The organism is Amycolatopsis sp. 3B14, assembly GCF_050958625.1.
GTDB classification, from domain to species: Bacteria; Actinomycetota; Actinomycetes; order Mycobacteriales; family Pseudonocardiaceae; genus Amycolatopsis_E; species Amycolatopsis_E thermoflava.
Window position 1 is genome coordinate 1 of sequence record NZ_JBHZEN010000018.1, and the last position, 85,169, is coordinate 85,169.

Below are 85,169 nucleotides of genomic sequence, written 5' to 3' on the forward strand. Positions count from 1 at the left end.
GACGGGATGACCACCCAGCTCCGGTGGGGTTGGACCCCACGTGTCTCTTGTGGTTTCGGCCGATTACACTGAACAGGTTGTCTCGGCGAGGCGGGCTCCATGCTGCACCCGGTGCCCGACGTGATCGACGCGGCGGCTTGAGGTCCGCTGCTCGAGCATGTCCGTGGAACTCGCCGCCGATGCGACCACCCGCCATCTGCGCCGCCACGCAAAATTGTTTGAAGGAGTGCTACACCGTGTCCGAGGTACGTCTGTCCGCCGAGCCCCGCACCGAGTTCGGCAAGGGCGCCGCGCGCCGCACCCGTCGCGCCGGCAAGGTTCCCGCCGTGCTGTACGGCCACGGTACCGACCCCCGCCACCTGGCCCTGCCCGCTCTGGAGTTCGCCCGCGTCATCCGTGAGAACGGCAGCAACGCGGTCCTCACCCTCAGCCTCAACGGCGACACCGAGCTGGCCCTGACCAAGACGGTCACCGTGCACCCGATCAAGAACTACATCGAGCACGTCGACCTGCTGGTCGTCCAGCGCGGCGAGAAGGTCACCGTGGACGTCCCGGTCGTGCTGACCGGCGAGCCGGCCCCGGGCACCCTGCAGGTGCAGGAGATCGACACCCTGTCGATCGAGGTCGAGGCGCTGCACATCCCGGAGCAGTTCGAGGTGTCCATCGAGGGCGCCGAGGCCGGCACCCAGATCCTCGCCTCGCAGGTCACCCTGCCCGCCGGCGCGGTCCTGCTGACCGACCCGGAGAGCCTGGTCGTCGCCGTGAACGAGGCGCAGGCCACCTCCGCGGAGCCCGCCGAGGAGACCGGCGAGGAGCCGGCCGAGAGCCCCGCCGAGTAAGTGAGTTCGGACGTTCCCGGGGCCGGCGAGCTGGTTCTGCTCGTCGGCCTCGGCAATCCCGGCCCGCGTTACGCCGGCAACCGGCACAACGTGGGTTTCATGGTGCTCGACGAGCTCGCCGCCCGCGTCGGCGGCAAGTTCAAGACCCACAAGTCCGGCGGTGAGGTCCTGGAAGGGCGTCTCGCCGGGCGTCGCGTCGTGCTGGTCAAGCCGCGGTCGTTCATGAACGTCTCCGGCGGCCCGGTCGCGGGCGCGGCGAAGTTCTACAAGGTCGACCCGAGCGGCGTCGTCGTCGTGCACGACGAGCTGGACGTGCCGTTCGGCGGGCTGAAGCTCAAGCTCGGCGGCGGCGAAGGCGGCCACAACGGGCTGCGGTCCATCAGCAAGTCCCTCGGCACGCGTGACTACTACCGCGTGCGGTTCGGCATCGGGCGGCCCCCTGGCCGGATGGACCCCGCCGATTTCGTGCTCAAGGACTTCTCCACGGTCGAGCGCAAGGACCTCCCGCTGGAGCTGGACCGGTGCGCGGACGCCGTCGAAGCGCTGATCGGCAAAGGGCTGACAGCGGCCCAGAACGACTTCCACGCTGGGTGACCATCGGTCACCCACAGGTGTTCCTCTCACCGCTCCATGGAGTTCCAGGGGCACAAATGCTCTTCCGGAGGTTTGATCCGGCGGCTAGGACGGGATTAGGGAAGTTGTCCCGTCCACGCTGAACTGGAGCACTCCACATGTCCCTTTCCGCCGAAGACGTTTATCGAGTCGAGTTCGGTAACGCCCCCATCGGCCGGCGCGGGTACGCCAAGCACGAGGTCGACGAGTTCGTCGAGCGCATCGCCAAGACCCTGGTGGGCGAGGACGACCTGACGGCCGCCGAGGTGCACCACGTCATGTTCAGCAAGCCCCTGCTCGGCAAGCGGGGCTACGACGAGCGCGAGGTCGACGAGTTCCTCGACCAGGTCGAAGACGAGTTCGCCCGCCGCGGCGGCCGCCCCTACCCGGTGCCCGAGGCCCGGACGGTCACGCAGGCGACCGCGCCGCGCGCGGAAGGCGACCCGGCCGAGATCCCCAAGGTGACCCTCACGGAGTAACCGCCGAACTCGCGCCTGAGCGCAGACCACACTCCCTGGAACGTGGGGCTCGCGCACCCCCTGCGAGCCCCGCGCCCAGCAAGTTCCGCGCCCGCGCACGAGCCCCGCCCGGCCCCGCGAACCTCACACCCCAGCAAATGAACTCCGCAGGTGGGAGTGCGCTCGCCGCGGTCAGGAGGCCGCGTTCTTCGCGATCGCGTCGGCGTACTGGACCGCCGTCGCGGCGCGTTTGACCTTGCCGGACGGCGTCTTGGGCAGGCTGCCGGCAGGCAGGACGACCACCGCGTACGGCCGGGCGTCCACCGCGTCCCGCACCCGGGCCGCGACCTCCTTCTGCAGCCGCCGCTCGGCCTCGGCGTCGCCGGCCAGCTTGGACTCCAGCACCACCGCGAACCGCTCCCGCCGCGTCCCCGCGTCGATCCGCACGGCCACCGCGTTGCCTGCCCGCACCCCCTCCACGGAGGTCGCGGCGCGCTCGATGTCCGTCGGGTAGATGTTGCGGCCGCCCATGATGATGACGTCCTTGCGGCGCCCGCAGATCACGATCTGGCCGTCGACCAGGTACCCGAGGTCGCCGGTCGCGAGCCAGCCCTCGTCGTCCTGCGTCGGCTTCGGGCCCTCCATCGTCAGGTAACCGGGCGTCACGGCCGGGCCGGTCAGCTGGATCTCCCCGACCTCCCGGTCGCCGAGCACCTTTCCGGAGTCGTCGACGATCCGCGCCTCCAGCCCGTCCAGCGGGCGGCCCAGCACGGCGAACGAGCGGACCTCCTCGGTCCCGCGCCGGGGGTCGCCGTCGGGCACCGGCACCGCGCGGTTGTCCGCCTCGAGCGCGTCGGCCTCGATGACGTCCAGCGTCAGGCCGGTGAACAGCGGCGCGAACGACACCGCGAGCGTCGCCTCGGCCATGCCGTACGCCGGGAACACGCACTCCGCGGGCATCTTGAACCGGGCGCCGCCGTCCACGAACGCCTGCACGGCCGACTCGTCGATCGGCTCGGCGCCGTTCAGCGCGATCCGCAGCGTGGACAGGTCGTAAGCGTTTTCGTCCTCCACGCGCTGCAGCCGCTTGCCGACGATGGCGTAGGCGAAGTTCGGCGCCGCGGTGGTGGTGGCGCGGTACTTGCTGATCAGCTCGGGCCAGATCAGCGGCCCGGTGAGGAACTCGGCCGGGGTGATCTTGATCAGCTCCACGCCGAACGTCATCGGCACGGTCAGGAACCCGACCATCCCCATGTCGTGGAAGGTGGGCAGCCAGGACACCATGATGTCCTTCGCGAAGTCGAACTCCGCCCGCTCCACCATGGCCTTGACGTTGGTGTAGAGGTTGCCGTGGGTGATCCGCACGGCCTTCGGGTCGGCGGTCGAGCCGCTGGTGAGCTGCAGCAGCGCCAGGTCGTCCTCGCCGCGCGCCACCGGCTCGGCGATCGGCTCGCCGTCGAACAGGTCGGTGATCATCCGGAACCCGATGTTGTGCTCGGTGAGCACCGGCGCGAGCGCGTCGAACGGCTCGCCGAGCACGACCAGCTTCGCGTCGATCATGCCCAGCACCTTGACGGTGTCCTCGGCCCACAGCGCGAGGTCGGTGCGCGGGGTGGGCTGGTGCAGCATCGTCACGCTGCCCCCGGCGAGCCACACCGCCTGCACCGTCGGCGCGATCAGGGCAGGCGCCCCGGCCAGGACGGCGACGGCGCTGCCCGGCTCCAGCCCGCCGGCGACGAGCGCGCCTGCCATCCGCCGCGCCTGCTCGTGGACTTCGGCCCAGGTCCGGCGGACCGGCTCCTTCGGCTCCCCGGTGACCATGCCACGCAACTGACCACCCTCCGCAGCGGTGCGGACGAGCGTCTCCACGAACCGACTCATGGCGCTCACCTTATCCGGCGACGAAGTTCCCCGGATCGTCCCGGCGGCGGTGTCGAAACCCGCCCCCGGGCTCCGACCTCCTGGTAAGACAGCCCTTGAGGAGGCACCCTGTGAAGTACTTGCTGATCATGCACATGAACCCCGCCGTGTGGGAGTCGCTCACGGAGGAGGAGCGCAACGCGATCATGAGCGGGCACGGACCGTTCATGGACGCCATCCGCGAGTCCGGCGAGTTCATCGGCACGACCGCGCTGGCCGACCCGTCGAACAGCGCGGTCGTGCGGGTGCGGGACGGCGCGCCCGTGGTGACCGACGGCCCGTACCTGGAGGCGAAGGAGTACCTCGGCGGCTACTACCTGGTGGACGTCGAAAGCCGGGAACGCGCCCTGGAACTGGCCGCGATGATCCCGGATGCGAAGGTCGACGGCCTCGGCATCGAGGTCCGGCCGGTCATGTTCTCGGCGGGCACGGAGATGTGAGACCCGGTGCCGGGCGGGGCTGCCCGCCCGGCACCGGCGGTCACCCCGCGCGGGATACGGCCGAGGCCATGCCCAGCCACGTGTGCGGGTTGCCCTGCCAGCACCAGCCGAGCTTCGGCGCCCGCTTGCTGATCCAGATCGCCGGCACGCGCCGGTCGCCGCAGCGCGAACCGCCCAGCGAGAAGCACTTGTTCTTGACCAGCAGCTCCGGGAAGTGCGTGATCAGGGCGATGCCCTCCTCGATCGTGAGCAGGGTGCGGCCCCGGCCCGCGATCACCTCCATCGCGTCGTTCGGGACGGCGCCGCAGAACTCCTCGCCGCGCTCGACGTCGAACAGCAGGTAGGCGTCCGGGGCGGGCAGGTCCACCGTGGACACGAAGCGGTCGAGCGATCCGGGTTCGAAGGAGTGGTCGACGAACCCGGGCAGCTTTCCGCGATACAGCGTGGTGCGCGGCATCGTCTCCTCGATCGACGCGACCTTCCGGGTCACGACCAGCAGGAACGGCACGCGGCCCGCCTCCGGGTCGAGGTCGCCCGCGCGGGCTACGGCGCGCAGCGGCTCGACCATGGCCCGGAAGCCGTCCTCGTCGAGCCCGGCGAGGGCCGGGTAGCCGCGGTCCACCAGGTTCGCGAGCTGACGGTCGAATTCGGCTGTCACGTTCAACGTCAAGCCGGCACCTCCTTGATCGCGGCGATGTCGGCGGGCGTGCCGGACATGATCGTTCGCACGTGCCGGGTGACCAGCTCGACCGGCCAGTCCCACCAGGCGGCGCGTTCGAGCCGTTCGACGTCCTCCGGCTCGTAGCGAGCGCGGATCGGCCGGGCCGGGTTGCCGCCGACGATCGTGTACGGCGGCACGTCGGCGGTGACGACCGCGCCCGCGGCGATGATCGCGCCGTTGCCGATCGTCATGCCGGGCATGACGGTCGCGCCGTAGCCGAACCAGACGTCGTTGCCCACCACCGTGTCGCCCCGGCTGGGCATGTTCGTGACGAGGTCCAGTGTGGACTCCGCCCACGCGCCGCCGAACATCGTGAACGGGTAGGTCGACACCCCCATCGTCGGGTGTTCCGCCCCAGCCATCAGGAACCGCGTGCCGGAGGCGATCGCGCAGTACTTGCCGATGATCAGCTTCTCCGGCCCGTAGGCGTAGAGGACGTTGCGGGTCTCGAACTCGGTGGCGGCGTCCGGGTCGTCGTAGTAGGTGAACTCGCCGACCTGGATGCGCGGATCGGTGACCAGCGGTTTAAGGAACACCACGCGCGGGTGCTCGGTGAGTGGGTGGAGCACGGTGGGGTCTGGCACGAACACCTCACAGGAGTAAACTTACGACCGACGTAAACTTATCCTGAGCATAGCCTGGTTGTCAACGTAAAAGTAGGACGAGGGTAAGATTCGCTCATGACCGTCACCGGCCTCCGCGAGGCCAAGAAGCAAGAGACGCGGCAGTTGATCTCCGACCAGGCGACCCGGCTCTTCATGGCGAAGGGTTTCGAGCAGACGACGATCGCGGAGATCGCGGAGGCCGCCCGGGTCGCCAAGAAGACCGTGACCAACTACTTCCCGCGCAAGGAGGACCTGGCGTTCGACCACCAGGACCAGTTCGTCGCGAGCCTGGCCCGCACGGTCGCGGCTCGCGAGCCGGGTGAGTCGGCGCTGTCCGCGCTGCGCCGGGACTTCCTGGACGCGGTCGAGCGGCAGGACCCGGTGGCGGGGTTCGCCGGCCCGGAGTTCAGCCGGATGATCGCGGACAGCCCGACGCTGTCGGTGTGCCTGCGCGGCCTGCACGACCAGCGCGAGGAGGCACTGGCCGCCGCCCTCGCCGCCGCGACCGACGCCGAGCCCGGCGACATCACCCCCCGCGCGGCGGCGGCGGTTCTCGGTGGGGTGCACCGGGTGTTGTTCGCGCGCATCCAGGAGCTGACACTGGCGGGCCGGGACAACCCGGAGATCGCCGCCGTGGTGGGTCCGGAGGCGGAGCAGGCGTTCGCCCTGCTGGAACCCTCACTCGGGGGCTACGCCCGCGCCTGACCGGCGACCCGGCCGCCCCGGGGCAACGGAAGCCAGGAACCACGGCACGCGAGGTGGGCCGGCTTGGCAGCCGCGCATCCCCGACGGCCAGCACACCGCCGGGGCGGCAACGCGGTCCCTAAGGCGGCACATATGGCGCCTGGGCGGCAAACGCGCAGCCACGGCGCGGCCGACTCCCCGGCGGCGGCCATCTAGCTCGCGGGGTGGTGCACACCGCGCGCCCGCAGCAGCACGCCACCCGCAACGGCCACCTCCCCAGCGGCTGCGGCCACTACGGCGCACGGAGCTGGCGCACAAGGTGCGTGCGCACCGGGAACAGCCACGACGGTGCCCGCAACGGCAAAACACGCCGCCCACAGCGGCGAACCCAGTGCCCGCCGCGACCAAGACAGTGCCCGGGGGGTGATAAACCCGGTCCCTGGGATGGCAAGAACGGCCCCGGCGCGGCCAACTCCCCGGGCGGCGGCCATCTAGCGCGCGGATTGGCGCACACCGCGCCCGCAGCAGCACGCCACCCGCAACGGCCAGCTCGGCAGCGACGGCGATCCGGCACGCGGAGCAGCGCACGGCGCGCCGGCAGCAGCCGGCGCCGCGAATTACTCCACCAGTTCGGAGGTTTCCAGCCAGCGCGCCTCGACGTCCTCGATCTCCGCGCGCACCGTCTTCAGCTCCGTGTTCAGCTCGACCAGCTTGTCCGGCTCGGTGGCGTGCTCGGCGAGCTGCTCGTGCAGCTTCGTCTCCCGCGCGTGCAGCTGGTCCAGCCGTCGCTCCAACCGGGACAGTTCCTTCTGTGCCGCCCGGAACTCCGCCGCGCTGGACGTCTTCTGCGCAGGCTTCGGCGCCGACACCGACGCACGGGCGGACGCACGACGCGCCAGGTACTCGTCGATGCCACCGGGCAGGTGCGTGATCCGGCCGTCGCCGAACAGGGCGTACACCGCGTCCGTCACGCGTTCCACCAGGTAGCGGTCGTGCGAGACCACGACCATCGTGCCCGGCCAGGAGTCCAGCAGATCTTCCAGCTGCTGCAGGGTGTCGATGTCCAGGTCGTTCGTGGGCTCGTCGAGCAGCAGCACGTTCGGCTCGGCCATCAGCAACCGGGCCAGCTGCAGCCGCCGCCGCTCGCCGCCGGACAGGTCCTCCACCGGCGTCCACTGCCGCGCCGGCGGGAACCCGAGCTTCTCCGCCAGCTGCGACGCCGACAGCTCCTGCTTGCCCAGCACGACCCGCGCCGAGACCTCCTCGACGGCCTCCAGCACCCGCAACTGCCCCGGCAGCTCGTCCAGCTCCTGCGACAGGTGCGCGAGCCGCACCGTCTTGCCCTGGATCCGCCGCCCCGCGACCGGCTCGCGCTCCCCGGCCAGCAGCTTCAGCAGCGTCGTCTTGCCCGACCCGTTCACGCCGACCAGCCCGAACCGGTCACCGGGACCGATCCGCCAGGTAAGACCCTCGACGACCGTCTTGTCACCGGCCTTGAGGGTCACGTCCTCCAGCTCCAGCACGGTCTTGCCGAGCCGCCGCTTCGCGAACGACATCAACTCCGCCGTGTCGCGCGGCTCCGGCACGTCAGCGATCAGCGCCTCGGCCGCCTCGATCCGGTACCGCGGCTTCGACGTGCGCGCCTTCGCGCCGCGCTGCAGCCAGGCCAGCTCCTTGCGCGCGAGGTTGCGCCGCTTCTCCTCCATCGACGCCGCGAGCCGCGCCCGCTCGGCGCGCGCGAAGATCCAGTCCGCGTACCCGCCCTCGTACTGCTCGACCCGGCCGTCGGCGACCTCCCAGGTCCGCCCGCACACCGTGTCCAGGAACCACCGGTCGTGGGTGACGACCACGAGCGCGGACCGCCGCGCCAGCAGGTGGTCGGCGAGCCAGCGCACGCCTTCGACGTCGAGGTGGTTGGTCGGCTCGTCGAGCACCAGCAGGTCCAGGTCGCCGATCAGCGCGGCGGCCAGCGCGACCCGGCGACGCTCCCCACCGGACAGTGTCGCGGTCGGGTTGTCCAGCCCCAGCCCGGTGATCCCGAGCCCCTCCACAATGGACCGGACCCGGGCGTCGGCCGCCCACTCGTGCTCGGCGTCGAAACCGGCGAGCACGGCGTCGCGGATCGTGCTGCCCTCGGCCAGCTCGGTGCGCTGGGTGACGACCGCGAGCCGCAGCCCGCGGACCTGGCTCACCCGGCCGGAATCCGGCTCGGCGAGTCCGGAGAGGACCTCCAGCAATGTGGTCTTGCCACCGCCGTTGAGACCGACGACGCCGATGCGCTCACCTTCGCCGACGCCGAGGGAGACGTTGTCCAGCAGGGGGCGGACCCCGAAGGACTTGGAGACCGCCTCGAGGTTGATCAAGTTAGCCACTACGCGTGCACCTGCGGAGGAGTGGGCCGGTGTTCGTCGCCGCCGACGAGCCGCGCGCCCGGCACCGGGCCGTGCGCGACCCGGACCGTCCGGCACACCCCGGCCCCGGCCAGCTCGGCCGCGACCTCGAGCGCGGACTCCGCGTCGGCGCACAGGAACGCGCACGTCGGGCCGGAACCGGACACGGTGCCGGCCAGCGCGCCGGCGTTCACCCCGGCGCGCAGCGTGCGGCGCAGGCCGGGCCGCAGGGACACCGCGGCGGCCTGCAGGTCGTTGCCGAGCAGCAGGGCCAGCTGGCGCGGGTCGCCGGAGGCCAGCGCCTCGACGACCGGCGCGTGCGAGCCGACGCGCGGCGGGTTGCCGGTCTCGCGGAGCCGGTCGAGTTCCTTGTAGACGCGCTCCGTGGACAACCCGCGCTGGTCGAACGCGAGCACCCAGTGGAAGGTGTGCCGCGACAGGACCGGCACCAGCTGCTCGCCGCGGCCAGTGCCCAGCGCGGTGCCGCCATAGAGCCCGAACGGCACGTCCGAACCGAGCTTCGCGGCGATCCCGGCGAGCTCGTCGCGCCCGATGTCCAGCTTCCACAGCGCGGCGAGGGCGACCAGCGTGCCGGCGGCGTCGGCGCTGCCGCCCGCCATTCCACCCGCGACGGGGATCCCCTTGCGGAGGACCACCCGGACGTTCGCGGCCCCGTCGGTCTTGCCGACGTGCGCTGCCAGCGCCTCGACCGCACGCCACGCGAGGTTGCTGGCGCCGGTGGGCACGACCTGCTCACCTTCGCCATAGACCTCGACACCCGGCTCCTCGGCCAGCGCGACGGTGACCTCGTCGGTCAGCGAAAGCGCGTGGAAGACGGTCGTCAGGTCGTGGAAACCGTCCGGGCGCAGGTCGCCGACCGACAGGTGCAGGTTGATCTTCGAAGGCACCCTGACGGTGACAGGTGGCGGTACGACGGCGAGCACCAGTCAAGCCTACGTGCCCGCCGGAGAGCGCGGAGAGGCAAGCTCCAGTGCGACGCGCAGCGCCACGTCGGCCGACTCCTTGCTCGGGTTCTCATCCAGGAACTGCGGGTTGTTGCCGGCCATCAGCGCGACCAGCGCGAGCCGGGAGCGCAACTTGTCCTCCGCGCTGGCGTCAGCGGGGACGAGGAACGTGAACAGGCCCTTCAGCCGCGCGGCGAGCACGTGCCCGGCGTGCAGGTCCTTAAGCGCGGGCTGGTTGTCCTGCATGAACCGCATGATCGGGCCGAACCGGCCCTGGATCAGGTCGGAGAGCCTGCGCAGCAGCTCCTCGCGGGTCTGCGCGGGGTCGTCCTGGGCCCGCGCCCACTCGATGATCTCGTCGAGCGAGGCGCCGATGTCCTCGATCAGGCTGTGGACGATGTCTTCCTTCGTGCGGAAGTGGTAGTAGAGCGCGGCTTTGGTCACGCCGAGCGCCTCCGCGATCTCCCGCAACGACGTCTTCTCGTAGCCCTGCTCGACGAACAGGTCCAGCGCGATCTGCTGGATGCGCTCGCGCGTGTCGGTCCGCCGCCCCGCCATGACCGTCCTTCCTGAGGAACTCTCAAACTTGCTTGACGCCCGGCTAGCAATAGGCCTAGCCTGTCCACAGCGCCATTACTTGTCGGCCGACTAGTAATGCTTGCTCTCAGTCTAACCCAGTTCTCCACCAGGGGGTTTCCACCATGACGACAACCACTCCGGCGCCGGTGACGGCACCGGCCGACTCGAGAAAGTGGTGGGCGCTCGCGGTCGTCGGGCTCGCCCAGCTTCTGGTCATCATCGACACCACCATCGTCAACATCGCGCTGCCCACCGCGCAGGCCGACCTCGGCATGTCCGACGTGGCCCGCCAGTGGGCGATCACCGCCTACACGCTGGCCTTCGGTGGCCTGCTGCTGCTCGGCGGGCGGCTGGCCGACCGGCTGGGCCGCAAGAACACGCTCATCGTGGGCGCGCTCGGGTTCGCCGCCGCGTCCGCGCTCGGCGGGATGGCCGCCGGTCCAGGCCTGCTCATCGGCGCCCGCGCGGCCCAGGGGGTCTTCGCCGCGCTGCTGGCGCCGTCCACGCTCTCGCTGCTGACCATCACCTTCACCGAGGCGAAGGAACGGGCGAAGGCGTTCGGGATCTTCAGCGCCATCATGATGTCCGGCGGCGCGGTCGGCCTGGTTGCCGGTGGCGCGCTGGCCGAGTACGCGTCCTGGCGCTGGTGCCTCTACGTGAACCTGCCGATCGCGATCGCCGCCGCGATCGCGGGCTGGTTCGTGCTGCCGAACGTGCGTGGTCACCGCGAGACGCGGCTCGACTGGCTCAGCGGAGTGCTCGGCAGCGCGGGGATCGCCGGGCTCGTCTACGGATTCTCCGAGGCGGCGACCCGCGGCTGGGGGTCGCCCGTGGTGCTCGGCACGCTGATCGCGGCGGTCGTGCTGCTGGCCGGGTTCGTGTTCCGGCAGGCCCGGGTCCGGAACCCGCTGCTGCCGCTGCACATCCTGGCCGACCGCGCCCGCTCGTCGGGCTTCCTGACCATCGCCGTCGCGGCGTTCGGGATGTTCGGGATGTTCCTGTTCCTCACCTACCAGCTGCAGGCGATCATGGGCTTCGGCGCGCTCGGCGCCGGCCTGGCGTTCCTGCCGTTCCTGCTGGGCAACGTCACGGTCTCGACGCTGCTGACCCGGCGGCTGATCCCGCGGACCGGGCCGCGCCCGCTGCTGGTCATCGGGCTCCTGCTGATGGCCGCCGGGCTCGCCGGGCTGACCCAGCTGTCGGTCGACACGTCCTACTGGGGCCTGGTCCTGCCGGTGGAACTGGTGATGGGCGCAGGCGCCGGACTGGCGATGCCTACGGTCATGAACATCGCGACCGCCGGGGTGGAGCCGAAGGACGCCGGGGTGGCGTCGGCGTTCATCACGACGTCCCAGCAGGTCGGCGCGTCGATCGGCACGGCGTCGCTGAACACGATCGCCGCGAGCGCGACCGCCTCGGTCGCCGGGCTGGCCCTGCCCGCGGCGACCGTGCACGGCTACGCGGTGGCGAACGGCTGGGCCGCGGCGATCGTGGCCGCGGGCGCGATCGCGGTCGGGGTCCTGGTCCGGGGGAAGTGAGACGAGGAGGGGCGCCCCGGCCGGGACGCCCCTCCTCTCGCGCCTGGTCAGGCCGCGACGACGCTCTTCGGGCCTTCCTTCGGGTGCACGACGTGCGCGCCGCGGTCGGCGATCCACGCCAGCGCCGCGTCGGCCTGGCTGCCGTTGACTCCGACCCGGAACCGGGCCACCGGGGTGTCCCCGACGCGGGTGAGGCCGCCGCCGATGGTGGCGAGCTCGACCTCGAACCGGGCGGAGGCCTCGGGCAGCAGCGCGCCGACGGCCGCGAAGCCGATCAGCACCACGTCGACGGACCGGTCGTAGCTCGACGACTGGCTGCGCGGCGTGTCGATCGGGGGCAGCAGGCTCTGCGCGACCTTGCTGGCCGGGTTCGCCAGCAACTCCAGGACGGTGCCCTGCTCGACGAGCCGCCCGTCCTCCAGCACCGCGACCCCGTCGCAGACGCGCCGCACCGCGGCACCGTCCTGGGTGGTCAGCAGCACCGTCACGCCCAGCTCCGCGCGGGCGCGGTCGAGGACGGTCAGCACCGCGCCGGTCTCCTCGGCGCCGACACCGGCGGTCGGGTCGTCGGCGAGCAGCACGGCCGGGCCCGCGGCCAGCGACCGGGCGAGCGCGACGCGGCGGCGCTGGCCCGGGGTGAGTTCACTCGGGCGCAGCGCGGCGCGCTGGGTCAGGCCGGCCAGGTCGAGCAGGCGGCCGACGCGGCTGCGCCGCTGCGGGCCCTCCAGGCCGAGCTGCTCCAGCGGGGCCGCGACGTTGCCCGCCACGGTGCGCTCGGCGTGCAGCACCGGCTGCGCGTCCAGCACCGCGACCTGGCGGCGCACCTCGCGCAGCTTCCGCCCGTCGAGACCGGTGGTGTTCAGGCCGTCCAGCCGCACCACGCCGCGGTCGGGCTTCTCCTGCAGGGCGATGCACCGGGTCAGGGTGGACTTGCCGGAGCCGGCCGGGCCGACGACGCCGAACAGGGCGCCGGCGGGCACCTCGACGCTCACGTCCCGCAGGGCGTGGACGGGCTTGGCGGCACCGGGGAAGGACTTGGTCAGGTTTTCGACAGTGATCACGAATGGCTCCAGCACAACGGGCGCGAACGCGCCGACCGCACACCAAGTAGACCGTCTACAGAGGACGGTCAGGCGAAATCAGGAAATGGTGGTGAAGGGAAAGCGGTCAGCGACGACACGCGCAGACCGTGCGACGACATTCGTCGACGACGCGGCGCCTCGTGAGCATCGTGCGGTACACAGGAATCCTCCATCGGTCCTGGCGTTAGCACCTGCGCCCGGGTGGGGTGGTTGCTGCGGCTTCGGCGAGCCAGGTCTCTCAGCCGCTCGGGATGGATACCTCAAAGAGTAGAACGGACTTCACATCTTCTTGGCAAGTCCCTGGTCCGGATCAGGGTGCGAGATCACACAAACGGTGGTAAGGACTTGCTCTTGGCGATCTTGGCGAAGTCCCTTACCCCCAGTTGCTCGCCCCGCGCGCGAGGGTCGACGCCGGCCGCGCGGAGGATCGCCTCGGCCTTCTCCCCCGAGCCCGCCCACGACGACAACGCGGCGCGCAGGGTCTTGCGACGCTGGGCGAAGGCGGCGTCGACGACGGCGAAGACCTCGTCCCGGTCCGCGTCCGACACCGGTTCCGCGGCGCGCTCGAAGCCGACGAGCGCGGAGTCGACGTTCGGCACCGGCCAGAACACCGCGCGCGGCACGGGCGCGACCTTGCGGGCCGGGCCGTACCAGGCGAGCTTCACGCTCGGGACGCCGTAGATGCGGCTGCCGGGGCCCGCGGCCATCCGGTCGGCGACCTCCGTCTGCACCATCACCAGGCCGTGCGCCAGCGACGGCAGCTCGGCGAGCAGGTGCAGGACCACCGGGACGGCGACGTTGTAGGGCAGGTTGGCCACGAGGTGCGTGGGCTCCTGCGCCAGGTCCGCCCGCTGGAGCTTGAGGGCGTCCTGGATGTGCACGGTGAACCGGGCGGCGGCCTCGGGGGCGCGCTCGGTGATCGTGGCCGGCAGGCGCTCGCCGAGGACCGGGTCGATTTCGACGGCGGTGACCTGTGCGCCCGAGTCCAGGAGGCCGAGGGTCAGGGAGCCGAGGCCGGGACCGACTTCCAGGACGTGGTCGCCGTCGCCCACTCCGGAGAGGTCGACGATGCGGCGGACCGTGTTCGGGTCGTGCACGAAGTTCTGGCCGAGCTTCTTCGTGGGACGGACGTCCAGCTCGGCGGCCAAGCCACGGATCTCGGCTGGTCCGAGCAGTGCGGTCACGCCGGGAATGCTACTGGCCCGCGAGTACCGCACTTGTGGAAGGTGACCCGGAAAAGAAGATGACCCCGGCCGCAGGCCGGGGTCATGATGTGTGTGCTGTGGGGGTCAGCTGGTGGCCTTGGCGCCACAGACGGGCCAGGCGCCGTAGCCGCCGCGGTCGTCGCGCACCTTGGTCGCCACCGCGATCTGCTGCTCACGGGTGGCCTGGTGCGGGTAGGCCGCGTACTGGTCGCCGCCGTAGGCGTCCCACGTGCTCTTGTTGAACTGCAGGCCGCCGTAGTAGCCGTTGCCCGTGTTGATCGACCAGTTGCCGCCGGACTCGCACTTCGCGATCGCGTCCCAGATGGCGCTGTCGCTGATCACCGGCTGCTTCGTGCCGACCCGGACGATCTTCGGCTTGGCCTCGACGATCACCTTCGTCGAGAGCTCCTCGCGGGCGGTCTCCTTGCCGTTGCGCTTGGTGATCCGGTAGGTCACCAGCTTCTTGCCCGCGGTGCCCGGGTCCTGGACGACCTCGTCGCCCGCGTCGAGCGTCGCGTCCTTGATCTCCTGGACCGGAGGATCGATGTCCTCTTCCTGGTTGATCACGGTGACCCCGGTGCGCGAGATGTGCACCTCGGCGCCGTTGGTCAGCTTGAGGGCCAGGCCGCCCTCGATCTCGTCGTCCGGGCCGAGCGACATGCCCTGCTCCGCCAGGAACTCCTCCGCGGTGATCGCGGTGGTGCTGATCTGGCGCGGGGCGGCGTCGCCGTCGTAGACGGTGATGTCCTTGAGGGTCTTGACCTCGACGGTCGCGCCGTCGAGGGGCAGCTCCGCGTCCAGCGGCATCGAGAACGCGGTGCCCGGGCCGAACTGGCCGCTCAGGCCCAGCTGCGTGATGGCTTCCTGCAGGCTCGTCGCGCGAACCCAGGACTCGCGGGCGACCCCGTCGACGACCAGGTTCAGCTTGCGGCCGCGCTCCAGCTTGATGACGCCACCGTCACCGACCGGCGCCTGCGGCGAGGGGGACAGCGCGTCGTGCTCACCGACGGTGAGACCGGCGTCCTCGAGGACCTCGCCGACCGTCTTGCCGAAGCTGTGCACGGTCTGCGTGTGGCCGTCGACGTCGACGGTCACGCTCTTGTTCATGGCCAGCGCGGCCGCGCCGCCACCGGTGAGGCTGATCAGGAGGGCCAGGACCGAGCCGCGGAGGAACCGCCGCTTCCAGGTCTTGACCGCGGAGACGAGGGCCTTCTCCGGCTCCTCCTCGGCCTCCACGGCGGCCGTGCGGTCCTGTGCGGCCGCGTCCGGGATGGCGAGGGCCGGGAGCATCGTGGTCTCGGCGTTGATCAGCCGGATCAGCTCGTCGACGTCGATCTCGGCCTCGGCCATGAGATCGTCCGCGTCGTTGCCGAGCACCGTGCGGATGTCGTGCTCGGTGACAGCCAGGTCGTCCGAGAACGCGTCGGCGTCGGGCCAGTCGAGGGTGCCCACGGCGCCACCACGGCTGGACTCGAACCAGTCCATCGCCTCAGTCGGGCGCGCGTCGGCCCATCTACTACCAGTCACAGCAGGTCGATCCCTTTCGCACTACGGCTCCCGAAGTCTTCGCCATCCCCGATCCCGACCTGCACTGGCTTGACTCCGGGTGTCCCGCTCTTCGCCCGGTTGGAGCGATCATGCGGCACGGTCACGGGACAGTAACGGACCCCGCGAGGTTGCGCAAACACCGGGCGGAATGTCGTGGCGTTCGTCACTCCTCCAGGTGGATGGTTGATTTCCACGGATGTCGCAGTCCGTTCAACCCGCTGTGACGGACGGCAGCCGGAAGACGCGTTCGGCCGTCGCCGACACCGCCGAACAGACCTGTTCCAGCCCCTCCGAACGGAGGTCGGCGAGGAAAGCGACCGTATAAGCGGTGCAGTACGGCTCGTTCGGCCGTCCGCGGAACGGGTGCGGCGTCAGGAACGGCGCGTCGGTCTCGACGAGGAACTGCCCGGACGGCACGAGCCGCGCCGCGGCCTGCAGCGCCCGGGCGTTGCGGAACGTGACCGTGCCGGCGAACGACAGCACGTAACCGGCGTCCACACAGCGGCGCGCGATGTCCTCGTCGCCGGAGAAGCAGTGGAACACCACGGTCTCCGGCGCGCCCTCCTCGTCCAGGATCCGCAGCACGTCCTCATGCGCGTCCCGGTCGTGGATCATCAGCGGCTTGCCGACCCGCTTGGCGAGGTCGATGTGCCAGCGGAACGCCTCCTGCTGGGCGTCCGGCGGCGAGTAGTCCCAGTAGTAGTCCAGACCCGTCTCACCGACGGCGACCACCCGGTCCTGACGCGCCAGACGCTCTATTTCGGACTGTTCCGGCTCGCCGAAGTCCTTGGTGCGCGTGGGGTGGATCGCCACCGCGGCCCACACCCGCTCGTCCCAAGTGGACGCTTCCGCGGCCCAGCGGGCGGCGTCCAGGTCGTCGGCGACGGTCACCATCCTCGTCACCCCGGCCGCCGCGGCGCGGTCGGCCAGCTCGGCCACGTCGGCCGCCGTGACCGCACCGCAGGCGTCCAGGTGCGTGTGCGAGTCGACCACCGGCGCCGGGAGGCGCTCCGGCACCGGTGGCCGTTCCTTCTTGCTCACTGCGCGATCGGAGCCCACTCCGGACCGGTCTCGCCGAGCTTCGGGTCGAGCTTGGCGAACAGCGGCGTCGGCTTGGCCAGCGGGCGGCCGACCTCGATCGGGATCGACTCCCAGCGCGCCTGCTCGGCCGCGTAGTCGCCGGTCAGGATCGGGTTGATCCGGCCGGGGATGTCCAGGTCCTCGACGTCCTGCAGCTCCGGCTGCGCGGCCCACACGCCGGTGCCGCCCAGCGCCTCGTGCACCTTCTGCGCCGAGTGCGGCAAGAACGGGGTGAGCAGCGTGTTCGCGTCCGACACCACCTGCAGCGCGGTGTGCAGCACCGCGTCGCGGCGCTCCGGGTCGTCCTTGAGCTTCCACGGCTCCTGGTCGGACAGGTACCGGTTGGCCGCGGACACGACCCGCATCGCCTCGGTGGCCGCCAGCTTGAACCGCGACCGCTGCAGGTGCCCGCCGACGGTCTCGAACGCCTTGCGGGACAGCGCCTTCAGCTCCTCGTCCGCGGGCGCCGGCTTGACCGGGGCCGGGATCGCGCCGTTGTTCTTGTGCGCCATCGAGATGGAGCGGTTGACCAGGTTGCCCCACTCGTTGGCCAGCTCGAAGTTGGTCCGGCGGACGAACTCGTCCCAGGTGAAGTCGGTGTCCTGGGTCTCCGGGCCGGCCACCGCGATGAAGTAGCGCAGGGTGTCCGGGCCGAACTCGCGCAGGAAGTCATTGACGTAGATGACCGTGCCGCGCGAGGTGGAGAACTTCGACCCGCTCATGGTCAGGAACTCCGACGACACGATCTCGTCCGGCAGGTTCAGCTTGCCGTACGGGCCGACCTGGCCGCCCTTGTCCCCGGCCCCGTTGTGGCCGAGCAGCAGCGCGGGCCAGATCTGGGCGTGGAAGGTGATGTTGTCCTTGCCCATGAAGTAGTAGCCGCGCGCGTCCGGGTTGGTCCAGAACTCCTGCCACGCGTCCGGGTTCCCGCTGCGCCGGGCCCACTCGACGCTGGCCGAGAAGTAGCCGATCACCGCGTCGAACCACACGTAGAACCGCTTGAGCGGCTGGTCGCGCCAGCCGTCCAGCGGGATCTTCACGCCCCAGTCCAGGTCGCGGGTGATCGGGCGGGGCCGCATGTCGTCGAGCAGGTTCTTGGTGAAGTTGACGACGTTGGGCCGCCAGTCGGTCTTCGTCGACAGCCACTTGCCGAGGCTCTCGGTGAACGCCGGCAGGTCGAGGAACAGGTGCTCGGTCTCGACGAACTTCGGCGTCTCACCGTTGATCCGCGACTTCGGGTTGATCAGCTCCGCGGCGTCCAGCTGGTTGCCGCAGTTGTCGCACTGGTCGCCGCGCGCGCCGTCGTAACCGCAGATCGGGCAGGTGCCCTCGATGTAGCGGTCCGGCAGCGTCCGGCCGGTGGACGGGCTGATCGCGCCGGTCGTGGTCTTCGGCACCACGTAGCCGTTGCGGTGCAGCGCGAGGAAGATCTGCTGCGTGACCTCGGCGTGGTTGCCGGTGCTGGTGCGGGTGAACAGGTCGTAGGTCAGCCCGAGGCCCTGCAGGTCCTGGCCGATCTGGCGGGTGTACTTGTCGGCGGTCTGCTGGGAGGTGAGGCCCTCCTTGTCCGCCTGGACCGTGATCGGCGTGCCGTGCTCGTCGGTCCCGGACACCATGAGCACCCGGTTGCCGGCCATTCGCTGGTAGCGCGAGAACACGTCCGACGGGACGCCGAAGCCGGAGACGTGGCCGATGTGACGGGGCCCGTTGGCATAAGGCCAGGCCACCGCCGTCAACACAGGGATGCTCATGCCTGTTTAGCGTACGGATGCCGTCTCGTGCATTGTTACCTGGGAAGGCTTAAGGAGGTCGGGTGTCGCCGACGCGGCTGCTGGTGCTGGGCGTCGTACGCATGTACGGCCGGGCGCACGGCTATCAGGTGCGGCGTGAGCTGCTGACCTGGTCGGCGGACCGCTGGGCGAACGTCCAGCCCGGGTCGATCTACCACGCGCTGAAGAAGATGGCGGCCGAAGGCCTGCTGGAGGCGGTGCCGGACGAGCCGGAGGGACGCGGCCCGGACCGGGTCGCCTACCGGCTGACCGACGACGGCGAGACCGAGTTCCAGGTCCGGCTCGCCCAGATGATCGCGGAGACCGAGGGCGACGGGGCGCAGGACGCGTTCGCCTTCGCCGCCGCGCTGACCTTCCTGCCCGCCCTGTCCCGCGACCGGGCACTGTCCCTCCTGCGGCACCGGCTGACGCGGCTGGAGGGCCAGCTCGCGACCACCCGGAGCGTATTGGACGGCGGCGCCGACTGGGGCCACCCGGACCACGTCGGCGAGCTGTACCGGCTGTGGGGCACGAACGTCGAGGCGACCATCGAGTGGCTGCGGGGCCTGATCAAGCGCCTGCAGGACGGCGAGTACGTCATGGCCGACGACCCGGGGCGCCACTTCGGCGCTCCTCCCGAGATCAAGTAATCAAATTTGACTACGGCGCGATAGTGGGGGCAGAGTGGCCGCCATCACTAGTCAAATTTGACTACTGAATCAAGGGGGATTCTCATGATCAAGGCACGCGGTCTCGCGCGGACGTTCACCGCGCGCGGCCGCAGCGTCGAGGCCGTGAAGGGCGTCGACATCGACGTCGCCGAGGGTGAACTGGTGGGGTTCCTCGGCCCGAACGGCGCAGGCAAGACCACGACGCTGCGAATGCTGACCACGCTGCTGCGCCCGACCGCGGGCGAGGCACAGGTGGCCGGGCGCGACCTGCTCGCCGACCCGGTCGGCGTTCGCAGGCAGATCGGGTACGTCGCACAGGGCGGCGGCGTCACCCCGGAGATGAAGGTGCTCGAGGAGATCGAGCTGCAGGGCCGGCTGTACGGGATGTCGAAGGAGGAGTCGCTGCGGCGGGGCCGGGAGCTGATCGAGCAGCTCGACCTCGTGAGCCTGGACGACCGGCTGACGAAGACGCTGTCCGGTGGCCAGCGGCGGCGGCTGGACATCGCGCTGAGCCTGATCCACGACCCGAAGCTGATCTTCTTCGACGAGCCGACCACCGGGCTGGACCCGCAGAGCCGCGCCAACCTCTGGGAGCACATCCGGCGGCTGCGCGCGGACCACGGCGTGACGCTGTTCCTCACCACGCACTACCTGGACGAGGCCGACTCGCTGTGCGACCGGATCCTGGTGATCGACAACGGCGAGATCGTGGCCGAGGGGTCGCCGGACTCGCTCAAGGCGCGGGTGTCCGGCGACGGCGTGACGATCGGCGTGGCCCCGGAGTTCGTGGACGCCGCGGCCGAGGTCGCCGGGCGCCTGGCGGGCGCGCACGAGGTGACCACCGGTGAAGCCGAGGTGCGGTTCCGCGTGCCGCGCGGGGACACCGCGCTGCCCGAACTGTTGCGGCGCCTGGACGCCGACGGCATCGCGATGACCTCAATGCAGGTGAACCGGCCGACGCTGGACGACGTGTTCCTCACGCTCACCGGCCGGTCGCTGCGCGACGCCGAGCAGTCCCAGCACCACGAGGAGGCCGCCCATGTTGCGTGACACGTGGCTGATCTTCAAGCGGGACTGGACGTTGTCCATGCGCAACCCGGCGTGGGTGATGATCGGCATCATGCAGCCGGTGCTGTACCTGGTGCTGTTCGGGCCGCTGATGGAAAAGGTCGTCAGCAGCACGCCGGGCTTCCCGCCGGGCACCAGCTGGACCATCCTGACACCGGCGCTGATCATCCAGCTGGCGCTGTTCAGCTCGTCGTTCGCCGGGTTCTCGCTGCTGATGGACTACCGCAGCGGCGTCCTGGAACGGCTGCGGGTGACGCCGGCCAGCCGGGTGGGGCTGTTGCTGGGCAAGGTCGTGAACAACGTGATCCAGGCGGTCATCCAGGCCGTGCTGATCACCGTGCTCGCGTATGTCGCCTTTGGACTGGACGCGCCGATCGGCGGGGTGCTGCTGAGCCTGGTGATCGTCGGCCTCGTCGCGGCGACACTGGCTTCGGCGTCCTACGCGGTGGCGCTGACGCTGAAGAGCGAGCAGGCCCTCCCGGCGCTGCTGAACGCCGTGCTGATGCCGGTGCTGCTGCTGTCCGGCATCCTGCTGCCGATCACCAGCATCCTCGCGCCGGACTGGCTCTACGCCATCTCGCGGATCAACCCGTTCACCCACGTCGTCGACGCGGAGCGGGCCACCTTCCGCGGCGACCTCACGATGGACGCGCTGATGACCGGCTCGATCATCCTCGTGGTGATGACGGTCCTGGCGGTGTTCTGGGGCACGCGGACCTTCCAGAAGGAGAACGCCTGACGCCGCGGCCGCAGCACGTCCACGCGCACCAGGTGGTGGTCGGAGGCGTCCTTGAGCCGGACCAGCGGCGAGTCCGGCGCAGGCCAGAACACCGCGCCGCCGGCGGGGACCAGGCCGCGTGAGGGCAGCACGTAGTCCACGCGCAGGTTGCCGGGCGCGCTGTCGCTGAAGTCCGCCGTGTCGAAGTACGGGTCCGTCTCGTGGGTCGGGTTCGCGCCACCCTATGCCTGGGCCGCGAGACGGCCACCCGTGCTGCCCGGCCAGGTGTCCCGCACGCGCGGCGCGCCGAGCAGATGGTCGATCGCGCCCGGCACGCTGTCGCCGTCGTTCGGGTCGGAGTTGTTGTCGTCGGCGACGACGAACTCCTCGCCCGGCTTCAGCCCGCCGCGGCGGGCGGCGTCGTCGTAGAGGTAGCCGCCCCTTGCCGGGCGTCACGTAGTCGGCCCACAGGCGGATCTCGTCGTGGTTGAGGGTGCCGTTGCGGTCCTCCGCGCCGTCGAACGTGGGCGGCGTCGGGTGGGAGACCAGGAAGTGCACGGTCGCCCCGTCGCGGTTGATGTCGAAGCCCGTCGGCACGCCGGTGTTCGACGGCGCCAGGAACGCGTACGGGTAGTCGATCGGCGCGGCGCCGTTCTGGCCGGTGACCAGCTGGCCCGCGGTGCTCCGTTGAGCGAGGCGTCGTATGCACCGGTGATTTCGCCGATGCCCGGGCGACCGCGGCCGCCCCACACTGGCCCTCCCCACACCTCGGAGGTGACCAGTGCGCACAGCCGTTCTCGCGACACTACTGGCGGTGTTCACCGCGCTCCTGCCCGCCACGGCGGCGGCCGCGAACCCGACGATCACCACACCACCCGCGGGAAGCCACGGGTTCCCGTTCCTCGCCGCGGCCGAGGACCTCGGCTCGTTCGGCTACACCGAGAGCGAGTTCTTTATCTCGGGCACCGCCACCGCGTACGCCAAGTCGGGGCTGTGGACCTCGTCCGGCCGGTGGGACGTCCGGCCGACCACCCAGGCCGAGTACCGGACGCGGCTGCTGGTCCGTCGGCCGAGCGACCCGGCGCGCTTCAACGGCACGGTCGTCGTGGAGTGGCTCAACGTCAGCGCCCAGCTGGAACTGTCGCCCGACTACTGGTTCATGCGGGACGAGCTGCTCCGCCAGGGCTACGCGTGGGTCGGCGTATCGGCGCAGTCCGTCGGCGTCAACGGCGGGCTCGGCGACATCGCGGGCCTGCGCGGCTGGGACCCGGCGCGCTACGGCAGCCTCGTGCACCCCGGCGACGCCTACGCCTATGACATCTTCTCCCAGGCGGGACAGGCGTTGCGCACGCCGAACGGGCCGGACCCGCTGGGCGGCCTGGAGATCCGGACGCTGCTCGCCGACGGGGAATCGCAGTCGGCCGGGTTCATGACCACCTACGCCAACGCCGTCCAGCCGGTCGCGCGCGTCTACGACGGCCTGATGATCCACAGCAACAGCGCGGTCGCGGCCCCGATCAGCGGCAGGCTCGTCGACGTGCTGACGATGCCGAACCCGAGCCGCATCCGGACCGACACCGCGGTTCCGGTGTTCGTGGTGCTCACCGAGACCGACGTGCCGGGCGCGGCGGTGGCACGGCAGCCGGACACCGACCGCGTCGTGCACTGGGAGCTGGCCGGCACCGCCCACGGCGACCAGAGGGCCTTCGACCTCGGCGGCCCGACGGTGCAGAAGTCCGCCGGATCGGCCGCACCGGAACCGGGTTGCGCCGCCGGGTCCGCGCCCTACAACGACGGGCCCGGCCACTACTCGATGAACGCCGCGCTGCGGGCGCTGACCACGTGGGCGCAGGGCGGACCGCGCCCGGCGAGCGGCGCGCTGCTCGACGCCGACCGCCGCGACCCGGCCACCGGCCTGGCCACCGGCGGCATCCGGCTGCCCGACGTCGCGGTGCCGACGCGCACGCTGAGCGGCGAGCGGGACACCACGGACAGCGGCGTCTTCTGCGGCCTCTACGGCGCGCGGGACCCGTGGAACGGCGACGCGGACCCGTGGGACCAGCACGACGACGGCGACCCGTCCGACCCGTCGTTCCCGCCCACGGCGGAGCCGGTGCTGAGCCGCCTGTACCCGACCAACGCGGACTACGTGGCCAAGGTGCAGGCGGCCGCCCAGTCCTCGGTCACGGCGGGCCACCTGCTGCCCGAGGACGCGGCCACGATCGTCGAAACCGCCCGGAATTCCGGCATCGGGGGTTAGCAGACCCGGCCGCCGGTCCGCGGGCCGGCGGCCGGGTTCCTCCGGCCGCCGCCTCCACTGTGGACTCCCCGACGGTGACCGTGCCGTCACCCCGTGCCGTCACGCCCGGCACTTGCTGTGGGTCACACCCTTTTCGGGTGGTGCGTCGATACGGCAACCGGGGCTTTTCGCGCTTATGGTGACTACGCAGTGTCCTGGCGAACGCATTTGCGCGGAATGAAGGCGGCGGTTTGACGGAGGGCAGCACGGAGCGCGGGATCAACCTCGCGCTGCACGCGACCGTGGCGGACTGGGACGCGGTCCGGTCCGGCGCGGTCTCGTTCGCCTCCATCACCGTCACCGAGAACACGAACTGGCTCGACCGCGGCGCCGGGAAACAGATCGAAGCGGCGCAGCGGGCCGGCATCCGCACCGGCATCCGCCACTACGCGCGCCCCGGCGCGCCCCACGACCAGGCCGAGCTGTGCGTGCGCGCGGGGCGCGGGCTCGGGGTGTTCGGGCCGGGTTCGCTCGCGCCGACGCTCGAAGTCGAGGCGGAGGGTGTCGACGACCGGTTCGTGAAGGCGTGGATCAAGACCGTGCGGCAGTCCGCGGGCATCGAGCGGGTCGTGATCTACGCCGACTACGGGCTCTGGTTGCGCCGGTTGCACCCGCAGAAGTGGGCCGACCGCGAAGTCGTGCTGTGGGTGGCGCGGCACAACGACATCCCGGGCCGCCCCGGCTGGTTCCACCCGCGCCTCGCGCTGCACGAGCACAGCTCGGTGCCGCCGATGCCCGGCGTGTCCGGCCCCATCGGCATGGACGCCCTGGTCTACCCGTTCACGCTGGCCGACCTACTGCTCTAGCCCGCTCCGCATCAGGAACACGTTGTACGGGCCCCACTGCGACATGAGGTAGTAGACGTCCGGGCCGTCCAGCGCCCACGGGTGCAGGTAACCGCCGTAGAGGCCGGGGTACTGGTGCCCGGGCACGGCGACCTGGCCGGGTGACCACGGACCGGTGAGCCGGTCGGCGGAGCGCAGCCGGATCGCGCCGCCCGGGTCGTCCAGGTGCATCGCCAGCCACTGTCCGAGGTGGACGTCGTAGGCGACGGACAGCTCCCCGACCGGGCCCGGGATGACCGGCGCGGCGGCGAACTCGTCCCGCGTCCAGCCGCGGCCGTCGAAGTACTCGTAGGACGACGCGTCCAGTAGGTGCGGGATCGCCGTGCGGGCCAGGTAGGCGTCGCCGTGCCGCCCGTTGGTCGTGCCGAAGAGGTAAACGTGGTCGCCCTCGCGGGCCAGCGCACACATCTGGAACGGGTCGTCCCGCTCGGCGCGGTTGATCCAGCGCGCGCTCCACGGCTTGGCCCAGGTGACCCCGCCGTCGTCGGAGACGGCGAGGCCGGAGTAGTTGGTGGTCCACTTCCCCGGCGGGCCCCACTGCCGCACGGACATGTAGTGCACGACCTGGAGCCCGTCGACCGCCAGGCCCGAGTTCGGGATGACGGTCACCTCGTCCCGGCGCTCGTCCCGCGCGATGACCTGGGCTGCGGTGCCGTCCGGCCGCGTGACGACGCCGTCGAGCGTGAGACCGGCGGCCAGGTCCCTGCTGGTCGAGTAGGCGAGGACGTTGCTGCGCCAGTCGGCGCTGTTCGGGCCGCCGCCGTCGCCGCCCCAGCCCTCGCCGAAGGTGTCGCCGAACAACACGAAGACCCGCCCGTCACCGCCGTCCCACAGGATGCCGAGATCCGTGCCGTGGATGGCGAACCGGTCGGTCCGGTTGATCGAATCGGCGCCCGTCACCTTGCAGATCTGCTCCGTCTCGACCACACGCATGCGTCCGACGGTAGGTCACAATGTCCCCGTGCGGGCGACACGAACGAGGCTGAGCCGGGGAAGAACACCGGATGAGGTGCTGCTCCTCCTCGACGAGCGCGCCCGCAACCGGGGGATCGGCACGGCGGCCGGCCTGTGCGGCGAGTGGTTCGGCTCCCAGGCCGTGCTGGCGCCCGAGGTCCAGCTCCGCCCGGTCACCGACCCGTTCGAGGTGCCGGACCGGCAACCGCGGGTCGAGGCTCCGGAGGGGGTCGTCGGCGGTGGCTGGTTCGGATATCTCTCCTACGACCTGACCGACCCGTCCGGCCGCCGCACGGCGCTGCCCGAGGCGGTGTGGGGCTGGGCCGACCACGTCCTGCGGCTGGACGCGGACGGCTGGTGGTGGTTCGAATCGCTCGGGGGCCCGGACCTGGCGGCGGAGTTCGCGGACCTGCTGAGCCGGGCGGCGCCGTCCCCGGCCTGGCAGGCGGGGCCGTTGCACCGTCCGCTGCCCGCCGAACACGGCGACGCGGTGAAGGCGTGCGTGCACGCCATCGAGGCCGGGGAGCTGTTCCAGGCCAACATCTGCACACGCTTCGAAGGCACGTTCGAGGGCTCGCCCGCCGCGTTGTTCGCGCAGGGAGTGCGCGGGTTGCAGCCGCGCCGGGCCGCGTTCCTCACCGGCGAGTGGGGCAGTGTCGTGTCGTTGTCGCCCGAGCTGTTCCTCGCCCGCCACGGCGACCAGGTCCGTTCGACGCCGATCAAGGGCACGCTGCCCCGGCGCAGCCCGGCGGACGACGTGCTGGCGCGACGGCTGCGCGAGTCGGTCAAGGACGTGGCCGAGAACGTGATGATCACCGACCTGGTGCGCAACGACCTCGGCCGGGTGTGCGCGGTGGGCAGCGTGCGGGTGCCCGAGCTGCTGCGGGTGCGGCCGGCGCCCGGCGTGTGGCACCTGGAGTCGACCGTGGCGGGGCGGGTGGTCACGTCGGACGCGGAGTTGCTGGCCGCGACCTTCCCGCCCGGCTCGGTGACGGGCGCGCCGAAGATCCGGGCGCTGGAGCTGATCGCGGAGCTGGAGCCGCGGCCGCGCGGGGTCTACACGGGCGCGGTCGGTCTGGCGTCGCCGGTGGCCGGGCTGGAGCTGAACGTCGCGATCCGCACGTTCGAGGTGCACGGGGATTCGATCGCGCTCGGGGTCGGCGGCGGCATCACCGCGGATTCGGACGCGGAGGCAGAATGGCAGGAATGCCTGCACAAAGCCGCCCCGCTGGAAGCGCTGCTCACCTGATCCGCCTCGGCACCGCAGCCGACCTCGACGCCGCGGCGGCGACCCTGGGCGCGGCCTTCGCGGACTACCCGTTCACGCGGCACACCGTCGCGGCGGCGGACCACGTCGCACGGGTGACTGAGCTGCAACGGCTGTTCCTGGAACACGTCGGGCTGCCGCGTGGGCGGGTCTGGGTGAGCGACGACGTGGCGGCGGTGGCGGTGTGGACGACGCCCACCGCAAGCGAGCCCGACCTGGACGCACTGGCCCCGCGGCTCCGCGAGCTGGCCGGTGACCGGGCGGCGGCAGCGGCGGCCGCGGAGGAGGCGATGGTCCCGCACCGGCCGACCGGGCCCGCGTGGTTCCTCGCCACGGTCGGTGTGGCACCCGGCCGTCAGGGCGAGGGCCTCGGCCGGGCGGTCCTCGCGCCCGGGTTGCGCGCCGCCGCCGCGGAAGGGCACCCGGCCTACCTGGAGACCTCGCTGGAGTCGAATGTGGGCTTCTACCAGGGGCTGGGCTTCCAGGTGACCGCGCAGGTCGCCCTTCCCGACGGCGGTCCGACCACCTGGGCGATGCGGAAGGACCCCGCCTGACGCACCCGCTCAGGCGCGCCGCGCCGCCAGCACCGCGTCGTACAGCTCCTTCTTCGACACCCCGGTCGCCTCGGCGACCTCGGCCGCCGCGGACTTGAGCCGCTCGCCTGCCGCCACGCGGGCCGACACCTCCGCCACCAGGTCCGTCACCGACACCGCCCGTGGCCGGGCGCCCTCCAGCACCACCGTGATCTCGCCGCGCACGCCGTCCGCCGCCCAGGCCGCCAGCTCGGGCAGCGTCCCGCGCCGCACCTCCTCGTACGTCTTCGTCAGCTCCCGGCACACCGCCGCCCGCCGCTCGTCACCCAGGGCGGCGGCCGCTTCGGTCAGCGTCGCGGCCAGCCGGTGCGGCGACTCGAAGAACACGACCGTCCGCGGTTCGGCCGCCAGCTCGCGGAACCAGCGCCCCTTCTCACCCGGCTTGCGCGGCGCGAAGCCCTCGAAGCAGAACCGGTCGCTGGGCAGCCCGGACAGCGCCAGCGCGGTCGTCACCGCCGACGGACCGGGCAGGCACGTGACCGGCAGGTCCTCCTCGACGCACGCGGCGACCAGGCGGTACCCCGGATCGGACACGCTGGGCATGCCGGCGTCGGTGACCAGCACGACCGTCTCCCCGGCCCGCAGCGCCTCCAGCAGCTTCGGCAGCCGGGACGTCTCGACGTCCTCGTAGAAGCTGACCACCCGCCCGCGCGGCGTCACGTCCAGCGCGGTGGCCAGCGACCGCAGCCGCCGGGTGTCCTCGGCGGCGATCACGTCCGCCTCGGCCAGTGCGGTGACCAGGCGCGGCGAAGCGTCGCGGGAGTCACCGAGGGGGGTCGCGGCGAGGACGAGTGGCATGGCCTTCACCCTATTAGCCGCGCGGGAACTCCGAGTTCACCCGTGGGTCCCTAGGATCACCCCCGTGACCGCTCTGCTGACGCGACCGGACCAGGTGGACCACCTCCGCCCGCCGACGGACCGTGCCGCCACCCTGCTCGGACGGCCGATGCCGGCCGACCGGCTGCGCGGCTGGGTGGTCACGATCGTCCTGACGCTGGTCGCGGCGGTCACCCGCTTCCAGAACCTCGGCTCCCCCACCGACAAGGGCACCCCGGTCTTCGACGAGAAGCACTACGTGCCGCAGGCGTGGCAGATGCTGCGCAACGGCGGGTTCGAGGACAACGCGGGCTACGAGCTGGTGGTGCACCCGCCGCTGGCGAAGCAGCTGATCGCGCTCGGCGAGTGGATGTTCGGGTACAACGGCTGGGGCTGGCGCTTCAGCGCGGCCGTGGCGGGCACGATCATCGTGCTGCTGACCATCCGCATCGCGCGACGGCTGACCCGCTCGACGCTGCTCGGCGGCATCGCCGGGATACTCGTGATCTGCGACGGCGTGCTGTTCCTGCAGGCCAGGATGGGCATGCTGGACATCTTCATCGCCGTGTTCGCGCTGTCCGCGTTCGCGTGCCTGCTGTGCGACCGTGACCAGGTGCGGCAGCGGCTGGCGGTGGCGGTCGCCGAGGGCTGGGCGGACGAGTCGCCGTGGGGGCCGCGGCTGGGCTTCCGCTGGTGGCGGTTCGCGGCCGGGGTGTGCCTCGGCCTGACGTTCGCGGTCAAGTGGTCGGGCCTGTACTACATGGCGTTCTTCGGGCTGCTGTGCGTCGGGTTCGACGTGGCCGCGCGCCGGGCGGCGGGGGTGCCGCGGCCGTGGGCCGGGACGCTGCGCCGGGACGTGCTGCCCGCGTTGTGGGCCATCCTCGCCATCCCCGCGCTGATGTACGTGGCGAGCTGGTGGGCGTGGTTCGCGAGCGAGTCCGGCACCGACCGGCACTACACCGAACTGCAGGGCATCGACCCCGGGTTCTGGAGCTGGGCGCCGCCCGCGCTGCGGTCGCTGGGCGACTACTCGATGAACGTGCTGCACTTCCACGAAAGCCTGGTCACGCCCAAGGACGACCCGCACCCGTGGGAGTCGAAGCCGTGGACGTGGCCGATGGGCCTGCGGCCGATGCTCTACTACTACGAGTCGGGCAACGGCACGTGCGGCGCGTCGGACTGCATCCGGGCGACGATGCTGATCGGCACGCCCGCGACGTGGTGGCTCGCGATCCCGATGCTCGGGTGGGGCCTGTGGCGCTGGCTGTTCCGGTTCGACTGGCGCTACGCCGCCGTGCTGGTCGGCTACCTCGCCGGGTTCCTGCCGTGGTTCACGAACATCGACCGGCAGATGTACTTCTTCTACGCCACGCCGATGGCGCCGTTCCTGGCGCTCGGGCTGACCCTCGCGCTGGGCCAGATCCTGGGCAGCGCACGGCGCGGGTTCGAACGCCGCGGGACGGGGCTGCTGGTGGTGGCGCTGTACGTCGGCCTGGTAGTGGCGAACTTCGCGTGGCTGTGGCCCATCCTGAACGGCGACCCGATCAGCAACGCCCGCTGGCAGGCGGAGCTCTGGCTGCCGTCCTGGCGATGACCGGGTACCTGGACCGCGCCCGGGAGTCGTACGACCGGGTGGCGGAGGACTACGCGGATTTCGTCCGCCCGCGGTTCGCGGCGGACGCGGTGGGCCGAGGGATGCTGAGCGCCTTCGCCGAGCTGGTGACCGGCCCGGTCGCCGACGTCGGCTGCGGACCCGGCCACGTGACGGCGCACCTCGCGGGACTCGGCACGCAAGCGTTTGGCGTCGACTTGTCACCCGGGATGGTCGAGATCGCCCGCCGGTCGTACCCGCAGCTGCGGTTCGAGGTGAGCTCGATGACGGCGCTCGACGTGGCGGACGGGTCCCTGGGCGGGATCGTCGCGTGGTGGTCGATCTTCCACGTCCCGCCGGCGGTGCTGCCGACGGTGTTCGCCGGCTTCGCCCGCGCGCTGGCGCCCGAAGGTCACGTGGTGATCGGCTTCCACGCCGGAAACGCCCAGCTGCAACCCGAGACGGCCTACGGCCACCCGGTGGACTACGACGCGTACCTGCTGCCGCCCGACCACGTCGCGAAGCTGCTGAAACGGGCCGGTTTCGACATCGCCGCCCGGGTGGAGCTGGAAGGCGCGAAGCACCCGCAGGCGATCCTGCTGGGCCGGAAGCACACCAGCCGGCGCTCCGCACTACCCCACCGATAGCGACGCCACGACTCGGGGCGGCGCACCGCCGCACACCCGGTCCCACGGAACCCGAGATCAGTGCGGCGGCACCGCCGCAGCGCACCAGCGGGATCCGCTTCGCTGGCCCGCCCAGAAGGACCCGCAGAAAGCCGCTCGACGACAAGCGCACCACCGGCGCACCCCGCGTCACCGGCTAGTCCTGGGCACCCGCAGGCAATCCCCTTGACCGGAAGCGCCCCACGCCCCATCCGGCACGACAAACCCCGGGTCAGCGCGGCGGCATCGCCCGCGTCGTGCCGCCGTGCCGTGGCACGATCCGCGTCACCGGCCCGTCCATCGACTTGCCCGCCCGGGACAGGAAGCCCTCCACCTCACGCACCACCGTGTGCAGCGTCGGGCGGCGGCGGGGTTCGTTGTCGAGCGAGGCGATCAGCAGCCGGGCGTGCGCGGACCGCTGCGGCAGCTTCGACACGGGCTCGGCGCGGGCCGCCGCCATCAGGGCCGCCATCGGCGTCTCGCGGGTCCCGCGCGGCGGGTAGCCGGACAGCGCGTAGCTCACGGTCGCCGCCAGCTGCCACGCGTCCGAGGCCGGGGACGCCGCCGCACCCGCGGCCTGCTCCGGGGCGACGAAGTCGGGCGTGCCGATCATCATCCCGGTCGCGGTCATCGTCGAGTCGCCGCGGCTGCGGGCGATGCCGAAATCGATCAGGTGCGGCATGCCCTGCGGGTCCAGGATCACGTTCGACGGCTTCACGTCGCGGTGCAGCACGCCCTTCTCGTGCGCGGCGGCCAGCGCGCCTGCCATCGTCGCCCACAGGCGGCCCGCCGCGACGTCGTCCAGCGGCCCCATCGTGTCCACCGCGGTGGCCAGCGACTGGCCCTCCAGGTACTCCATGACCAGGGCGAGCCCGTCCGGCTCCTCGACCAGGTCGTAGACCCGCACGCAGTTCGGGTGGTCGACCATCGCGAGCGCCCTCGCCTCGCGGCGCATGCGCTCCTCGGTGTCCCGGTCCGGCGCGTGGGCGATCTTCAGCGCGACCGTCCGGCCCAGCTGGTTGTCCACGGCCTGCCACACCGTGCCGAACCCGCCGTGGCCGAGGCGCTTGATCCGCCGGTACCGGCCGCCGCCGTTGGCCGTCGACCCGGGCGGCATCGGGACCGGACCGGGCGCCGCGGCCAGTTCCTGCGCGGCGGGCGCGACGGCCGTCGGCGCGTACTGCTTCGGCGGCTGTTGCTGTGGCGGCGGAGGTGGCGGCACCTGGGGCGGGGGCTCGCGCCGCGGCTCCGGGCGCGGCCGCTCCGGCTTGTTGATGACCGACCACGGCGGCGGCCCGACCAGGGCGATGGGGATGATTCCGAGCATCGCGATCGGGATGAACCCGAGCCACAGGAACACACCCGCGTTGGCCGAGACGCCCACCGAGAACACCACGAACATCACGAACCCGACCCACAGCAGGCGGCCAGGCCACTTCGGCCCGCGGCGCATCGCGGTGCGGGCCTGCAGGATCATGAACAGCAGCGCGAGCAGCGGCAGCCCGACCAGCGCGCCCAGGTAGTAGCCGTAGGCGAGCACGTTGCCGGAGGGGTAGAAGATCGTCTCGAAGATGTTCTGCCCGCCGCCGAGGTACTCGCTCTGCGTGCCGATGAACGAGCAGTACTCGCGGTTCAGCGTCGCCAGGTCGGCCTTCGACAGCGACGACGTGCCCTCGGCCGCGGCCCGGTAGATGCCCGAGATGCCGTTGAACGCCATCCACGGCAGCCCGAACGAGAACACGAACGCGATCACGCCGATGGCCGCGATCGTGCCGGTGTCGTACCGGTTGCCGGTGAACTTCCGCATGAGCGCGACGAGGACCGCGCCGACCACCGGGAACAAGGCGGTCAGCGCCCCCGCGGCCACCGTGGCCCACACCCAGTCACCGGGGCAGAACCCCGGGTTGAACAGGGCATGCGCGAGGGACAGCAGCCAGTCCGCGAACGCGTTCACCGCCCGGGTCCCTTCGTGTTCGGGGTCTTCTTCTGGTCTCCCACCCTATTCGCACCTTGGACGCGGCAGGTGCCGGGCGGGTTGCGGTCGCCCTGCGGAGTGAGACTTCCTCAGATGCCGGGCCGCCAGATGACCGGCGCCAGCCGCTCCGCTTCGACGCGCCACCGCTCCCGCCGGAAGCGCAGGACCAGCACCGACAGCAGGACGCTGCTGAGCACCGCGCCGGCGACGACGACCGCGACGACGCCGGTCAGCCCGCCCAGCACGACCGCGAGCAGGCCCAGCACCACCACCGCGGCGATGGCGACCTGGCCCTGGCTGTGCCACACCCACCGGCGTCCGGCGTCGAGCTCGGTCAGCAGCGCCTGCGCGCCGGTGGTGAGCCGGGTGTCGGGCACGTTCAGTTCGAGGATCCGGCGGGCCGCCCACGCGCACAACTCACGCTGACGCGTCGACGTCACCACGGGCAGCCCCTCTCTGGTCACGCTGCGTGCGGAAACAGTCAACGCTTCGAGGGCGTGCGCGAGCCGCAGACGCAGGTCCGCATCGGCCGGAGCGGCGGCGAGCTGCTGTTCGAGCGCTTGAACAGCGGACATCGGGTCGGTCTGTTCGGTCACGTGAATCTCCCAAAAGGAGTAACCCGGGCGGGGCGCCCAATGCTACCCTCAGTGCTCACTTCGGCACGAGCGGTTGATGAGGGGACAGCGATGCCGCCTCCTGGGGGCCAGCCGAGCTCGGCGCGTCTGGCGCTGCTCGCGGGCGTGGCGAACCTCGTCGTGCTCGGCGCGGTCGGCACCGCGCTGCTGCTCGTCCGCGACAGCGGCGGCGGCGGAACGACCCAGCTGGCCACGGCCACGTCGAGCTCGGCCACGACGACCGCGAGCACGTCGAGCAGCCGCCGCACCTCGACGACGACCACCACGACCACGACGAGCAGTTCGGTGGCGCCGGGGAACGAGGTGACCGGCCCGGCCGGGATCCGCACGGTCATCCCGGAGGGCTGGACCGTCGCGCCGACCCGGTCCGCGGGCAGCGTGCAGGCCACCGACCCCGCCGACAGCTCCCGCTACGTCCGCTACGGCGGCTCGGCCGTGCCGAACGCTTCGATCCTGGACTCCCACCTCGAAGCCGAAAGCGACTTCGCCGCCGCCCGGCCCGGGTACTCCCGCGTGGAGCTCGCCCAGACGACCATCCGCGGGTACGAGGCGATCGTGTGGGAGTTCGAGTGGACGGCGCCGGAGGGCAGGCGGCACGTGAAGGCCGAGTACTGGCGCGCCTCCGGCACCGAGTACTTCGTGTACGCCTCGTCGAAGGCCGCCGACTGGCCCGAGATGGTCCCGATCCTCACCGCCATGACGGAGAACGCGATCCCGTGACCGGAACGACGATGACCGCCTGGGCCGTCCCGGACCAGGTGCGGCCCCAGGATGACACGACGCGGTACCTGTGCGCGGCCGCGCACCTCGACTCCGGATACGCCGACCGGGCGATCCGCGAGTTCCTCACCGAGCCGACCCGGCCGCTGCCGCATTCGCCCGGGTTCGACCCGGCGCGCGTGCTGGTGGAGGTGATCGCGTCGCGTGGCCGCCGCAAGCTGCGCGACGGCATCCTGGCGGTGCTGTTCGGCTTGTTCGTCTGGGCCTCGGGCCCGAGCGTGGTGCTGTTCACGTGGCTCGTGCTCGCGGTGGCGCTGGTGATCCCGTCGATCTGGCGCAGGGCGATCAACGGGGCGCTCAAGGCCGTGATCGTCGTCGTGCTCGGCACGTTCGCGCTGGCCGGTCTGCTGATCTACTCGATCGGGGCGATCGATCCGGAGGCCACCGAGGACTTCACCGGTGGCTACTACGGGGACTACTACGGTCCGCCCGCCGGCGACGAGGAGGTGTGGACCTACGTCTCGATAGCGCTGGTCGTGCTGATGCTCGCGGTCCTGGTGACCGACCGGCTGGTGGTGCGGTCGCTGCTGGTCGACCGGTTCGGCTACCGCGCCCGCAACCGGCCGCCAGCCGACCCGTTCACCACCGAGCGCCCGCTGCTCGGCCTGTGCCCGCCGCGGTTCGTGCGACAGCTGCACCGGTACCGGGACGCCGAGCAAACCCCGCAGGGCGCGGTGCCGTTGTTCGTGCACCGCGGATACAACCCGTTCGTCGGCGCCGGGTTGCACCGCGAGTCCTGGTCGATGGCGTTGCCACTGGACCGGCTGCCGGAGGACCACAAGCCGGACGGCTCGCCGTTCGACGAGTTGACCACGCCGTTGCTGTACGAACGGGTCCGCGCGGCGATGGCTGTGCTGCAGGAGAGCGAGTCGCTGTCGCCGGACCGGCGGTTGCGTGAGCTGTCGATCCGGGAGGCCGTGTTCGCGTCGTCCGCGGAGCTGATCGACCACGTGACCCAGCCGGAGTCGGTGGTCTACCTGCGGGGCCTGGACCGGGCGCCGGAGCGGTACCTGCCGCCGGGCGAGGTCGCGGCGCTGCGCCAGCAGCCGCGTGAGTGGGCGCGCTACTACCTGTGTTTCCAGGTCGAGACGTGGGACCGGGACCTGGTGATGTCGAGCTACCTGCACGCGGCTGTCGACGCCAGCACCCTGTATTTGGAGTGGACGCCGTGCGTGCTGCCGCCGGTGCGGGACCGGTACCGCGCGGTGGACAAGCTGCCCGCCGGGGTGGCCGCCCCGATCGGGCAGGCGTTGCTGCGGTTGCTGCGGTTGCCGGTGACGATCTGGGGTCGCGCCAAGCACACGCTGCAGTGGATCCGGCCGCTGCGGCAGGACCACGGCCTGATCAACCCGGACGCGTACGGCTCGCTGCGGACGTTGCGTGAGATGGCGGCAGCCGACGATGTGGACAGGTATTTTCAGCTGGTCGACGTGGAGCGCTACGAGAAGATCCTGCACAGCAGGCTGATGCCCGCGATCAGCAGCATCCTGCGCGACTGCGGCTATTCGCCGGCCAGCTTCGAACGCCAGGCCGCGACCGTGATCCACAAGGAAATCACTATCCACGGCGACAACTACGCACCCATCAACACCGGCGCCAACACCGGTTCGATGGACGGCGCGAACGTCCAGACGGCCAAGGGGGATTGAGGACATGACCGGCATCAACATCAGCGGCGGGAACTTCGGCCCGATCAACACGGGAACGAACAGCGGCTCGATGAGCGGCGCGAACATCAACCAGCAGCAGGCGCCGCTGGTCACGCTGCTGGAGCAGCTGCGTGCCGAGACGGCCGCGCTCGAGGTCGCGGACCGGAAGGCGCTGGACCGGAACCTGACCGGCCTGCTGGAGGACGCGCGGAAGGCGCAGGATCCGGACACGGCCGAGGACGTGGAGCCCGAGGTGGTGCGCACCCGGTGGGAGAAGGTGAAGGGTCTGCTGTCCCAGGCGTCCGAGGTGAGCGGGACGGTGGCGCAGATCGGTGGGCATATTTCGGAGCTCATCGGGGCCTTCTGAGGGGTTTGGCGGGGTTCTGGGGCGCGGCCTTCTGAGGCGGGAGTGTCTGGGGCGGGCCTTCTGAGGCCGGGCTTTTTGAAGCGGCGCTGTCTGGGGCGGGTTAGGCGCGGCTTTTCTGGGGCAGGGTTTGAGGCGTGGCTGTCGGGGGGCGGAGCGTTTGAGCAGGGCTTTCTGAGGCAGGGCCTCCCGATGCGGGGTTGAGGCGTCGCTTTCTGGGGCGGGCCTTCTGAGGCCGGGCTTTGAAGCGGGGCTTGCCGGGGCAGGGCCTCCTGGTGCGGGGGTGAGGCAGGGCCCGCAGGGGCCGGGGTTTGAGGCGTGGCCTCCGGGGCGGGTTTCATGGCCGTCGGGCTTTCTCGGCAGTCGAGCCTCTCTGCGGGCGGTGGCTAACCCCGGCGAGTGGTCGCGGAGCGGCGGGGTGTGGTTGAGCGCGGCGGATGCGTGAGTGGCGGGCGCAGCAGCCGCGGTCGCAGCGAGGCGTGTTCGGCGATGGCGATGCGTGGCCGGACGGCGACCGAGACGCGGCTGGCCACCACTGCGCTACGGGACGGCCGTAGCAAGCCGCTGCGCAAGCTCGTGGTTGCCGGGAGCGGCGGTTAGTGGTTGAGCGCGCCGCAGGGCGGTGACTACGTGCGACGGGCCGCGCGCGACGGCTTCTGCGGCGCTGGTTGGGCGCTCGGGCCTCTGGGTCTGGCGCTGGGCGCCTGGGCGTGCGCGGGCGCTCGGGGACGGACCTCTCGGTGCACCTGGGGCGTCCGACACGCGGACCACTCGGCGCAGCGGGCTCCCGCGCACGCAGGCCTCTAGGCCCGGCGCTGGGCGCTCGAGCACGCAGGGCGCTCGGTGCATCTGGGGGCCGTCGGGAACGCGGACCACTCGGTGCGACGCGGGGCGGCCGAGCGCGCCGACCACTCGGCGCATCGCGGGGCGGTCGGGCACGCCGGGCGGTCGAGCGCGCGCACCGCTCGGTGCGGCGAGGGGCGGTCGGGCTGCACGGGCGCGGCGCGGGGTGGTCGGGCGGCGCTGGCGCAGCGCGGTGGGCGGCGTGGCGCGGTCGGGGCGCTTGGATTGCGTCATGATGTGGGGCACGAGCTCGACGACGAGGAGGTCTGCCCCATGGGCCGTCACGTGGAGGAACACCAGCGCAGCCTTACCGATCCGGAAGGGTTCTGGCTCGCCGCGGCGAAAGCGATTGATTGGACCCGTGAGCCGTCGCGGGCGTTGGACTCCTCGGGGGCTCCCCTGTTCCGCTGGTTCCCGGACGGGGAGCTCAACACCGCCTACAACGCCCTCGACCGGCACGTCGAACGCGGGCGTGGGGAGCAGCCCGCCCTGATCTGGGACTCGCCGGTCACCGGGGGCAAACGGACCTACACCTACGCCCAGCTGCGGGACGAGGTCGCCCTGTTCGCCGGGGCCCTGCGGTCCCTCGGCGTCGGCAAGGGCGACCGGGTCATCGTCTACCTGCCGATGGTTCCCGAGGCCGCCGTGGCGATGCTCGCGTGCGCCCGGATCGGCGCCGTGCACTCCGTGGTGTTCGGCGGCTTCGCGCCCAAGGAACTCGCCGCCCGCATCGAGGACGCCAAGCCGAAGGTGATCGTCGCCGCGTCCTGCGGCATCGAACCGAACCGCGTGGTCGAGTACAAGCCGATCATCGACGAGGCGCTCGCCGCCACCGAGCACCAGCCGGACAAGGTCGTGGTGCTGCAACGCGACGCGGCGCAGGCGACGCTCGGCGAACGGGACGTCGACTGGCGGGAACTGGTCGCCGGGGCGAGCCCGGTCGACCCGGTGCCGGTCGCGGCCACCGACCCGCTCTACATCCTCTACACCTCCGGCACGACCGGGAAACCGAAGGGCGTCGTGCGTGACGCGGGCGGCCACGCGGTCGCGCTGGCGTACTCGATGCACGCGGTCTACGACATCCGGCCCGGCGACATCTGGTGGACCGCCTCCGACGTCGGCTGGGTGGTCGGCCACTCCTACATCGTGTACGCGCCACTGCTGATCGGCGCCACGACCGTGATGTACGAGGGCAAGCCGGTCGGCACCCCGGACGCCGGCGCGTTCTGGCGCGTCATCAGCGAGCACAAGGTGAAGGCCCTGTTCACCGCTCCGACCGCGCTGCGGGCGATCAAACGCGTCGACCCGGACGCCACCGAGCTCGCGAAATACGACCTGTCGTCGTTCCGCACCCTGTTCATGGCCGGTGAGCGGCTCGACCCGGAGACCCTGAACTGGGCCGCCGACAAGCTGGGCGTGCCGGTGATCGACCACTGGTGGCAGACCGAGACCGGCTGGCCGATCGCGGCGAACCCACGCGGGCTGGAACCGATGCCGGTGAAGCCGGGCTCGGCGACCGTCCCGGTGCCCGGCTACGACGTGCGGATCCTCGACCAGGCCGGCGATCCGCTGCCCGCCGGGCAGGAAGGCGCCATCTGCATCAAGCTGCCGATGCCGCCGGGCACCCTGCCGACCCTGTGGGGCGACGACGAGCGCTACGTGGAGGCGTACCTGTCGCGCTACGAGGGCTACTACCTCACCGGCGACTCGGGCTACTTCGACGAGGACGGGTACCTGTTCGTCATGGGCCGCACCGACGACGTCATCAACGTGGCCGGGCACCGGTTGTCGACCGGGTCGATGGAGGCCGTGCTGGCGGCGCACCCCGCTGTCGCCGAATGCGCGGTGATCGGCGTGCACGACTCGCTCAAGGGCCAGCTGCCGCGCGGCCTGGTGGTGCTCAAGTCCGGTGTGGACGTCGACGAGGAGACGCTGAAGGCGGAGCTGATCGCCGCCGTCCGGCGGGACATCGGCCCGGTGGCCGCGTTCCGACAAGTGTCTGTTGTGGACGCTCTGCCGAAGACGCGATCGGGCAAGATCCTCCGCAAGACCATGCGCGGACTCGCGGAAGGCCGGGACGAGCCGGTGCCGTCGACCATCGAAGATCCTTCGGTGCTCGACAAGCTGCGCGCGGTGCTGCGGGAGAGCTGACCGCGCAAGAGTCCACTTGAGACGGATGACGACGTTGGGCAGGGCGTTGATGTCCATACCGACAAGCTAGACCCGAGCACCGACAGAAAGCACTGTCCGGCCGGGGAATCGCCACCCGAACGAGTCGAATGCGGCGATTCACCCGGCCGGAGCAGTGGGGTGGCAACCGGGGCATTGCGCGCGCCGGAACACTGGTCTATACCTTTAGGGGACCCGCTCCCGATCCCCGCGGAGAGTGACCCATGCGCAGATCCCTGGCCGGCCTGCTCGGCGCCACCGCGCTCGCGCTGACCGCCCTCACCCAGCCCGCACTCGCCGGCGAACCCGCCACCGCGCCGGACACCCGCGCACTGGCGGACGTGATCCCCGTTCCGGTGTCGGCGATCGCCGACCCCAAGGCCGACTTCCGGCTGACCCCGGCCACCGCGATCGAGGCCGAGTACGGCGCCCGGCAGGTCGCCGACTACCTCGCCGGCCTGCTCCGCCCGTCGACGGGGTACCGCCTCCCGGTCGTCGAGCGCACCTCGGCGCCGTCGATCGCGCTCGAGCTCGGCCCGACCGCGCGGGTCGGCGACCAGGGCTACCAGCTCACGGTGACGAAGAAGGGCGTCACGCTGCGCGCGAACAGCGGCGACGGCCTGTTCGCCGGCGTGCAGACGCTGCGCCAGCTGCTGCCCGCGCAGGTCGAGTCGCGCCAGGTGGCGCGCGGCCCGTGGATCGTGCCGGGCGGGAAGATCGTGGACTACCCGCGCTTCGCCTACCGCGGCGCGATGCTCGACGTGGCACGGCACTTCTTCGCCGTCGACGAGGTGAAGCGCTACATCGACCAGATCGCGCAGTACAAGGTCAACCGGCTGCACCTGCACCTGGCGGACGACCAGGGCTGGCGGATCGAGATCAAGAGCTGGCCGCGCCTGGCGACGTACGGCGGCAGCACCGAGGTCGGCGGCGGCCCGGGCGGCTACTACACGCAGGAGCAGTACAAGGACCTGGTGGCCTACGCCGCGTCCCGGCACATCACGGTGATCCCGGAGATCGACATGCCGGGCCACACCAACGCCGCGCTGGCGTCGTACGCGGAGCTGAACTGCGACGGCGTCGCGCCGCCGCTGTACACCGGCATCGAGGTCGGGTTCAGCTCGCTGTGCGTGGACAAGGACATCACCTACGAGTTCCTGGACGACGTGATCGGCGAGCTGGCCGCCCTGACCCCGGGCCGGTACCTGCACATCGGCGGCGACGAGGCCCACGCCACGACCCCCGAGGACTACCAGAAGTTCATGGGCCAGGTGCTCCCGATCGTCGCCAAGCACGGCAAGCTGGCGCAGGGCTGGCACGAGATCGCGAAGGCCGACCCGCCGGTGTCCGCGGTGCCGCAGTTCTGGGACACCGACGGCGTCGACGCCGACACGGCGGCGGCCGCCACGGCGGGCAACAAGATCGTGGTTTCGCCTGCCAACAAGGCCTACCTCGACATGCAGTACAACGAGAACAGCCCGCTCGGCCTGCACTGGGCCGGGTACGTCGAGGTCGCCGACGCCTACGACTGGGACCCGTCGACGGCGGTGCAGGGCGTCGGCGAGGCGTCCGTCGCGGGTGTCGAGGCGCCGTTGTGGTCGGAAACCCTGACCGACAGCGACGACATCGAGTTCATGGCCTTCCCGCGGCTGCCCGGGATCGCGGAGATCGGGTGGTCGCCGAAGTCGACCCACGACTGGAACGACTACCGCGAGCGGCTGGCGCAGCAGGCCCCGCGGTGGGAGATCCAGGGGATCGACTTCTACCGCTCCCCGCAGGTCGACTGGCCGTAGCAGGCACGCGGGCCCGGCGCGTCCCCCGCGCCGGGCCCGCGGGTCAGTCCGAGGCTTCCCGGAGGGCAGCCCACGCGTCCGCCACGGGCGCCAGGTGCCCGAGCTTGTCCGTGTCGCTGGTCAGGGTCAGCGAGGCGGCATGGCTGCTGACGTTCACGATGCGTGGCGCCGGTGACTTCCGCAGCAGCGGCAGCACCGCGTTCGTCACCGCGATCACGCCGAACAGGTCGGTCTCGAACACCGCGCGGGCCATGTCCAGGTCGACCGTGCTGTGGATCTGGTCGTGCGCGTCCGCCGGGTCGACCTGCCGGATCCGGTGATGCAGGCGTTGTTGACCAGCATAGGAGCTGATGCTGGGCGAACAGCAGACGGTCGCGCCGGTCACCGAAGCGAACAAGGGGGATCGGGCGTGGCGTGGCCGAACAACTGGCCGCGCTCGGCATGACCGTCCTGGTCGGTCGCTGCGGGTGTGCTCGGCACCCGAGACGAGACAGCCGCCCCCTGTGACATCCGGTCGAGTAGACAGCGTCTACAGATCTTGGTACACAGGTGGCCACCAGGTGAACACCGGATGTCGGAGAGCTGAATGGGCTATCAAAGGTTCGTCGCCCTCGGCGACAGTTGCGCGGAAGGCCTGCACGACCCGTACCCGGGCACCGACGTCTACCGGGGCTGGGCCGACCTGGCCGCGGCCACGCTCGCCCAGCACGAGCCCGCCTTCCGGTACGCCAACCTGGCCGTCCGCGGCCGCCGCCTCGACCAGATCATCGTCGAGCAGATTCCCGCGGCACTGGACCTCAAGCCCGACCTCGTCGCGCTCTTCGGCGGCGCGAACGACGTCATGACCCGCACCTACCGCGCCGAGGTCGTCGCGAAGCGGGTGGATGCGGCCATCCGCATGCTCACCCGCGCCGCGCCGACCGTCGTCGTCTTCACGCTCAGCGACGTCTCCGGGCGCGTGCCGGGCCTGCTGCGCATCCGCCACCGCCTGGAAGCCCTCAACGAGGCCATCCACGCGTCCGCGGCGAAGCACGGCGCCGAGGTGGTCGACCTGTGGGGCGAGGAAGCCGTGCACGACCTGCGCTACTTCGGCCCGGACCGGCTGCACCTGTCCGAGTACGGCCACCGCCGGCTGGCCGCGCACCTGCTCACGACCCTCGGCGTCGACTACGACCCGGCCTGGCTGGAGCCCCTGCCCGGCGACCCGGTCCGCCCCGGCCTGCGCGCGCACGCCGGCTGGGTGTGGCGCGAGGTCCTGCCGGTGGTGGTCACCCGCACGCGCAACTGGTTCACCGGCCGGTCGCCCGGCGACGGTTTCGCGCCGAAGCGCCCCGACCTGCTCCCCGTCATCGCCGACGAGCTGGCGTCGTGGAAAACGATCCCCGGCAGCGCCTGATCGACAGCGCCGTCGCCGTCCTGACCAGCGAGGGTGTCGAGGCCGTCACCCTGCGGCGGATCGCGCGCGAGGCGGGCGTGTCGCACGGCGCGCCACTGCGGCACTTCGCCGGGCGGGCCGAGCTGCTCGCCGCGGTCGCCGCGACCGGGTTCGCGGAGCTGCACGAGCGTGCGGCCGCCCTGCCGGAGGGCAACCCGCAGCAACGGCTGCTGACCGCGTGCCGCCGCTACCTCGACTTCGCGCTGGCGAACCCGGCCATGTTCGAGCTGATGTTCCGGCCGGACCTGATCGACGTACGGGAACCCGAGCTGGCCCGGCTGTCCGGCGCGGTGTTCGAGCAGTTCCTGGACCTGGTGACCCGGGCGCAGGCGGTCGGCTGGCGGCGGGGCACGGCTTCGCGTCCGCTCGCCGCGTCGCTGTGGGCGTCGCTGCACGGGCTCGCCGCGCTGTGGCTGCGCGGCGGGTTGCCGTCGGCCGCCGAGTCCTCCGACGTCGAGCAGACGCTGGCCGTCACGCTCAACACCTACCTGCGCTCCTGACACGCGGCGGCGATCCGCCGGTACGCCGCCTCCACGTGCTCGGCACGCGTGGCCGGTGAGCCCACCGCGAGGCGCAGCAGCACGTGCCCGTTCGCCTTGGTGTGGCTCAGGAACAGCTCGCCCGACGCGTTGAGCCGTTCCATCACGGCGAGGGTTTCGGCGTCGGGTTCGGGAACGGACGACGGCCACCGGGGCCGGAAGCACACCAGCCCGAACGGGTGCCCCGGGTGCAGCTCGAACTGGTCGTCGGCGTCGATCAGCCGGGCGAACCGCGCGGCCAGCTCGACGCAGGTCCGGATGTGCGCACGCAGCCCTTCCGCGCCGTACCAGCGGATCACGGACCACAGCTTCAGCGCCCGGAACCGCCGCCCGAGCGGGACCTGCCAGTCCCGGTAGTCGATCACCTCGCCGGACTCCGTCGCCGTGTTGCGCAGGTATTCCGGCAGGATCGACAACGCCTCGATCATCGGCCGCCGGTCCCGCACCCACAGCACGCCGCAGTCGAAGTTGGTGAGCAGCCACTTGTGCGGGTTCGTCGCGTACGAGTCCGCGTACTCGGCCACTCCGTCGTTGATCCACCGCAGCTCCGGGCACACCGCGGCCGATCCGGCGTAGGCCGCGTCCACGTGCAGCCACACGCCGGCCTCGCGGCACACCGCCCCGATCTCCGCGACGGGGTCGATCGCCGTGGTGGACGTCGTCCCGATCGTCGCGCACACCAGCACCGGCACCGCGCCCGCGGCGACGTCCTCGGCGATCATGCGCCGCAGCTCGCCTACGTCCATCGCGAGCGTCACCGGATCCACCGGCACCGCCCGGACGTTCTCGCCACCGAGACCGGCGATGCGCCCGGCCCGCTGCAGCGACGAGTGCGTCTCGGTGGAGACGTACATCCGGTAGGCGTCAGCCACGCCGTGGTCGCGGATCTTCCCGCCGCTCGCCCGGTGCAGCGCGGCGAGCAACGCCACCAGCGCCGCGCTCGACGCCGAGTCCTGGATGACCCCGCCACCAGCGCCGTCGGTGCGGAACTCCGCGGGCAGCCCGAGCAGCTCGGCGAGCCAGTCGACCACGACGGTCTCCAGCTCGGTGCACGCCGGGCTCGTCGCCCACACCATCCCCTGCACGCCGAGGCCGCTGGACAGCACGTCGCCGAGGATCGCCGGACCGGACGCGTTGGCCGGGAAGTAGGCGAAGAAGTCCGGGTGCTGCCAGTGCGTGATGCCCGGCATGATCACGCGGTCCAGGTCGCCGAGGAGGTCCTCGAACGGCTCACCCCGCTCCGGCGGGTGCGCCGGCAGCCGGTCGCGCACCTCGCCCGGCGCGAGCGGCGAGCGCACCGGCCGGTCCTCGATCGTGCTCAGGTAGTCGGCGACCCAGTCGACGACCTGCTTGCCGTAGCGCCGGAACTCCTCCGGCGTCATGTGCCCCGTCATGTCCCCGAGTCAACCGCGCCACGCCTTCTCGCGCAGCAACCGCAAGCCGTTGAGCGCCACCAGCACCGTCGAGCCCTCGTGACCGGCGACGCCGAGCGGCAGCGGCAGCTCGCCGAACAGGTCCCAGAGCACCAGCCCGACGATGAACCCGCCCGCGATCGCGAGGTTGGCCAGCACGAGCCGCCGCGCGCGGCGGGCCAGCGCGACGACGGCGGGGATCGCCGACAGCTCGTCCCGCACGACGACCGCGTCGGCGGTCTCCAGCGCCAGATCCGATCCGGCCCGGCCCATCGCGATGCCGGTGTTGGCCGCGGCCAGCGCGGGCGCGTCGTTGACGCCGTCGCCGACCAGCAGGACCCGCTCGCCGAGTTCCCGGACAGCGGCGACCTTGTCCTGCGGCAGCAGACCGGCCCGCACGTCGGTGATGCCGACCTCGTCCGCCACCCGCGCCGCCGCCCGCGGGTTGTCCCCGGTCAGCAGCACGGGGGAAGCCCAGCTCAGCGCGGTCACCGCGGCGCGCGCGTCCGGGCGCACGCGGTCGGCGAACCCGAGCACACCGGCCGGTTCGCCGTCCACCCGGACCAGCACCGCGGTCCGCCCGTCCGCCTCGGCCTCGCGCACCACCTCGCCGTCGTCCCGGCCGACGAACACCTGCCGCCCGTCGACCACCGCGTGCACGCCCCGGCCGGGCTCGGCACGGAAGTCCCGCGCCTGCGGCACCCGGTCCGCTGCCGCGACGATCGCCCGCCCCAGCGGGTGCTCACTCGCCTGCTCGGCAGCCGCGGCGAAGCGCAGAACATCCTTTTCGGACATCCCGAGTGGACGGACCTCCACCACGCGCGGCGCGCCCTCGGTCAGGGTGCCGGTCTTGTCGAACGCGACGCGTTCCGTCGTACCGAGCCGTTCGAGCACCACGGCCGACTTGACCAGCACCCCGTGCCGCCCGGCGTTGGCGATGGCGGACAGCAGCGGCGGCATGGTCGCGAGCACCACCGCGCACGGCGAGGCGACGATCATGAACGTCATGGCGCGCAGCAGCGTTTCCTGCAGCCCCGCGCCGAAGACCAGCGGCACCAGGAACAACGCCAGCGTCGCCGCCACGACCCCGACCGAGTACCGCTGCTCGATCTTCTCGATGAACAGCTGGGTCTTCGCCTTGGTCGCCGACGCCTCCTCGACCATCGCGACGATCCGCGCCAGCACGGTGTCCGACGAATCGCGCGTGACCCGGACCCGCAGCACTCCGGTTCCGTTCAGGGTGCCCGCGAACACCTCGTCGCCGACGGCCTTCGGCACCGGCATCGACTCGCCGGTGATCGACGACTGGTCCACCTCGCTCGCGCCGTCCAGCACGACGCCGTCCCCGCCGATGCGCTCCCCCGGCCGGACCACGAACTCGTCGCCGACTTCGTAGGTGTCGGCCTCGCCGGTCAGGTCGAGGAGGCTGCGCACCGAATCCGCGGTGCGTTGGGTGGCGACCGCCTCCAGCGCGCCGGAGGTCGCGAAGATGACGATCAGCAGGCCGCCGTCGAGGACCTGCCCGATCGCCGCGGCGCCGACGGCGGCCACGACCATCAGCAGGTCGACGTCCAGTGTCCGCTCGCGCAGCGCCCGCAGGCCCGCCAGCAGCGGCTCCCACCCGCCCGCGGCGTAACAGCCCAGGTAGAGGGTCCAGTACAGCCAGGCGGGGCCGCCGCCGAGGTCGGCCGCGAGGCCGGCCAGGAACAACACCAGCGCGGCCAGCGCCCACCGGACCTCGGGCAGCAGCAGCCGGCGCGCGGGACGGACCGCGGCCGCTCTGTCGATCACTTGCACCACGTGCCGGAGCATACCCGAACACATGAAGACGTCTACATGTGTTCTTCGACTAGAATCGTCTCGTGGGTCACGGAGTCGACAGCAAGGACAGGCGGGCGGCGTCGCTGGACGCGCAGAGCGCGGCGACCGTCGCCGCGACCCTGCAGGCTCTGGCCACCCCCAGCCGCCTGCTGATGCTCTCCCGGCTGCGGCAGGGGCCGTGCGCGGTCGGCGAGCTGGCCGAGGCGGTCGGCATGGAGCAGTCCGCGGTCAGCCACCAGCTCCGGCTGCTGCGCAACCTCGGCCTGGTCACTGGGCAGCGCGCGGGCCGCAGCATCGTCTACAGCCTCTACGACAACCACGTCGCCCAGCTGCTCGACGAAGCCGTGTACCACATCGAGCACCTCCGGCTCGGAGTCCCGGACAGCACCACGGCCTGACTGGCAAAGTGGTGGCGTGACGAATCCCGTGGTGGATCTGCGGCCGCCCGCGAACCTGGTCAGCCGGAAGGCCGTGCTGTTCTGGGCCACGCGTGCGGCGATCGGCTGGGTCGTCGTGCTCGCCGGTGAGGGCGTGTGGCTGGGACTGACCGGCTGGTCCCCGCTGGTCGTCGCGCTCGTCGTGACCGCGGTGGTCGCGATAGCGCACCTCGCCGTCATGCCGCAGTGGCGCTTCCGCGTGCACCGCTGGGAGACCACGCCCCAGGTCGTCTACACGCAGTCCGGCTGGATCAACCAGGAGCGCCGCATCGCGCCGGTGTCCCGGATCCAGACCGTCGACACCGAACGCGGCCCGCTGGAGCGGTTGTTCGGGCTGGCGAACCTGACCGTCACCACGGCGTCGGCGCGCGGACCGGTCCAGATCCACGGCCTCGACATCGAGGTGGCGCAGCGCCTCACCCAGGAGCTCGCCACCCAGACGCAGGCTACGCCAGGGGACGCGACGTGAGCGAGGACTGGCAGCGGCTCAGCGCGCGCATGCTCGCGGTCCACCCGGTGCAGGAGGTCGTGCGGCTGCTGCCGGTGCTGATCGGCGTGCTGTTCATCGGCCGCGGCGGCCAGGGGCAGATCTGGAGCCTCGTCGGCCTCGGGCTGGCGATCGCGGCCGGGCTGCTGCGCTGGTTCACCACGACCTACCAGATCACCGCCGAGCACGTGCGCGTGCGGCGCGGCCTGCTCAGCCGCAAGGAACTGTCCGTGCCGCGTGACCGGATCCGCACGGTCGACCTGACTTCCCGTCCGCTGCAACGGATCCTCGGGCTGAGCCGGGTCGTGATCGGCACCGGCCGCGGCGACTGGCAGGGCGCGATGGGCGTCACGCTGGACTCGCTGGCGACCGCGGATGCGGCGCGGTTGCGTGAAGAGCTGCTGCACCGCCGCACCGAGCAGACCGAGGGCCTGGTGGACGTGCTGGCCGAGCTGCGGCCGGCGTGGGTGCGGTTCGGGCCGTTCACGCTGTCCGGCATCGCCGCGATCGGTGTGGTCGTCGGCTCACTGGCCAACCTGTTCAACGAGGTGCGCATCGACGAGGACGACTTCGGGATGCTGCAGTCGCTCGTCGGCCGGGTCGCGTCGACCCCGGTGTGGGTCATCGGGATCGTGCTGCTGGTGCTGACCGTCGTGCTGGTGTCGGTGCTGTCGGTGATCGCGTACGTGCTGGCGTTCTGGAACTTCCGGCTCGCCCGCGGCGAAGGCACGCTGCGCGTGACGCGCGGCCTGCTCACCACCCGCCAGACCACGATCGAACTGCGCCGCCTGCGCGGAGCCGAGATCAGCGAACCGTTGCTGCTGCGGGCAGCCCGCGGGGCACGCTGCTCGGCGATCACCACCGGGTTGCGTGGCGAGCACAGCGGTTCCGTGCTGCTGCCGCCCGCCCCGCGCGCGGTGGCGCACCGCGTGGCCGGCGACGTCCTGGAGGATCCGGCGACCGCCACGGCCGAACTGGTCCAGCACGGCCCGCGCGCCCGCCTGCGACGGCACACGCGGGCGTTCCTGTTCGCGGCGGCCGTGACCGGGCTGTTCGCCGTGCTGTGGTGGTTCGCGGACTGGCCCGCCTGGCTGTGGCAGGTCGCGCTGGCGCTGTTCCCGGTCGGCGCGTTGCTGGCCGAGGACCGCTACCGCAACCTGGGGCACGCGCTGATCGGCGGCAACCTGGTGTTCCGGCAGGGCAGCCTGGTGCGGCGGCGGCAGGTGCTCGCGACCGAGGGCGTGATCGGCTGGGTATTCCACCGGTCGTTCTTCCAGCGGCGGGCCGGGCTGATCTCGCTGACGGCGACCACGGCGGCCGGCCGTCAGCACTACACCGGCATCGACGTCCCGGCCGCGGAAGCCGTCGCGCTCGCCGACGCCGCGGAACCCGGTCTGCTGGAGCCGTTCCTGGTCCAGCGGTAGGGACAACCCGACCGGCGATCTGCCGTGCACCGCAGTGATCTCGTTGCCGCGCGGGCGAAAACTCGTGGCATGACTGCTTCGACGCGGATCCGCCCGCCGCTCGTCGGACTCGGGCTCGTCACTGTCGCCTTCCTCGCCTACGCGCTGCCGCCCTACCTCGGGCTGGACCCGGCGCGGTCCCGGGTGCCGACCCGGTCCGGCACGTGGTTCCACTACCCGCTGCTGGTGACGCACATCTTCCTGGGCACGGCGGTGCTCGTGACCGCCGTGCTGCAACTGTGGCCGTGGCTGCGGCAGAGGCACCCCGAGATGCACCGGTGGAGCGGCCGGATCTACGTGTTCGCGGCCATCCCGGCCGGCCTCGCGGCGCTCGCGGTGGCGCCGCTGGGAGCGGCCGGGCTGAACCAGCGCGCGGCGAACACGATGCTGGCGCTGCTGTGGCTCGGCACGACGGTGGCGGGTTACGTGATGGCCCGGCGGCGGCGGTACGCGCAGCACCGCGAGTGGATGGTGCGCAGCTTCGCGCTGTGCTTCTCCATCGTGGTCAACCGCCTGTGGACGACGGTGTGCGTGGCCGTGTTCGTGCCCGACCCGTCCGACGCGGTGGCCCTCCAGCAGGCCATCGGCGTCGGGACGTGGATGAGCTGGCTGGTGAACCTGCTGATCGCGGAGTGGTGGCTGCAGCACACGCGGCACCGCCGCAAGACCCGCCGCGCGACGCTCAGCTCTCCCGTGCCAGCCGGAACGTGAGGCGCAGATCCGCGACCCACTCCGCCGGGATCTCCCACGGGATGAAGTGCCCGCCGCGCTCGTGGGCGCGCACGTTGACCAGGTTGTACCAACCGCCCCGCTCGCTCGCCACGAAGTTCCGCACCCGCTCGCCGGGCGTCGAGACACCCGGCGGATTTTCGTGATTCACGAGGGTGAGCCCGGTCGGCGCCTCGACCACCGGCTGCCGGTCGTGCGACGGCGTCCACGGGTAGCGGTTGTTGTTGGCGTATGTGCGGATCGAGGTGCCGATCGTGTTCGTCACCCAGTAGATCGTCGCGTGGGTGAGCAGGTCGTCCTTGCGGTACACGGTCTCCGGCGAGCTCCACTTGAGCCACCGCTGCAGGATCCACGCGAGCATCCCGGCAGGCGAGTCCGTCAGTCCGAACGACAGCGTGCTCGGCTCCAGCACGTGCGCGGTGAGGTGCACGGCGAACCGCCGCTCCAGCTCCAGAACCCGTGCGTGCGCGTCGGCGGGCAGGCCGGGCGGGATCGGCTGCCCACCGGTGATGTCCCACGCGCGCTCGCCGTTGAACATGCTCAGCTTCTGCCCGGATCCGATGTGGATGCCGTACAGCGCATCCGCGTGCTTGTGCCCGAGCTGCCCGGCGATCAGCGCACCGACGTCACACCCGCCGACGGCGTACTTGCCGAAACCGAGCACCCCGGTCATCAGCTCGTGGAAGATGTCGGCCATCTTCCAGTAGTTCAGGTCCGCGCGCGGCAGCGGCGACGAGAACCCGAAACCGGGCAGCGACGGCACGATCACGTCGAACGACTCCCTGTCGGGTTCGGCGAGCGCGTCGACCACCTTCGACCAGTGCCAGAACGTCCACGGCCACCCGTGCAGCAGGATCAGCGGCGTCGGGGCCGGGCCGGTGCCCGGCTTGCGCATGAAGTGCACGGGCACGCCGCCGACCTCGACGCGATAGTGGTCATAGGCGTTCATCGCCGCCTCGGCCGCCCGCCAGTCGTAACCGGACCGCCAGTGCTCGACGAGTTCCTGGAGCAGCGCGCGGTTCACGCCGTAGGCGGAGTCCTCGTTGCCGAGGTCGTCCGGCCAGCGGGTCAGCTCCAGCCGCCGCCGGAGGTCGTCGAGCACCTCGTCGGGCACGTGGATGGGCGTCGGTTTCACTGTTCCCCCAGTTCTACGAGATGCAGGAGGGCGGGCAGGGCGGCGGCGATGGCGGCCCGCTCCGCACGCGGCAGCTGATCGGCCAGCCGCTCCAGATGCTTCGGTTTCCCGCCAAGTCGCGGGTCCCAGCCAACACCAAAATCCGCCAATCGCCGAATCCCGCGTCGATCGACTGGCAGAATCGGCCGGGTGCAGGTCGGAATGCTTGGTCCATTCGAAGTTCGCACGGACGACGGCGGCTTCGCCGACGTGCCGGGCGCCCGGTTGCGCGGGCTGCTGATCGCCCTCGCGCTGCAGCCGGGCCGTGTCGTCCCGAAGGCGGCGCTCATCGACTGGATCTGGGGCGAACAGCCGCCGTCGGACGCGGTGAACGCCTTGCAGCGCCTGGTTTCCCGGCTGCGGAAGGCGCTGCCCGCCGGGTCGGTCGAGGGGCAGACGGACGGCTACCGGCTGCGGATCGAGCCCGACGCCGTGGACGCCGTCAAGTTCGAGCGCCTCGTCGGCAAGGCCCGCGAGGACGGAGATCCGCACCGGCTGCGCGAGGCCCTCGCGTTGTGGCGCGGTTCCGCCATGCAGGACGTCGGCCTGACCGACAGCGGCGCCTTCGACGCCGCGGTCACCCGGCTCGAGGGGCTGCGCCTGACCGCACTGGAAGACCGGTTCGACGCGGAGATCAGCCTCGGCAACGGCGCCGGCCTGGTCACCGAACTGACCGACCTGGTGGCCGCGCACCCGGTGCGGGAACGGCTGGTCGCCGCGCTGATGCGCGCCCTGGTCGCGACCGGCCGCGACACCGACGCGCTGCTCGTCTACGAGCGCACCCGCGAAACCCTGGCCGACGAGCTCGGCGTCGACCCCTCGCCGGAGCTGTCCGCGTTGCACGTCGCGCTGCTGCGCGGCGAGGTGGAGCGGCCGACGGAGAAGCAGAAGACCAACCTGCGGGCCGAACTGACCAGCTTCGTCGGCAAGGACGCCGAGGTCACCGCGGTCCGCGACCTCATCGGCGAACACCGGCTCACCACGCTGATCGGCCCCGGCGGCGCGGGGAAGACCCGGCTGGCCACGGAAACCGCGCGCACGCTGCTCGGCGACTTCCCCGACGGGACCTGGCTGGTCGAACTCGCCCCGCTCGGCGCGGACGGGGACGTCGCGCAGGCGGCGCTGGCCGCGTTGAAGCTGCGCGACGCGCTGCTCGGCGACGCGCCGGACGCGGACCCCGCCGACCGGGTGATCGCCGCCCTCCGCGAGCGGACTGTGCTGCTGGTCCTGGACAACTGCGAACACGTGGTCGGGTCCGCCGCGGAGTTCGCCCACCGGGTGCTCGGCGAGTGCCGCCGGCTGCGGATCCTCGCCACGAGCCGGGAACCGCTCGGCATCACCGGTGAGGCGCTGTGGCCGGTCGCGCCGCTGGCGCTGCCCGCCGACGACGCCGACCCGGGCAAGATCGAAGCCGCGCCGGCCGTCCGGCTGCTGCGCGACCGGGCCGCCGCGGTGCGCAAGGACCTCGGCACCGACGCCCAGACGTTGTCGGCCATGGCGCGCATCTGCCGGGCGGTGGACGGGATTCCGCTGGCCATCGAACTCGCCGCGGCCCGCTTGCGCACCATGTCGCTCGACCAGCTCGCCAACCGGCTCGACGACCGGTTCCGCCTGCTGACCGGCGGCAGCCGCACCGCACTGCCCCGGCAACGGACGCTGCGTGCGCTCATCGACTGGAGCTGGGAGCTGCTCAGCGACGCCGAACGGACCGTGCTGTGCCGGCTCTCGGTGTTCTCCGGCGGCGCGAGCCTGGAAGCGGCCGAACGCGTCTGCGCCACCGACGAGATCGAATCGTGGGAGGTGCTGGAGCTGCTCACCGCGCTGACCGAGAAGTCGCTGGTGGTCACCGAAGGCGACAGCGCCCCGCGGTACCGGATGCTCGGCACCATCAAGGAGTACGCCGACGAGCGGCTCGCGGAAGCGGGCGAATCCGAGGCGGCGCGGCGCGCGCACCTGGCGTACTTCACCGAACTCGCGGAAACGGCGGAGCCGCACCTCCTGCGTGCCGAGCAGCTGGAATGGCTCGGTGTGCTCAAGGCCGAGCACGACAACATCGCCGCGGCGATGCGTGGCGCGATCGCAGCCGGCGAGGCGGCGGGCGCGATGCGGCTCGCCGCGGCCGCGGGCTGGTACTGGTGGCTCGCCGGGCACAAGGCGGAGGGCAACGAGCTGATCCTGGCGGCTGCCACGATGCCGGGTGAGGTGGCGGACGAGACCCGCGGCGTGGTGTACGCGTTCGTGTCGGGGTTCATGACATCCGGGCGCGGCAGCGACCAGTTCGACGCGGTGGAGTGGATCCACAAGGCGTACGAGATCAGCCTGCGGGTGCCGAACCCGCCGCCGTCGCTGCGGTTCGCCGGCGCGATGGAGCGCCTGCTGGAGGGGCCCGACGCGATGCTGACCGCGTTCGAGCCCCAGATCACCGACGAGGACCCGTGGGTGCGCGCGCTGGCCCGGCTGCAACTCGGGAAGATGCGGGTGCAGCTCGGCCACGGCGGCTGGGAGGCCGACACCTACCTGGAGGCGGCGCTCACCGAGTTCCGCGCCCTCGGTGAACGTTGGGGGATCTCGTTCGCCCTGACCGAGCTCGCGGAGCGGATCGCCACGCGCGGGGAGTTCACCCGCGCCTGCGAGCACTACGAGCAGGCGATCGCGGTCGTCAAGGAGGTCGGCGCCGTCGAGGACGTCGTGCGGATGCGGTCGCGGCAGGCCCAGCTGTACTGGGTGCTCGGCGACGCAGAGCGCAGCGCGTCCGCCATGGCCGAGGCGCAGCGGTACGCGGACCGGATCTCCTGGCCGGAAGCGCTGGCCGAGCTGGCCCTGGCGAAGGCGGACCTCGCGCGCTGGCGCGGCGACACCGAGCAGGCACGCCGGGAACTCGCCACCGCGACGGAGATGCTGAGCGACAACGCGGGACGGGCTCCCGTCCGCGTGATGACGCACGACCTCCTCGGTTACCTCGCCGACGACCTCGACGAGGCCAGGGAACACCGCGCGGTGGCCGTCGAAGCCGCGGCCGAGGCGGGGCACCCGCTCATGATCGCCCAGACGCTGGTCGGGGCCGCGGACCTGGCGCTGCGCGCCGGACAGCCCGAGCAGGCCGTCCGGTTGCTCGCGGCGAGCGACGCGCTGCGCGGTCTGCCGGACCGCTCGCAGCCGGACGCGCAGCGGATCGAGCAGGAAACGCGGAACCGCCTCGGTGACACGCGGTTCACCGAGGCGGCTCAGGAGGGGCGGGAGGCGAGCTGGCGCCAGCTGATCGCGGTCACGCTCGCTTCTTGAACGTGGCGGACGCCCACAGGTAGCCGACGAGCGCGATCCCGGCGCACCAGGCGAGGGCGGCGATCAGGTCACCGGTGGCGGGCGAGCCGTTGAGCAGGCCACGCAGGGTTTCGATGATCGGCGTGAACGGCTGGTACTCCGCGAACTCGCGCAGGCCCGGCCCCATCTTGTCGGCGGGGACGATCGCGCTGCTGAAGAACGGGAGCATGACCAGCGGCACCGCCGCCATCCCCGCCGTCTCCACGGACTTGGCCGCCAGCCCCAGCGCCACGGTCAGCCAGCCGGTCGCGAGACCGAGCAGCACCACCAGACCGAGCACGCCGAGCCAGTCGAGGACGTCCGCGGACGGGCTGAACCCGAGCAGGAACGCCACGCCGACGAGCGCCGCGATGGCGAGCAGGTTGGTCAGCACGCTGGCGATGACGTGCCCGTTCAGCACGGCGCTGCGGGAGACGTCCATGACCTTGAACCGGTTGATGATGCCCTTGGTCATGTCGGAGCTCACCGCGGTCGCGACACCGCCGAGTCCATAACAGACAGCCAGAAGCATCAGGCCCGGCGTGGCGTAGTCGACGTAGTCGACACCGACGCTGAACGCGTCGCCGAGCATGTACACGAACATCACCATGACCACGATCGGCATCAGGACCGCGTTGAAGACGGTGACCGGGTTCCGCGCGATGTGCTTGAAGTTGCGGCGCAGCATCACGAGCGACTGGTTGTTCATTTCGCGACCACCTCCGTGGTGTGGCCCGTGAGGGCGAGGAAGACGTCATCGAGGTCGGGTGTGTGGACGGTGAAGGTTTCGGCGCTGAGCGAGTACTCGTCGAGCCGGTCGAGCAGGGCGCGCAACGACTTCGTGCCGCCGTCGCTGGGCACGCGCAGGGTCAGGGCGTCGTCGTCGCGGGTGGCGCCGGGGAGGACCCTGGCGGCCGAGTCGAGCTCGGTGGCCGTGGCGAACCGGAGCCGCACGTGGGTGCCGGGGACCTGGCGCTTGAGTTCGTCGGGGGTGCCTTGCGCGACGAGGCGGCCCTTGTCCAGTACCGCGACGCGGTCGGCCAGCTGGTCGGCTTCCTCCAGGTACTGGGTGGTGAGGAAGATGGTCACGCCGTCGGCCACCAGGCCGCGGATGATGTCCCACATCGTGCGGCGGCTGCGCGGGTCCAGACCGGTCGTCGGCTCGTCGAGGAAGATGATCCGCGGGTTGCCGACGAGCGTCATCGCCAGGTCGAGCTTCCGGCGCATGCCGCCGGAGTAGGTCGACGCGGGTTTCTGGGCCGCGCCGCTCAGGTCGAACCGGTCGAGCAGCTCGGCGACGACGCGCTTGCCGTCCTTGGCGGGAACCCGGTTCAGGTCCACCATCAGCTGCAGGTTCTCCTGGCCGGTGAGCAGCTCGTCGACGGCGGCGAACTGGCCGGTCACGCCGATCGCCGCGCGCACCGCCTTGGCCCCGGTGGCGACGTCGTGCCCGGCGACCCGGACGGTGCCGCCGTCGGCCTTGATCAGCGTGGTCAGCACGTTGACGGTCGTGGTCTTGCCGGCGCCGTTGGGCCCGAGCAGGGAGAAGATGGTGCCCGCCGGAACGCTGAGATCGATCCCGTCGAGCACGACTTTGTCTTGGTAGGACTTCCGGAGCCCGGAAGCCGTGATCGCCTCTGTCATGACGACCACTTTCGGCCGCTGCCCTGACACGGACCGGTCACCGCGCTGACATGCCCGCTGACACGGCGGGCGGGCACCCTCCTACCGCGGGATCCTGGTGAGCTTGTCCGGGTTGGTCACCGAGTAGATGCCGCGCACCCGGTCGCCCGCCGGGGTGAGGTCGAGGACCAGCACGGCGAACGGCGAGTCGCCGGAGAACAGCAACGCGGACGGGTCACCGTTCACCTGGCGGTACCGGATGTCGAAGGCCCCGGTCGCGTTCGCGGTGACGCCGACCAGCAGGCTCGCGACCGCGTCCCGGCCGTGCACCGGCCGCAGGCTGGTGGCCACCCCCTTGCCGCCACCGTCTGTCCACAGTGTCACATCCGGGGCCAGCACCTGGAGCAGCGCTTCCAGGTCACCGCCCATCGCTGCCTCGACGAACCGTTCCGTGACCTCCCGCTGCACGCGGGCGTCGACACGGTACCGCGGTCGGCGGGCGCGGACGTGCTCGCGTGCGCGGTGGGCCAGCTGCCGCACGGCTTCGGGGCTGCGGCCGAGGATGTCCGCGATCTCGGTGTGCGGGTAGCCGAACACGTCGTGCAGCACGAACACCGCGCGTTCGGCTGGGCTGAGCGATTCCAGCACCACCAGCAACGCCATCGACGACGATTCGGCGCGCAGCACGGGATCGGGCAGGTCGGTGACCACCGGTTCGGGCAGCCACTGGCCGACGTAGGTCTCGCGGCGGCGGCTGAGCGCGGCCCGGCGGGCGAGGGCCTTGTTGACGGCGATGCGGACCAGGTAGGCGCGCGGGGTGCCGACCCGCCCGTGATCGGCGGCCTCCCACCCGAGCCAGGTCTCCTGGAGCACGTCCTCGGTGTCGGCGACGCTGCCGAGCATGTCGTAGACGATCGCGAACAGCAGTTCGCGGTGGTCGACGAACGTGCGCGTGGCGAAATCCTGGTCTGTCATGGTGCCCTCCTCGCCGGTACGTCCACATCGAGTCCCAGTGCCGTACCGGCGCCCCGAACGTGACATCCCCAGCCGTGATTGTGGTCCACGTCTCGTCCTGTCACGCTGCGCCGCCCCGCCGCGCACTTGGTTGTCGCGAGCCGGGACGGACCCGGCCGTGCGAGGAGGCAACGATGCGAACCCTGATTCGCGGCGTGCGGGTGTTCGACGGGGAGCGGACCACCGCCCGCGCCGACGTGCTGATCGACGGCGACCGGATCGCCGAGCCCGGCGGGCCCGCTGACGTACTGGTGGACGGGACCGGGCGGACCCTGCTGCCCGGCTTGATCGACGCGCACACCCACACCTTCGACGGCAACCTCGCGCAGGCGCTGCGGTTCGGCGTGACGACCGAGCTGGACATGTTCTGCCTGCCTGCGAACCTGTCCCGGCAGCGGGCGCTGGCCGCCGAGCGCGACGACGTCGCCGACATCCGCAGCTCCGGTGTGCTCGCGACCGCGCCGGGCGGGCATCCCAGCCAGTTGATGACCGCGCTCGGCGACACGCTCGGCGACGCGGCCGGCCCGTTCGACACGGTCGCGACGGCAGACCAGGCGGCGGCGTTCGTCGCGGCGCGGCAGGCGGATGGGGCCGACTACGTGAAGGTGGTCGTCGACGACGGCACGGTGCACGGCGCCGACCTGCCGGTGCTGGCGCCGGACGTGGTGGCGGCGCTCGTCGAGTCCGCGCACGCCGCGGGACTGGCGGTGATCGCGCACGCGATCACCGCGGCGGAGGTCGAGATCGCGCTCGACGCCGGTGTGGACGGGCTGGCGCACGTCTGGGTCGACGCGGGACCGGGCACGGCGGCGCTCGCGGCACGGGTCGCGGCGCAGGGTGTGTTCGTGGTGAGCACCCTGGTGTACTTCGAGGTGATCAGTGGCCAGGGCGGGGCCGATCACGCCGTTCCGGGCAGCGGGACGGGCGCGGCGCGGGTGGCGCGCGCGTTGCGGGCGGCCGGCGCGCCGCTGCTGGCGGGCACGGACGCGACTCCGTTCGCGCCCGTGCACGGGGAAAGCCTGCACCGCGAACTAGAACTGCTGACCGAGGCGGGACTCACGGCGGAGGAGGCGCTGGCCGCGGCGACCAGCGTGCCGGCCCACCACTTCGGGCTGGGCGACCGCGGGCGCATCGCCCCCGGCCTTCGCGCCGACCTGGTGCTGGTCGAGGGCGACCCCACGCGCGACATCGCCGCGACGCGTTCGATCGTCGACGTCTGGCGGCGTGGTGTCCGCCAGGCCCGCTGAGGGGGTTGCGATGCGTTTCTTCCTGCTTCCCGCCGGCGGCTCCCGGCCGGCGCCGACCCCGCCGTGGGCGACGGTCAAGGCCACGGCCGAGGACACCGAGGGCCGCTTCACGCTGCTGGAGGTCAACGGCGAGGTCGACCTGCCCGGCCACGTGCAGGAGGTGGCCGACGAGTTCGTGTACGTCATCGACGGCGCGGTCGAGGTGGATGTGGACCGGACCACGCACCACCTGACTGCCGGCATGTGCGTGATGGTGCCGCGCGGTGTGCCTCACGCGATCCGCACGGCCGGCGCGCCGGTGCACGCGTTGCACCTGCTCTCGCACGGTGCTGCGGGGGTCAGGGGCAAGGTGGATCGCGGCTACGTGCTGGCGCGTGGCGAGGCGCGGCCCGGCCGGATCCGGCTGCCGCCCGCGTTCAGCGTCAAGGCGCGGAGTTCCGACACCGGCGGGTTGTTCTCGTTGCTGGAGGTCACGGTGGCGCAGCCGATTCCACGCCACACGCACCATGTGGCCGACGAGTGCATCTACGTCTTGGACGGCGCGCTGGAAATCGACTTCGGCGGCACGACCCACACGGCACGAAAGGGCCAGTTCGTCCTGCTACCGCACGGGGCACCGCACGCGATCCGGCCGGGTTCGGCGCCACCGCCGCGGGTGGTGCAGATCTCTACCCCCGGCGGCTGGGAACTGGTGGTGGAGGCGTTGATCGAACACCGCACGGAGGTCAGCAAGGGCGGCCGGTTCAACCCCACCGCGCTGAACCGCTACACCACCGAACACCACGTAACCTACGACACCCCCTGACGTCCACTCAGGACCGCCGCACGAGGGGCGAGTTGTACCCGCACACCCCGCAAACACAACTCGCCCCTCATGCCACACAGCCAAGGGAACGTGACTCAACAACCGGACCACGGCGGGGGTCCGGGGGCGTGCCCCCGAGCGGGGCGTGGGGGCCCGCGCAGCCAACGGAACCTAACCCAACCAACGCAACCACACGGGGGGTCCGGGGGCGTGCCCCCGGGCGGGGCGTGGGGGCCGCGCCCCCACAAAACACGCGAAACGCAAAAGGCTCGCGCTCTCCGCGAGCACGAGCCTCCCATGCGTGGAGCTGAGGGGAATCGAACCCCTGACCTTCTCGATGCGAACGAGACGCGCTACCAACTGCGCTACAGCCCCTTACTGGACTTCCCGAAGGAAGCTCCAGAAGCATAGCAAGTGCCCGGAGGCGGTCGGCGAGGGGGTCTACTCTCCGACCGCGCGCCGGAACGGGAGCTGGTCCGGGTCGTCCAGGTCGTGGAACGCGGGGTCTTCGTCTTCGAGGTCGACGACCACCGCGCGGCCGCGGAGGCGCGACGCGGGCGAGGGGCGGCGCTCGACGCCGGGGATCTCGCGCGGCGGCTCGGCGACGTCGAGCTCCTCGGCGGGGCGCTCGCGGCGGGCGGGGCGCGCCGCGGGGCGGGAGCCGAGCCGGGCCATGCGGCGCTGGCGGATCTCGGCCTCGATGCGCACTTGCCGACGCAGGTAGGCGAGGTAACCCACCAGGACGAGGTCGATGGCGCCGTGCAGCCACCACAGTGACGAGGTCAGGAATCCGGCTCCGGCGGCGGTGACGACCGCGAGCAGGAACAGGCAGAGGACGACCCGCTGGCGGAACGCGTACTTGGCGCGCGCGGCGATCTCCGCGGCCTCCGGGTCGAACCCGCCGCGGCCAGGCCGGTAGCGGCGGTCGGACACCGGCTCGTACCGGCGCGCCGGCTCCTCTTCGTACTCTTCGACGTCGTCGTAGTCGACGCGGTCGTCGGCCTCAGCGACCTGCTGGGTGGTTTCGGACATCGCGAACTCCTCCTCCGCGTCGTCTGCGCCGCCGCCACTTCGGACCACGCGGGCGGCCAGTTCGGCGTCGGCCGTCTGCGTGACCGCCTGGCGCTTGCGGGCGACCATGGGCACGAGCACGACCAGCCAGGCCGCGGCCAAGGCGACGATGATCAGCGAGCTGGGCAATCCCCTCTCACCTCCCCCGTTCACTGCTACATGTCGTCACGCTAGTCACAGGAGTAACAGATGGGACGGAGCCACGCCGCTCGGAAGCAGAAAAAGGGTCACGCCATCCGGTGAAAAACTCGCGGTTAGGTAACGGACCCGGTCACAGGTATTCGGCGCGTCCGGCGGCGACCAGACGCGCCACGAGACCCGGTCCGCTCTCCTCGACCGTCATCGCGTAGCAGTAGTGGTCCCGCCAGTCGCCTGCCACGTCCAGGTACCGCTTGAACAGGCCTTCCTGCCGGAACCCCGCCTTGGTCAGCACCTTGATGCTCGGCGTGTTCTCCGGCCGCACGGTCGCCTCGATGCGGTGCAGGCCGGCGGAGCTGAACGCGTGGTCCACGACGAGCGCGACGGCCGCCGTGGCGACCCCACCCTTCACCACAGAGGAGGACACCCAGTAACCGACCCAGGCCGAGCGCAGTGAGGCCCGGATCACGTTACCGACCGTGATCTGCCCGGCGAACTCGCCGTCCAGCGTGATCGTGTACGGCAGGCACTGGCCGCGCCGGGCCAGCGACCGCAGCGCCGTCCACTGCGCGGGCCAGGACCAGTAGCTGTTCCGGTCGCGCCACGGCCCCGGCCCGGTCGGCTCCCACGGCTCGAGGTGCTCCTGGTCGCGCAGCCGGATCCGGCTCCAGTCGCCCGCGTCGCGCAGGCGGATCGGCCGCACCGCGACGTCACCGGCCGCCACCCGGATCGGGCCCAGCCGGGCCGGCCACCCGGGGTGGCGGGACTCCAGGTCATACGCTGCTGGCTGCACCGGACAGTTCTAACCCCGCTGTGCCAGGAAGGTCACCTTGACCTGCTCGCCCGCGGGCACCTCGGTGAGGTCCTCGTCCACGTTGACGAGGCAGTTCGCTTCGGCCAGCGACGCGAGCAGGTGCGCGCCGGACGTGCCGAGCGGCTGCACCAGGTACTCGCCGGTGCTCTCGTCGCGCAGCAGCTGCCCGCGCAGGTAGCCGCGCCGGCCCTTGGTCGAGGACACCGGCGACAGCAGCCGCGCGCTCACCGTGCGGCGGTGCGGGTTGCGGGTGCCGCGGGCGGCGCGGATCAGCGGGCGGATCAAGACCTCGAACACGACCAGTGCGCTCATCGGGTTGGCCGGGATCAGGAAGGTCGGCACCGAGTCGGGGCCGAGCCGCCCGAAGCCCTGCGCGGACCCCGGGTGCATGCCGACGCGGGTCATGTCGATCTCGCCGAGGTCGGACAGGGCCGCCTGGACCTCGTCGCCCGCGGTGCCGCCCGCGCCGCCCGCGACCACGACGACCTCGGACATCAGCAGCCTGCCCTCGACGACCTCGCGCAGCCGTTTCGGGTCGCTCGGCACGATCCCCACGCGGCTGACCTCGGCGCCCGCGTCGCGCGCGGCGGCCGCGAGGGCGTAGGAGTTGACGTCGTAGACCTGGCCGGTCGTCGGGGTGCGGTCGATGTCGACCAGCTCGTCGCCCACCGACACGATCGACACCCGCGGCCGCGGGTAGACCAGCACCTTCGAGCGGCCGACCGCCGCGAGCAGGCCCACCTGCGCCGCGCCGATCGTGTCGCCCTGGCGGACGGCCACGTCGCCAATCTGCACGTCCTCACCGGTCCGCCGGACGTACGCCGCGGACGGCACCGAACGGTGGATGGTCACCTTGGCCGGGTGACCGTCGGTGAAGGCGGTCGGCACGACGGCGTCGGCGAGGGTCGGCAGCGGCGCCCCGGTGGCGACCCGGACGGCCTGGCCGGGCTGCAGCCGCCGGGGCTGCCGCGAGCCGGCCGGGATCTCCCCCACCACCGGGAGCTGGACGGGCTCCTCGCCGTCGGCGCGCACGTCCACGCTGCGCACCGCGTAACCGTCGACGGCGGCCTGGTCGAAGCCGGGCAGCGCGTGTTCGGCCACGACCTCCTCGGCGCAGAGCAGGCCCTGCGCTTCGGAAATCGCGACGCGGACGGGTCGCGGGCGCACCGCGGCCTGCAGGACACGGGCGATCTGCTCGTCGACCGAGCGGAGGTCCTGCTCGGCCTGGTCGGGCTCCGGGGTGGGGTCGGTCATCAGCGATCGGTCCCGAGTCGTTCGGTCAGCCAGTTGCGCAGTTCGGGCCCGTAGTCCGGGTCGTCGAGGGCGAAGTCGACGGCGGCCTTGAGGAAGCCGCCCGGGTTGCCGAGGTCGTGCCGCCCGCCCCGGTGGACCACGATGTGCACGGGGTGGCCCTCCTCGATCAGCAGCGCGACGGCATCGGTGAGCTGCAGTTCACCACCCGCGCCCGGCTCGATGCGACGCAGGGCGTCGAAGATCGCCCGGTCGAGGAGGTAGCGGCCGGCCGCCGCGTAGGTGGACGGCGCTTCCTCCGGCGACGGCTTCTCGACCATGCCGTGCACCTGCTTGACGTCGGAGTCGTCCGTGTCGGTGACGTCGAACACGCCGTAGGGCGAGATCTGCTCCTTCGGGATGTCGAACGCGCACAGCACGCTGCCGCCGTGCTTGGCGCGCACCTCGGCCATCTTCGAGAGCACGCCGGCCGGCAGCACCAGGTCGTCGGGCAGCAGCACCGCGACGGCCGCGTCCTCGTCGGTCAGGTTCGGCTCGGCTTGGGCCACCGCGTGCCCGAGGCCGAGCGCCTCCTCCTGGATCGCGACCTCGACGTCGATCAGCTCCGGCCCGCGGCGGACCTTCTCCAGCAGCGCGGACTTGCCCTTGCGCTCGAGGTTGGCCTCCAGCTCGGGCGACGGCCGGAAGTAGTTGACCACGGACTCCTTGCCCGGCGAGGTGACGATCACCAGGCGTTTCGCCCCGGCCTGCGCGGCTTCGCTCGCGACGATCTCGATCCCCGGGGTGTCCACCACCGGGAGCAGCTCCTTGGGAACCGCTTTCGTCGTCGGCAGGAACCGGGTGCCCAGGCCCGCGGCCGGGACGATTGCGGTTCGGAACGAGTGGTTGTCGAAGGCGCCCGTCATAGGCGCCAAGCCTAACCTGCGTACATGGGTGCGCAGCGCAATGACGAGGTGACGAAGGCCGAGTGGCGCGCAAAGCTGTCCGCCGCCCGCGCGGCCGTCACCGTGCAGCGACGGGTCGCCGAGGCCGCCGCGCTGGTCCGCGCGGTGTCCGCGATGTCACTGCCGGACACCGTGTGCTGCTATGTCCCGTTCGGCTCCGAGCCGGGCTCGATCGGCCTGCTCGACGTGCTCCGCGACCGCGGCGCGCGGGTGCTGCTCCCGGCGATTCCCGCCGAACCAGGGCCGCTGGACTGGGCCGAGTACACCGGCACCGGGAGCCTGCGCGCGGGCCGGCTGCGGCGCATCCTCGAGCCGACCGGTCCGCTACTCGGCCCGGGCGCGCTGGCCGGCGCCGGGCTGGTGCTGCTGCCCGCGATGGCCGTCGACCACCGCGGCGTGCGCCTCGGGCGGGGCGCCGGGTTCTACGACCGGTCCCTCGCGCACGCCGCGCCCGGCGCCGACCTGGTGGCCGTCGTCCGGGACGCTGAGCTGGTCGAACGGCTGCCCGCGGAGGACCACGACGTGCTCATGACCGGGGCGCTCACCCCCGGCCGCGGGCACGTCCGGCTGCCACTGTGACCAACCCTTGTTTGCGCTGGGGGAATGGTCTCCAGCACAATTGCGTTAGCACTCTTGCGGATCGAGTGCCAATGCGCGAAGGAGCACCTGTGCCCACGTACCAGTACGCCTGCAAGGAGTGCGGCCACCGTTTCGAGGCCGTGCAGTCGTTCTCCGATGCCAGCCTGACCGAGTGCCCGGAGTGCACCGGCCCGCTGCGCAAGCTCTACGGAGCGGTCGGCGTGATCTTCAAGGGCTCCGGCTTCTACCGGACCGACTCGCGCTCGTCGTCTTCGTCCTCCTCGTCGAAGTCGTCCACCTCCTCGTCCAGCTCGTCGAGCACCTCCAGCGAGAGCAAGAGCAGCTCCGCCTCTTCGTCATCCTCGTCGAGCGGTACGACGACAACCGCGGCCGCGGCTTCCTGACGGCCGAGTTATCCACAAGTACCCAGTTATCCACAGCTGCCAGATCCGCGTCTTTTCCGCCGGGTGTCAGCACCCCTAGCGTCGGTTCCGTCGACGGCCCACCGCCGTCGCACTCGACGACTGGGGGTGCTTCGCCATGCGCTTCGATCCGCGTGCCCGTTGGAACCGGCTCCGGCCCCGCTTCGGCGGCCGCCGTTGGCACCGGCTGCGCAAGCTGGTTGCCGCCGGCCTGCTGATCACCGCAGCCGTGCTGGCCGCGCGCCCGGACGCCGCGGAGCCACGGGCCGCGCCGCCGCCACCCTCCGCACCCGTCCCCTTCACGGGTGATCTTGCCCTTGCCGCGGTCCCGGTCCGCCTCGCGGACACCGGTGTGGCCGAGTTGCTGACCCCCGGCATGCGCGTCGACGTGGTCACGTTCGACGAGTCCGTGGACGGCAGGAAAGTGCTGGCCAGCATGGCGAGCGTGCTGTCGGTGCGGCCGCCGCCCGCCGCGGCCGGACGCCTCGCGAGCGCGCGGGACGGGCCGCTCGTCGTCCTCTCGTTGCCCGAGGAGACGGCCAGGGAGGTGGCCGCGATGTCACTCCGGAATCCGGTAGCCGTTACCCTCCGTTAGCCGTTTCCGGACGAGAGGAGTGCACATGCTGAAGGGCTTCAAAGACTTCCTGATGCGCGGCAACGTCATCGAGCTGGCGGTCGCGGTCGTCATCGGGACGGCGTTCACCGCGATCGTCACGGCGTTCACCAACGGGTTGATCAAGCCGCTGATCAACGCGATCGGAGGTTCGGACGCCGCGAAGGGCCTGGGGTTCAACGTCCTGAGCGACAACGACTCCACGTTCCTCGACTTCGGCGGCGTGATCAACGCGGCGATCAACTTCGTGATCGTGGCCGCGGTGGTCTACTTCCTGCTGGTCCTGCCGATGAAGAAGATCCAGGAGCGCCGCAAGCGCGGCCAGGAGGAGGGCCCCTCCGAGCCGACGGACGTCGAGCTGCTGACGGAGATCCGCGACCTGCTGCGCCAGCAGAGCGGCTCCAACGGCCAGGTCAGCAGCCGCGTCGAAAGCCGCGACTGAAGCCCGCTTCCTGCTCCGGGGCTCCGGTCTCGGAGCAGGAAGTCAGCCAAGCCCACTGAGCCACGCTCGGACACCTGCCGAACGCCAGTACGAGCCCGCCACACTGCCCCGGCGCCAGGCCCACAGGCCACCACAACCCGATGCGGCACTACCCACCCCGATGCATGCCACACCCACGGGCGCACCTCGGCATCAGCTGAGCCGGCCCCGGCGGGGGCAACAGCACGCGGCGACCTCCGGCAGCCATCGGCAGCCTCAAACGGCGCACCTCCGCACCAGTTGAGTGCCGGCTCCCGGCACGGGACAACGGCCACGCAGCGACCACCCGGCAGCCAACGGCGCCCCACACGCCATCGCCCACCCAAGACACAAACCACACCCCACCAGCCGACACCCGCCTGCCGCACCCGGCATCAGCCGAACGCCGGCCCTGAGCGCGGGACAACAGCCCCCGGCAGCCATCGGCGCTTCAAAACGGCGCGCCCCGCAGCCTGGTCCGTCCGGTAGCCGGTCAAGGCGGCACAGCGTCGGCCACCAGATGTGGCGTCGGCTGCCGGGGCCTGCTCGGCCGGCCAACGCCTCGTCGGCCGAACCGTCGCGCCTAACCGCCGTGGTGGGGCGGCCGGTTCTCGCGGTACCAGGCGTCCTCGTCGCGGGCCGGGCGTTCCGGCTCGCGTTCGTCGGACGTCGTTTCCGGGAGGACCTCCCCGAAGATCTCGTCCAGCTTGCGCCGGTCGCGGGGAGGCTTGTGCTCCCGGTCCTCCCCGGGCATCAGGACTCGTCGAGCCCGGAGAGCTGGTCGATCACGTACGGCACGAGCGAGGACAACGTCGCCATGCCATCGCGCACCGCGGCGCGCGAGCCGGCGAGGTTGACCACCAGCGTGCTGCCGGACACGCCGACCAGGCCACGCGAGATGCCCGCGTCGACCGCGCCGGCGGCGAGCCCGGAGGAGCGCAGGGCCTCGCCGATCCCGGGGATGGGCCGGTCGAGCACGCCGATCGTCGCGTCCGGGGTGACGTCGCGCGGCGACACCCCCGTGCCGCCGACGGTGATGACGAGGTCCACACCACCGATGACGGCGGTGTTGAGCGCGTTGCGGATCGCCACGGTGTCGGCGTGCACCAGCACCACGCCGTCCACGATGAAGCCGGCTTCCTCCAGCAGCTCCTGAACCAGGGGGCCCGAGGTGTCCTCATGCTCGCCGTGCGCCGCGCGGTCGTCCACGATCACCACGAGCGCGCGGCCCAGCCGCTGTGCACTGCGTTCCATGAGCACACGGTATCCGGTTGTTACCGACCTTCGACGAGCACGTCGCCACTACTGAGAGGTAGGCCGGGCACGCACGAGCGCGCCGTCTCGCCCGAACGCCCCCGACGGGGCAGCAGCCCTCGCCGACCTGGCCCCACGGCCGGATCACGGGAGGCCCCCGCACCAAGCCGCCGTCCGAAGTAGACAATTTCCCGCGGCTGGTCGCCGCGGCCCCTCGCACGGCGGCTCCGGCCCGGCCAAGTTCTGCGCCCCATCCCGCGGCAAGCGCAAAGAGAAACCGCGCGCGACCGGAAACTTCCAGTCGCACGCGGCTTGGATACCGGCTCAACCCCGTAGAGCCGGTCAAGTGGTCTCGGCCGCCCCGTGCGGCCGAGCGCCTGTTCATCCCCTCCGGCCGCCCCGAGCGGCCGGCAACAATCAGTTCGTCGGCACCGGTTGGCCGCCCAGGGTGACCTGCACCGTGCGGCCGTCGCTCAATGTGAAGGTCACCTTGTCGCCCGGGGCGCGGGTTCGCACGGCCGCGATCAGGCCGTCCGCGTCGTTGATGACCAGGTCTTCGACCTTCGTCACGACGTCGCCCTGCTTGAGGCCCGCCTGCTCGGCCGGGCTGCCGGACTGCACGCCGGCGATCTGGGCGCCACCCTGCTGCGCGTCGCTGACGTTCGCCCCGATGAACGTCTGCGTCGCCTTTCCGGTGTCGATGATCTCCTGCGCCGTCCGCCGCGCCTGGTTGATCGGGATCGCGAAACCGATGCCGGCGTTCGTCGCCTCCGTTTGGCCCATTCCGCTCGACTGCGGGCTGTAGATGGCCGAGTTGATGCCGATCACCTGGCCCGACAGGTTCGCCAGCGGACCACCCGAGTTGCCCGGGTTGATCGCCGCGTCGGTCTGGATCGCGCTCATCACCGTCGTCTGGTCGCCCTCGCTGCCACCGGCCCGCACCGGGCGGTGCAGCGCGCTCACGATGCCCGACGTGACCGTCCCGGCCAGCTCGAACGGCGACCCGATCGCCACCACCGACTGGCCGACGTTCAGGTCGTCCGAGTTGCCGAGCGCCACCGGCGTCAGGTTCTTCACGCCGTTGACCTTCACGACCGCGACGTCGGTCGTCGGGTCGCGGCCGACGATCGACGCGTCCGCCTTGGTGCCGTCCTGGAACACCGCCTGGATCGCCCCGCCCTCCGCGGCGACCTCGACGACGTGGTTGTTGGTCAGGATGTAGCCGTCGGTGGACAGCACGAACCCGGAGCCCTCACCCTGCCCGCTCCGGCCGGACACCTGCAGCTCCACCACGCTCGGCGACAGCTTCTGCGCCACCGCCTCCACCGAGCCCTCCGGCGCGGTCGCCGTCTGCTGCGCGGGCACCGGCTGGTCGAGCGCGTTGTAGGACGCGCCGCTCCCGCTGTTCTGCGCGGTCAGGTACCCCCCGGCGGCACCCGCTCCGCCACCGACGATCAACGCCAGCACGGCAACCCCGGCCACGAGCTTGCCCGGGCCACGACGCTGCTGCGGCACGGCCGGCGCGGGCATTGTCGCGGTCGCGTACGGCGACTGCTGCTGCGCGCCCGGCGGCGTCCACGGATAGCCACCGGCGGACTGCCCCGGCTGCGCGGTCTGCTGCTGCCCGGTCCCCTGCCCGATTGGCTGCTGCCCGGTCTGCGCGTACGCGCCCTGCTCGTGCCCCCCGGCCTGCCCCGGCTGGGCGGCGTGCGACTGCTGCGCGGCTCCCTGCGCCGACCACGGACTCGGCTGCTGCTGCGGCCCCGAGCCGAGCGGCGTTCCGCGCGGTGGCGTCTTCGCGTCCTCCGGCGACTGCTGCGCGCCGGGCTCCCGCTGGGCACCGCCGTCGTGCGGTGCGCTGGGGTCGTTCTCGGTCATGTCCCTACCATGCGTGTCGGTCCTGAGAGCGGGCTGAGCCCAGCCTGAGGGTCACGCATGAGTATGCCGCCGGACTCAGCCCACCGCGCGGAGACGTTCCGCGATCTGCTCCGGGGTGGCGTCGTTGATCCACACCGCCTCGCCCGACTCGGACCCGGCCAGGTACTTCAGCTTGTCCGGCGCACGCAGGATCGAGAACAGTTCGAGGTGCAGCCAGCCCAGCTCGCGGTCGATCCGGACGGGCGCCTGGTGCCAGCCGGCGATGTAGGGCAGCGGCCGGTTGTACAGCCCGTCGCAACGGCGCAGCACGTCGAGGTAGACCTCGGCGAAGTCGTCCCGCTCGGCGTCGGTCAGCGCCGGGATGTCGGGCACCTGGCGGTGCGGCACGACCTGCACGTGCACCGGCCACCGCGCCGCGGGCGGGACGAACGCCGTCCAGTACTGCCCCTCCGCGATCACGCGCGTGCCCGCCTTGCGCTCGGCGGCCAGCACGTCGCCGAGCACCGGGCGGCCGTGTTCCTCCTGGTAGGCGCGGGCCACGTCGAGCATGCGGCGCGTCTTCGGCGTGACGAACGGGTAGCCGTAGATCTGGCCGTGCGGGTGGTGCAGCGTCACGCCGATCTCCTCGCCCCGGTTCTCGAACGGGAAGACCTGCTCCAGCCCGTCGATCCGAGACAGCGCGGCCGTCCGGTCCGCCCAGGCGTCGACGACCGTGCGCACGCGGGACGGGCTCAGCCCCGCGAAGGATCCGTTGTGGTCGCTGGTGAAGCAGACGACCTCGCAGCGCCCCTTGCCCGGCGCGGTCCGCACGAGACCCAGACCGTCCAGTGTGGACCGCTCGCCGATAGCGCCCTCCTCGAAGGAGGGGAAGCGGTTCTCGAACACGACGACGTCGTAGTCGGCCTCGGGGATCTCGCTCGGCTTGCCCGGCTTGCTCGGGCACAGCGGGCACAGGTCGGCCGGCGGCTTGTAGGTACGGGTTTGCCGGTGCGCGGCCATCGCGACCCACTCGCCGGTCAGCGGGTCGAGGCGGATCTCCGAACTGGCGGCCACCGCCGGCAGGTCGCGCGTGTCCTCCGCCGTGCGGGACGGCGTGTCGTCGCCCTCGTCGAAGTAGATGATCTCCCTGCCGTCGGCAAGGTGGCGAAGGGTCCGCCTCACTCTTCCTCCGTGTCGTCGTTGACGGGTGCGACCTCGAGGTCACCCACATGCTCAGCCAAGACGGTGCGCGCCGCCTCCCCAAGGCCGTCGTCGGTCACCACGACATGCGCCTCGTCCAGCTCGGCGATGGTGGAGATGCCGACGACGCCCCACTTGGACGAGTCGGCGAGCACGACCAGCCGCCGCCCGGACTCGACCAGCGCGCGGTCGGTCTCGCTCTCGGTCAGGTTCGGCGTGGTGAAGCCCGCCCCTTCGGCCATGCCGTGCACGCCGAGGAACACCTGGTCGAGGTGCAGGCGGCGCAGGCTGTGCACGGCGACGGGACCGACCAGCGCGTCGGACGGCGTGCGGACGCCGCCGGTGAGCACGACCGTGCGGTCCGGCGCGGACGACGCGCGCAGCACGTCGGCGACCTGGATCGAGTTGGTAACGATCGTCAGCCCTGGCACACCGTCCAGCGCGCGGGCCAGCGTCCACGTGGTGGTGCCCGCGGAGAGGCCGATCGCGGTGCCCGGCTGGACCAGCTCGGCGGCGCGGCTCGCGATGGCCTCCTTCTGCGCCCGCTGCCGCGCCGACTTGGCTTCGAACCCGGGCTCCTCGGTGCTGGGGCCGAGCACGGCGGTCGCGCCGCCGTACACCTTCTCCACCAGGCCGCGGCCGGCGAGCACGTCCAGGTCGCGGCGGATGGTCATGTCGGACACGCCGAGCCTGCTGACCAGGTCGCTCACGCGCACCGCGCCGTTCCGCCGTGCCTCTTCGAGGATCATCGCCTGCCGCTGACGCGCCAGCACCATCGCTCCCATCGCCCACCAACTACACAAAATCCTACACGAATCAACACACGTAGGACGTCGTGGTTCAGCCGGGCATGCCGGGGAGACGCAGGCTCAGCAGGGCGCCGCCCTCCGGGGCGCGGCCGGCGTACGCGGCGCCGCCGTGGCGTTCGGCGGCCTGTTTGACGATCGCCAGCCCGAGGCCGGATCCGGGCAGGGTGCGTGCTTCGGACGAGCGGTAGAAGCGGTCGAAGACGCGCGGCAGGTCCTCGTCGGCGATGCCCGGTCCCGAGTCGGCCACCTCGATGACCGCGGTGCCGTCGCCGAGCGGGTACATCCGCACGCCGACGCGCGAGTGCGGCGGCGAGAACTTGACCGCGTTGTCCAGCAGGTTCAGCACCGCTCGCTCGAGGGCGCCGGCGTCACCGATGACGTGCCACGGCTGGAGCGCGACGTCGAACTCGATCTCCCCGGCCCGGCGGCGGGCACGGTCGAGCGCGCGTTCCACGACCTCGACCATCTCGACCCGTTCGAACGCGGTGCGCGGCTCGTCCTGGCGCGCCAGCTCGACGAGGTCGCCGATGAGCTGGGTGAGCTCGTCCAGCTGCGCCTTGATGTCGGTCTCGATCTCCGCGCGGTCCTTCTCCGACAGCGTCGGCGCCCCGGAGCGGCTGGCGGACAGCAGCAGCTCCAGGTTGGTGCGCAAGGAGGTCAGCGGCGTGCGCAGCTCGTGGCCTGCGTCGGCGACGAGCTGCCGCTGCCGGTCCTGGGATTCGGCGACGGCGCCGAGCATCGTGTTGAAGCTGTGCGTCAGCCGGGCCAGCTCGTCGTCGCCGCTGATCGGGATCGGGCGCAGGTCGCCGGTCCGGGCGATGTGCTCGGTCGCCGATGTCAACCGCTCCACCGGCCGCAGCCCGGTGCGGGCCACGGCCGTGCCGGCGAGGGCGGCGACCACGATCCCGCCGCCGCCGATCAGCGCGAGGACCACCGCCAGCTCACGCAGGGTCTGTTTGGTCGCGTCGAGTGGCTGCGACAGCACGAGCGCCACACCCGGCTGGTAGCGGTAGGGCACGGCGAGCACGCGCGAGTCGGTGTTCTGGTCGGTGCGGATCGACGACGGCTTCTGGCCGCTGGCGACCTCGCGCTCGTCCAGCCCGATCGGCGGCCGCATCGACGGCTCCGACTCGAAGGCGGACGAGCCGTCGGCGACGATCAGGTCGAACCGCACGTCGACCAGCCGCGTGATGTAGGTGGGGATGCGCAGGCCGCCGGTCTGCACGACCTGCGGGTCGTTGATCACGCTGTTCGCCTGCTGGATCAGCTCGTCGTCGACCTGCTGGTACAGGTTGTTGTAGACCGTGATGTAGGCGCCGAGCGAGACCAGCGCCAGCGCCCCCGCCACGCACGCCGCGGCCAGCAGCGTGACGCGCGCCCGCAGCGACACCCTCCGGGGGGCGTGGCCGCCTCCGTTGTCGACGCGGATCACGGGCACCGGTTCGGTCACGACATGGCTCACGGCGGGGTTTCCCGGAGGACGTACCCGACGCCGCGGACGGTGTGGATCAGGCGCGGCTCACCGCCGGCCTCGGTTTTGCGGCGCAGGTAGCCGACGTACACCTCCAGCGCGTTGCCCGAGGTCGGGAAGTCGTAGCCCCACACCTCCTCGAGGATGCGGCCGCGGGTCAGCACGTGCTTCGGGTAGGACATGAACAGCTCGAGCAGCGCGAACTCGGTGCGGGTGAGGCTGATGTCGCGCTCGCCGCGGCGGACCTCTCGGGTGCCCGGGTCGAGGGTCAGGTCGGCGAAGGTGAGCTTCTCGGCGTCCGGCGGTGTCTGGGCCTCGCGGGAGGCGCGGCGCAGGAGCGCGCGGAGGCGGGCGAGGAGCTCCTCCAGCGCGAAGGGCTTCGGCAGGTAGTCGTCGGCGCCCGCGTCCAGGCCGGAGACACGGTCGGAGACCGTGTCCCGGGCGGTGAGCACGAGGATCGGCAGGTCGTCGCCGGTGCTGCGCAGGCGGCGGGCCACCTCCAGCCCGTCGAGTCTGGGCATCATGACGTCGAGGATCATGGCGTCCGGCCGGTCGGCGATGACGCGCTCCAGCGCCTGGGCGCCGTCGCCGGCGAGCTCCACCTGGTAGCCGTTGAACTCCAGCGACCGGCGGAGCGACTCCCGGACGGCCCGATCGTCGTCGACAACGAGAATGCGCATGTAGACAGTGTTGCGGACGGTGCTGAGACCCGCCTAAGAAGTCACTGGTCCAGCAGCCCGCCGCGGTAGGCGAGCAGGGCGGCCTGCACGCGGTTCGCGGCGCCGATCTTGGACAGGACCGCGGAGACGTAGCCCTTGACGGTGGCCTCGGACAGGTGGAGCTTGCCGCCGATCTCAGCGTTGGACAGGCCCTGCCCGATGAGGCCGACCACTTCGCGCTCGCGGTCGGACAGTGAGGCGAGCAACTTGCGCGCGGGCTGCGCGGCGCGTTGCCCTTCGCGGTGGGCGCGCACCATCCGCGCGGCGACGCCCGGGTCGAGAACGGCGCCGCCGCGGGCGAGGTCACGGACCGCGCGCAGCAGGGCGGCGGGCTCGATGTCCTTGAGCAGGAAGCCGTTCGCGCCGAGCCGGAGAGCCAAGCTGACGTACTCGTCCATGTCGAAGGTGGTCAGCATCGCGGCGGCGGGCGGGCTGGGCAGCTCGAGGATCGCGCGCAGGGCGCGGATGCCGTCGTCGGGGGCGCGCATCTTGATGTCCAGCAGGACGACGTCCGGATGCAGCCGCCGGGCGGTTTCCACTGCCGAGCGGCCGTCGTTCGCCTCACCGACCACCTCGATGTCCGGCGCGCCCGCCATCATGCCGCGCAGGCTGGAGCGCACGAGATCCTCGTCGTCGGCGAACATGAGCTTGATCAACCTAAGCCCTCCGAACGGTCGGTGGAGCGGGGTTTCCGCGTCCCGGTCACGGAAGGTTACCCACTGGTAGCGCTGCCGTCGATACGCTGTTCACCCGGGGTGGTTGCACCTTTCGTCGGTTGATCGGTGGACGCTTCGTCGGTGATCGGTGGTCGCTCCGGGCGCGAGGCGTAGGTCACGCTCATCAGCGGTGGCCGGACCCGCTAGTCTGAGACCGCCAGCCCTCGTAGCTCAGGGGATAGAGCACCGCTCTCCTAAAGCGGGTGTCGCAGGTTCGAATCCTGCCGGGGGCACAAAACCCCTGGTAGAGCCATTGACCAGGGGCTTCGTGCTGTTCCTCCCCATGCGTAACCCTCGCTTGTCGGCTTCTCATCAGGGGAACAAGGCGCCCCTCCGGGGCGCGCCGCATCGGCCGACAGAGGCGGGACCCGACCTACACGAGCGGCCGATGGCCGCACCGAGGGGCGCAACACACAAAGATAAAGAATGCCCTCGCCGGATAAACACATCTTCGATATGACGGGGCGGACGTGGCGGTTGTGTCCGCGTTCGACCGAACGGCATCTTGGCGAGCTCCTGACAGGCCATCACCCTGTGTCGGGTCGACGAGATGGCGAAAGGTCACCCACTCTCCCCGTTATCCAGCAATTTTCCAACGCCACCCAAAAGTCAACGGCACGATGAGCGGCTATCGACGCGGAGATCCGAACCCAGTAACCTCCTGTCACGGTCACTGCTGTTACCCGTTGCACTCTCACCTGGGAAATGGCCAGCGACAGGCGAACGACGAGGGTGTCACTCGACGCGGGGGGATCACAAGGAGGTCTAATGCACACCCTTACAAGCAAGCGTGTTGCGAAATTCGGCCGCGACTTTGGTTTCGAAGGAACCGATGCTGACAAGTTCGAACGATACGTCGCAGCGAACTATCTATTCCAGTACGTGCGCGACGACGTGGAATCAATTGAAAGAACGGTCCTTGGCGGCGGCGAAGATGAAGGAATCGACATTGCCGCAGTAATTGTCAATAACCGGATCGTTTTCGAACCGGAGGAGATTGATGATTTAATTGCGGGGCAGGGTGCAAATTCTTCAAAGGTGATCTTTATTCAGGCCAAGACAAGCGAGTCGTACGACTCGAAGCTCATCGCCAAGTTCCTTCACGGCGTTGAAGCCGTTACAAAGTATGCGATTAAGGCCAACTCGGTGTCACTTCCGCCAAGGCTGGTCGACCTGGCAATCCTCATCGACCGCATAGCGGAGAACGGTGACAAATTCCAGGACAGTCGCATTCCGTGCGAACTCTACTATGTGACGACTAGCTCCAATGATGGACAGGGCGCCCAGTCTCAGCTTCAAGTTACAGAAGCGATTGCGCGCATACGCGAACTTGGGGTCTACTCGGAGGGCCTCAGACTTCGCACCCACGGTCACGAAGAGCTCGCCGACAAGCAAAAGGAACGTCACGGGCCCCAGAACGTCCAATTCAACTTCGAGAAGCGGCAGACGATCCCGGCGACAGAGAGGGTGAGCGAGGCTTACATCGGCCTTGTATCGGCAGCCGAAATCATGAAGCTGCTGAAGGACAATTTTGGAGAAGTTCGCGCCGGAATATTCGACGACAACGTGCGCCTGGATCTCGGTCCCGATAATACGGTGAATAGCCGAATTATGGGAACGTTGCAGTCAGCCGAACGCGAGCATTTCCCTTTCTTGAATAATGGATTGACGATCATTGCGACCGGTCTACGTGGAAACGGCGACCGATTCTTTATTTCGGGATACCAAATCGTAAACGGTGGACAAACGAGCCATCAGCTCATTCGCTGGTCGGAAACCGACGAGGTGAAAAAAGACCCTCAATTGCTGGCTAATCTGTGGATACCCGTTAAGATTGTGAGTTCTAACGACCGTGACGTTCGGACAAGTGTCTCAATTGCAACCAATCTGCAGACTGCGATTGGATCTACGGATATACAGGCCAGCTCACAGATAGCGAAAAACGTTGAGGAGTACTTCGCACAGTCCGGCGCGGACGGCTTGCGCTACGAGCGCCAGAATCGTGGAGCAGCACTTGAATTCGCCCGTACCCGCGTAGTCGCGACGCCGGAGTTGAACCGCGCTGTGGCCGCAACCCTTTTTGGCGAGTCTTCTCGCGCGATTGGATCACCTAAAGATCTCGAGGTCGAAGATTCCTTCGTGTGGGGAAATTACCCCGTTGAAACGTATTACTACGCGGCCTGGATCATCTATCGCATTGATAGATATTTCGCGAGAACGCCGGAATCCACGACACTAAAGGCGGCCAAGTACCACATCGCCATGATGGTGTCGGCGCTCGTTAATCCCGGCCTCATCCCCATCTTTGAGGCTGGCGATACTGACGCTGCGATTAAAAAACTCGAAAATCCAAAAAAGCTCAACTTTCGCATATCCGAGAAACTGTCCGATGACATCGAGAATGCCATCACTTCTGCCGCAGAGGTTGCGTCCGCGGAATTCCGAGATGTGCTCGATGAGGGGCGGAGCCTGCGGAAAGATGACGTACGAAGCAGGCGGAGCCAGGAAGCGCTGCTGGAGAGGGTAAAGGCGGTTAGTCAACACTAGCTGTCGTGACTTGTGAGGTTGTGGACGGCGTGTTGGGTTGATTGTGGGGAGGACCTCCGGGCGGGGTGGGTGTTGCGACGCATCCACTACCAGTCCTGGAGGTCCTCACCTGGGTCCAGCACTACAACACCGACCGCCCACACACTCCGCCCTAGCAGGCCACCCACCCATCACCCGACTACCCTCACAATCAACAACGTGTCAGGTCACCACAACTAGCGCGCTAAGCCGGGAACGGGGTGGTCACCAGCCACGGCGCGGCCTTCACGGATTGTCTGTGGGCCGAACCGGGCCGCCGACTACGGGGCCGGTGGCACGGATGACTCCCGTCGACGTGCGCCAAACCCGGGAATCGCGGCCCGCCGGGTGTCTCGCTCCACTAGGATTCGTGATCTTGAACCGAAGGGGGCGCCGTGGCGGGTTTTCTGCGGCTGGCGGTGGACGGTGACGATCCGGTGGGCGATCTCGAGGTCCTCCGCGAGTGGTTGCGAGACGAACCCGAGCTGCGCAAGCACGTCAAGCGGGTCACCGCACCGCCACCGCCGGGTCACATGGGCGAGGTGACCGAACTGGTCATCGCCCTGGCCGGGGCGGGCGGATTCGTCACGGTGCTCGCCGAGAGCCTCAAGTCCTGGCTCAACCGGCCGCGCAAGCACGCGGTCACGTTGAAGATCACCAAGCCGGACGGGCAGTCGATCGAGGTCTCGTCCCAGCACGCGAAGGACCTCGACGACCTCCTGCCGAAGCTGCTGAACCAGGACTGACCGATGCGGCTGCCAGATCCGCACCGATCCCGGGCGGTGTTCATCGGCGTCGGCGGCTACCGCCACCTGCCCCAGCTGCGCGGCGTGCACGCGGGCGCGGCGGAGCTGCGGAACGTGCTCACAGACGAACGGTACGGTTCACTCGCACCGCGGCACTCGTTGCTCGTGCCGGAAAACGCCGGGCGCGAGGAGATCGGGCGGACGCTCGCCACCGCCGCCGGGGAAGCGGACGACCTCCTCCTGGTCTACTTCGCCGGTCACGGTATCTACCTGAACGAGCTGTACCTGACCTTCGCCGACACCCGCTCCGAGGAAGTTCGGTTCACCGGCATGGAGTACCGCGTCGTCGCCGATCTCGTCCGCGACAGCGACGCCAGCTCGAAGATCGTGATCCTCGACTGCTGCTACTCCGGCCGGGCGCTCGCGCAGCGGATGTCCGCCGCGACCGACCTGGCCGCCGAGGTGGACATCGAGGGCGCGGCGATCCTGACCTCGGCTCCACCCAACCGGTCCTCGAACGTTCTGGACGGCGAACGCTACCCCGCCTACACGCTCCGGTTGCTCGACGCGCTCCGGAACGGCATCCCCGGCGCCCCCGAACTGCTCAACATCACGGCCCTGCACCGGCGCGTCCGCCGGGCGGCCAAGGCGCAGGGGCTTCCGGAGCCGCAAGCACTCTCACACCTGTCGCTCGACGAGCTCGGGCTGGTCCGCAACCGTGCGGTGCAGCCGCAACTGCCGACCGCGGCGGAACCATTCCCGAAGGATCCGGCGCCGGGCACGCGAACGCCCACCCGAACACCCACCCAGCCACCCGCCCCGGTGCCCCCGAAAGCCGGGCCGGCGGCGCTCGAGGAAATCGCCCGATCGGCCAAGAGCGCGCAGCCCGCGGAGCGGGCCCAGGCGTACCAACAACTCCTCGGTGAAATCGCCGCCGGGCGTGTCCACCCTGGCCAGATCCACCCCGGCCCGGCTCGCCCCCAGCCACAGCCGTCCCAGGCGGACGCCCCGCACAAGGGGCTGCGCGCGGCCCTGACGTTCGGCCTCCACCTCGCCTACGGTCCGCTGATGGCGTTCTTCGTCGTCGCCGTCGTGCACGATCTCGTGGCGGGCGACACCACCAGGAGCCCACTCGGCACGACGGGCTACGTCGTGGCCGGGGTGGTACTGATGGCCGTCGCAGCGGTGTTCGTCGGGCTGACCGAGTTCGCCGTACTCCCGCGGAACAAGACCTTCAGCAGCGCGGGAGTCGGCAGCTTCCTCGCCGGCGTGGGTTCGGTTCTGGCCGTGGACCTGAACTTCTGGCCGCTGGCGATCAGCGCGATCGCCGTGGGCGGGTGCATCGGGATCATCCGAGCCCTGCGGAGATCGGTGTCGACCACCTAACGCACCACCTCGTACGCCAGGTGTGTCACCCCGTTGCCCTCCACCACCGTGGGGTTGCTCAACCGCACGGGGGTCTTGCTCAGGTTCTCGAACCAGCGGACCCCCTCCCCGAGCAGCACCGGCACCTGGTCCACGTTGATGGCGTCCACCAGGCCCGCGTCCAGGGCCTGCTGCGCGATCTTCGCGCTCGCGATCACCACGTCCTTGTCCCCCGCCAGCTCGGACGCCACCTGCACCGCTTCTTCGACACTGGACACGAACGTGAAGCCCTCCGGGACCTCGGCGGGCGTCGAGTGCGAGACGACCACCACCGGGACCCCCATGGGGTGCTTGCCTCCCCAGCCGTGGGTGATGTCGTACAGGTGGCGGCCCGCGATGAGGGCTCCGACCCGCGCCATGGCCGCCTTCATGTAGTCCGCGCTCGCCGGCGACATGCGGAACGTCGCCCACTCCACGGCGGTCGGGACCTCCACCTCGCCGTTGCCCATCCACCCGAACAGCAGGTCGATGCCGTCGCCGGGGTCGGCGATGAAACCGTCGAGGGACATGGACATGTTGGCGATGACCTTGCTCATTTCGTTCTCCTCCACCTCGTGAACCGGACACCCATGACCCTGCCGCTCCAACGAGCCGGAAATATCGGCCACCTGGCCACCATCCGGAGTGGCACACTGATCCGCGATGTCAGCCACCCCGCCGCCGCAGCTCACCCCCTTCGTCGGGCGCGCCGAGGAGCTGCGCGCGCTCGCCGCGGAGCTCGTCGCCAACCGACTGGTCACCGTGGCCGGGCCGGGCGGGTGCGGCAAGACCCGCCTGGCCCTCCAGGTGGCCGGCGCGCACGACGACGTGCGCTGGGCCGACCTCACCGCCACCAACGACGCCGCGGTCGTACCCGAACTCCTCGCGGCGGCAACCGGCACCCTGCTCACCCCGGACCACGGCTCCCTGGCCCGCCAGATCGGCGACCGCCGGATGCTGCTCTGCCTCGACAACTGCGAGCACGTCCTCGCCGCCGCCGCGGACGCCGCCCTCGAAGTCATCACCACCTGCCCCAACGTGACCGTCCTGGCCACCAGCCGCGAACCGCTGGGGGTGCCCGGCGAGCGCGTCTGGCGGGTGCCCTCGCTCAACGCCGCGGACGCCACCGCGCTCTTCACGGCCCGCTCCGGCGCCCCGGACACCGGCGCGACGACCACCCTGTGCGCCCGGCTGGACGGGATTCCCCTGGCGATCGAGCTGGCGGCAGCGTGGTCCGGCACCCTCACCGTCGCCGAGATCCTCGACGGCCTCGACGACCGCTTCGCCCTCCTGGTCCGCGGACCGCGCGGGGTGGCGGCCCGGCACCAGACACTCGCGGCCTCCATGGCCTGGAGCCACGACCTGCTCGACGAACCCGACCGCGTCCTCTTCCGCCGCCTCGGCGTCTTCCACGGCGGCTTCACGCTCGACGCGGCCGCCGGCGTGTGCGGGCCACGGATGGAAGTCCTCACCGGCCTCGGCAGGCTGGTCGACAAGTCGCTCGTCATCGCCGACACCGCCGGACCCACCACGCGGTACCGGATGCTGGAGACGATCCGCCAGTACGCCCTCGCCAAGCTGGCCGCGGCCGGCGAGGCGGACGCCATCCGCGACCGGCACCTGGACACGTTCGGCGCGATCGTCGAGGAAGCCGCGCCGCTGCTCGACACCGACAAGGACGCGTGGCGCGCGGCAGTGGGCCCCGACCAGGAGAACCTGCGCGCCGCCATCGAACACGGCCTCGCCGCGGACGACCCGGACCGCGCGCGGCGGCTGGCCGCCGGGCTGGCGTGGCTGTGGCACCTCAACGGCCGCGGCCACGAGGGCATCGCGTTGCTGCGCCGGGCCATCGACCGCGGTCCGGACGACACCGAGCTGCAGGCCCGGCTGCTGACCGGGCTCGCCCTCGTCGCGGACACTACCGGCCTGGACAACGACGCGGCCCGAACCGCGCTGGAGATCGTCCCCGACGACGGTCTCGCCACGCTCCTCAGCGCGCTCGGCGAACTGCCCAGGGACTTCGACACCGCGGCGAAGCTCGCCGAACGCGCCCGCGCCGACGAGAACGGGTTCGTGCGCGACGGCGCGACCGCGTTGCTGGGCATCATCGCCCACCTCCGCGACGACCACGCGACCGCCGTGCCGCTGCTGGAAACCGCGGTGTCCGGGCTGGCCGGCCGGCGGGACCGCGGGGTCGCGTCGACCGCGTTGTCGTTCCACGCCTCGAGCGCGCTCTACACGGGGAACGTGGCACGGGCCAGGGATCTCGCCGCCGAGGCCGTGCGCATGGCGCGGCCGCTGGAGGACTACCACCGCATCGGGTCCGCGACGAGCGTCTTCGCGCTGGTCGAAGGCACCGCCGGGAACCTCGGCGTGGCGCGGGCCGCGCTCGATCCGATGGTCCGGCTGGTCTACGGCGCCAAGTCACCGCCGTTCGTGCCGGGCCTGGCCAGGGCGAACGGCTGCCTGCACCTGTGGTCCGGCGAACCGGCCGAGGCGGCCGAGTGGTTCAGGCGTGACGGCACCCCGCCCGCGCTCGTCGGGCTCGCCGAGGCGCTGCGGCTCAGCGGGAACCCGGAAGAGGCGGCGGAAGTGTGCGAGCGCGCCCTCACCGCCGCCCGGCGGGCCGGGATGCCGAAGGTGATCGCCGATGCGCTGGAGCAGTCCGCGTTCCTGTCCGATTCCGAGGACCTGCACCACGAAGCGCTCGCCGTCCGCTTGGGGCACGGGTTGTGGCTCAGCTGCGTGAGCAGCCTCGAAGCGCTTGCCGACGAGCCACTGCGGCAGGCGTGTGAACGCGCGAAGCGGGACATGGGCCTGCCGCACGGGCCGGTGGCCGGGGACGCGATGGCGCTGCGCGACGCCATCGACTACGCGCGCCGCGCGCGCGGGAAGCGCGGGCGACCGTCGAGTGGGTGGGCCAGCCTGACCCCCACCGAGGAGAGCGTGGTGCGCCTGGCCGTGCAGGGGCTGAACAACCCGCAGATCGCGGCCCGCTTGTTCATGAGCCGCAGCACGGTCAAGACGCACCTGTCGCACATCTACGCCAAGCTCGGCGTCACGAACCGCACCGAGCTGGCGGCCAGGGCGGCTGCCGGTTAGTGCCACGCCTCCAGGTGCTCCCGGATCGCCGGCGTGACGCTGGATCCGTCGTAGTTCTTTTCGTAGAACGCGGGGTCCACGTGGTGCACCACGTCGCCGAAGTTGCACTGCATCGGGTTGAAGTAGACCGGCGCCTGGCCGTACGCGGAGACGCAGTAGTCGAAATAGGACACACACGCCTCGATCGCCCAGTCGCTGATCCGCACGGCCGGGCTGTTCACCAGCGCACGCACCGTTTCCGGGGTGAACGGGCCGCCGTGGGCGAGCATCCAGTTGTCGTCGCCTTGTGACATCGGGCGGCCGGGGCCGTACTTCTGCGCCAGCATCGCGTCCACAACGGACCGTCCATCCGGCGCCCCACTGGCCGCAGGGGCCGCGGCGTTGAGCGGTTCGTGCTGGAAACCTGGTCCCCGCGCCACCGGTGATGCTGGAGGCGGCGAACCGGGCGTCGCGCGCGGTCAACGCCGACTTCGCCAAGGCCATCGTGTGCTTCCGGGACGAGCTGAGCGACGAGATCCGGCAGCAGCTCAAGACGCCGACCACCACCGTCCAGTTCGACCTCGCCCCGGTCTCGATCTTCTGGTACGGCGACCTGACCTTCGCCGAGGGTGCGCGGCAGCGGCTCAAGGAGCTGGTCGACCTCGGCGCGCTGCCGGTCACGCACGGCTGGTCGCACGCCTACGTCGACGACGTGGCCTACCAGCAGGTGGTCGCGCCGATGTCGCAGGACGAGAAGTCGAGCCTGTGGGCGGTGTCGGTGGAGACCGGGCTGGCGATCGCGCAGGCGATGCTGGCCGGGGTGGACGAGGGGCTCGGCGTCGGGCTGCACTCGTTCAACCCGGCCACCGCGAAGGAGGTCCTCAAGGTGCCCGACCACTGGGTGCCGATGTGGGTGCTGTTCGCCGGCTACCCGGCCGAGGACCCGTCCGGCGGCGGGCAGCGGCCGCGCCGCCCGCTCGGCGACAACTTCTTCCGCGCCCAGTACGGCACGCCGTGGACGGAGATGCCGGAGGTGACGGCCCGCCTGGAACGGGAGGGCATGATCCAGGCGCCGATGGACCGCGACCGCCGGTGGCGTGACGTGCGCGCGCTCGCCGAGCGGTTCGGGCTGCCGTGGTGACCGGCGCGGTCGCTCGCTGGCGGGCGACCGCGGGACGGGTGGACGAGGACCTGCTGGCCGACTTCTGTCATCACATCGGCACGACGCCGGACGAGCTGGTGGCGTTCTGCTTCCTGTGCAGGCGGGACACCGGCGAGCGGTTCCTGAGCGTGCGGCGGCGGGCGGTGGTCAACACCTGGCTGGACGAGTTCGTGGTGGCGCGCGGCTGGACCGGGAAGGAAGCCGTGGTTCGGGCCAATGTGGTGCGCGGGTTCCTGATCCACAACGGCGTCCCGATCCAGGGCGCGGTGTGGCTCAGGGGTTGACGGCCAGGAAGATGAAGCTCGCGAGCAGGGCGAGGTGGACGCCGCCCTGCAGGGGTGTGGCGCGGCCGGGCACGACGGTCAGCACGCCGGTCACCACGGTGAGCGCGAGCAGCACCAGGTGGGTGCTGCCGAGGCCGAGCACGAGCGTGCCGGGCAGCCAGATCGAGGCGAGCGCGATCGCCGGGATGGTGAGGCCGATGCTCGCCATCGCCGAGCCGAGCGCCAGGTTGAGGCTCGTCTGGATGCGGTCGCGCAGGGCGGCCCGCACCGCGGCGAGGGTCTCCGGGAGCAGGACCAGCAGGGCGATCACCACGCCGACCACCGCGTGCGGGAGGCCGGCGTTGTCCACCCCGGCCTCGATCGCCGGGGACACCACCTTCGCGTCGCCGACCACGGCGACCAGCGCGACCAGCAGGAAGGCCAGGCTGAACCAGGCGGCGCCGGAGCTGGGCGGCTCGGCGTGTTCGTCGGCGCCCTGCTTGACGGGCAGGAAGTAGTCGCGGTGCCGGTAGGTCTGCATCGCGACGAACAGGCCGTACAGCACGAGGGACGCCACGCCCGCGAACGCGAGCTGGGCCGGGGAGAACTCCGGGCCGGGGCGGCTGGTGGTGAAGGTCGGCAGGACCAGGCTCAGCGTGGCCAGCGTCGCGACGGTCGCGAGCGCCGCGCCCGCGCCCTCCGCGTTGAACACGGCGACCCGGTGCCGCAGCGCGCCGACCAACAGGGACACGCCGAGGATGCCGTTGCAGGTGATCATCACGGCGGCGAACACGGTGTCGCGTGCCAGGGTGGCGCTCTTCGCCCCACCGTCAGCCATCAGAGTGACAATCAGGGCGACTTCGATCACCGTGACGGCGACGGCCAGCACGAGCGACCCGAACGGTTCCCCGATCCGGTGAGCCACCACCTCCGCGTGGTGGACCGCGGCGAGCACGGCCGCCGCCAGGCACAGCGCGACCACGATGACGAGCGGCAACGGGAGTTCGCGACCCCAGCTCAGCACCAGCGCGGCGATGGCGACCAGTGGGGCGATGACGGTCCAGTCGGTCAGCCGGGATCGGATGCGCGCGCCCACGGGCCCACCCTGCCACAGCGATCAGCAAGGGGCCGGGCTTGCGCGCGACGCCGGTGTGTGGTGCCCTTTCACCCCTGGGTGGGTTGTTCTCGCGCGCTGAAGCGACCTGTGTCACACCGGGGTACCGATCTTGGCCCCCCGGCCGATAGAAAGCGCGACGGCTCGACGCGGAACGACCTGGACGAGTGACGAGAAAGGTACGCCCTGTGACGACAGGTGCCCACAGCCTGGGAACCGGAAGCGGGGCGACGACGGTCGCCGAACTGCTCGCGCGCAGTGATCGCCCGGTTCGCCGGCGTCACGGCCGCGTCCCCGCGCCCTCCCCCGCCGAGATGACGATGCCGACCATGGTCGCCGCCATTTCCGTGCTCGACTCGAAGTCCCCGCGCCGCCTGGAGCGGCCACCGGTGGCGAGCACCGCCGGGATGCGGGTGTTCGGGACCGGCTCGTTCGGTTCGGCCGGCACGGTCGGCGCCACCCTGCGCGGCTCCGACGAAGGCGGCGCGGGCCGGACGACGGCGCCCGGCTCGATGACCGGTGAGCAGACGCCCGCGGCGCTCGCGACCACGCCCGTCGCCCCGGCTCCCCCTGCCGCCCCGCTCCCGCCTGCGGGCGAGGACGTCGCGGAAGTCAAGGCGGCGCAGACGATCGTCTTCGAGGCCTGCGTCGGCGACGCGGAGCCGGGACCGGCCGAGCCGTTGATCGTGCCGGTCGACGAGGACGCCGACGCGCAGCCCGCCAAGGAGCGGCGCAACCGGCCGCTGATCCTGGCCACCGCGAGCGCCGGGCTGACGCTGGCCGGCGCGATGCTGGTCGGCGGGTGGATCGCCGGGCCGGGTGGGACGGCCGAGCCGGTCAGCCTGGCAGGCGGGCACGCCGCGCCGCAGGAGCCGACCGTGGCCGGGCAGGACGAGGCCGACGACGCCGTGCCGCCGACGGGCCAGTTCACCGGCATCCTGCCGATCGCCGCGACGAAGCAGGCCGCGCCGCAGACGTCGACGCCGAAGGCCACCGCGCCGGCGACGAAGAAGACGACGCAGCAGGCGGCTCCGAAGCAGACCCGGCAGCAGGCGCCGCAACCGCGGTACTCGGTGCCCCAGTACTCCGTGCCGCGCTACGAAATCCCGGACTGGCGCGACTACGAGCGCCACTACGACTACGACTACGGGCACGACCGCGACCGCGACCGGGACGGTCGGCGCCACCGCTGACCTGTTGACGCCCGCACCGGCCGCGGCGGATCATCGCCGGTGATGAGCGTCTACGACGACAGGCCGTGGCTGGCGCGGTACGCGCCGGGGCAGCCGGCGGGGATCACCGTCGAGCACGAGAGCGCGCTGGCGATGTTCCGGGCGTCCGTGGCGCGGGATCCGGACGGGGACATCCTGCGGTACTTCGGCGGCCGCATCACGCTGCGCGAGCTGGACGAGCTGACCGACGCGTTCGCCGCGGGCATCACCGACGCCGGGTTCCGTCCCGGCGAGCGGGTCGCGATCTACGCGCAGAACGTGCCGCAGTTCGTGATCGCGCAGGTCGGCACGTGGAAGGCGGGCGGGATCGCGGTGTCGGTCAACCCGATGAACCGCGGACGCGAACTGGGGCAGCTGCTGGCCGATTCGGGCGCGACGGTGCTGGTGACGTTGCAGTCGCTGTGGCACGAGGTGGCGGCGGAGGTGGTGCCGGGCACCGCGGTGCGGACGGTGCTGACGACGTCCGAACTGGAGTACCGCGCGGAGCCCGGTTCGCCGGTGGAGTGCCCGGGAACCGTTGACCTGGCAGGGATGCTGGCGCGGTTCCGGGGCGTGGCGCCGCCTGCGGTGACGCTCGGACCGGACGACATCGCCTTCCTGACGTACACCTCGGGCACGACGGGCCCGCCGAAGGGCGCCATGACGACGCACCGCAACGTCGTCTTCAACGCCCAGACCTACCGGGACTGGGTGGGACTGAGCGGGGACGACGTGATCCTCGGGGTGGCGCCGCTGTTCCACATCACCGGGCTGATCGGGCACATCGCGGTGGCCCTGCTGGTCGGCGCGCCGCTCGTGTTGATGCACCGCTTCGACGCGGCGCGCGCCGTGGAGACGGTGCGCGCGGAGCGGGCCACGTTCACCGTCGGGTCGATCACGGTGTTCATCGCGTTGATGAACGTGCCCGATGTCGATCGGGAAGCGCTGGCTTCGCTGCGGAAGATCTACTCGGGCGGGGCGCCGATCCCGCCGAGCACGGTAAAGGCCTTCCAGGCGATGTTCGGCACGTACATCCACAACTGTTACGGGCTGACGGAGACGACATCGCCGTCACACGCGGTGCCGTTCGGCGTGGAAGCGCCGGTGGACCCCGCTTCCGGCGCGTTGTCGGTCGGGGTGCCGGTGTACGACACGGTGGTGCGGGTCGTCGACGAGGACGGCCGGGAGCTGCCTGCCGGCGAGGTAGGCGAGCTGGTGACGTCCGGGCCGCAGGTGGTGGCCGGGTACTGGGAAAAACCGGCGGAGACGGAGAAGGCGCTTCCCGGGGGACGCCTGCACACCGGTGATGTCGGGTACATGGACGCCCAGGGCTGGTTCTACGTGGTGGACCGGAAAAAGGACCAGATCAACGCGGGCGGGTACAAGGTGTGGCCGCGCGAGGTCGAAGACGTGCTCTACGAACACGAAGCCGTGCGGGAAGCCGCGGTGGTCGGCGTCCCGGACGAGTACCGGGGCGAGACGGTCAAGGCGTTCGTCAGCCTGCGGCCCGGGTTTTCGGTCACGGCGGAGGAACTGATTTCGTTCTGCCGCCAACGCATGGCGGCTTACAAATATCCGCGCCAGGTGGAATTCCTGGAGGAACTACCGAAGACCGTGTCAGGCAAACTACTGCGCCGCGCACTGCGCGGCGGTTGATCTTTGAACAACACCCGAGCTGGGTGGTCATCC

At 71.2% G+C, this 85,169-nt stretch carries 78 protein-coding genes, 2 tRNA genes, 1 pseudogene and 1 riboswitch; of the genes and pseudogenes, 42 read left to right on the forward strand and 39 right to left on the reverse strand.

Annotated features, from left to right (window positions below):
* Positions 1–236 precede the first annotated feature (236 nt).
* From ACCP09_RS09785 to ACCP09_RS09795, 3 genes are all read left to right on the forward strand, one after another.
* Positions 237–839 (forward strand): 50S ribosomal protein L25/general stress protein Ctc, encoded by a 603-nt coding sequence (locus ACCP09_RS09785; RefSeq protein WP_027934010.1) that lies wholly within the window; start codon positions 237–239, stop codon positions 837–839.
* Positions 840–1,433 carry an aminoacyl-tRNA hydrolase gene (pth, locus tag ACCP09_RS09790; RefSeq protein ID WP_020419429.1) on the forward strand — a complete coding sequence of 198 codons (594 nt, stop codon included), beginning with the start codon at positions 840–842 and terminating at the stop codon, positions 1,431–1,433.
* A 137-nt stretch (positions 1,434–1,570) separates the two neighbouring features.
* Positions 1,571–1,930, forward strand: a complete 360-nt coding sequence (locus tag ACCP09_RS09795) for a DivIVA domain-containing protein (protein WP_400989878.1) — start codon at positions 1,571–1,573, stop codon at positions 1,928–1,930.
* A 171-nt stretch (positions 1,931–2,101) separates the two neighbouring features.
* On the opposite strand, the gene ACCP09_RS09800 is transcribed toward ACCP09_RS09795, so the two are convergent.
* Entirely contained in the window at positions 2,102–3,790 is a 1,689-nt protein-coding gene (locus ACCP09_RS09800) for a fatty acyl-AMP ligase (RefSeq protein ID WP_027934007.1), read from the reverse strand.
* Positions 3,791–3,900: 110 nt separating this feature from the next.
* Between ACCP09_RS09800 and ACCP09_RS09805 the strand changes: the two genes are divergently transcribed.
* On the forward strand, positions 3,901–4,269 hold the full coding sequence (locus ACCP09_RS09805; RefSeq protein WP_027934006.1) for a YciI family protein: 369 nt from the start codon (positions 3,901–3,903) through the stop codon (positions 4,267–4,269).
* A gap of 40 nt (positions 4,270–4,309) precedes the next feature.
* Here the strand turns inward: ACCP09_RS09805 and ACCP09_RS09810 are convergent, their stop codons facing one another.
* Positions 4,310–4,939, reverse strand: a complete 630-nt coding sequence (locus ACCP09_RS09810; RefSeq protein WP_433745148.1) for a DUF5701 family protein — start codon at positions 4,937–4,939, stop codon at positions 4,310–4,312.
* Complete coding sequence (locus ACCP09_RS09815; protein WP_433745151.1) at positions 4,936–5,580, reverse strand: CatB-related O-acetyltransferase; 645 nt, start codon at positions 5,578–5,580, stop codon at positions 4,936–4,938. The genes ACCP09_RS09810 and ACCP09_RS09815 overlap by 4 nt, the downstream gene beginning before the upstream one ends.
* A gap of 90 nt (positions 5,581–5,670) precedes the next feature.
* Here ACCP09_RS09815 and ACCP09_RS09820 point away from each other — a divergent pair, with 90 nt between their 5' ends.
* Positions 5,671–6,300, forward strand: a complete 630-nt coding sequence (locus ACCP09_RS09820) for a TetR/AcrR family transcriptional regulator (RefSeq protein ID WP_027934003.1) — start codon at positions 5,671–5,673, stop codon at positions 6,298–6,300.
* Positions 6,301–6,896: 596 nt separating this feature from the next.
* Here ACCP09_RS09820 and ACCP09_RS09825 read toward each other — a convergent pair.
* Genes ACCP09_RS09825 through ACCP09_RS09835 form a run of 3 tightly spaced genes read right to left on the reverse strand, consistent with a single transcriptional unit; the run spans position 6,897 to position 10,192 of the window.
* Positions 6,897–8,651 (reverse strand): ABC-F family ATP-binding cassette domain-containing protein, encoded by a 1,755-nt coding sequence (locus tag ACCP09_RS09825; RefSeq protein ID WP_123684843.1) that lies wholly within the window; start codon positions 8,649–8,651, stop codon positions 6,897–6,899.
* Positions 8,651–9,613, reverse strand: a complete 963-nt coding sequence (locus ACCP09_RS09830; protein WP_027934001.1) for a 4-(cytidine 5'-diphospho)-2-C-methyl-D-erythritol kinase — start codon at positions 9,611–9,613, stop codon at positions 8,651–8,653. The genes ACCP09_RS09825 and ACCP09_RS09830 overlap by 1 nt, the downstream gene beginning before the upstream one ends.
* A gap of 9 nt (positions 9,614–9,622) precedes the next feature.
* On the reverse strand, positions 9,623–10,192 hold the full coding sequence (locus ACCP09_RS09835; protein WP_433745156.1) for a TetR/AcrR family transcriptional regulator: 570 nt from the start codon (positions 10,190–10,192) through the stop codon (positions 9,623–9,625).
* A 143-nt stretch (positions 10,193–10,335) separates the two neighbouring features.
* Between ACCP09_RS09835 and ACCP09_RS09840 the strand changes: the two genes are divergently transcribed.
* Positions 10,336–11,751: a DHA2 family efflux MFS transporter permease subunit gene (locus ACCP09_RS09840; protein WP_433745159.1), complete on the forward strand. Its 1,416-nt coding sequence runs from the start codon at positions 10,336–10,338 to the stop codon at positions 11,749–11,751.
* Positions 11,752–11,798: 47 nt separating this feature from the next.
* On the opposite strand, the gene ACCP09_RS09845 is transcribed toward ACCP09_RS09840, so the two are convergent.
* From ACCP09_RS09845 to metG, 5 genes are all read right to left on the reverse strand, one after another.
* Positions 11,799–12,812 carry a methionine ABC transporter ATP-binding protein gene (locus ACCP09_RS09845; protein WP_027933998.1) on the reverse strand — a complete coding sequence of 338 codons (1,014 nt, stop codon included), beginning with the start codon at positions 12,810–12,812 and terminating at the stop codon, positions 11,799–11,801.
* 187 nt (positions 12,813–12,999) lie between these two features.
* Positions 13,000–13,091: riboswitch (SAM riboswitch) on the reverse strand.
* Positions 13,092–13,156: 65 nt separating this feature from the next.
* On the reverse strand, positions 13,157–14,017 hold the full coding sequence (gene rsmA, locus ACCP09_RS09850; RefSeq protein WP_433745163.1) for a 16S rRNA (adenine(1518)-N(6)/adenine(1519)-N(6))-dimethyltransferase RsmA: 861 nt from the start codon (positions 14,015–14,017) through the stop codon (positions 13,157–13,159).
* Positions 14,018–14,122: 105 nt separating this feature from the next.
* Positions 14,123–15,523 (reverse strand): transglycosylase family protein, encoded by a 1,401-nt coding sequence (locus ACCP09_RS09855; RefSeq protein ID WP_378365420.1) that lies wholly within the window; start codon positions 15,521–15,523, stop codon positions 14,123–14,125.
* Positions 15,524–15,796: 273 nt separating this feature from the next.
* The gene (locus ACCP09_RS09860) at positions 15,797–16,627 is read right to left on the reverse strand and encodes a TatD family hydrolase (RefSeq protein ID WP_433745167.1); all 831 of its coding nucleotides are present in this window, start codon (positions 16,625–16,627) and stop codon (positions 15,797–15,799) included.
* Positions 16,624–18,417, reverse strand: coding sequence for a methionine--tRNA ligase (gene metG, locus ACCP09_RS09865; protein WP_123684839.1), 1,794 nt, complete (start codon positions 18,415–18,417; stop codon positions 16,624–16,626). Before metG ends, ACCP09_RS09860 begins: the two co-directional genes overlap by 4 nt.
* A gap of 62 nt (positions 18,418–18,479) precedes the next feature.
* On the opposite strand from metG, the gene ACCP09_RS09870 reads away from it, so the two are divergent.
* From ACCP09_RS09870 to ACCP09_RS09880, 3 genes are all read left to right on the forward strand, one after another.
* On the forward strand, positions 18,480–19,085 hold the full coding sequence (locus ACCP09_RS09870) for a PadR family transcriptional regulator (protein ID WP_027933993.1): 606 nt from the start codon (positions 18,480–18,482) through the stop codon (positions 19,083–19,085).
* An 84-nt stretch (positions 19,086–19,169) separates the two neighbouring features.
* Entirely contained in the window at positions 19,170–20,156 is a 987-nt protein-coding gene (locus tag ACCP09_RS09875; protein WP_123684838.1) for an ATP-binding cassette domain-containing protein, read from the forward strand.
* Positions 20,146–20,913: an ABC transporter permease gene (locus tag ACCP09_RS09880; protein WP_433745171.1), complete on the forward strand. Its 768-nt coding sequence runs from the start codon at positions 20,146–20,148 to the stop codon at positions 20,911–20,913. The genes ACCP09_RS09875 and ACCP09_RS09880 overlap by 11 nt, the downstream gene beginning before the upstream one ends.
* 5 nt (positions 20,914–20,918) lie before the next feature.
* Here the strand turns inward: ACCP09_RS09880 and ACCP09_RS09885 are convergent.
* Positions 20,919–21,762, reverse strand: a pseudogene (locus tag ACCP09_RS09885) (endonuclease/exonuclease/phosphatase family protein); the annotation flags it as partial.
* Here ACCP09_RS09885 and ACCP09_RS09890 point away from each other — a divergent pair.
* Together ACCP09_RS09890 and ACCP09_RS09895 are read left to right on the forward strand one after the other, a co-directional pair.
* On the forward strand, positions 21,674–23,152 hold the full coding sequence (locus ACCP09_RS09890; RefSeq protein WP_433745174.1) for an alpha/beta hydrolase domain-containing protein: 1,479 nt from the start codon (positions 21,674–21,676) through the stop codon (positions 23,150–23,152). The pseudogene ACCP09_RS09885 and the gene ACCP09_RS09890 sit on opposite strands and share 89 nt — an antisense overlap.
* Positions 23,153–23,382: 230 nt before the next feature.
* Positions 23,383–23,997 (forward strand): glycoside hydrolase family 25 protein, encoded by a 615-nt coding sequence (locus ACCP09_RS09895; protein WP_027933990.1) that lies wholly within the window; start codon positions 23,383–23,385, stop codon positions 23,995–23,997.
* On the opposite strand, the gene ACCP09_RS09900 is transcribed toward ACCP09_RS09895, so the two are convergent.
* Positions 23,986–24,969, reverse strand: a complete 984-nt coding sequence (locus tag ACCP09_RS09900; RefSeq protein WP_433745177.1) for a DUF4185 domain-containing protein — start codon at positions 24,967–24,969, stop codon at positions 23,986–23,988. The genes ACCP09_RS09895 and ACCP09_RS09900 overlap by 12 nt on opposite strands.
* A 28-nt stretch (positions 24,970–24,997) precedes the next feature.
* Here ACCP09_RS09900 and ACCP09_RS09905 point away from each other — a divergent pair, with 28 nt between their 5' ends.
* Positions 24,998–26,239: an aminodeoxychorismate synthase component I gene (locus ACCP09_RS09905; RefSeq protein WP_433745180.1), complete on the forward strand. Its 1,242-nt coding sequence runs from the start codon at positions 24,998–25,000 to the stop codon at positions 26,237–26,239.
* Positions 26,197–26,811 (forward strand): GNAT family N-acetyltransferase, encoded by a 615-nt coding sequence (locus ACCP09_RS09910; RefSeq protein ID WP_433745183.1) that lies wholly within the window; start codon positions 26,197–26,199, stop codon positions 26,809–26,811. Before ACCP09_RS09905 ends, ACCP09_RS09910 begins: the two co-directional genes overlap by 43 nt.
* A gap of 9 nt (positions 26,812–26,820) precedes the next feature.
* On the opposite strand, the gene rsmI is transcribed toward ACCP09_RS09910, so the two are convergent.
* The gene (gene rsmI, locus ACCP09_RS09915) at positions 26,821–27,648 is read right to left on the reverse strand and encodes a 16S rRNA (cytidine(1402)-2'-O)-methyltransferase (RefSeq protein ID WP_037322906.1); all 828 of its coding nucleotides are present in this window, start codon (positions 27,646–27,648) and stop codon (positions 26,821–26,823) included.
* 64 nt (positions 27,649–27,712) lie between these two features.
* On the opposite strand from rsmI, the gene ACCP09_RS09920 reads away from it, so the two are divergent.
* Both ACCP09_RS09920 and ACCP09_RS09925 read left to right on the forward strand, forming a co-directional pair.
* Entirely contained in the window at positions 27,713–29,260 is a 1,548-nt protein-coding gene (locus tag ACCP09_RS09920; RefSeq protein WP_433745187.1) for a dolichyl-phosphate-mannose--protein mannosyltransferase, read from the forward strand.
* Positions 29,257–29,904: a class I SAM-dependent DNA methyltransferase gene (locus ACCP09_RS09925; RefSeq protein ID WP_433745190.1), complete on the forward strand. Its 648-nt coding sequence runs from the start codon at positions 29,257–29,259 to the stop codon at positions 29,902–29,904. Before ACCP09_RS09920 ends, ACCP09_RS09925 begins: the two co-directional genes overlap by 4 nt.
* Positions 29,905–30,154: 250 nt before the next feature.
* Here the strand turns inward: ACCP09_RS09925 and ACCP09_RS09930 are convergent, their stop codons facing one another.
* Positions 30,155–31,876 (reverse strand): serine/threonine-protein kinase, encoded by a 1,722-nt coding sequence (locus ACCP09_RS09930; RefSeq protein WP_027933984.1) that lies wholly within the window; start codon positions 31,874–31,876, stop codon positions 30,155–30,157.
* Between the two features lie 110 nt (positions 31,877–31,986).
* Positions 31,987–32,493 (reverse strand): hypothetical protein, encoded by a 507-nt coding sequence (locus ACCP09_RS09935; RefSeq protein WP_378336905.1) that lies wholly within the window; start codon positions 32,491–32,493, stop codon positions 31,987–31,989.
* A 90-nt stretch (positions 32,494–32,583) separates the two neighbouring features.
* On the opposite strand from ACCP09_RS09935, the gene ACCP09_RS09940 reads away from it, so the two are divergent.
* The 5 genes from ACCP09_RS09940 (at position 32,584) to ACCP09_RS09960 (ending at position 40,130) form a co-directional block, all read left to right on the forward strand.
* Positions 32,584–33,252 (forward strand): hypothetical protein, encoded by a 669-nt coding sequence (locus ACCP09_RS09940; protein ID WP_433745193.1) that lies wholly within the window; start codon positions 32,584–32,586, stop codon positions 33,250–33,252.
* Positions 33,249–34,961: a hypothetical protein gene (locus tag ACCP09_RS09945; RefSeq protein ID WP_433745196.1), complete on the forward strand. Its 1,713-nt coding sequence runs from the start codon at positions 33,249–33,251 to the stop codon at positions 34,959–34,961. The genes ACCP09_RS09940 and ACCP09_RS09945 overlap by 4 nt, the downstream gene beginning before the upstream one ends.
* A 4-nt stretch (positions 34,962–34,965) precedes the next feature.
* Positions 34,966–35,328, forward strand: coding sequence for a hypothetical protein (locus ACCP09_RS09950; protein ID WP_378336901.1), 363 nt, complete (start codon positions 34,966–34,968; stop codon positions 35,326–35,328).
* 1,113 nt (positions 35,329–36,441) lie between these two features.
* Complete coding sequence (locus tag ACCP09_RS09955) at positions 36,442–38,319, forward strand: propionyl-CoA synthetase (protein ID WP_433745276.1); 1,878 nt, start codon at positions 36,442–36,444, stop codon at positions 38,317–38,319.
* Between the two features lie 242 nt (positions 38,320–38,561).
* Positions 38,562–40,130 (forward strand): beta-N-acetylhexosaminidase, encoded by a 1,569-nt coding sequence (locus ACCP09_RS09960; RefSeq protein ID WP_433745199.1) that lies wholly within the window; start codon positions 38,562–38,564, stop codon positions 40,128–40,130.
* A gap of 43 nt (positions 40,131–40,173) precedes the next feature.
* Here the strand turns inward: ACCP09_RS09960 and ACCP09_RS09965 are convergent, their stop codons facing one another.
* Positions 40,174–40,515: a hypothetical protein gene (locus tag ACCP09_RS09965; protein ID WP_433745202.1), complete on the reverse strand. Its 342-nt coding sequence runs from the start codon at positions 40,513–40,515 to the stop codon at positions 40,174–40,176.
* A gap of 201 nt (positions 40,516–40,716) precedes the next feature.
* Between ACCP09_RS09965 and ACCP09_RS09970 the strand changes: the two genes are divergently transcribed.
* Both ACCP09_RS09970 and ACCP09_RS09975 read left to right on the forward strand, forming a co-directional pair.
* Entirely contained in the window at positions 40,717–41,526 is an 810-nt protein-coding gene (locus ACCP09_RS09970; RefSeq protein WP_027933977.1) for an SGNH/GDSL hydrolase family protein, read from the forward strand.
* Positions 41,499–42,065, forward strand: coding sequence for a TetR/AcrR family transcriptional regulator (locus tag ACCP09_RS09975; protein WP_027933976.1), 567 nt, complete (start codon positions 41,499–41,501; stop codon positions 42,063–42,065). The genes ACCP09_RS09970 and ACCP09_RS09975 overlap by 28 nt, the downstream gene beginning before the upstream one ends.
* Here ACCP09_RS09975 and ACCP09_RS09980 read toward each other — a convergent pair.
* Positions 42,050–43,486, reverse strand: a complete 1,437-nt coding sequence (locus ACCP09_RS09980; RefSeq protein WP_433745279.1) for a pyridoxal-dependent decarboxylase — start codon at positions 43,484–43,486, stop codon at positions 42,050–42,052. The genes ACCP09_RS09975 and ACCP09_RS09980 overlap by 16 nt on opposite strands.
* A 21-nt stretch (positions 43,487–43,507) precedes the next feature.
* A complete protein-coding gene (locus tag ACCP09_RS09985; protein ID WP_433745282.1) occupies positions 43,508–45,307 on the reverse strand; it encodes a heavy metal translocating P-type ATPase in 1,800 nt (599 codons plus the stop codon).
* Positions 45,308–45,378: 71 nt separating this feature from the next.
* Here ACCP09_RS09985 and ACCP09_RS09990 point away from each other — a divergent pair, with 71 nt between their 5' ends.
* The 4 genes from ACCP09_RS09990 to ACCP09_RS10005 all read left to right on the forward strand — a co-directional run bounded on the left by ACCP09_RS09990 (position 45,379) and on the right by ACCP09_RS10005 (position 48,435).
* Positions 45,379–45,735, forward strand: a complete 357-nt coding sequence (locus ACCP09_RS09990; protein WP_027933973.1) for an ArsR/SmtB family transcription factor — start codon at positions 45,379–45,381, stop codon at positions 45,733–45,735.
* Positions 45,736–45,751: 16 nt separating this feature from the next.
* Positions 45,752–46,243 (forward strand): PH domain-containing protein, encoded by a 492-nt coding sequence (locus tag ACCP09_RS09995; RefSeq protein ID WP_228685062.1) that lies wholly within the window; start codon positions 45,752–45,754, stop codon positions 46,241–46,243.
* Entirely contained in the window at positions 46,240–47,685 is a 1,446-nt protein-coding gene (locus tag ACCP09_RS10000) for a PH domain-containing protein (RefSeq protein ID WP_433745208.1), read from the forward strand. The genes ACCP09_RS09995 and ACCP09_RS10000 overlap by 4 nt, the downstream gene beginning before the upstream one ends.
* 69 nt (positions 47,686–47,754) lie before the next feature.
* Positions 47,755–48,435, forward strand: a complete 681-nt coding sequence (locus ACCP09_RS10005; protein ID WP_433745211.1) for a DUF2306 domain-containing protein — start codon at positions 47,755–47,757, stop codon at positions 48,433–48,435.
* On the opposite strand, the gene ACCP09_RS10010 is transcribed toward ACCP09_RS10005, so the two are convergent.
* Positions 48,407–49,588 (reverse strand): epoxide hydrolase family protein, encoded by a 1,182-nt coding sequence (locus ACCP09_RS10010; RefSeq protein ID WP_433745214.1) that lies wholly within the window; start codon positions 49,586–49,588, stop codon positions 48,407–48,409. The genes ACCP09_RS10005 and ACCP09_RS10010 overlap by 29 nt on opposite strands.
* Before the next feature lie 189 nt (positions 49,589–49,777).
* Between ACCP09_RS10010 and ACCP09_RS10015 the strand changes: the two genes are divergently transcribed.
* Positions 49,778–52,909, forward strand: coding sequence for a BTAD domain-containing putative transcriptional regulator (locus tag ACCP09_RS10015; protein ID WP_433745217.1), 3,132 nt, complete (start codon positions 49,778–49,780; stop codon positions 52,907–52,909).
* Here the strand turns inward: ACCP09_RS10015 and ACCP09_RS10020 are convergent.
* The 3 genes from ACCP09_RS10020 to sigJ all read right to left on the reverse strand — a co-directional run bounded on the left by ACCP09_RS10020 (position 52,893) and on the right by sigJ (position 55,525).
* Positions 52,893–53,636 carry an ABC transporter permease gene (locus tag ACCP09_RS10020; RefSeq protein WP_433745220.1) on the reverse strand — a complete coding sequence of 248 codons (744 nt, stop codon included), beginning with the start codon at positions 53,634–53,636 and terminating at the stop codon, positions 52,893–52,895. The two genes, ACCP09_RS10015 and ACCP09_RS10020, sit on opposite strands and share 17 nt — an antisense overlap.
* Entirely contained in the window at positions 53,633–54,571 is a 939-nt protein-coding gene (locus ACCP09_RS10025) for an ATP-binding cassette domain-containing protein (protein WP_433745223.1), read from the reverse strand. The genes ACCP09_RS10020 and ACCP09_RS10025 overlap by 4 nt, the downstream gene beginning before the upstream one ends.
* Before the next feature lie 81 nt (positions 54,572–54,652).
* Complete coding sequence (gene sigJ / locus ACCP09_RS10030; protein ID WP_027933966.1) at positions 54,653–55,525, reverse strand: RNA polymerase sigma factor SigJ; 873 nt, start codon at positions 55,523–55,525, stop codon at positions 54,653–54,655.
* Positions 55,526–55,698: 173 nt separating this feature from the next.
* Here sigJ and ACCP09_RS10035 point away from each other — a divergent pair, with 173 nt between their 5' ends.
* Together ACCP09_RS10035 and ACCP09_RS10040 are read left to right on the forward strand one after the other, a co-directional pair.
* Entirely contained in the window at positions 55,699–56,811 is a 1,113-nt protein-coding gene (locus ACCP09_RS10035) for an amidohydrolase family protein (protein ID WP_433745227.1), read from the forward strand.
* A gap of 10 nt (positions 56,812–56,821) precedes the next feature.
* Entirely contained in the window at positions 56,822–57,616 is a 795-nt protein-coding gene (locus ACCP09_RS10040; protein ID WP_433745230.1) for a cupin domain-containing protein, read from the forward strand.
* A gap of 302 nt (positions 57,617–57,918) precedes the next feature.
* Here the strand turns inward: ACCP09_RS10040 and ACCP09_RS10045 are convergent.
* The 5 genes from ACCP09_RS10045 to ACCP09_RS10065 all read right to left on the reverse strand — a co-directional run bounded on the left by ACCP09_RS10045 (position 57,919) and on the right by ACCP09_RS10065 (position 61,795).
* Positions 57,919–57,991, reverse strand: a tRNA-Ala gene (locus tag ACCP09_RS10045).
* A 66-nt stretch (positions 57,992–58,057) separates the two neighbouring features.
* The gene (gene sepX / locus ACCP09_RS10050) at positions 58,058–58,816 is read right to left on the reverse strand and encodes a divisome protein SepX/GlpR (protein WP_433745233.1); all 759 of its coding nucleotides are present in this window, start codon (positions 58,814–58,816) and stop codon (positions 58,058–58,060) included.
* A 142-nt stretch (positions 58,817–58,958) separates the two neighbouring features.
* On the reverse strand, positions 58,959–59,618 hold the full coding sequence (locus tag ACCP09_RS10055; protein WP_027933962.1) for a GNAT family N-acetyltransferase: 660 nt from the start codon (positions 59,616–59,618) through the stop codon (positions 58,959–58,961).
* A 9-nt stretch (positions 59,619–59,627) separates the two neighbouring features.
* Positions 59,628–60,893 (reverse strand): molybdotransferase-like divisome protein Glp, encoded by a 1,266-nt coding sequence (gene glp, locus ACCP09_RS10060; RefSeq protein ID WP_017984982.1) that lies wholly within the window; start codon positions 60,891–60,893, stop codon positions 59,628–59,630.
* Entirely contained in the window at positions 60,893–61,795 is a 903-nt protein-coding gene (locus ACCP09_RS10065) for a UTP--glucose-1-phosphate uridylyltransferase (RefSeq protein WP_027933961.1), read from the reverse strand. Before ACCP09_RS10065 ends, glp begins: the two co-directional genes overlap by 1 nt.
* Before the next feature lie 24 nt (positions 61,796–61,819).
* Between ACCP09_RS10065 and ACCP09_RS10070 the strand changes: the two genes are divergently transcribed.
* The 4 genes from ACCP09_RS10070 to mscL all read left to right on the forward strand — a co-directional run bounded on the left by ACCP09_RS10070 (position 61,820) and on the right by mscL (position 63,890).
* A complete protein-coding gene (locus tag ACCP09_RS10070) occupies positions 61,820–62,413 on the forward strand; it encodes a 5-formyltetrahydrofolate cyclo-ligase (RefSeq protein ID WP_378335120.1) in 594 nt (197 codons plus the stop codon).
* Between the two features lie 89 nt (positions 62,414–62,502).
* A complete protein-coding gene (locus ACCP09_RS10075) occupies positions 62,503–62,817 on the forward strand; it encodes an FmdB family zinc ribbon protein (protein ID WP_123684813.1) in 315 nt (104 codons plus the stop codon).
* Positions 62,818–62,953: 136 nt separating this feature from the next.
* Positions 62,954–63,430, forward strand: coding sequence for a hypothetical protein (locus ACCP09_RS10080; RefSeq protein WP_027933959.1), 477 nt, complete (start codon positions 62,954–62,956; stop codon positions 63,428–63,430).
* 25 nt (positions 63,431–63,455) lie between these two features.
* Positions 63,456–63,890 carry a large-conductance mechanosensitive channel protein MscL gene (mscL, locus tag ACCP09_RS10085; RefSeq protein ID WP_027933958.1) on the forward strand — a complete coding sequence of 145 codons (435 nt, stop codon included), beginning with the start codon at positions 63,456–63,458 and terminating at the stop codon, positions 63,888–63,890.
* A gap of 601 nt (positions 63,891–64,491) precedes the next feature.
* Here mscL and ACCP09_RS10090 read toward each other — a convergent pair.
* The 8 genes from ACCP09_RS10090 to ACCP09_RS10125 form a co-directional block, all read right to left on the reverse strand.
* On the reverse strand, positions 64,492–64,662 hold the full coding sequence (locus tag ACCP09_RS10090) for a hypothetical protein (protein ID WP_167344625.1): 171 nt from the start codon (positions 64,660–64,662) through the stop codon (positions 64,492–64,494).
* The gene (locus tag ACCP09_RS10095; RefSeq protein WP_017984989.1) at positions 64,662–65,162 is read right to left on the reverse strand and encodes a MogA/MoaB family molybdenum cofactor biosynthesis protein; all 501 of its coding nucleotides are present in this window, start codon (positions 65,160–65,162) and stop codon (positions 64,662–64,664) included. The genes ACCP09_RS10090 and ACCP09_RS10095 overlap by 1 nt, the downstream gene beginning before the upstream one ends.
* Positions 65,163–65,579: 417 nt before the next feature.
* On the reverse strand, positions 65,580–67,040 hold the full coding sequence (locus ACCP09_RS10100; protein ID WP_433745242.1) for a trypsin-like peptidase domain-containing protein: 1,461 nt from the start codon (positions 67,038–67,040) through the stop codon (positions 65,580–65,582).
* Positions 67,041–67,115: 75 nt separating this feature from the next.
* Positions 67,116–68,201: a galactose-1-phosphate uridylyltransferase gene (gene galT / locus ACCP09_RS10105; protein ID WP_433745245.1), complete on the reverse strand. Its 1,086-nt coding sequence runs from the start codon at positions 68,199–68,201 to the stop codon at positions 67,116–67,118.
* Entirely contained in the window at positions 68,198–68,995 is a 798-nt protein-coding gene (locus ACCP09_RS10110; RefSeq protein ID WP_378335136.1) for a DeoR/GlpR family DNA-binding transcription regulator, read from the reverse strand. The genes galT and ACCP09_RS10110 overlap by 4 nt, the downstream gene beginning before the upstream one ends.
* A 64-nt stretch (positions 68,996–69,059) precedes the next feature.
* Positions 69,060–70,478, reverse strand: coding sequence for a sensor histidine kinase (locus tag ACCP09_RS10115; RefSeq protein ID WP_051362901.1), 1,419 nt, complete (start codon positions 70,476–70,478; stop codon positions 69,060–69,062).
* Between the two features lie 8 nt (positions 70,479–70,486).
* Positions 70,487–71,179: a response regulator transcription factor gene (locus ACCP09_RS10120; RefSeq protein WP_020421613.1), complete on the reverse strand. Its 693-nt coding sequence runs from the start codon at positions 71,177–71,179 to the stop codon at positions 70,487–70,489.
* A 41-nt stretch (positions 71,180–71,220) separates the two neighbouring features.
* The gene (locus ACCP09_RS10125) at positions 71,221–71,874 is read right to left on the reverse strand and encodes a response regulator (protein WP_017984995.1); all 654 of its coding nucleotides are present in this window, start codon (positions 71,872–71,874) and stop codon (positions 71,221–71,223) included.
* Between the two features lie 220 nt (positions 71,875–72,094).
* Here ACCP09_RS10125 and ACCP09_RS10130 point away from each other — a divergent pair.
* The 4 genes from ACCP09_RS10130 (at position 72,095) to ACCP09_RS10145 (ending at position 76,631) form a co-directional block, all read left to right on the forward strand.
* A tRNA-Arg gene (locus tag ACCP09_RS10130) sits at positions 72,095–72,167 on the forward strand.
* Between the two features lie 535 nt (positions 72,168–72,702).
* Positions 72,703–74,481, forward strand: a complete 1,779-nt coding sequence (locus tag ACCP09_RS10135; RefSeq protein ID WP_433745249.1) for an AIPR family protein — start codon at positions 72,703–72,705, stop codon at positions 74,479–74,481.
* 413 nt (positions 74,482–74,894) lie between these two features.
* Positions 74,895–75,245: an effector-associated constant component EACC1 gene (locus tag ACCP09_RS10140; RefSeq protein ID WP_433745252.1), complete on the forward strand. Its 351-nt coding sequence runs from the start codon at positions 74,895–74,897 to the stop codon at positions 75,243–75,245.
* 3 nt (positions 75,246–75,248) lie between these two features.
* Positions 75,249–76,631, forward strand: a complete 1,383-nt coding sequence (locus ACCP09_RS10145; protein ID WP_433745255.1) for a caspase family protein — start codon at positions 75,249–75,251, stop codon at positions 76,629–76,631.
* On the opposite strand, the gene ACCP09_RS10150 is transcribed toward ACCP09_RS10145, so the two are convergent.
* Positions 76,628–77,206: a dihydrofolate reductase family protein gene (locus ACCP09_RS10150; RefSeq protein WP_027933948.1), complete on the reverse strand. Its 579-nt coding sequence runs from the start codon at positions 77,204–77,206 to the stop codon at positions 76,628–76,630. The two genes, ACCP09_RS10145 and ACCP09_RS10150, sit on opposite strands and share 4 nt — an antisense overlap.
* A 106-nt stretch (positions 77,207–77,312) precedes the next feature.
* On the opposite strand from ACCP09_RS10150, the gene ACCP09_RS10155 reads away from it, so the two are divergent.
* Positions 77,313–79,751 (forward strand): helix-turn-helix transcriptional regulator, encoded by a 2,439-nt coding sequence (locus ACCP09_RS10155; protein WP_433745258.1) that lies wholly within the window; start codon positions 77,313–77,315, stop codon positions 79,749–79,751.
* Here the strand turns inward: ACCP09_RS10155 and ACCP09_RS10160 are convergent.
* Complete coding sequence (locus ACCP09_RS10160) at positions 79,748–80,086, reverse strand: hypothetical protein (protein WP_433745261.1); 339 nt, start codon at positions 80,084–80,086, stop codon at positions 79,748–79,750. The genes ACCP09_RS10155 and ACCP09_RS10160 overlap by 4 nt on opposite strands.
* Positions 80,087–80,175: 89 nt before the next feature.
* On the opposite strand from ACCP09_RS10160, the gene ACCP09_RS10165 reads away from it, so the two are divergent.
* Together ACCP09_RS10165 and ACCP09_RS10170 are read left to right on the forward strand one after the other, a co-directional pair.
* Positions 80,176–80,871 carry a nitroreductase family protein gene (locus ACCP09_RS10165; RefSeq protein ID WP_433745264.1) on the forward strand — a complete coding sequence of 232 codons (696 nt, stop codon included), beginning with the start codon at positions 80,176–80,178 and terminating at the stop codon, positions 80,869–80,871.
* The gene (locus ACCP09_RS10170; RefSeq protein ID WP_433745267.1) at positions 80,868–81,176 is read left to right on the forward strand and encodes a hypothetical protein; all 309 of its coding nucleotides are present in this window, start codon (positions 80,868–80,870) and stop codon (positions 81,174–81,176) included. The genes ACCP09_RS10165 and ACCP09_RS10170 overlap by 4 nt, the downstream gene beginning before the upstream one ends.
* Here the strand turns inward: ACCP09_RS10170 and ACCP09_RS10175 are convergent.
* Positions 81,166–82,251 carry a calcium:proton antiporter gene (locus ACCP09_RS10175; RefSeq protein ID WP_027933946.1) on the reverse strand — a complete coding sequence of 362 codons (1,086 nt, stop codon included), beginning with the start codon at positions 82,249–82,251 and terminating at the stop codon, positions 81,166–81,168. The genes ACCP09_RS10170 and ACCP09_RS10175 overlap by 11 nt on opposite strands.
* A 206-nt stretch (positions 82,252–82,457) precedes the next feature.
* Here ACCP09_RS10175 and ACCP09_RS10180 point away from each other — a divergent pair, with 206 nt between their 5' ends.
* Both ACCP09_RS10180 and ACCP09_RS10185 read left to right on the forward strand, forming a co-directional pair.
* Complete coding sequence (locus tag ACCP09_RS10180) at positions 82,458–83,462, forward strand: hypothetical protein (RefSeq protein WP_433745270.1); 1,005 nt, start codon at positions 82,458–82,460, stop codon at positions 83,460–83,462.
* 42 nt (positions 83,463–83,504) lie between these two features.
* Complete coding sequence (locus ACCP09_RS10185; protein ID WP_433745273.1) at positions 83,505–85,136, forward strand: class I adenylate-forming enzyme family protein; 1,632 nt, start codon at positions 83,505–83,507, stop codon at positions 85,134–85,136.
* Positions 85,137–85,169: the final 33 nt, after the last annotated feature.

Excerpts from the sequence above, each read along its gene's own strand:
- sigJ (WP_027933966.1), bottom strand. The coding sequence starts at position 55,525 with ATGACAGACCAGGATTTCGCCACGCGCACGTTCGTCGACCACCGCGAA.
- ACCP09_RS09950 (WP_378336901.1), top strand. The coding sequence starts at position 34,966 with ATGACCGGCATCAACATCAGCGGCGGGAACTTCGGCCCGATCAACACG.
- ACCP09_RS09800 (WP_027934007.1), bottom strand. The coding sequence starts at position 3,790 with ATGAGTCGGTTCGTGGAGACGCTCGTCCGCACCGCTGCGGAGGGTGGT.
- ACCP09_RS10100 (WP_433745242.1), bottom strand. The coding sequence starts at position 67,040 with ATGACCGAGAACGACCCCAGCGCACCGCACGACGGCGGTGCCCAGCGG.
- ACCP09_RS10035 (WP_433745227.1), top strand. The coding sequence starts at position 55,699 with ATGCGAACCCTGATTCGCGGCGTGCGGGTGTTCGACGGGGAGCGGACC.
- ACCP09_RS09855 (WP_378365420.1), bottom strand. The coding sequence starts at position 15,523 with ATGGACTGGTTCGAGTCCAGCCGTGGTGGCGCCGTGGGCACCCTCGAC.
- ACCP09_RS09970 (WP_027933977.1), top strand. The coding sequence starts at position 40,717 with ATGGGCTATCAAAGGTTCGTCGCCCTCGGCGACAGTTGCGCGGAAGGC.
- ACCP09_RS09960 (WP_433745199.1), top strand. The coding sequence starts at position 38,562 with ATGCGCAGATCCCTGGCCGGCCTGCTCGGCGCCACCGCGCTCGCGCTG.
- ACCP09_RS10095 (WP_017984989.1), bottom strand. The coding sequence starts at position 65,162 with ATGGAACGCAGTGCACAGCGGCTGGGCCGCGCGCTCGTGGTGATCGTG.
- ACCP09_RS09880 (WP_433745171.1), top strand. The coding sequence starts at position 20,146 with ATGTTGCGTGACACGTGGCTGATCTTCAAGCGGGACTGGACGTTGTCC.
- ACCP09_RS10135 (WP_433745249.1), top strand. The coding sequence starts at position 72,703 with ATGCACACCCTTACAAGCAAGCGTGTTGCGAAATTCGGCCGCGACTTT.
- ACCP09_RS10080 (WP_027933959.1), top strand. The coding sequence starts at position 62,954 with ATGCGCTTCGATCCGCGTGCCCGTTGGAACCGGCTCCGGCCCCGCTTC.
- ACCP09_RS10110 (WP_378335136.1), bottom strand. The coding sequence starts at position 68,995 with ATGGTGCTGGCGCGTCAGCGGCAGGCGATGATCCTCGAAGAGGCACGG.
- ACCP09_RS10090 (WP_167344625.1), bottom strand. The coding sequence starts at position 64,662 with ATGCCCGGGGAGGACCGGGAGCACAAGCCTCCCCGCGACCGGCGCAAG.
- ACCP09_RS10065 (WP_027933961.1), bottom strand. The coding sequence starts at position 61,795 with ATGACGGGCGCCTTCGACAACCACTCGTTCCGAACCGCAATCGTCCCG.
- ACCP09_RS10005 (WP_433745211.1), top strand. The coding sequence starts at position 47,755 with ATGACTGCTTCGACGCGGATCCGCCCGCCGCTCGTCGGACTCGGGCTC.
- ACCP09_RS09820 (WP_027934003.1), top strand. The coding sequence starts at position 5,671 with ATGACCGTCACCGGCCTCCGCGAGGCCAAGAAGCAAGAGACGCGGCAG.
- ACCP09_RS09910 (WP_433745183.1), top strand. The coding sequence starts at position 26,197 with ATGCCTGCACAAAGCCGCCCCGCTGGAAGCGCTGCTCACCTGATCCGC.
- ACCP09_RS10165 (WP_433745264.1), top strand. The coding sequence starts at position 80,176 with ATGCTGGAGGCGGCGAACCGGGCGTCGCGCGCGGTCAACGCCGACTTC.
- ACCP09_RS09925 (WP_433745190.1), top strand. The coding sequence starts at position 29,257 with ATGACCGGGTACCTGGACCGCGCCCGGGAGTCGTACGACCGGGTGGCG.
- ACCP09_RS09900 (WP_433745177.1), bottom strand. The coding sequence starts at position 24,969 with ATGCGTGTGGTCGAGACGGAGCAGATCTGCAAGGTGACGGGCGCCGAT.
- ACCP09_RS10070 (WP_378335120.1), top strand. The coding sequence starts at position 61,820 with ATGGGTGCGCAGCGCAATGACGAGGTGACGAAGGCCGAGTGGCGCGCA.
- metG (WP_123684839.1), bottom strand. The coding sequence starts at position 18,417 with ATGAGCATCCCTGTGTTGACGGCGGTGGCCTGGCCTTATGCCAACGGG.
- ACCP09_RS09835 (WP_433745156.1), bottom strand. The coding sequence starts at position 10,192 with ATGGCGGGGCGGCGGACCGACACGCGCGAGCGCATCCAGCAGATCGCG.
- ACCP09_RS10150 (WP_027933948.1), bottom strand. The coding sequence starts at position 77,206 with ATGAGCAAGGTCATCGCCAACATGTCCATGTCCCTCGACGGTTTCATC.
- glp (WP_017984982.1), bottom strand. The coding sequence starts at position 60,893 with ATGACCGACCCCACCCCGGAGCCCGACCAGGCCGAGCAGGACCTCCGC.
- ACCP09_RS10145 (WP_433745255.1), top strand. The coding sequence starts at position 75,249 with ATGCGGCTGCCAGATCCGCACCGATCCCGGGCGGTGTTCATCGGCGTC.
- ACCP09_RS10025 (WP_433745223.1), bottom strand. The coding sequence starts at position 54,571 with ATGACAGAGGCGATCACGGCTTCCGGGCTCCGGAAGTCCTACCAAGAC.
- ACCP09_RS09840 (WP_433745159.1), top strand. The coding sequence starts at position 10,336 with ATGACGACAACCACTCCGGCGCCGGTGACGGCACCGGCCGACTCGAGA.
- ACCP09_RS09940 (WP_433745193.1), top strand. The coding sequence starts at position 32,584 with ATGCCGCCTCCTGGGGGCCAGCCGAGCTCGGCGCGTCTGGCGCTGCTC.
- ACCP09_RS10020 (WP_433745220.1), bottom strand. The coding sequence starts at position 53,636 with ATGAACAACCAGTCGCTCGTGATGCTGCGCCGCAACTTCAAGCACATC.
- mscL (WP_027933958.1), top strand. The coding sequence starts at position 63,456 with ATGCTGAAGGGCTTCAAAGACTTCCTGATGCGCGGCAACGTCATCGAG.
- ACCP09_RS10120 (WP_020421613.1), bottom strand. The coding sequence starts at position 71,179 with ATGCGCATTCTCGTTGTCGACGACGATCGGGCCGTCCGGGAGTCGCTC.
- rsmI (WP_037322906.1), bottom strand. The coding sequence starts at position 27,648 with ATGCCACTCGTCCTCGCCGCGACCCCCCTCGGTGACTCCCGCGACGCT.
- ACCP09_RS10155 (WP_433745258.1), top strand. The coding sequence starts at position 77,313 with ATGTCAGCCACCCCGCCGCCGCAGCTCACCCCCTTCGTCGGGCGCGCC.
- ACCP09_RS09955 (WP_433745276.1), top strand. The coding sequence starts at position 36,442 with ATGGGCCGTCACGTGGAGGAACACCAGCGCAGCCTTACCGATCCGGAA.
- ACCP09_RS09980 (WP_433745279.1), bottom strand. The coding sequence starts at position 43,486 with ATGACGCCGGAGGAGTTCCGGCGCTACGGCAAGCAGGTCGTCGACTGG.
- ACCP09_RS09875 (WP_123684838.1), top strand. The coding sequence starts at position 19,170 with ATGATCAAGGCACGCGGTCTCGCGCGGACGTTCACCGCGCGCGGCCGC.
- ACCP09_RS09795 (WP_400989878.1), top strand. The coding sequence starts at position 1,571 with ATGTCCCTTTCCGCCGAAGACGTTTATCGAGTCGAGTTCGGTAACGCC.
- ACCP09_RS10185 (WP_433745273.1), top strand. The coding sequence starts at position 83,505 with ATGAGCGTCTACGACGACAGGCCGTGGCTGGCGCGGTACGCGCCGGGG.
- ACCP09_RS10040 (WP_433745230.1), top strand. The coding sequence starts at position 56,822 with ATGCGTTTCTTCCTGCTTCCCGCCGGCGGCTCCCGGCCGGCGCCGACC.